The 113,365-nt window shown below is 67.4% G+C and carries 107 protein-coding genes, 1 tRNA gene, 3 rRNA genes and 2 pseudogenes (2 of these 113 only partly in view); 82 read left to right on the top strand and 31 right to left on the bottom strand.

Features of this window, described 5'->3' with window-relative positions; all coding sequences use genetic code 11:
* From J9315_RS12430 to J9315_RS12415, 4 genes are all read right to left on the bottom strand, one after another.
* Nucleotides 1-828, bottom strand: the 5' portion of a protein-coding gene (locus J9315_RS12430; protein WP_198498198.1) for an ATP-dependent 6-phosphofructokinase. 198 nt of this gene lie to the left of the window's left edge; only the first 828 of its 1,026 coding nucleotides appear in the window; the start codon lies at nucleotides 826-828; its stop codon lies beyond the left edge, outside the window.
* A complete protein-coding gene (locus J9315_RS12425; RefSeq protein WP_211977974.1) occupies nucleotides 825-1,508 on the bottom strand; it encodes a DUF1707 domain-containing protein in 684 nt (227 codons plus the stop codon). Before J9315_RS12425 ends, J9315_RS12430 begins: the two co-directional genes overlap by 4 nt.
* 167 nt (nucleotides 1,509-1,675) lie before the next feature.
* Nucleotides 1,676-3,886: a catalase/peroxidase HPI gene (katG, locus tag J9315_RS12420; RefSeq protein ID WP_211977973.1), complete on the bottom strand. Its 2,211-nt coding sequence runs from the start codon at nucleotides 3,884-3,886 to the stop codon at nucleotides 1,676-1,678.
* A 77-nt stretch (nucleotides 3,887-3,963) separates the two neighbouring features.
* The gene (locus tag J9315_RS12415) at nucleotides 3,964-4,443 is read right to left on the bottom strand and encodes a Fur family transcriptional regulator (RefSeq protein ID WP_211977972.1); all 480 of its coding nucleotides are present in this window, start codon (nucleotides 4,441-4,443) and stop codon (nucleotides 3,964-3,966) included.
* A 442-nt stretch (nucleotides 4,444-4,885) separates the two neighbouring features.
* Between J9315_RS12415 and rpsL the strand changes: the two genes are divergently transcribed.
* The 32 genes and pseudogenes from rpsL (at nucleotide 4,886) to map (ending at nucleotide 28,316) form a co-directional block, all read left to right on the top strand.
* The gene (gene rpsL / locus J9315_RS12410; protein WP_211977971.1) at nucleotides 4,886-5,260 is read left to right on the top strand and encodes a 30S ribosomal protein S12; all 375 of its coding nucleotides are present in this window, start codon (nucleotides 4,886-4,888) and stop codon (nucleotides 5,258-5,260) included.
* The gene (gene rpsG / locus J9315_RS12405; RefSeq protein ID WP_137826106.1) at nucleotides 5,260-5,730 is read left to right on the top strand and encodes a 30S ribosomal protein S7; all 471 of its coding nucleotides are present in this window, start codon (nucleotides 5,260-5,262) and stop codon (nucleotides 5,728-5,730) included. The genes rpsL and rpsG overlap by 1 nt, the downstream gene beginning before the upstream one ends.
* Nucleotides 5,731-5,820: 90 nt before the next feature.
* Nucleotides 5,821-7,926 (top strand): elongation factor G, encoded by a 2,106-nt coding sequence (gene fusA, locus J9315_RS12400; protein ID WP_211977970.1) that lies wholly within the window; start codon nucleotides 5,821-5,823, stop codon nucleotides 7,924-7,926.
* A gap of 114 nt (nucleotides 7,927-8,040) precedes the next feature.
* Nucleotides 8,041-9,234, top strand: coding sequence for an elongation factor Tu (gene tuf, locus J9315_RS12395; protein WP_198498203.1), 1,194 nt, complete (start codon nucleotides 8,041-8,043; stop codon nucleotides 9,232-9,234).
* 133 nt (nucleotides 9,235-9,367) lie between these two features.
* Complete coding sequence (locus J9315_RS12390; protein WP_211977969.1) at nucleotides 9,368-11,035, top strand: glycoside hydrolase family 13 protein; 1,668 nt, start codon at nucleotides 9,368-9,370, stop codon at nucleotides 11,033-11,035.
* 79 nt (nucleotides 11,036-11,114) lie between these two features.
* Nucleotides 11,115-12,425, top strand: coding sequence for an extracellular solute-binding protein (locus J9315_RS12385; RefSeq protein WP_211977968.1), 1,311 nt, complete (start codon nucleotides 11,115-11,117; stop codon nucleotides 12,423-12,425).
* A gap of 47 nt (nucleotides 12,426-12,472) precedes the next feature.
* A complete protein-coding gene (locus J9315_RS12380; RefSeq protein WP_211977967.1) occupies nucleotides 12,473-13,315 on the top strand; it encodes a sugar ABC transporter permease in 843 nt (280 codons plus the stop codon).
* A gap of 4 nt (nucleotides 13,316-13,319) precedes the next feature.
* Nucleotides 13,320-14,156 carry a carbohydrate ABC transporter permease gene (locus J9315_RS12375; protein WP_198500914.1) on the top strand — a complete coding sequence of 279 codons (837 nt, stop codon included), beginning with the start codon at nucleotides 13,320-13,322 and terminating at the stop codon, nucleotides 14,154-14,156.
* A gap of 40 nt (nucleotides 14,157-14,196) precedes the next feature.
* Nucleotides 14,197-15,456, top strand: a complete 1,260-nt coding sequence (locus J9315_RS12370) for an ATP-binding cassette domain-containing protein (RefSeq protein WP_211977966.1) — start codon at nucleotides 14,197-14,199, stop codon at nucleotides 15,454-15,456.
* Between the two features lie 344 nt (nucleotides 15,457-15,800).
* Nucleotides 15,801-16,109 carry a 30S ribosomal protein S10 gene (gene rpsJ, locus J9315_RS12365; RefSeq protein WP_009379191.1) on the top strand — a complete coding sequence of 103 codons (309 nt, stop codon included), beginning with the start codon at nucleotides 15,801-15,803 and terminating at the stop codon, nucleotides 16,107-16,109.
* Between the two features lie 11 nt (nucleotides 16,110-16,120).
* Nucleotides 16,121-16,795, top strand: a complete 675-nt coding sequence (rplC, locus tag J9315_RS12360; RefSeq protein ID WP_137826113.1) for a 50S ribosomal protein L3 — start codon at nucleotides 16,121-16,123, stop codon at nucleotides 16,793-16,795.
* Between the two features lie 5 nt (nucleotides 16,796-16,800).
* Nucleotides 16,801-17,454 carry a 50S ribosomal protein L4 gene (gene rplD / locus J9315_RS12355; protein ID WP_211977965.1) on the top strand — a complete coding sequence of 218 codons (654 nt, stop codon included), beginning with the start codon at nucleotides 16,801-16,803 and terminating at the stop codon, nucleotides 17,452-17,454.
* Nucleotides 17,451-17,750, top strand: a complete 300-nt coding sequence (gene rplW / locus J9315_RS12350) for a 50S ribosomal protein L23 (RefSeq protein WP_009379194.1) — start codon at nucleotides 17,451-17,453, stop codon at nucleotides 17,748-17,750. Before rplD ends, rplW begins: the two co-directional genes overlap by 4 nt.
* Before the next feature lie 30 nt (nucleotides 17,751-17,780).
* Complete coding sequence (gene rplB / locus J9315_RS12345; protein ID WP_137826115.1) at nucleotides 17,781-18,617, top strand: 50S ribosomal protein L2; 837 nt, start codon at nucleotides 17,781-17,783, stop codon at nucleotides 18,615-18,617.
* A 15-nt stretch (nucleotides 18,618-18,632) separates the two neighbouring features.
* A complete protein-coding gene (gene rpsS, locus J9315_RS12340; protein ID WP_113905439.1) occupies nucleotides 18,633-18,914 on the top strand; it encodes a 30S ribosomal protein S19 in 282 nt (93 codons plus the stop codon).
* Between the two features lie 40 nt (nucleotides 18,915-18,954).
* Nucleotides 18,955-19,341, top strand: a complete 387-nt coding sequence (gene rplV / locus J9315_RS12335) for a 50S ribosomal protein L22 (RefSeq protein ID WP_137826116.1) — start codon at nucleotides 18,955-18,957, stop codon at nucleotides 19,339-19,341.
* The gene (rpsC, locus tag J9315_RS12330) at nucleotides 19,341-20,156 is read left to right on the top strand and encodes a 30S ribosomal protein S3 (RefSeq protein ID WP_137826117.1); all 816 of its coding nucleotides are present in this window, start codon (nucleotides 19,341-19,343) and stop codon (nucleotides 20,154-20,156) included. The genes rplV and rpsC overlap by 1 nt, the downstream gene beginning before the upstream one ends.
* Nucleotides 20,157-20,159: 3 nt before the next feature.
* Nucleotides 20,160-20,576, top strand: coding sequence for a 50S ribosomal protein L16 (rplP, locus tag J9315_RS12325; RefSeq protein ID WP_009379199.1), 417 nt, complete (start codon nucleotides 20,160-20,162; stop codon nucleotides 20,574-20,576).
* Between the two features lie 2 nt (nucleotides 20,577-20,578).
* Nucleotides 20,579-20,794 (top strand): annotated as a pseudogene (gene rpmC, locus J9315_RS12320) (50S ribosomal protein L29); the annotation flags it as partial.
* Between the two features lie 35 nt (nucleotides 20,795-20,829).
* Complete coding sequence (rpsQ, locus tag J9315_RS12315) at nucleotides 20,830-21,117, top strand: 30S ribosomal protein S17 (protein ID WP_140955548.1); 288 nt, start codon at nucleotides 20,830-20,832, stop codon at nucleotides 21,115-21,117.
* 149 nt (nucleotides 21,118-21,266) lie between these two features.
* Nucleotides 21,267-21,635 carry a 50S ribosomal protein L14 gene (rplN, locus tag J9315_RS12310; protein WP_137826777.1) on the top strand — a complete coding sequence of 123 codons (369 nt, stop codon included), beginning with the start codon at nucleotides 21,267-21,269 and terminating at the stop codon, nucleotides 21,633-21,635.
* Nucleotides 21,636-21,637: 2 nt separating this feature from the next.
* Complete coding sequence (gene rplX / locus J9315_RS12305) at nucleotides 21,638-22,006, top strand: 50S ribosomal protein L24 (RefSeq protein WP_137826776.1); 369 nt, start codon at nucleotides 21,638-21,640, stop codon at nucleotides 22,004-22,006.
* Nucleotides 22,006-22,575: a 50S ribosomal protein L5 gene (rplE, locus tag J9315_RS12300; protein ID WP_137826775.1), complete on the top strand. Its 570-nt coding sequence runs from the start codon at nucleotides 22,006-22,008 to the stop codon at nucleotides 22,573-22,575. Before rplX ends, rplE begins: the two co-directional genes overlap by 1 nt.
* A 69-nt stretch (nucleotides 22,576-22,644) precedes the next feature.
* Nucleotides 22,645-23,043 carry a 30S ribosomal protein S8 gene (rpsH, locus tag J9315_RS12295; RefSeq protein WP_137826774.1) on the top strand — a complete coding sequence of 133 codons (399 nt, stop codon included), beginning with the start codon at nucleotides 22,645-22,647 and terminating at the stop codon, nucleotides 23,041-23,043.
* Between the two features lie 17 nt (nucleotides 23,044-23,060).
* Nucleotides 23,061-23,597 carry a 50S ribosomal protein L6 gene (gene rplF, locus J9315_RS12290; protein ID WP_137826773.1) on the top strand — a complete coding sequence of 179 codons (537 nt, stop codon included), beginning with the start codon at nucleotides 23,061-23,063 and terminating at the stop codon, nucleotides 23,595-23,597.
* A 2-nt stretch (nucleotides 23,598-23,599) separates the two neighbouring features.
* Nucleotides 23,600-23,980: a 50S ribosomal protein L18 gene (gene rplR, locus J9315_RS12285; RefSeq protein WP_137826772.1), complete on the top strand. Its 381-nt coding sequence runs from the start codon at nucleotides 23,600-23,602 to the stop codon at nucleotides 23,978-23,980.
* Nucleotides 23,977-24,642, top strand: a complete 666-nt coding sequence (gene rpsE / locus J9315_RS12280) for a 30S ribosomal protein S5 (protein ID WP_232623529.1) — start codon at nucleotides 23,977-23,979, stop codon at nucleotides 24,640-24,642. The genes rplR and rpsE overlap by 4 nt, the downstream gene beginning before the upstream one ends.
* Nucleotides 24,642-24,824 (top strand): 50S ribosomal protein L30, encoded by a 183-nt coding sequence (rpmD, locus tag J9315_RS12275; protein WP_198498209.1) that lies wholly within the window; start codon nucleotides 24,642-24,644, stop codon nucleotides 24,822-24,824. The genes rpsE and rpmD overlap by 1 nt, the downstream gene beginning before the upstream one ends.
* A gap of 1 nt (nucleotide 24,825) precedes the next feature.
* Nucleotides 24,826-25,278: a 50S ribosomal protein L15 gene (rplO, locus tag J9315_RS12270; RefSeq protein WP_137826771.1), complete on the top strand. Its 453-nt coding sequence runs from the start codon at nucleotides 24,826-24,828 to the stop codon at nucleotides 25,276-25,278.
* Between the two features lie 304 nt (nucleotides 25,279-25,582).
* Nucleotides 25,583-26,884, top strand: coding sequence for a preprotein translocase subunit SecY (gene secY / locus J9315_RS12265; protein WP_198498210.1), 1,302 nt, complete (start codon nucleotides 25,583-25,585; stop codon nucleotides 26,882-26,884).
* Between the two features lie 35 nt (nucleotides 26,885-26,919).
* Nucleotides 26,920-27,486 carry an adenylate kinase gene (locus J9315_RS12260; protein ID WP_198498211.1) on the top strand — a complete coding sequence of 189 codons (567 nt, stop codon included), beginning with the start codon at nucleotides 26,920-26,922 and terminating at the stop codon, nucleotides 27,484-27,486.
* Nucleotides 27,483-28,316, top strand: coding sequence for a type I methionyl aminopeptidase (gene map / locus J9315_RS12255; RefSeq protein ID WP_211977964.1), 834 nt, complete (start codon nucleotides 27,483-27,485; stop codon nucleotides 28,314-28,316). The genes J9315_RS12260 and map overlap by 4 nt, the downstream gene beginning before the upstream one ends.
* 49 nt (nucleotides 28,317-28,365) lie before the next feature.
* Here the strand turns inward: map and J9315_RS12250 are convergent, their stop codons facing one another.
* Nucleotides 28,366-28,605, bottom strand: coding sequence for a hypothetical protein (locus J9315_RS12250; protein WP_198498213.1), 240 nt, complete (start codon nucleotides 28,603-28,605; stop codon nucleotides 28,366-28,368).
* 97 nt (nucleotides 28,606-28,702) lie between these two features.
* Here J9315_RS12250 and J9315_RS12245 point away from each other — a divergent pair, with 97 nt between their 5' ends.
* Entirely contained in the window at nucleotides 28,703-29,548 is an 846-nt protein-coding gene (locus J9315_RS12245; protein WP_198498214.1) for a PaaX family transcriptional regulator, read from the top strand.
* Between the two features lie 33 nt (nucleotides 29,549-29,581).
* Here the strand turns inward: J9315_RS12245 and J9315_RS12240 are convergent, their stop codons facing one another.
* The gene (locus J9315_RS12240; protein WP_211977963.1) at nucleotides 29,582-30,745 is read right to left on the bottom strand and encodes an aminotransferase class I/II-fold pyridoxal phosphate-dependent enzyme; all 1,164 of its coding nucleotides are present in this window, start codon (nucleotides 30,743-30,745) and stop codon (nucleotides 29,582-29,584) included.
* 207 nt (nucleotides 30,746-30,952) lie between these two features.
* Here J9315_RS12240 and J9315_RS12235 point away from each other — a divergent pair, with 207 nt between their 5' ends.
* From J9315_RS12235 to rplQ, 8 genes are all read left to right on the top strand, one after another.
* On the top strand, nucleotides 30,953-33,946 hold the full coding sequence (locus J9315_RS12235) for an alpha/beta fold hydrolase (protein WP_211977962.1): 2,994 nt from the start codon (nucleotides 30,953-30,955) through the stop codon (nucleotides 33,944-33,946).
* Nucleotides 33,947-34,097: 151 nt separating this feature from the next.
* Complete coding sequence (locus J9315_RS12230) at nucleotides 34,098-35,429, top strand: MFS transporter (RefSeq protein ID WP_211977961.1); 1,332 nt, start codon at nucleotides 34,098-34,100, stop codon at nucleotides 35,427-35,429.
* 308 nt (nucleotides 35,430-35,737) lie between these two features.
* On the top strand, nucleotides 35,738-35,959 hold the full coding sequence (infA, locus tag J9315_RS12225) for a translation initiation factor IF-1 (protein ID WP_009379245.1): 222 nt from the start codon (nucleotides 35,738-35,740) through the stop codon (nucleotides 35,957-35,959).
* Nucleotides 35,960-36,023: 64 nt separating this feature from the next.
* Nucleotides 36,024-36,137: a 50S ribosomal protein L36 gene (gene rpmJ / locus J9315_RS12220; protein ID WP_009379247.1), complete on the top strand. Its 114-nt coding sequence runs from the start codon at nucleotides 36,024-36,026 to the stop codon at nucleotides 36,135-36,137.
* 195 nt (nucleotides 36,138-36,332) lie between these two features.
* Entirely contained in the window at nucleotides 36,333-36,701 is a 369-nt protein-coding gene (gene rpsM / locus J9315_RS12215) for a 30S ribosomal protein S13 (protein WP_137826764.1), read from the top strand.
* A gap of 51 nt (nucleotides 36,702-36,752) precedes the next feature.
* Nucleotides 36,753-37,157 (top strand): 30S ribosomal protein S11, encoded by a 405-nt coding sequence (gene rpsK / locus J9315_RS12210; RefSeq protein ID WP_009379251.1) that lies wholly within the window; start codon nucleotides 36,753-36,755, stop codon nucleotides 37,155-37,157.
* Between the two features lie 161 nt (nucleotides 37,158-37,318).
* Nucleotides 37,319-38,317, top strand: coding sequence for a DNA-directed RNA polymerase subunit alpha (locus tag J9315_RS12205; protein ID WP_009379253.1), 999 nt, complete (start codon nucleotides 37,319-37,321; stop codon nucleotides 38,315-38,317).
* 23 nt (nucleotides 38,318-38,340) lie between these two features.
* Nucleotides 38,341-38,919 carry a 50S ribosomal protein L17 gene (gene rplQ / locus J9315_RS12200; protein ID WP_211977960.1) on the top strand — a complete coding sequence of 193 codons (579 nt, stop codon included), beginning with the start codon at nucleotides 38,341-38,343 and terminating at the stop codon, nucleotides 38,917-38,919.
* Nucleotides 38,920-39,329: 410 nt separating this feature from the next.
* On the opposite strand, the gene putP is transcribed toward rplQ, so the two are convergent.
* The 5 genes from putP to purU all read right to left on the bottom strand — a co-directional run bounded on the left by putP (nucleotide 39,330) and on the right by purU (nucleotide 46,697).
* Nucleotides 39,330-40,850, bottom strand: a complete 1,521-nt coding sequence (gene putP / locus J9315_RS12195; protein WP_211977959.1) for a sodium/proline symporter PutP — start codon at nucleotides 40,848-40,850, stop codon at nucleotides 39,330-39,332.
* 139 nt (nucleotides 40,851-40,989) lie between these two features.
* Entirely contained in the window at nucleotides 40,990-43,560 is a 2,571-nt protein-coding gene (locus J9315_RS12190; protein WP_211977958.1) for a hypothetical protein, read from the bottom strand.
* A gap of 13 nt (nucleotides 43,561-43,573) precedes the next feature.
* A complete protein-coding gene (locus tag J9315_RS12185) occupies nucleotides 43,574-43,996 on the bottom strand; it encodes a hypothetical protein (RefSeq protein ID WP_211977957.1) in 423 nt (140 codons plus the stop codon).
* Nucleotides 43,983-45,593 (bottom strand): phenylacetate--CoA ligase family protein, encoded by a 1,611-nt coding sequence (locus tag J9315_RS12180; RefSeq protein ID WP_211977956.1) that lies wholly within the window; start codon nucleotides 45,591-45,593, stop codon nucleotides 43,983-43,985. Before J9315_RS12180 ends, J9315_RS12185 begins: the two co-directional genes overlap by 14 nt.
* A gap of 252 nt (nucleotides 45,594-45,845) precedes the next feature.
* Nucleotides 45,846-46,697 (bottom strand): formyltetrahydrofolate deformylase, encoded by an 852-nt coding sequence (gene purU, locus J9315_RS12175; protein ID WP_198498221.1) that lies wholly within the window; start codon nucleotides 46,695-46,697, stop codon nucleotides 45,846-45,848.
* A 288-nt stretch (nucleotides 46,698-46,985) separates the two neighbouring features.
* Between purU and glyA the strand changes: the two genes are divergently transcribed.
* Complete coding sequence (gene glyA / locus J9315_RS12170; RefSeq protein WP_211977955.1) at nucleotides 46,986-48,260, top strand: serine hydroxymethyltransferase; 1,275 nt, start codon at nucleotides 46,986-46,988, stop codon at nucleotides 48,258-48,260.
* Nucleotides 48,260-49,141, top strand: a complete 882-nt coding sequence (locus tag J9315_RS12165; RefSeq protein ID WP_198498222.1) for a bifunctional methylenetetrahydrofolate dehydrogenase/methenyltetrahydrofolate cyclohydrolase — start codon at nucleotides 48,260-48,262, stop codon at nucleotides 49,139-49,141. Before glyA ends, J9315_RS12165 begins: the two co-directional genes overlap by 1 nt.
* 147 nt (nucleotides 49,142-49,288) lie before the next feature.
* Here the strand turns inward: J9315_RS12165 and J9315_RS12160 are convergent, their stop codons facing one another.
* Nucleotides 49,289-50,251 (bottom strand): LysR family transcriptional regulator, encoded by a 963-nt coding sequence (locus J9315_RS12160; protein WP_198498223.1) that lies wholly within the window; start codon nucleotides 50,249-50,251, stop codon nucleotides 49,289-49,291.
* 72 nt (nucleotides 50,252-50,323) lie between these two features.
* Between J9315_RS12160 and J9315_RS12155 the strand changes: the two genes are divergently transcribed.
* Complete coding sequence (locus J9315_RS12155) at nucleotides 50,324-51,034, top strand: LysE family transporter (protein ID WP_198498224.1); 711 nt, start codon at nucleotides 50,324-50,326, stop codon at nucleotides 51,032-51,034.
* Between the two features lie 131 nt (nucleotides 51,035-51,165).
* Here J9315_RS12155 and J9315_RS12150 read toward each other — a convergent pair whose 3' ends face one another.
* Nucleotides 51,166-51,654: a GNAT family N-acetyltransferase gene (locus J9315_RS12150; protein WP_198498225.1), complete on the bottom strand. Its 489-nt coding sequence runs from the start codon at nucleotides 51,652-51,654 to the stop codon at nucleotides 51,166-51,168.
* Nucleotides 51,655-51,740: 86 nt separating this feature from the next.
* Between J9315_RS12150 and J9315_RS12145 the strand changes: the two genes are divergently transcribed.
* The gene (locus J9315_RS12145) at nucleotides 51,741-52,553 is read left to right on the top strand and encodes an exodeoxyribonuclease III (protein WP_198498226.1); all 813 of its coding nucleotides are present in this window, start codon (nucleotides 51,741-51,743) and stop codon (nucleotides 52,551-52,553) included.
* A 110-nt stretch (nucleotides 52,554-52,663) separates the two neighbouring features.
* On the opposite strand, the gene J9315_RS12140 is transcribed toward J9315_RS12145, so the two are convergent.
* The 4 genes from J9315_RS12140 to J9315_RS12125 all read right to left on the bottom strand — a co-directional run bounded on the left by J9315_RS12140 (nucleotide 52,664) and on the right by J9315_RS12125 (nucleotide 56,039).
* Nucleotides 52,664-52,993: a multidrug efflux SMR transporter gene (locus tag J9315_RS12140; protein ID WP_198498227.1), complete on the bottom strand. Its 330-nt coding sequence runs from the start codon at nucleotides 52,991-52,993 to the stop codon at nucleotides 52,664-52,666.
* Nucleotides 52,990-53,472 carry a multidrug efflux SMR transporter gene (locus J9315_RS12135; RefSeq protein WP_198498228.1) on the bottom strand — a complete coding sequence of 161 codons (483 nt, stop codon included), beginning with the start codon at nucleotides 53,470-53,472 and terminating at the stop codon, nucleotides 52,990-52,992. The genes J9315_RS12140 and J9315_RS12135 overlap by 4 nt, the downstream gene beginning before the upstream one ends.
* 114 nt (nucleotides 53,473-53,586) lie before the next feature.
* Entirely contained in the window at nucleotides 53,587-53,823 is a 237-nt protein-coding gene (locus J9315_RS12130; protein WP_332839519.1) for a YbdD/YjiX family protein, read from the bottom strand.
* A complete protein-coding gene (locus tag J9315_RS12125; protein ID WP_198500918.1) occupies nucleotides 53,820-56,039 on the bottom strand; it encodes a carbon starvation CstA family protein in 2,220 nt (739 codons plus the stop codon). The genes J9315_RS12130 and J9315_RS12125 overlap by 4 nt, the downstream gene beginning before the upstream one ends.
* A 264-nt stretch (nucleotides 56,040-56,303) precedes the next feature.
* Between J9315_RS12125 and trpS the strand changes: the two genes are divergently transcribed.
* Both trpS and J9315_RS12115 read left to right on the top strand, forming a co-directional pair.
* Complete coding sequence (gene trpS / locus J9315_RS12120; protein ID WP_198498229.1) at nucleotides 56,304-57,302, top strand: tryptophan--tRNA ligase; 999 nt, start codon at nucleotides 56,304-56,306, stop codon at nucleotides 57,300-57,302.
* A 64-nt stretch (nucleotides 57,303-57,366) separates the two neighbouring features.
* Nucleotides 57,367-58,416, top strand: a complete 1,050-nt coding sequence (locus tag J9315_RS12115; RefSeq protein WP_137826622.1) for a phosphatase domain-containing protein — start codon at nucleotides 57,367-57,369, stop codon at nucleotides 58,414-58,416.
* A 149-nt stretch (nucleotides 58,417-58,565) separates the two neighbouring features.
* Here J9315_RS12115 and J9315_RS12110 read toward each other — a convergent pair whose 3' ends face one another.
* The 5 genes from J9315_RS12110 to J9315_RS12090 form a co-directional block, all read right to left on the bottom strand.
* A complete protein-coding gene (locus J9315_RS12110) occupies nucleotides 58,566-59,570 on the bottom strand; it encodes a nitronate monooxygenase family protein (RefSeq protein ID WP_232623531.1) in 1,005 nt (334 codons plus the stop codon).
* A gap of 128 nt (nucleotides 59,571-59,698) precedes the next feature.
* On the bottom strand, nucleotides 59,699-60,475 hold the full coding sequence (locus J9315_RS12105; RefSeq protein WP_198498230.1) for an enoyl-CoA hydratase: 777 nt from the start codon (nucleotides 60,473-60,475) through the stop codon (nucleotides 59,699-59,701).
* The gene (locus J9315_RS12100; protein ID WP_198498231.1) at nucleotides 60,472-61,512 is read right to left on the bottom strand and encodes an enoyl-CoA hydratase/isomerase family protein; all 1,041 of its coding nucleotides are present in this window, start codon (nucleotides 61,510-61,512) and stop codon (nucleotides 60,472-60,474) included. Before J9315_RS12100 ends, J9315_RS12105 begins: the two co-directional genes overlap by 4 nt.
* Before the next feature lies 1 nt (nucleotide 61,513).
* On the bottom strand, nucleotides 61,514-62,680 hold the full coding sequence (locus tag J9315_RS12095; protein ID WP_198498232.1) for an acyl-CoA dehydrogenase family protein: 1,167 nt from the start codon (nucleotides 62,678-62,680) through the stop codon (nucleotides 61,514-61,516).
* 306 nt (nucleotides 62,681-62,986) lie between these two features.
* Nucleotides 62,987-63,502, bottom strand: coding sequence for a MarR family transcriptional regulator (locus tag J9315_RS12090; protein WP_198498233.1), 516 nt, complete (start codon nucleotides 63,500-63,502; stop codon nucleotides 62,987-62,989).
* Between the two features lie 34 nt (nucleotides 63,503-63,536).
* Here J9315_RS12090 and J9315_RS12085 point away from each other — a divergent pair, with 34 nt between their 5' ends.
* The 4 genes from J9315_RS12085 (at nucleotide 63,537) to rrf (ending at nucleotide 70,022) form a co-directional block, all read left to right on the top strand.
* Entirely contained in the window at nucleotides 63,537-64,229 is a 693-nt protein-coding gene (locus tag J9315_RS12085; RefSeq protein ID WP_198498234.1) for an SOS response-associated peptidase, read from the top strand.
* A 504-nt stretch (nucleotides 64,230-64,733) separates the two neighbouring features.
* A 16S ribosomal RNA gene (locus tag J9315_RS12080) occupies nucleotides 64,734-66,260 on the top strand.
* Between the two features lie 393 nt (nucleotides 66,261-66,653).
* A 23S ribosomal RNA gene (locus tag J9315_RS12075) occupies nucleotides 66,654-69,767 on the top strand.
* Between the two features lie 135 nt (nucleotides 69,768-69,902).
* Nucleotides 69,903-70,022, top strand: a 5S ribosomal RNA gene (rrf, locus tag J9315_RS12070).
* Together the 16S, 23S and 5S rRNA genes form the textbook arrangement of a ribosomal RNA operon.
* 185 nt (nucleotides 70,023-70,207) lie before the next feature.
* On the opposite strand, the gene J9315_RS12065 is transcribed toward rrf, so the two are convergent.
* Together J9315_RS12065 and J9315_RS12060 are read right to left on the bottom strand one after the other, a co-directional pair.
* On the bottom strand, nucleotides 70,208-70,864 hold the full coding sequence (locus J9315_RS12065) for a GNAT family protein (RefSeq protein ID WP_198498235.1): 657 nt from the start codon (nucleotides 70,862-70,864) through the stop codon (nucleotides 70,208-70,210).
* Nucleotides 70,865-70,974: 110 nt separating this feature from the next.
* Entirely contained in the window at nucleotides 70,975-71,490 is a 516-nt protein-coding gene (locus tag J9315_RS12060; protein WP_211977954.1) for a flavin reductase family protein, read from the bottom strand.
* A gap of 31 nt (nucleotides 71,491-71,521) precedes the next feature.
* Here J9315_RS12060 and J9315_RS12055 point away from each other — a divergent pair, with 31 nt between their 5' ends.
* Nucleotides 71,522-71,776, top strand: coding sequence for a DUF3039 domain-containing protein (locus tag J9315_RS12055; RefSeq protein ID WP_137826860.1), 255 nt, complete (start codon nucleotides 71,522-71,524; stop codon nucleotides 71,774-71,776).
* Entirely contained in the window at nucleotides 71,777-73,558 is a 1,782-nt protein-coding gene (locus J9315_RS12050) for a DEAD/DEAH box helicase (protein WP_211977953.1), read from the top strand.
* Nucleotides 73,559-73,565: 7 nt separating this feature from the next.
* On the opposite strand, the gene J9315_RS12045 is transcribed toward J9315_RS12050, so the two are convergent.
* Nucleotides 73,566-74,885, bottom strand: coding sequence for a nicotinate phosphoribosyltransferase (locus J9315_RS12045; RefSeq protein WP_211977952.1), 1,320 nt, complete (start codon nucleotides 74,883-74,885; stop codon nucleotides 73,566-73,568).
* Between the two features lie 52 nt (nucleotides 74,886-74,937).
* Here J9315_RS12045 and clpS point away from each other — a divergent pair, with 52 nt between their 5' ends.
* The 10 genes from clpS to J9315_RS11995 all read left to right on the top strand — a co-directional run bounded on the left by clpS (nucleotide 74,938) and on the right by J9315_RS11995 (nucleotide 84,831).
* The gene (gene clpS, locus J9315_RS12040; RefSeq protein WP_140955566.1) at nucleotides 74,938-75,243 is read left to right on the top strand and encodes an ATP-dependent Clp protease adapter ClpS; all 306 of its coding nucleotides are present in this window, start codon (nucleotides 74,938-74,940) and stop codon (nucleotides 75,241-75,243) included.
* A 3-nt stretch (nucleotides 75,244-75,246) separates the two neighbouring features.
* Nucleotides 75,247-75,831, top strand: a complete 585-nt coding sequence (locus J9315_RS12035) for a DUF2017 family protein (RefSeq protein ID WP_198498239.1) — start codon at nucleotides 75,247-75,249, stop codon at nucleotides 75,829-75,831.
* The gene (locus J9315_RS12030; protein WP_198498240.1) at nucleotides 75,828-76,649 is read left to right on the top strand and encodes an MBL fold metallo-hydrolase; all 822 of its coding nucleotides are present in this window, start codon (nucleotides 75,828-75,830) and stop codon (nucleotides 76,647-76,649) included. Before J9315_RS12035 ends, J9315_RS12030 begins: the two co-directional genes overlap by 4 nt.
* A 122-nt stretch (nucleotides 76,650-76,771) precedes the next feature.
* Entirely contained in the window at nucleotides 76,772-77,497 is a 726-nt protein-coding gene (gene rph / locus J9315_RS12025) for a ribonuclease PH (RefSeq protein WP_211977951.1), read from the top strand.
* Complete coding sequence (gene rdgB, locus J9315_RS12020; protein WP_211977950.1) at nucleotides 77,494-78,099, top strand: RdgB/HAM1 family non-canonical purine NTP pyrophosphatase; 606 nt, start codon at nucleotides 77,494-77,496, stop codon at nucleotides 78,097-78,099. Before rph ends, rdgB begins: the two co-directional genes overlap by 4 nt.
* Nucleotides 78,100-78,243: 144 nt before the next feature.
* On the top strand, nucleotides 78,244-79,743 hold the full coding sequence (locus J9315_RS12015; RefSeq protein WP_211977949.1) for an ABC transporter substrate-binding protein: 1,500 nt from the start codon (nucleotides 78,244-78,246) through the stop codon (nucleotides 79,741-79,743).
* A gap of 12 nt (nucleotides 79,744-79,755) precedes the next feature.
* Entirely contained in the window at nucleotides 79,756-80,703 is a 948-nt protein-coding gene (locus J9315_RS12010) for an ABC transporter permease (protein ID WP_211977948.1), read from the top strand.
* The gene (locus J9315_RS12005) at nucleotides 80,700-81,608 is read left to right on the top strand and encodes an ABC transporter permease (RefSeq protein WP_211977947.1); all 909 of its coding nucleotides are present in this window, start codon (nucleotides 80,700-80,702) and stop codon (nucleotides 81,606-81,608) included. Before J9315_RS12010 ends, J9315_RS12005 begins: the two co-directional genes overlap by 4 nt.
* Nucleotide 81,609: 1 nt before the next feature.
* Nucleotides 81,610-83,388: an ABC transporter ATP-binding protein gene (locus tag J9315_RS12000; protein ID WP_211977946.1), complete on the top strand. Its 1,779-nt coding sequence runs from the start codon at nucleotides 81,610-81,612 to the stop codon at nucleotides 83,386-83,388.
* Between the two features lie 24 nt (nucleotides 83,389-83,412).
* Complete coding sequence (locus J9315_RS11995) at nucleotides 83,413-84,831, top strand: amidase (protein WP_211977945.1); 1,419 nt, start codon at nucleotides 83,413-83,415, stop codon at nucleotides 84,829-84,831.
* 112 nt (nucleotides 84,832-84,943) lie between these two features.
* On the opposite strand, the gene J9315_RS11990 is transcribed toward J9315_RS11995, so the two are convergent.
* Nucleotides 84,944-87,199 carry a hypothetical protein gene (locus J9315_RS11990; protein ID WP_211977944.1) on the bottom strand — a complete coding sequence of 752 codons (2,256 nt, stop codon included), beginning with the start codon at nucleotides 87,197-87,199 and terminating at the stop codon, nucleotides 84,944-84,946.
* 117 nt (nucleotides 87,200-87,316) lie between these two features.
* Here J9315_RS11990 and J9315_RS11985 point away from each other — a divergent pair, with 117 nt between their 5' ends.
* Nucleotides 87,317-88,537: a DUF6350 family protein gene (locus J9315_RS11985; protein ID WP_198498248.1), complete on the top strand. Its 1,221-nt coding sequence runs from the start codon at nucleotides 87,317-87,319 to the stop codon at nucleotides 88,535-88,537.
* A 113-nt stretch (nucleotides 88,538-88,650) separates the two neighbouring features.
* On the opposite strand, the gene J9315_RS11980 is transcribed toward J9315_RS11985, so the two are convergent.
* Nucleotides 88,651-89,103 (bottom strand): hypothetical protein, encoded by a 453-nt coding sequence (locus tag J9315_RS11980; protein WP_137826783.1) that lies wholly within the window; start codon nucleotides 89,101-89,103, stop codon nucleotides 88,651-88,653.
* A 93-nt stretch (nucleotides 89,104-89,196) separates the two neighbouring features.
* Here J9315_RS11980 and purN point away from each other — a divergent pair, with 93 nt between their 5' ends.
* From purN to J9315_RS11960, 4 genes are all read left to right on the top strand, one after another.
* Nucleotides 89,197-89,859, top strand: a complete 663-nt coding sequence (gene purN, locus J9315_RS11975) for a phosphoribosylglycinamide formyltransferase (RefSeq protein WP_198498249.1) — start codon at nucleotides 89,197-89,199, stop codon at nucleotides 89,857-89,859.
* On the top strand, nucleotides 89,856-91,403 hold the full coding sequence (purH, locus tag J9315_RS11970) for a bifunctional phosphoribosylaminoimidazolecarboxamide formyltransferase/IMP cyclohydrolase (RefSeq protein ID WP_198498250.1): 1,548 nt from the start codon (nucleotides 89,856-89,858) through the stop codon (nucleotides 91,401-91,403). Before purN ends, purH begins: the two co-directional genes overlap by 4 nt.
* A gap of 91 nt (nucleotides 91,404-91,494) precedes the next feature.
* The gene (locus J9315_RS11965; protein WP_232623533.1) at nucleotides 91,495-91,746 is read left to right on the top strand and encodes a hypothetical protein; all 252 of its coding nucleotides are present in this window, start codon (nucleotides 91,495-91,497) and stop codon (nucleotides 91,744-91,746) included.
* A gap of 230 nt (nucleotides 91,747-91,976) precedes the next feature.
* On the top strand, nucleotides 91,977-92,159 hold the full coding sequence (locus J9315_RS11960) for an antitoxin (RefSeq protein ID WP_137826786.1): 183 nt from the start codon (nucleotides 91,977-91,979) through the stop codon (nucleotides 92,157-92,159).
* A gap of 115 nt (nucleotides 92,160-92,274) precedes the next feature.
* On the opposite strand, the gene J9315_RS11955 is transcribed toward J9315_RS11960, so the two are convergent.
* Both J9315_RS11955 and J9315_RS11950 read right to left on the bottom strand, forming a co-directional pair.
* The gene (locus J9315_RS11955) at nucleotides 92,275-94,803 is read right to left on the bottom strand and encodes a UvrD-helicase domain-containing protein (RefSeq protein ID WP_198498251.1); all 2,529 of its coding nucleotides are present in this window, start codon (nucleotides 94,801-94,803) and stop codon (nucleotides 92,275-92,277) included.
* Between the two features lie 139 nt (nucleotides 94,804-94,942).
* The gene (locus J9315_RS11950) at nucleotides 94,943-95,326 is read right to left on the bottom strand and encodes a hypothetical protein (protein WP_249120896.1); all 384 of its coding nucleotides are present in this window, start codon (nucleotides 95,324-95,326) and stop codon (nucleotides 94,943-94,945) included.
* A 111-nt stretch (nucleotides 95,327-95,437) separates the two neighbouring features.
* Here J9315_RS11950 and J9315_RS11945 point away from each other — a divergent pair.
* The 6 genes from J9315_RS11945 to pth all read left to right on the top strand — a co-directional run bounded on the left by J9315_RS11945 (nucleotide 95,438) and on the right by pth (nucleotide 100,831).
* A tRNA-Gln gene (locus J9315_RS11945) sits at nucleotides 95,438-95,509 on the top strand.
* 35 nt (nucleotides 95,510-95,544) lie between these two features.
* The gene (glmU, locus tag J9315_RS11940) at nucleotides 95,545-97,002 is read left to right on the top strand and encodes a bifunctional UDP-N-acetylglucosamine diphosphorylase/glucosamine-1-phosphate N-acetyltransferase GlmU (RefSeq protein WP_137826788.1); all 1,458 of its coding nucleotides are present in this window, start codon (nucleotides 95,545-95,547) and stop codon (nucleotides 97,000-97,002) included.
* Nucleotides 96,995-97,966 carry a ribose-phosphate diphosphokinase gene (locus J9315_RS11935; RefSeq protein WP_198498253.1) on the top strand — a complete coding sequence of 324 codons (972 nt, stop codon included), beginning with the start codon at nucleotides 96,995-96,997 and terminating at the stop codon, nucleotides 97,964-97,966. The genes glmU and J9315_RS11935 overlap by 8 nt, the downstream gene beginning before the upstream one ends.
* Before the next feature lie 204 nt (nucleotides 97,967-98,170).
* Entirely contained in the window at nucleotides 98,171-99,223 is a 1,053-nt protein-coding gene (locus J9315_RS11930) for an alpha/beta hydrolase (protein ID WP_198500921.1), read from the top strand.
* Nucleotides 99,224-99,359: 136 nt separating this feature from the next.
* On the top strand, nucleotides 99,360-100,007 hold the full coding sequence (locus tag J9315_RS11925; RefSeq protein ID WP_211977943.1) for a 50S ribosomal protein L25/general stress protein Ctc: 648 nt from the start codon (nucleotides 99,360-99,362) through the stop codon (nucleotides 100,005-100,007).
* Between the two features lie 221 nt (nucleotides 100,008-100,228).
* Nucleotides 100,229-100,831 (top strand): aminoacyl-tRNA hydrolase, encoded by a 603-nt coding sequence (gene pth / locus J9315_RS11920; protein WP_198498255.1) that lies wholly within the window; start codon nucleotides 100,229-100,231, stop codon nucleotides 100,829-100,831.
* A 101-nt stretch (nucleotides 100,832-100,932) separates the two neighbouring features.
* Here the strand turns inward: pth and J9315_RS11915 are convergent, their stop codons facing one another.
* Nucleotides 100,933-101,649, bottom strand: coding sequence for a rhomboid family intramembrane serine protease (locus tag J9315_RS11915; RefSeq protein WP_198498256.1), 717 nt, complete (start codon nucleotides 101,647-101,649; stop codon nucleotides 100,933-100,935).
* Between the two features lie 304 nt (nucleotides 101,650-101,953).
* Here J9315_RS11915 and mfd point away from each other — a divergent pair, with 304 nt between their 5' ends.
* From mfd to eno, 4 genes are all read left to right on the top strand, one after another.
* A complete protein-coding gene (mfd, locus tag J9315_RS11910) occupies nucleotides 101,954-105,484 on the top strand; it encodes a transcription-repair coupling factor (RefSeq protein ID WP_249121083.1) in 3,531 nt (1,176 codons plus the stop codon).
* A 7-nt stretch (nucleotides 105,485-105,491) separates the two neighbouring features.
* A complete protein-coding gene (locus J9315_RS11905; protein ID WP_232623534.1) occupies nucleotides 105,492-106,019 on the top strand; it encodes a MazG nucleotide pyrophosphohydrolase domain-containing protein in 528 nt (175 codons plus the stop codon).
* Complete coding sequence (locus tag J9315_RS11900; RefSeq protein WP_198498258.1) at nucleotides 106,016-106,858, top strand: tyrosine-protein phosphatase; 843 nt, start codon at nucleotides 106,016-106,018, stop codon at nucleotides 106,856-106,858. The genes J9315_RS11905 and J9315_RS11900 overlap by 4 nt, the downstream gene beginning before the upstream one ends.
* 105 nt (nucleotides 106,859-106,963) lie before the next feature.
* On the top strand, nucleotides 106,964-108,244 hold the full coding sequence (gene eno, locus J9315_RS11895) for a phosphopyruvate hydratase (protein ID WP_137824267.1): 1,281 nt from the start codon (nucleotides 106,964-106,966) through the stop codon (nucleotides 108,242-108,244).
* Between the two features lie 421 nt (nucleotides 108,245-108,665).
* On the opposite strand, the gene J9315_RS11890 is transcribed toward eno, so the two are convergent.
* The gene (locus tag J9315_RS11890) at nucleotides 108,666-109,769 is read right to left on the bottom strand and encodes a DUF559 domain-containing protein (RefSeq protein WP_198498259.1); all 1,104 of its coding nucleotides are present in this window, start codon (nucleotides 109,767-109,769) and stop codon (nucleotides 108,666-108,668) included.
* Between the two features lie 640 nt (nucleotides 109,770-110,409).
* On the opposite strand from J9315_RS11890, the gene J9315_RS11885 reads away from it, so the two are divergent.
* From J9315_RS11885 to J9315_RS11870, 4 genes and pseudogenes are all read left to right on the top strand, one after another.
* On the top strand, nucleotides 110,410-110,910 hold the full coding sequence (locus tag J9315_RS11885) for a septum formation initiator family protein (protein ID WP_198498260.1): 501 nt from the start codon (nucleotides 110,410-110,412) through the stop codon (nucleotides 110,908-110,910).
* Nucleotides 110,910-111,389, top strand: a pseudogene (locus J9315_RS11880) (DUF501 domain-containing protein); the annotation flags it as partial. The gene J9315_RS11885 and the pseudogene J9315_RS11880, both read left to right, overlap by 1 nt.
* Nucleotides 111,390-111,527: 138 nt before the next feature.
* Nucleotides 111,528-112,466, top strand: a complete 939-nt coding sequence (locus J9315_RS11875) for a Ppx/GppA phosphatase family protein (protein ID WP_198498261.1) — start codon at nucleotides 111,528-111,530, stop codon at nucleotides 112,464-112,466.
* On the top strand, nucleotides 112,463-113,365 hold the 5' portion of the coding sequence (locus J9315_RS11870) for a S8 family serine peptidase (protein WP_198498262.1). 408 nt of this gene lie beyond the right edge of the window; the window shows 903 of its 1,311 coding nt (coding positions 1-903); its start codon is at nucleotides 112,463-112,465; the stop codon falls past the right edge of the window. Before J9315_RS11875 ends, J9315_RS11870 begins: the two co-directional genes overlap by 4 nt.

Genomic DNA, 113,365 nt, shown 5'->3' with positions numbered 1-113,365 from the left:
GCCGCCCCGCTGCAGGTGACCGAGGATCGTCGCGCGGGTCTCGATGCCCGTCTGCTCCTCGATGAGCGGCGCGAGGTAGTTGGCGATGCCGCCGAGGCGGGCCCGGCCCCGGGAGTCGACTCCGCGGTCGGCGATCTGCTCGTCGAGGCCCTCGGGCACGAAGCCCTCGGCGACGACGACGATCGGGGCGCGACCGCGATCCCGCGCCGAGGTCACCCACTGCCCGATCTGCTCCATCGACACGGGGAACTCCGGCATGAGGATCGCGTGCGCCCCGCCGGCCATGCCCGAGTGGAGGGCGATCCAGCCGACGTTGCGGCCCATCACCTCGATGACCATGCACCGGTGGTGGGACTCCGCGGTGGTGCGCAGACGGTCGATCGCCTCGGTGGCAATCGACTGGGCGGTGTCGAAGCCGAACGTGTAGTCGGTGTTGTCGAGGTCGTTGTCGATCGTCTTCGGCACGCCGACGATGTTGATCCCCTCCTCCTCGACGAGGCGGGAGGCCCCCGAGAGCGTCCCCTCACCGCCGATCGCGACGATCGCGTCGATGTCGTGCGCGGCGAGCACCTCCCGCATCCGCGCGGGACCCCCGTCCTCGTAGGGGTGGGTGCGGGAAGTGCCGAGGATCGTGCCGCCGCGTCCGGAGAGGCCGCGGACGTCGAGCATCGACATCTCGAACATGTCGTCCTCGAGCAGACCCCGCCAGCCGTCGCGGATGCCGACGAACGACGAACCGTGCGAGCGGATGCCCTTGCGGACGATGCCGCGGATGACGGCGTTGAGGCCGGGGCTGTCGCCGCCGGAGGTGAGGATTCCGATTCTCATGTCAGCTGTCCCTGGTCCTTTCCTCGGTAGCCTTTGGCCAAGTGCACGTCGTGGCCGGCCATGAGCGAGAACCCCTTGAGCACGACGGTGCCGTTCGAGCCGTCGCCTCTGGCCGACTGCCGGATCTCGTTGCCGGCCATGATGTTGATCGTCTCGTCCTTGATCTGCACGCCCGGCGGCACGTAGATGTCGTTGCCGGCCCACATCGAATACGCCACGAGTTCGACGGTGACGCCGGGACCCATGACCTCGGTGAGGTCGATGTTGTCCCCGCCCATGAGCGCGTACGTCGTCACCTCGGCGGTGCCGGCGGGCACGTCGATCTCCCGCCCGGACATGATCGCCACCGAGTTCACGGGGCTCGCCGAGCCCGGCGGGGCAGTCGGCGAGAGCGGCGCGGGTGCATTGCGCGGCACGATCTGGGCACCCGGGGTCGTTCCGCCCGTCTGCTGCTCGAGGCGGTGGTGGAGTTCGCGTCCTTCGGGCAGGTCGACGATGAGCGGAGCGAGCTCGTCGAGGTACTTCGCCCGGATCGCCTCGTCCTGCCGCTCGGCGGTCTCATCGGGGTCGAGGCGACCGCTGCTCACCGCCTCGGTGATGACGGCGAGGACGGCGTCGCGGTCGGCGTCGGAGGCCCGGATCCTCGGGCGGGACGGTGGTTCGAGCTGTTCGTCGGGCATGACCCCCAGTGTAGCGGCGGACACACTCTCCGGTGTCGGACGATTCACCGACGAGGCGGGACACGACGAAGGCGGTGCCCCGATAACGGGACACCGCCTTCTCACCTCTCCTCACAGGGCAGGTCATCCTCGCCGAGGCGGCCCACCACGGCGAGGAGAGACTGACCTCAGCGCTTGAGGTCGTAGCGGTCGGCCTCGACGACCTTCGACCAGGCATTGACGAAGTCGTTGACGAACTTCTCCTGTGCATCGTCGGAGGCGTAGACCTCGGCGATCGCGCGCAGCTCGGAGTTCGACCCGAAGAGCAGGTCGACACGGCTGCCCGACCACAGCTTCTCACCGGCCGGGGAGTAGGACTCGTAGAGGTTGGTCGTCGCCGAATCGCCGACGGCCTTCCACGTGTTGCCGAGCTCGAGGAGGTTGACGAAGAAGTCGTTCGTCAGCTCGCCCTTGCGGTCGGTGAACACACCGAGCTCGGAGTCCTCGTAGTTCGCGCCGAGGACGCGGAGTCCGCCGATGAGCACCGTGAGCTCGGAGGTGGTGAGCCCGAGCAGGCTCGCCTGGTCGAGGAGGAGATACTCGGCGGCCAGCGGCAGGCCCGGGGTGAGGTAGTTCCGGAAGCCGTCGTGGGTCGGCTCGAGGTAGGAGAAGGACTCGACGTCCGTCTGCTCCTGCGAGGCGTCCCCGCGTCCGGTCGACACGGGCACGGTGACGTCGAAGCCCGCAGCCGCGGCGGCGGTCTCGACGCCGACGGCCCCGGCGATCGCGACGACATCGGCGAAGGAGGCGCCGGTCTCGGCGGCGATGCGCTCGAGCACGCCGATCACCTCGGCGAGCTTGGCCGGCTCATTGGCCGTCCAGTTCCGCTGTGGTTCCAGCCGCAGGCGACCGCCGTTGACGCCGCCGCGCATGTCGGAGACGCGGTGCGAGGACGCGGCGGCCCACGTCGTCGACACGAGCTGGGAGACGCTGAGGCCCGAGTTGCGCACGGCCGCCTTGACGAGTTCGACCTCGCCGTTGTTGAGCGGGGTGCCCGCTGGGATCGGATCCTGCCAGATGAGGTCCTCGTTCGGCACCTCGGGTCCGAGGTAGCGGGTCGCGGGTCCCATGTCGCGGTGCGTGAGCTTGAACCACGCACGGGCGAACGCGTCCTCGAAGGCCTTCTGATCGTCCTTGAAGCGACGCGAGATCTTCTCGTAGGCGGGGTCGAAGCGCAGCGAGAGGTCGGTCGTGAGCATGCGGGGCTCACGGCGTCCCTCACCCTGGGCCATCGGCACCATGTCGTCGCCGCCGCCGTCGACCGGACGCCACTGGATGTGGCCGCCCTCGTTCTCGAACTTCTCCCACTCGTACGCGAAGAGGATGTGGAAGAACTCGTTGTCCCAGCGGGTCGGGTGGTAGGTCCACGTGACCTCGATGCCGCTGCCGATCGCGTCGTTGCCCGAACCGGTGCCGAAGTCGGACTTCCAGCCGAGCCCCTGCTCCTCGAGGGCACCGGCTTCCGGATCCGCACCCTTGTGGCTCTCGGGGCCGGCGCCGTGGGTCTTGCCGAAGGTGTGGCCGCCGGCGATGAGGGCGACGGTCTCCTCGTCGTTCATCGCCATCCGGCCGAAGGTCTCGCGGATGTCAGCGGCGGCCTTGACCGGGTCGGGTTCGCCCTCGGGGCCCTCGGGGTTGACGTAGATGAGGCCCATCGTCGTCGCCGCGAGCGGCTTCTGCAGCTCACGGTTGCCCGCGTAGCGCTTGTCGGTGCCCAGCCATTCGGTCTCCGAACCCCAGTAGACGTCGTTGTCGGGCTCCCACACGTCGGCACGACCGCCGGCGAAGCCGAAGGTCTTGAATCCCATCTGCTCGAGGGCGACATTGCCCGCGAGGATGAAGAGGTCGGCCCACGAGATCTTCTTGCCGTACTTCTTCTTCACCGGCCACAGGAGGCGGCGGGCCTTGTCGAGTCCGACATTGTCCGGCCATGAGTTGAGCGGCGCGAAGCGCTGCTGGCCCTCACCGCCGCCGCCGCGGCCGTCCTGGACGCGGTAGGTGCCGGCGGAGTGCCAGGCCATGCGGATCATGAACGGACCGTAGTTGCCGAAGTCGGCCGGCCACCAGTCCTCGCTCGTCGTCATCAGCGCGGCGAGGTCCGCCTTGAGCCCGTCGTAGTCGAGGGTGGAGAACTCCGCCGCGTAGTCGAAGTCGGCGTCCATCGGGTCGCGGGCGGGCTGGTTCTTCGCGAGGATCTTGAGGTTGAGACGGTTGGGCCACCACTGGGCGTTGGCGTCGCCCTGCAGGGGAGTGGTCAGCGATCCGGGTTCGGACGTCGGGTTGGCACCCGAAGACGTGTGGACGACTGGGCAGCCGCCTGCAGTGGAGGTGTCGGTCATGGTGTTCCTTTCGGTGTCGAGCCCCGGGCGGGCTCAGCTGATGGCGACGGAAGGGCGCAGCGAGAGCGCCTCCCGGCTCAGACGACAGAGGGCAGTTCGAGTTCGGGCTCCGGAGCCGCACTGCGACGGGCGCAGTCCGGGCACAGACCCCAGAACGTCACCTCGGCCTCGTCGATGACGAAGCCGTGATCGTGTGATGGGGTCAGGCACGGGGCCTGACCGACCGTGCAGTCGATGTCGACGATCCGGCTGCACTCCCGGCACACGAGATGGTGGTGGTTGTCGCCGATGCGCCGCTCGTACCGGGAGACGGACCCGGACGGTTGGATGCAGCGGAGGAGACCCGCCTCGGTGAGGGTGTGGAGTGAGTCGTAGACGGCCTGATGGGAGACCTCGGGGAGGTCCTGTCTGACCGCGCGGATGACGGTCTCGGTGTCGGCGTGGGGATGGGAGTCCACCGCTGCCAGCACCGCGACTCTCTGCTTCGTCACGCGCAGGGAGCTGGTCCGCAGGATCGCGGAATAGTTCCCCGTCGGCGCCTGTTGTTCCTCTGTCACCCCTTCACCCTTGCATGGTTTTCTTGAATGAGTCAAGGAAGCGACCCTGCTATATCGTGACCCGTGTCTCTCCGCCCGAGGGCGGCCGGGCGGAGCAGGATACGCCGCTTCCGGCGATTTTGACCGGAGGCTCGCGCACGCGATATTCTGGGAGGCGACTGATTGTGTTATCTGCGTCGTCGGACGATCATGCCAGGTGTGTTGTGAGGCCTGGACCCCGTGTGAGTGCGACCGGCGCAGGCCGCCCGACCGAGCAGAACCCTGCGCGCGCGTGTCCTTGCGACACTCCCGAGCGCAGGGTGCGTGAGGCCGCGTGGTTACTGGCATCGGGAGTCAAGCTTCACCCGGTGTTCAGTCGGATATGTCCCACGGTTCACAAACGCGACCTGCGTCGCGGCCGATGTGGGAATTAGGTTCATCGAGAAGCAATGGAGAACGCTTAGTGCCGACAATCCAGCAGCTCGTCCGCAAAGGACGGCATAACAAGTCCGCAGGGTCCGACGCCCCTGCCCTGAAGGGCAGCCCCCAGCGTCGCGGCGTGTGCACCCGTGTGTACACCACGACCCCCAAGAAGCCGAACTCGGCTCTTCGCAAGGTCGCTCGTGTCAAGCTCTCGAGCCAGATCGAAGTGACCGCGTACATCCCCGGTGAGGGACACAACCTGCAGGAGCACTCGATCGTGCTCGTGCGCGGTGGCCGTGTCAGGGACCTTCCGGGTGTGCGCTACCGGATCGTGCGCGGTTCGCTCGACACCCAGGGTGTCAAGGGCCGTCAGCAGGCCCGCAGCAAGTACGGAGCGAAGAGGGAGAAGAAGTAATGCCGCGCAAAGGTCCTGCACCGAAGCGACCGATCGTCGTCGACCCGGTCTTCAACTCGCCGCTCGTCACGCAGCTGATCAACAAGATCCTGCTCGACGGCAAGCGCTCGACCGCCGAGCGCATCGTCTACGGTGCCCTCGAGGGCACCCGCGAGAAGAACGGCAACGACCCGGTTGCCAACCTCAAGAAGGCTCTCGACAACATTCGCCCGTCCCTCGAGGTCCGCTCCCGCCGCGTCGGCGGTGCGACCTACCAGGTGCCGGTCGACGTCCGTCCTGCTCGTTCGACGACCCTGGCACTGCGCTGGCTCGTGGGCTACGCCCGCCAGCGCCGTGAGAAGACGATGACCGAGCGCCTCATGAATGAGATCCTCGACGCGGGCAACGGCCTCGGTGCCGCTGTCAAGCGCCGTGAGGACACCCACAAGATGGCCGAGTCCAACAAGGCCTTCGCCCACTACCGCTGGTGATCGTCGCCCTTGCCGCCCGATCGGTCTGCTGCGCAGACCGGTCGGGAGGGAAGGGTCTGCGGTCAAGTCATCGATTGAGAGAGAGACACCGTGGCACTTGACGTGCTCACCGACCTGAACAAGGTCCGCAATATCGGCATCATGGCCCACATCGATGCCGGTAAGACCACTACGACCGAACGCATCCTGTTCTACACCGGTGTGAACTACAAGATCGGCGAGACCCACGACGGTGCCTCGACGATGGACTGGATGGAGCAGGAGCAGGAGCGCGGCATCACGATCACGTCGGCCGCGACGACCTGCTACTGGCACGATTACCAGATCAACATCATCGACACCCCGGGACACGTCGACTTCACCGTCGAGGTGGAGCGCTCGCTCCGCGTCCTCGACGGCGCCGTCGCCGTGTTCGACGGCAAGGAAGGCGTTGAGCCGCAGTCCGAGACCGTGTGGCGTCAGGCTGACAAGTACAACGTTCCGCGTGTGTGCTTCGTCAACAAGATGGACAAGCTCGGTGCGGACTTCTACTTCACCGTGCAGACCATCAAGGACCGCCTCGGTGCGAAGCCGCTCGTCATCCAGCTGCCGATCGGCGCCGAGTCCGACTTCGAGGGCATCGTCGACCTTCTTGAGATGAAGGCCTACATCTGGCCTGACGAGTCCAAGAAGGGTCAGGACATGACCGAGATCGAGATCCCCGCGGATCTTGCGGACAAGGCCGAAGAGTACCGTGCCCAGCTCGTCGAGGACGTCGCCGAGAGCTCGGAAGAGCTCATGGAGAAGTACCTCGAGGGTGAGGAGATCTCGGTCGCCGAGCTCAAGGCCGGCATCCGCGCTCTCGTCATCGAGTCCGAGGCCTTCCCGGTGATGTGCGGTTCCGCGTACAAGAACAAGGGCGTCCAGCCCATGCTCAACGCTGTCCTCGACTACCTCCCCTCGCCGCTCGACGTGCCTCCGATGATCGGACACAACCCGAGCAACGAGGAAGAGGAGATCGTCCGCAAGCCCTCCGTCGACGAGCCGTTCTCGGCACTCGCGTTCAAGGTGGCCACGCACCCGTTCTTCGGTGCGCTCACCTACGTCCGCGTGTACTCGGGACAGGTGAAGTCGGGCGAGCAGGTTCTCAACGCCACGAGCGGAAAGAAGGAGCGCGTCGGAAAGCTCTTCCAGATGCACTCCAACAAGGAGAACCCGGTCGAAGAGGCGATCGCCGGTCACATCTACGCGTTCATCGGTCTCAAGGACACGACGACGGGCGACACGCTGTGCGATCCCGCACACCCGATCGCTCTCGAGTCGATGACCTTCCCCGAGCCCGTCATCTCCGTGGCCATCGAGCCCAAGACGAAGGGCGACCAGGAGAAGCTCTCGGCTGCCATCCAGAAGTTCGTCAAAGAGGATCCGACCTACCAGGTCGAACTCGACCCGGAGACCGGCCAGACCGTCATCCGCGGCATGGGCGAGCTCCACCTCGACATCCTCGTCGACCGCATGCGTCGCGAGTTCAAGGTCGAGGCGAACGTCGGCAAGCCGCAGGTCGCGTACCGCGAGACGATCCGTCGCGCCGTCGAGAAGTACGACTACACCCACAAGAAGCAGACAGGTGGATCGGGACAGTTCGCCAAGGTCCAGGTGACCTTCGAGCCTCTCGAGGTCGACGGCGACACGATCTACGAGTTCGAGAACGCCATCACCGGCGGTCGCGTGCCTCGTGAGTACATTCCGAGCGTCGACGCCGGCATCCAGGATGCGATGCAGCTCGGCGTCCTCGCCGGCTACCCGCTGGTCGGCATCAAGGCCACTCTGGTCGACGGTGCCTACCACGACGTCGACTCCTCGGAGATGGCGTTCAAGATCGCCGGTTCGATGGTCCTCAAGGAGGCCGTGAAGAAGGCGAACCCGGTTCTGCTCGAGCCGGTCATGGAAGTCGAGGTGCGCACCCCTGAGGAGTACATGGGCGACGTCATCGGCGACCTGAACTCTCGGCGTGGCCAGATCCAGTCCATGGATGACGCTTCCGGCGTGAAGGTCGTCAAGGCTGTGGTCCCGCTGTCGGAGATGTTCGGCTACATCGGAGACCTGCGGTCGAAGACCCAGGGCCGCGCGGTGTACTCGATGCAGTTCTCCAGCTATGCGGAGGTCCCGAAGGCTGTGGCCGACGAGATCATCCAGAAGATGCGTGGCGGAGAGTAATCTCCACAGCTCATCGCCAAGGTGATGTAGAACAACATCACTGGAATGAAAGATAACCAACAAAGGTCTAAGATATGAACCGCATATCTTTTGCCAACCACGAGGAGGAACCCAGTGGCAAAGGCTAGTTTCGATAGGACTAAGCCGCACGTCAACATCGGCACCATCGGCCACGTTGACCACGGAAAGACCACCTTGACCGCTGCGATCACCAAGGTCCTGGCGGACAAGTACCCCGATCTCAACGAGGCTCGCGCCTTCGACCAGGTGGACAACGCACCTGAGGAGAAGGAGCGCGGCATCACCATCAACGTCTCGCACGTTGAGTACCAGACCGAGAAGCGTCACTACGCTCACGTCGATGCCCCTGGTCACGCCGACTACATCAAGAACATGATCACCGGTGCTGCTCAGATGGACGGCGCGATCCTCGTGGTCGCCGCCACCGACGGTCCGATGCCGCAGACCCGTGAGCACGTCCTGCTCGCGCGTCAGGTCGGTGTGCCCTACATCGTCGTGGCTCTCAACAAGTCCGACATGGTCGACGACGAAGAGCTCCTCGAGCTCGTCGAGTTCGAGGTCCGCGACCTGCTCTCGAGCCAGGAGTTCGACGGCGACAACGCTCCCGTCGTCCAGGTCTCCGCTCTCAAGGCCCTCGAGGGCGACGAGAAGTGGGTCAAGACCGTCGAAGACCTCATGGATCAGGTCGACGAGTACGTTCCGGAGCCGGAGCGCGACATCGACAAGCCCTTCCTCATGCCCGTCGAGGACGTCTTCACGATCACCGGTCGTGGAACCGTCGTCACCGGTCGTGTCGAGCGCGGCGTCCTCCTCCCCAACGAGGAGATCGAGATCGTCGGCATCAAGCCGAACTCGTCGAAGACGACCGTCACCGCCATCGAGATGTTCCGCAAGACCCTGCCGGATGCCCGTGCAGGTGAGAACGTCGGTCTGCTTCTCCGCGGCACCAAGCGCGAAGACGTCGAGCGCGGCCAGGTCATCGTCAAGCCGGGTTCGATCACCCCGCACACCAAGTTCGAAGGTCAGGTCTACATCCTGAGCAAGGACGAGGGCGGCCGTCACAACCCGTTCTACTCGAACTACCGTCCGCAGTTCTACTTCCGGACCACCGACGTCACCGGCGTCATCACGCTGCCCGAGGGCACCGAGATGGTCATGCCCGGCGACAACACCGACATGTCGGTCGAGCTCATCCAGCCGATCGCCATGGAGGAAGGCCTCCGCTTCGCCATCCGCGAAGGCGGCCGCACCGTCGGTGCAGGTCGAGTCACCAAGATCATCGAGTGATCTGATTCTTCTCCACTGAGCCTCACCGCTCAGCGCTGAAGCCCACAGGGGCCGCAATCATCATGATTGCGGCCCCTGCGGCGTCTATGCTGGACTTTCGCACAGCCCGCATCGCACAGTGAGGAGACAGAGCATGACAGAGGGGCGGAACTGGGCGGCCGACGCCGTCATCTACCAGGTCTATCCGCGCTCGTTCGCCGACGGCGACGGCGATGGGATCGGCGACCTGCCGGGGATCCTCGAGCGCTTCGACCACTTCGCCGACCTCGGCGTCGACGCGATCTGGCTCTCCCCGTTCTACCCCTCGCCCGGCAACGACGCCGGCTACGACATCAGCGACTACCGGGACGTCGATCCCGTCTTCGGCACGCTCGCCGACTTCGATGCGCTCATCGCCCGCGCCCATGCCGCGGGAGTGCGGGTCATCGTCGATCTCGTCCCCAATCACACGTCCGCCGCCCATCCGTGGTTCCAGAAGGCCATGAGCGCCGAGGCGGGGGACCCTGCCCGTGACATGTACATCTTCCGCACCGGTCGGGACGGCGGGGAGGCGCCGCCGAACAACTGGACGTCGGTCTTCGGGGGTCCTGCATGGACCCGGGTCGACGGCAGCGACGACTGGTACCTTCATCTCTTCGATCCCACGCAGCCCGACCTCAACTGGGACAACCCTGCCGTGCGGGAGGCGTTCGAGGGAGTCCTGCGTTTCTGGCTCGACCGCGGCGTCGACGGCTTCCGCGTCGATGTCGCCCACGGTCTCATCAAGGCCGAGGGCCTGCCCGATCACCAGCCCGCCGGCGACGGAGACGCGGGCCTGGCGGCGTCACCGACTGCGGCCTCGCCGTTCTTCGACCAGGACGGTGTCCATGACGTCTACCGGGCGTGGCGGCGGGTCCTCGACGGCTATCCGGGGGAGCGGATCCTCGTCGCCGAAGCCTGGGTCGAACCGCTCTCGCGCCTCTTCCGCTACGTCCGCGACGACGAGATGGATCAGGCCTTCAACTTCACCTTCCTCATGGCCGGCGTCGACCCGGGGAACCTCCACCGCGCCGTCGACGAGACCTTCGCGGCAGCCGCCGAGGTCGGGGCGAGCCCGACGTGGGTGATGTCGAACCACGACACCGTCCGCCATGCCAGCCGCTTCGGACTTCCCACCCCGCCGCCGCATCAGCGCGGCATCGGGCCCGCGGACCCGCAGCCGGACGAGGCGCGGGGCCGGCGGCTCGCGGCCGCGATGGCGCTCGTCGAACTCGGCCTGCCCGGCTCCGCCTACGTCTACCAGGGCGACGAACTCGGCCTGCCCGAGCACACGCAGCTGGCAGCCGATGAGCGACGGGATCCGGTGTTCGCCCGCAGCGGGGGGACCGAACTCGGACGGGACGGGGCGCGCACGCCCTACCCTTGGTCGGACACGGATGACCACCTCGGCTTCGGCACCCGCGCCGGCGCTCAGACATGGCTGCCCCAACCCGAGTCGCACCGCGGCCTCGCCCGCGACGCGCAGCGCGCCGCCGCGGACTCACAGCTTCGCCTCTACACCGAGCTCATCGCCCTCCGACGCGCCCGGGGGATCGGAACCGGAGCCTTCGCGTGGCACGCCCTCGACGATCCCGGCGCCGGTCTCCTCGCCTTCACGAGCGCGACCGCCACCGGCACCTTCCTCGTGATCGCGAACCTCACAGCCGCGCCGCGGGTGCTCACCGGGCTGCCGGCGGGGGACCTCATCGCCGCAAGTCACCCTGACGCAATGTCGGAGGGGGTGCTGAGTGCGGACAGTGCCGTGTGGATCGCGCTCGAGTGATTCCATTCCGCCTGACTTGGGGTAATGTGGCTCACAGACGACCATGACATGTGCAACGCTGCAGAGTGGCAGGTGAGCGATGACGGAGAAGGCAAGGAAGCACCGACCGTGGCGACTGGCGCTGGCCGGCGGCGCGCTGCTCGGTCTCGTCGCAGTCACCGGCTGCAGTGCGAACACCTCGACACCGACCCTGACGTGGTACATCAACCCCGACAACGGGGGACAGGCGACGATCGCCGAACAGTGCACGGCCGAGGCCGACGGGGCGTACCGGATCTCGACGAGCCTGCTGCCCAACGATGCACCCAGCCAGCGCGAGCAGCTCATCCGCCGCCTCGCCTCGGCGGACTCGTCGATCGACATCATGAGCCTCGACCCGGTCTACGTCGCCGAGATGGCCAACGCCGACTACCTCGCTCCCGTCCCCGAGGAGTACATCGGGGAGTTCACCGACGGGGTCATTCCCTCCTCGGTCGAATCCTCCACCCGGCAGGACGTCCTCGTCGCCGCCCCGTTCTGGGCCAACACCCAGCTGCTGTGGTACCGCAAATCCGTCGCCGAGGCGGCCGGGCTCGATATGTCCCAACCGGTGACCTGGGACGAGATCATCGATGCCGCCGAGGGTCAGGACAAGCGCGTCGGCGTGCAGGGCATCAGGGCCGAGTCGCTGACGGTGTGGATCAATGCGATGGTCGAATCCGCCGGCGGGCAGATCGTCGAGAACCCCGACGCCGATTCGCCCGACCAGGTCACCCTCGGCCTCGACTCCGAGGCCGGTCGGAGTGCTGCGGGCATCATGGAGCGGATCGCCGAGACCGGCGTCGGCGGCCCCGCGCTGTCGAACCTCGACGAGAACGGGGCGATGCTCGAATTCCAGAGCGACGACGGCGGCTTCATGGTCAACTGGCCCTTCATCTACTCGGCCTCGCAGGCCGCCGTCGAGGACGGCAGCCTCGACCAGGCGGTCCTCGACGACATCGGGTGGACCCTCTACCCCCGCGTCGACGAGGGGCAGGAATCGCGGCCGCCGCTGGGCGGGATCAACCTCGGCGTCGGTGCCTTCTCGGAGAACCCGGACCTCGCCTTCCAGGCCGTCGACTGCATCCGCTCACCGGAGAAGCAGTCCGCGTACTTCCTCACCGACGGCAACGCCCCGTCGAACCTCGCCGCCTTCGACGACCCGGAGGTGCAGGAGGCGTTCCCCGCGGCACCGGTCATCGCCGAATCGCTCCAGGTCTCCGCCGCCCGGCCGCTGACGCCCTACTACAACGAGGTGACCGGCGGAATCCAGAAGTCGTGGCACCCGCCGGAGGCGGTCCGTCCGGACTCCACGCCCGCGCGGTCCCAGGAATTCATCCTCGAGATCCTCAAGGGGGAGAGGCTGCTGTGAAAGCAAAGGTGTCGAACCGGCAGCGCGGTGAGACGAGACTCGGGTGGATGCTCTCGGCCCCCGCGGTCATCATCCTCCTCGCCGTCACCGGCTATCCCATCCTCCAGGCGGTGTACTTCTCGTTCTTCAACTACCGGATGACCGACCCGGACAACCGCTACGTCAACTGGGGGCAGAACTACCTCGTCATCCTCACCGATCCGCTGTGGTGGCAGACGGTCGGGGTGACCCTGCTGCTCACGGTCGTCACTGTCGCCGTCGAACTCGTCCTCGGGTTCGCGCTCGCGCTCGTCATGCTCAACGCGCTGAAAGCAGTGCGGCCGTGGGTGCGCACGGCCATCCTCATCCCCTACGGCATCATCACCGTCGTCGCGGCGTTCTCCTGGAAGTATGCCTTCGACCTCGGCACCGGCTTCGTCGGCACGTGGCTGTCGATGCCGGCCTTCGACTGGTTCGGCGACTTCTGGTCCTCGTTCATCGTCATCTGCGCCGCGGAGATCTGGAAGACGACGCCGTTCATCTCCCTGCTCCTCCTCTCCGGTCTCGCGCAGATCCCCAGCGACATGCTCGAGGCGGCGACCGTCGACGGCGCGACCTGGTGGCAGCGGATGTGGAAGGTGATCATCCCGAACATGAAGGCGGCCATCATGGTGGCGCTGCTCTTCCGCACCCTCGACGCGTTCCGCGTCTTCGACTCCGTGTTCGTCATGACCGCCGGCGCGCAGAACACCGCGACGGTCTCGTTCCTCACGTACAACCAGTCGATCGGCCAGCTGCAGCTGGGCATGGGCTCGGCGCTGTCGGTGCTGCTCTTCCTCAGCGTCGCCCTCATCTGCTTCATCTTCATCAAGTTCTTCAAGGTCGACCTGGCCCAGGCGAGAGGTGAGTGAGACGATGTCCGGCCGCAAGCACACCGTCTGGTGGATCGTCATCAGCCTCGTCGTCGCCGTCTACGCGCTCTTCCCCGTCGTGTGGATCGTCTCCCTGTCGCTGAAATCTCCCGGCGACATCGCGAACAAGCAGTTCTGGCCCACCGCGATCGACTGGTCGAACTACGAGCTGATCTTCACCGGGGCCGCGAAGGACCTCTTCCTCCCCGCGCTCGTCAACTCGATCGGGATCTGCCTCATCGCCACCGTCATCGCCGTCGTCCTCGCCACGCTCACGGCCTACGCGGTGGCCCGTCTCGACTTCCCGGGCAAGAAGCTCATCCTCACGATGGCCCTGGCCGTGTCGATCTTCCCCGTCATCTCGCTCGTCACCCCGCTGTTCCGGATCTGGTCGGCGATCGGGCTCTACGACACGTGGGCGGGCCTCATCATCCCGTACCTCTCGCTCACCCTGCCGATCTCGATCTGGACGCTTGCCGCATTCTTCCGCCAGATCCCGTGGGAGCTCGAGCAGGCCGCGCAGGTCGACGGGGCGACGAGCTTCCAGGCCTTCCGCAAGGTCATCGTGCCCCTGGCCGCCCCCGGCGTCTTCACCACGGCGATCATCGCGTTCTTCATCGCGTGGAACGACTTCGTCTACGGGATCTCGCTGACCTCGACCTCTGCGGCCCGACCGGTGCCCGCGGCCCTGTCCTTCTTCACCGGCGCCAGCCAGTTCGAAGAGCCCGCCGGCGCGATCTCCGCGGCGGCGATCATCGTCACGATCCCGATCATCATCATCGTCCTGCTCTTCCAGCGCCAGATCGTCTCCGGTCTGACCTCGGGAGCCGTCAAGGGATGAGCCCCACGCCCACCACCCCACACCAGCGGAGTTGAGAACCATGTCCGAGATCGAACTGCGGAACATCATCAAGCGCTACGGCGACGGGTACCCCGCGATCAGCGATGTCAGCCTGCGGATCGCCGAGGGCGAGTTCGTCATCCTCGTCGGCCCCTCGGGCTCGGGCAAGTCGACCCTGCTGCGGATGATCGTCGGCCTCGAGGACATCACCGAGGGCGACCTGCGCATCGACGACGAACGCGTCAACGACTCCGCACCCCGCGAACGCGACCTCGCCATGGTGTTCCAGAACTACGCCCTCTATCCGCACCTGACCGTCGCCGAGAACATCGCGTTCCCGCTCATGCTCGCCAAGGGGCAGTACTCGAAGGAGGAGATCGACGAGCGGGTCAACCGGGCGGCGACGCTGCTCGAACTCCGCGACCACCTCGACCGCAAACCCGCGAACCTCTCCGGCGGGCAGCGCCAGCGGGTGGCGATGGGCCGGGCGATCGTCCGCGACGCGAAGGCGTTCCTCTTCGACGAGCCGCTGTCGAACCTCGATGCGAAGCTGCGCATCCAGATGCGCACCGAGATCTCGCGGATGCAGCGCAACCTCGGCGTCACCACCGTCTACGTCACCCACGACCAGACCGAGGCGATGACCCTGGGCGACAAGGTCGCGGTGCTGAAGAAGGGCGTGCTCCAGCAGTACGCGAGCCCGCAGGAGCTCTACGACGAGCCCGTCAACCTCTTCGTCGCCGGCTTCATCGGGTCGCCGCCGATGAACTTCCTGCCGGTGGAGAACGTCGACGGGCGGCTCCGCTCCCCGTTCGGAGAGTTCAGCCTCCCGGCCGCCGAGGCGGAGAAGCTGCGCGGCGCCCCGCAGTACCTCGTCGCCGGCATCCGGCCCGAGGACTTCCATGATGCGGCGACCCTCGACGAGGCGAAGCGCGGCGGGGGAGCGCTCCTCAGCGCCGAGGTCGATGTCACCGAATGGCTCGGCAACGAGGTCTACGCCTACATCCCCTTCGAAGCGGAGCCGGCGGTGAGGAAGGCACTTGAGGAGCTCGACCGCGACCTCGACGGCGAGGGCGCGCGCACGCAGGTCGTCGCGGTCCTCGACCCGTCCACCTCGGTGCGCGAGGGCGATACCATGGAACTCTGGTTCGACCCGGCCAAGGTCATGGTCTTCGATCCCGAGACGGGAGAGAACCTCACCCGCGACCCGGAGAACGCGCAGCGCCTCGCCGCGGAGTCCGAAGCCGCCCGCCAGCGGGCCCTCGAGCGGGCGAAGTCACAGCAGGCGGCCAGCGTCTGAGACTTCACTCACAAGCACAACCCCCGGAATTGCGCGGATGCACGCGGCTGTGAAAAGATAGTCAGGTTGCGTTCTGGGTGTTGACCCCTGCACTGCGGCCTTCTGGCCGCGAACAGCCCGGAACACTATCGGATCGATGAATCTGCGAAATCGCGGGTTCGGACCGAGCAGCCAATGAGTAGAAGCGCCGTCGGCCCTGACAGATGAGAAGCGAGAGCTTCGTCCGCCAGGATCAGCCGACACGCCCGACCTCGGGGGTCGGTCATGGTCAGCCGGCACAGACCCCTGTCGCATCCGCGGCGGGAGGTTGATGGCCGGAAGGAACAAAAGAAAGAGACGACGCCATGGCGGGACAGAAGATCCGCATCCGGCTCAAGTCGTACGACCACGCTGTGATCGACAGTGCTGCGCGAAAGATCGTGGACACCGTCACTCGCGCTGGTGCGACTGTTGTGGGCCCGGTGCCGTTGCCGACGGAGAAGAACGTGTACTGCGTCATCCGTTCGCCGCACAAGTACAAGGACAGCCGTGAGCATTTCGAGATGCGCACGCACAAGCGTCTGATCGACATCGTCGATCCGACGCCGAAGGCCGTCGATTCGCTCATGCGTCTCGACCTCGCCGACGACGTCAACATCGAGATCAAGCTCTAAGGGAGGGAAAAATGGCGAACACTCGTTCCTCAGCTCTCCCGACCACCCGCAAGGTCAAGGGCCTTCTGGGTACCAAGCTGGGCATGACCCAGGTGTGGGATGAGCAGAACAAGCTCGTGCCGGTGACCGTTGTGGCCACCGGAAACAACGTTGTCACCCAGATCCGCGACGAAGAGACCGACGGCTACCCGGCCGTGCAGATCGCCTTCGGCGAGATCGACCCGCGCAAGGTCAACAAGCCGACCGCTGGTCACTTCGAGAAGGCCGGCGTGACCCCGCGCCGTCACCTCGTCGAACTGCGCACCGCTGACGCCGGCGAGTACTCGCTGGGTCAGGAGCTCGGTGTCGACACGTTCGAAGCCGGAGTCAAGGTCGACGTCACCGCGAAGACCAAGGGCAAGGGCACCGCTGGTGTCATGAAGCGCCACGGCTTCTCCGGTGTCGGCGCCTCGCACGGTGCTCACCGCAATCACCGCAAGCCGGGTTCGATCGGTGGAGCAGCTACGCCTGGTCGCGTGTTCAAGGGCATGCGCATGGCCGGCCGCATGGGTGCCGTCAAGCACACCACCCAGAACCTCACGATCCACGCCGTGGACACCGAGAACAACTTCCTGCTCATCAAGGGTGCCGTTCCCGGCCCCAAGGGCGCCGTCGTTCTCGTTCGCTCGGCTTCGAAGGAGGCCTGAACGACATGACTGATGTCAAGACAGTCGACGTCGTCGATGCCACCGGTGCGAAGACCGGTTCCGTTGACCTGCCTGCCGAGGTCTTCGGCGTGGCGACCAACGTGCCGCTCATCCACCAGGTCGTCGTCGCACAGCTCGCAGCTGCCCGCCAGGGCACGCACAAGACCAAGACCCGCTCCGAAGTTCGCGGCGGCGGTCGCAAGCCCTACCGTCAGAAGGGAACCGGCAACGCCCGTCAGGGTTCGATCCGCGCTCCCCAGTACAACGGCGGTGGAATCGTGCACGGTCCGGTGCCGCGCGACTACTCGCAGCGGACCCCGAAGAAGATGAAGGCCGCCGCTCTGCGCGGAGCCCTCTCCGACCGCGCACGCCTCGATCAGGTCTTCGTCGTGAAGAACCTCATCACCGGCGACGCCCCGTCGACCAAGCAGGCGAAGCTCGCTCTGGGCGGCCTCTCCGATCGCAAGAACACCCTCGTGGTGCTCGACCGTGACGACGAGCTCACCTACCTCAGCGTTCGCAACCTGCCGCACGTGCACGTGCTCACCTCCGACCAGCTCAACACGTACGACGTGCTGGTCGCCGATGACATCGTGTTCACCGAGGCAGCTCTTGCCGCGTTCCTGGGCGGAAACCGCAATTCGGAGGACGCATCATGAGTCTCAACTTCAAGGATCCGCGCGACATCATCATCGCGCCGGTCGTCTCGGAAAAGACCTACAGCCTGATGGACGAGGGGAAGTACACCTTCATCGTCGATCAGCGCTCGAACAAGACCGAGATCAAGAACGCCATTGAATCGATCTTCGATGTGCAGGTCGCCAAGGTGAACACCCTGAACCGTCAGGGCAAGCGCCGCCGCACCCGCACCGGTTGGGGAAAGCGCAAGGACACCAAGCGTGCCATTGTCGCCCTCAAGGACGGATCGATCGACATCTTCGGTGGATCGCTCTAAGCGATCCTTCGCATAAGAAGGACAAGACTCATGGGAATTCGCAAGCACAAGCCGACGACCCCGGGCCGCCGTGGCTCGTCGGTCGCCGACTTCGTCGAAGTGACCCGGTCGACGCCGGAGAAGTCGCTTCTGCGCCCGCTGCCCAAGCGCGGCGGCCGCAACAACCAGGGACGCGTGACCACTCGCCATCAGGGCGGCGGTCACAAGCGCCAGTACCGTGTCATCGACTTCCGCCGCCACGACAAAGATGGTGTCCCGGCGAAGGTCGCACACATCGAGTACGACCCGAACCGCACCGCGCGCATCGCCCTCCTGCACTACGCAGACGGTGAGAAGCGCTACATCATCGCCCCGCAGAACCTCAAGCAGGGCGCTCAGGTGGAAGCCGGACCGGGTGCAGACATCAAGCCGGGCAACAACCTCGCCCTGCGCAACATCCCAGTCGGCACCGTCGTGCACGCCGTTGAGCTGCGCCCCGGTGGCGGAGCCAAGATCGCCCGTTCTGCCGGCTCGTCCGTGCAGCTCGTCGCGAAGTACGGCCGTTTCGCTCAGCTGCGGATGCCTTCGGGCGAGATCCGCAACGTCGACGCCCGCTGCCGTGCCACGGTCGGCGAGGTCGGCAACGCCGAGCAGTCGAACATCAACTGGGGCAAGGCAGGTCGCATGCGCTGGAAGGGCAAGCGCCCGTCCGTGCGTGGTGTCGTCATGAACCCGATCGACCACCCGCACGGCGGTGGCGAGGGCCGGACCTCGGGTGGTCGTCACCCGGTCAGCCCGTGGGGTCAGCCAGAAGGCCGCACTCGCCGGCCGAAGAAAGAGAGCGACAAGTACATCGTGCGCCGTCGCCGGACCGGCAAGAAGCGCTGATTGGAGTACTGACTTATGCCTCGTAGCCTCAAAAAGGGTCCTTTCGTCGATGAGCACCTGTACCAGAAGGTCGCTCGTCAGAACGAGAAGAACACCAAGAACGTAATCAAGACCTGGTCGCGTCGCTCGATGATCATCCCGGACTTCCTGGGACACACCATCGCCGTTCACGACGGACGCAAGCACGTGCCGGTCTTCATCACTGAAGCGATGGTCGGGCACAAGCTCGGCGAGTTCGCACCCACACGGACGTTCCGTGGCCACGAAAAGGACGATCGCAAGGGTCGCCGCCGCTGAGGCGGGGGACCAGCGATCTCAGACAGGAGAGAAGGAAGCGATGGAAGCCAAGGCTAAGGCGCGTTACCTGCGCGTCACGCCTCGCAAGGCTCGGCGCGTCATTGACCTCATTCGTGGTCAGCAGGCAACCGAAGCACTTGCAGTGTTGAAGTTCGCCGAGCAGTCGGCGTCCGACCCGATTTACAAGCTCGTCGCCTCGGGCATCGCGAATGCGCGTGTCAAGGCCGACGAGGAAGGTCTCGCGTTCGACGAGAACGACCTGGTCATCTCGGAGGCGTTCGTCGACGAGGGACCGACCATGAAGCGGTTCCGCCCGCGTGCTCAGGGACGTGCGTTCCGCATTGAGAAGCGCACCAGCCACGTCACCGTGGTCCTGGCCAGCGGAGACGACCTGCCGCAGCAGAAGAGCCGGAAGGGGAACCGCTGATGGGCCAGAAGATCAATCCGAACGGATTCCGACTCGGAATCACCACGGACCACAAGTCGAAGTGGTTCGCTGACTCGACCAAGCCGGGGCAGCGCTACAGCGACTACGTGCTCGAAGATGTCAAGATCCGCCAGATGATGACCAAGGGCCTCGAGCGGGCCGGCATCTCGAAGGTCAACATCGAGCGCACCCGTGACCGTGTCCGCGTGGACATCCACACCGCCCGTCCGGGCATCGTCATCGGACGCCGCGGTGCCGAGGCCGACCGCATCCGCGGTCAGCTCGAGAAGCTCACCGGCAAGCAGATTCAGCTCAACATCCTTGAGGTGAAGAACCCGGAGATCGACGCTCAGCTCGTCGCTCAGGGCGTTGCCGAGCAGCTCGCCAGCCGCGTGGCCTTCCGCCGCGCGATGCGCAAGGCGATCCAGAGCGCCCAGCGCGCCGGTGCCAAGGGCATCCGCGTGCAGTGCTCGGGCCGCCTCGGCGGTGCTGAGATGAGCCGGTCGGAGTTCTACCGCGAAGGCCGTGTGCCCCTGCACACGCTGCGCGCGAACATCGACTACGGATTCCACGAGGCGCACACCACCTTCGGACGCATCGGCGTCAAGGTGTGGATCTACAAGGGCGACATGACCGACAAGGAGCTTGCCGCCGAGCAGGCGAAGGCTCCGGCAGCGCGCGGCCCCCGTGGTCGCGGTCGCGGCCGCGGCGGTCGTGGACGGGGTCAGGAAGGCGGAGCCCGCCGGAACGACTCGGCCCGCACGACTGAGAACAACGCTGAGGCCCCCGCGGCTGAGGCCGGAACGGAGGGCTGAGACATGTTGATCCCTCGTCGAGTGAAGTACCGCAAGCAGCACCACCCCAAGCGGGGCGGCGCCGCCAAGGGTGGCACGACGGTGGCCTTCGGTGACTACGGCATCCAGGCTCTCGAGCCGGCCTACGTCACCAACAGGCAGATCGAAGCCGCACGTATTGCCATGACGCGCTACATCAAGCGCGGTGGCAAGGTGTGGATCAACATCTACCCCGACCGACCGCTGACGAAGAAGCCCGCCGAGACCCGCATGGGTTCCGGTAAGGGCTCTCCCGAGTGGTGGGTTGCCAATGTCAAGCCGGGACGGGTCATGTTCGAACTCGCCGGTGTGTCCGAGGAAGTTGCTCGTGAGGCGCTGCGCCTGGCGATCCACAAGCTTCCGCTCAAGGCCCGCATCGTGGCCCGCGAAGGTGGTGAGTGAGCATGGCGATCGGTTCGAAGAACCTGTCCATGGACGCGCTTGACGGTTACGACAACGAGCGTCTGGCGGAAGAGCTCAAGAAGGCCAAGGCCGAGCTGTTCAACCTCCGCTTCCAGTCGGCCACCGGCCAGCTGGAGAACCACGGCCGCCTCAAGGCCGTGCGTCGCGACATCGCTCGTATCTACACCGTGCTCAATGAGCGGGAGCTGGACATCCGTCCGAACCCCGCTGACGCCAAGGAAGAGGACAAGTGATGGCAGACACGACCAACACCGAGGCGACGTCTGTCGACCGCAACTCCCGCAAGACTGCGCGTGGCTACGTCGTCTCCGACAAGATGGACAAGACCATCGTCGTCGAGATCGAAGAGCGCAAGAAGCACCGCCTCTACGGCAAGGTCATGCGCAAGTCGGTCAAGCTCAAGGCCCACGACGAGGAGAACACCGCCGGCATCGGCGACCTCGTCCGTGTGGCTGAGACGCGTCCGGTTTCGGCCGCGAAGCGCTGGCGGCTCGTCGAGATCATCGAACGCGCCAAGTAATCCAGCGTTCGCCCCTCCCTCCCGGTCCCGCCCATGGCCTGAGACTCTCAGGCCATGGGCGGCTACCGGGAACGGGGCGAGTATGTCAATGAATCCGTTCCGCAAGGCTCGCAGCGATGTGAGAACCAGCGCGACGACAGGAGAAAACAGTGATTCAGCAAGAGTCGCGACTCAAAGTCGCCGACAACACCGGAGCCAAGGAGATCCTGGCCATCAGGATCCTCGGCGGTTCCGGTCGGCGCTACGCCTCGATCGGTGACACCATCGTGGCCACCGTCAAGGACGCAATCCCCGGCGGCAACGTGAAGAAGGGTGACGTCGTCAAGGCCGTCATCGTTCGCACGGCCAAGGAGCGCCGCCGCCCGGACGGCTCCTACATCAAGTTCGACGAGAATGCAGCTGTCATTCTCAAGGCTGATGGGGAACCCCGCGGCACCCGCATCTTCGGACCCGTGGGACGCGAATTGCGTGACAAGAAGTTCATGAAGATCGTCTCCCTGGCACCGGAGGTGTTGTGAGCATGGCGAACAAGCTCAAGATCAAGAAGGGCGACCTCGTCCAGGTGATCGCAGGTGCCCGTCAGTCGCGCGGCGGCGATCGTGGGAAGCAGGGCAAGGTCCTTGCCGTCTACCCCGAGCGCAACCGCGTCCTCGTCGAGGGCGTCAACCGCGTGATCAAGCACAAGAAGGCAACGCAGACTCAGGCCGGCGGCACCGCCGGTGGCCGTGAGACTCACGAAGCCCCCATCCATGTGTCCAACGTGGCGCTCGTTGATCCCAAGGACAACAAGCCGACCCGCGTCGGATACCGCGAAGAGCAGGTGGAGCGCAACGGTCGCACCAAGACCGTGCGGGTCCGCTACTCGCGTCGCACCGGGGAGGAGATCTGATGACGGAGACAAGCACGAACCGTCCGGCGCCGCGCCTCAAGCAGGTCTACCGCGATGAGATCGTCGGTAAGCTGCAGGAGGAGTTCGACTACGCCAACCCGATGCAGGTTCCCGGCCTCACGAAGGTCGTCGTCAACATGGGTGTGGGTGACGCAGCGCGTGACTCGAAGCTCATCGAGGGCGCGATCAACGACCTCACCCTCATCACCGGCCAGAAGCCGATCGTGACGCGGGCGAAGAAGTCCATCGCTCAGTTCAAGCTGCGCGAAGGCCAGCCCATCGGCGCCCACGTCACCATGCGCGGAGCCCGGATGTGGGAATTCGTCGACCGGGTCATCTCGCTGGCACTCCCGCGCATCCGCGACTTCCGCGGACTCTCGGACCGCCAGTTCGACGGCAACGGCAACTACACCTTCGGTCTCACGGAGCAGTCGATGTTCCACGAGATCGATCAGGATCGCATCGATCGTGTCCGCGGTATGGACATCACCGTTGTGACGACGGCGAAGACCGACGATGAGGGACGGGCCCTGCTCCGCCACCTCGGCTTCCCGTTCAAGACAAAATAATCTCTACGTTGCAGGTCCAAGCGCGCATGCCGCGGGCGGAAACCGTAACGAGGAAGGGCACGAGCCCACATGACAATGACTGATCCAGTCGCAGACATGCTCACGCGTCTGCGCAACGCCAACTCGGCTTACCACGAGGACGTCAGCATGCCGTTCTCGAAGCTGAAGTCGAACATCGCCGAGATCCTCAAGGCCGAAGGCTACATCACCGGATGGAGCGTCGAAGACGCGACCGTCGGGAAGACCCTGCGCCTCGATCTCAAGTTCGGTCCCAACCGTGAGCGTTCGATCGCCGGCCTCCGCCGTGTGTCGAAGCCGGGACTGCGCGTCTACGCGAAGTCGACCAACCTGCCGAAGGTCCTCGGTGGACTCGGCATCGCCATCCTGTCGACCTCGTCGGGTCTCCTGACGGATCGCCAGGCCGCCAAGAAGGGTGTGGGTGGGGAAGTCCTCGCCTACGTCTGGTAAGGAAAGGGGAGAAGAGCATGTCACGCATCGGCAAGAACCCGATCTCCGTTCCGTCTGGCGTCGAGGTCAAGATCGACGGCCAGGATGTGGCCGTCAAGGGCCCCAAGGGCGAACTGTCCGTGACCATCGCCGAGCCGATCACCGTGTCGCTCGATGAGGGCACGGTCACCGTGGCCCGTCCGAACGACGAGCGCGAATCGCGGTCGTTGCACGGACTGTCGCGCACCCTGATCAACAACATGATCATCGGTGTCACCGAGGGCTACACGAAGGGTCTCGAGATCGTCGGCACCGGTTACCGTGTGCAGGCGAAGGGATCGAACCTCGAGTTCGCTCTCGGCTACAGCCACTCGATCACCGTCGAACCGCCCGAGGGCATCTCGTTCTCCGTCGAAGGACAGAACAAGGTGGCCGTCCACGGCATCGACAAGCAGCTGGTCGGCGAGACCGCTGCGAATATCCGGAAGCTGCGCAAGCCCGAACCCTACAAGGGCAAGGGTGTCCGCTACGCCGGAGAGAATGTCCGTCGCAAGGTCGGAAAGGCTGGTAAGTAGAGATGGCCTTTGGCAAGAAGGAAAGCTACGGCAAGGGCAGGGCAGCTGCTCGCAAGCGCCGTCACACTCGTTTGCGCAAGCATGTCAGTGGTACGGCCGAGCGTCCCCGTCTCTCAGTGACCCGTTCCACGCGCCACGTCTTCGTCCAGGTCATCGACGACACCGTCGGCAAGACCCTGGCCTCGGCCTCCACCATGGAAGCCGATCTGCGCGCACTCGAAGCAGATAAGACCGGCAAGGCACGCAAGGTCGGCGAGCTGGTTGCGCAGCGCGCCAAGGAAGCCGGCGTCGAGGCCGTCGTGTTCGACCGTGGAGGCAACGCCTACCACGGCCGTGTGCAGGCCATCGCCGAAGGTGCCCGTGAAGGAGGATTGGCGCTATGAGCGAAGAGAACAACGTCTCGCAGGAGACTGCTGAGAACCGCGGTTCCGACAACCGCGGCGGTGACAACCGCGGCGGACGCGGCCAGGGTCGCGGACGCGGCGAGGGTCGCGGTCGCGGCGGTCGCGGAGACCGCGAAGAGAAGAGCCAGTTCATCGAGCACGTCGTCACGATCAACCGCGTGTCGAAGGTCGTCAAGGGTGGACGTCGGTTCTCCTTCACCGCCCTCGTCGTCGTCGGTGACGGTGACGGCATGGTCGGCATGGGCTACGGCAAGGCGAAGGAAGTTCCCGCCGCCATCGCGAAGGGTGTCGAGGAGGCGAAGAAGAACTTCTTCCGCGTCCCCCGCATCCAGAAGACGATTCCCCACCCCGTCCAGGGTGAGGAAGCGGCAGGCGTCGTCCTGCTCCGTCCCGCCGCTCCGGGTACCGGCGTCATCGCCGGCGGTCCGGTCCGTGCAGTGCTCGACGCTGCCGGCGTCCAGGACATCCTGTCCAAGTCGCTGGGTTCGTCGAACGCGATCAACATCGTCCACGCTGCGATCAAGGCTCTCCAGAGCCTCGAGCGTCCCGAGGAAGTCGCGGCTCGCCGTGGACTGCCCGTCGACGAGGTCGCACCGCACGCGCTTCTGCGCGCGGCTGCTGAAAGCGGGGCGAAGGCCTGATGGCGAAGCTCAAGGTAACTCAGAAGAAGTCCGAGATCGGCGGCAAGCAGAACCAGCGCGACTCGCTGCGTTCGCTCGGCCTCAAGCGGATCAACGACGTCGTGGTGCACGACGATCGCCCGGAGATCCGGGGCATGATCAACGTCGTGCGTCACCTGGTGACAGTGGAAGAGGTGGACTGAAATGGCGAACAACGACGCACTGAAGATCCACGATCTCCGTCCGGCCCCCGGCGCCAAGACCGCGAAGACCCGTGTGGGTCGCGGTGAGGGCTCGAAGGGCAAGACCGCCGGTCGCGGAACCAAGGGCACGAAGGCCCGCTACCAGGTTCCGCACGGCTTCGAGGGTGGACAGACGCCGATGCACATGCGTCTGCCCAAGCTGCGTGGGTTCAAGAACCCCGCGAAGGTGACCTTCCAGGTCGTCAACCTCGACAAGCTGTCGGCTCTGTTCCCGGAAGGCGGCGACGTCACCGTCGCCGATCTGGTCGCCAAGGGCGCTGTGCGCCCGAAGCAGCCGGTCAAGGTTCTGGGCACGGGTGAGATCACCGTGGCGATCAACATCACTGCAGACAAGTTCTCGGGCTCGGCGCTCGAGAAGATCGCAGCTGCAGGCGGAAGCGCCACCGAGGCCTGAGTGCGGGCCCGCACACGCGGGCACGGCATCAGGACCCCGAGACGGAAGGGGCGGTCACACTGTGACCGCCCCTTTCGGCATCCCCGTACCCCGGCAGCGGGCATTGGGCACACCTGAGGAGAACCCGGGCGCCGCCTCGGCGAGACCCTCCTCACGATGGGACCCGAGACCGGCGCGAGACCGGGGGAGAGGGGCCCGCTCGGTTTCTGCCTGAGACCCGCACCCTGGTAGTCTTTTGCAGGTATTTGTCTCATTCGCCAGGTCGTGACAGCGACCCTGACTTCCATCCCCCTGAGGAGAACGCTTGATCGGCGCAATTCGGAGGGCCTTTTCCACGCCCGACTTGAGGAACAAACTCCTCTTCACCCTGGGCATCATCGTCCTCTTCCGCCTGGGCTCCTTCATCCCCTCGCCTGGCATCGACTACACGCAGGTCCAGCAGTGCGTGGCGTCCCCGCAGCTCAATGAGGGCGGGTTCGCGATGATCAACCTCTTCAGCGGCGGCGCCCTGCTCCAGCTGTCGATCTTCGCCCTCGGCATCATGCCCTACATCACGGCGAGCATCATCGTCCAGCTGCTCCGCGTCGTCATCCCGCGCTTCGAGGCCCTCCACAAGGAAGGCGCCTCCGGCCAGGCCAAGCTCACGCAGTACACCCGCTACCTCACGATCGGCCTGGCGATCCTCAACGCCACGACCCTCGTCGCGACCGTGCGCTCCGGTGCGCTGTTCGGTCAGATCGAAGGTTGCACGAACCTCATCACCAACGACACGTGGTGGGGCATCACCGTCCTCGTCATCACGCTCACCGCCGGCACCGGCCTCATCATGTGGCTCGGCGAGCAGATCACCGAGCACGGCGTCGGCAACGGCATGTCGATCCTCATCTTCACCTCGGTGGCGGCGGCCTTCCCGTCCTCGCTCGGCGCGATCCTCCGCGAACAGGGCATCGACGTGTTCCTCATCGTCATCGCCGTCGGCCTCGTCCTCGTCGCCCTCGTCGTCTTCGTCGAGCAGTCCCAGCGCCGCATCCCCGTCCAGTACGCCAAGCGCATGGTCGGGCGCCGGATGTTCGGCGGCACCTCGACGTACATTCCGATCAAGGTGAACATGGCCGGCGTCATCCCCGTCATCTTCGCCTCCTCGGTGCTCTACCTGCCGAGCCTCATCGCTCAGTTCTTCAACCCCGAGACGAACTGGGTCGAATGGATCAACACGTACTTCACCACCGGTGACCACCCGATCTACATCGCCGCCTACGCGGTGCTCGTCATCTTCTTCTCGTACTTCTACGTCGCGATCACCTTCAACCCGGAGGAAGTCGCGGACAACATGAAGAAGTACGGCGGCTTCATCCCCGGCATCCGGGCCGGACGTCCCACCGCGGAGTACCTGAGCTACGTGCTCAGCCGCATCAACTTCCCCGGATCGCTCTACCTCGCGTTCGTCGCGCTCATCCCGCTCATCGCCCTGGTTCTCATCAACGCGAACCAGAACTTCCCCTTCGGCGGCACCTCGCTGCTCATCGTCGTGGGTGTCGGCCTCGAGACGGTCAAGCAGATCGACGCGCAGATGCAGCAGCGCCACTATGAGGGCCTGCTCCGCTGATCCCACGGTCAGCGCATTTCTCCGGAAGGACAGATATGAGTTCACGCATCATCCTCATCGGCGCGCCCGGCGCCGGCAAGGGCACCCAGGCGGCACGACTCGCCGAGGCGCTCGACATCCCCGCGATCTCGACCGGGGACATCTTCCGCGCCAACGTCAAGGGCGAGACCGAGCTGGGCACGCTCGCGAAGCGCTACATGGACGCCGGTGAGTACGTGCCCGACGAGGTGACGAACAAGATGGTCGCCGATCGTCTCGCGCAGGACGACGCCGCGTCCGGCTTCCTCCTCGACGGCTACCCGCGCACCGCCGCGCAGGTCGCCGAACTCGATCGGATGCTCGAGGCCGGCGGCCACGAGCTCTCCGCCGTCGTCGAGCTCACCGCCGATGTCGACGAGGTCGTTGCCCGGCTGCTCGCCCGAGCGGAGAAGGAAGGCCGCAGCGACGACAGCGAGGACGTCATCCGCCACCGCCTCGACGTCTACGCCGAGCAGACGCAGCCGCTCACCGACATCTACCGCGAGCGCGGACTGCTCCGTGAGGTCGACGGCCTCGGTGAGGTCTCCGCGATCACCGATCGCATCCTCGACTCCCTGCGATGATCTTCGGTCCCCGGATCGAGCTGAAGTCGCCCGCGCAGCTGAAGAGCATGCGGGCGGCCGGCGCGGTCACGCGGGCCGCGCTCGACGCCGCCCGGGCCGCCGCGGTGCCGGGCGCGACGACCGCTGAGGTCGATGCCGCCGCGGAAGCGGTCATCGCCGAGGCGGGGGCGACGTCGAACTTCAAGGGCTACCAGGGCTTCCCGGCGGTCCTGTGCATCTCCGTCAATGAGGAGATCGTCCACGGTATCCCCGGGCAGCGCGTGCTCGAGCCGGGCGACCTCGTCTCGATCGACGGCGGTGCGATCGTCGACGGATTCCACGGGGATTCCGCCTTCACGATGATCGTCGGCGGGGACGCCGCGGGCACGGCGGCCGACCGGGCCCTGTCTGCCGCGACCGAGCGGGCCATGTGGGCCGGGATCGCGGCGTTCGCGACGGGCACGAAGGTCAGCGACATCGGGGATGCCATCGACGACTATGTCACCGAGGCGGCTCCCGACCTCGGTCTCGTCGAGGAGTTCACCGGTCACGGCATCGGCACGTCGATGCACATGCCGCCGGAGGTCCTCAACTACCGCGCGAAGTCGAACGGTCCGAAGATCAGGCCGGGCATGTGCCTGGCGATCGAGCCGATGCTCACGGCCGGCAGCCCGGAGACGGTGACCCTCGCCGACGACTGGACGGTCGTCACCGCCGACGGCTCTCGGGCGAGCCATTGGGAGCACAGTGTCGCCCGGCACGACGGCGGAGTGTGGGTGCTCACCGCACCCGACGGCGGGGCCGCCGAACTCGCCGAGTTCGGGATCACCCCGGTGCCGCCGGGGCAGTGAGCGCAGTGCCGTCGCGGTGCGACGGCATCCGGGTGAGGGGAGTGGGGCCTCAGCTGCCGACCGTGGTCCCGCGCGTCGAGGCCGCGACCCCGAGGTACGTGGCGACGAAGACCCCGGAGAACGTCATCAGCCCGAGGGCGAACATCCACACGGCCGTCTCGAGGATCTCGGCACCGAAGATCTGGAAGAGGCAGAAGGCGATGAATGCGGCCGCTGAGCCCGCGAGCAGACCCGTGATCTTCGCCGTCGAATAGACCCGCTGCCTGCGCTCGAACCTGTCGTTGTCCATGATCATTCGTCCCTTCTCATCAGCCCTGGTGGGATGGCTCTCACGGTAGGATTGAGGCATGAGCGACGTCCAACTTGCCACGAAACGTAGGCGAGATGTGGGCGATCGCTATCGGCTGACGCGGATCGCCTTCGACGTCGTCTCCGTCTTCGGATGTCTGCGGGCGAGCGGGGTGCCCGGCCCGATCATCGTGCGCATCCTCGCCGACCACGGCTATTCGGCCTCGAGCGTGCGCAACCAGCTCACCCGCATGGCCCAGCGCGACCTCATCTCCCTCGAGCGCTGCGGTCGCGTCACCCAGTACCGGCTCAGCCCGCGGATCCTCGCGCAGTTCCGCGACATCAGCGGCGACCGCGAACTGCCGGAGTTCACCGGCCGCTTCCACGCCGCCCTCTACACGATCCCCGAGACCTCTCGCCCCCTGCGCGACCGCTTCCAGTACGTCGCGCGCATGCTCGGGTACCGGCAGCTGCGCGCCGGGGTCCTCATCGGATTCGCCGATCGCAGCCACGCTCTGCGCGCCCAGCTGCCGGGCGACATCGACGGCGGCTGGTACGAGTGCACGCAGATCGTTCCCGCCGACCTCGCCGCGGCGAAGCGGATGACCGCGATCGCCTTCGAACTCGCCGGTGCCCGCCGGCAGATCGAGGAGTTCGAGGTCGAGATCAGCCGCCTCGGCGGGCCGCGCGACAAACCGGGGGCAGGTCTGCCGGAGCTGCCGATCGGCCGGTTCTTCGACCTCTACTACCGGGTCGGGCGCGCGGTCATGGAGAACCCGCTGCTGCCGGCGGAGATCGTCGGGTCCGAGCAGCCCTCGCAGCGCTTCCGGACGTTCATGGACCGCTGCAACCTCGAGTACTATCTCCGCTACGACCAGCAGGTGCGGGAGGCGGCGGCGGAGAACGCGGCCTTCGACCTCATCGAATGGCTGCCGGAGGGCTGAGGCTGCGACACCGCTGGCCTGACGGCTGGGTGCTCAGTCGTGCGGTCCGCGCCGGACCGCGGCGACGAGGCGGTACACGGCCTCCTCGAGGAGGGGACGGGGGAGGGCGAAGTTGATCCGGACATGGCCGGCGCCGACCCTCCCGCAGAGGCGCCCCTCGGTCACTGCGACCTTCGCCGCCTCGTTGAAGTGCGCCGAGAGCCCTGACTCGAACCCGTAGCCGCGCAGGTCGAGCCACGCGAGGTAGGTGCCGTCGGGCGGGATGTAGGCCGCGTTCGGCAGCTCGGAGGTGAGCAGATCGGTGAGGACGTCGCGGTTGCCCTTGAGGTACGCGGTGATCTCGGCGAGCCAGTCGCCGCCCTGGGAGTAGGCGGCGGTCGTGGCGAGGATGCCGGGGTTCGCGGCCGCACCGGAGACGAAGTGCCCCTTCCGGGCCCAGGTCTCACGGTCGTGGGGATTCGTGAGGATGAGCTGCGCGCATTTGAGGCCGGGGATGTTGAAGGCCTTCGACGCCGCGGTCGCCGTGGCGGTGTGTCCGGCGGTCACCTCGCTCAGGCTCGCATACGGCACATGGTGGGCGGGATCGTAGACGAGGGGAGCGTGGATCTCATCGGAGAACACCCGCGCGCCCGCGGCCTCGACCACCTCGGCGATCGCGAGCAGCTCCGCGGGCGAATAGACCTTCCCGATCGGGTTGTGCGGATTGCACAGGACGAGGGTGGCCCCCGGGGTGAGCGCTTCGGCCACGGCGTCGAGGTCGACCTGCCAGTCGGTCTCCGTCCGCAGCATCGGCACCTCGATGAGTTCTCGGCCGGTGACCGCAGCGACGTCGAAGAACGGCATGTACGCCGGGGTCGGCAGGACGATCGGTGTGCCGGCCGGGGTGAGGTGCTCGAGCACGCCGATGAAGGCTGCGAGGACGTCGCTGGCGAGGTGGACGTGCGCGGCGGGGAACTGCCAGCCGTAGCGTTCGGCACAGAACGCCGAGGTGGCGCTGCGGAGATCGGAGACGAGACTCGTCGGCGCGTAGCCGTAGAGGTCGCGGGCGTCGATCTCGGTGAGCGCCTGCCGGATGACGGGAGCGACCCCGAAGTCCATCTCGGCGATGAAAGCACCGAGGCTGCCCGGGAACGACGACCATTTGCGGCCCCCCTTCGCGACGAGCGATTCCTCGGTGATGGCGTCGAGATCGTCCATGGTGCTCTCCTCCCTGTGCGCGGCAATGACTGTGCTCACGCTAGCAGTCGCCGCGGCCGGTCCTACGGGGACGACGACATGGGAGGTCACGGGGCGGATCGCCGGATGCAGAGGCAGGGCGGCGACGCGGGGGCGATCATTGTCACGAAACGATAACGAAGAGTATGAAAAAATGCTGACCGTTATCTGTGCGTTACGATGGCGACCATGACCCACATCACATTGAGAGGGTCTTCGCGTGTCCTGGGAGCGTCGATCATCGGCGCTTCACTGCTGTTCGCGGGCAGTCTGCCCGCCGTCGCCACAGGCACCGCGGAGTCACCCGCGTCCACCCAGCAGACCCTGCCGACGGCAGACTCGGCGACCGACACCGACCTCGAGATCACACTCGGCATCGACGCCGAGGTGACCGCGTCGCCGGACCTCACGATTCCCGTCACCGTCGCCGCTGATCCATCCGGCCCGACCACGCTCACCGTCGTCCGCGCCGCCGGCAACGACCCCGTCGACGGGGCCGAGGCCACGGTCGAGGCCGGCACCGGCACCGTCGAGACCGAGATCGACGGTGCGCCGCTGACTCCCGGCACCTACATCGTCAAATCCGCGGACAGTCTGAAGACGAGCGACGACTTCACCGTCATCGCCGACCCCACGGCCGAGCCCACCGAGACTGCCACTCAGAGCCCCGCCGCGCCGGAACCGAGCGAGCCGGCGCCGACCGAGCCGGGAGCGACGGAGGGACCGACGCAGGAGCCGAGCCCGAACGCCGAGGAGCTCGACAAGTACTACCCGCAGCTGGCGAAGGAGCTCTTCGGGCAGGACGACGGCACATACCGCATCCCCGATCCGCAGGGCGGGGGCACAGGTGCCGGCAACGTTCCCGCCGGATTGGAGAAGTACTATAACCAGAAGGTCGACCTGAGCGCGGAGAACTGCGGCAAGCTCGGCTACCCCGACTACTCCGAGCGGATCGGGCGGGCACCGCTGTGCGGTTACCTCATCGCCCCGATCGACGCGGAGGACCCAGCCGCGGGCAATGTCGCGATCGCGATGATGAAGGTGCCCTCGGGCAAGATGGTCGGCGGGAAGTTCGAGAAGACGACGTCCCAGGGCACCGTCGCGTGGAACCCCGGCGGACCCGGCGGCTCGGGCATGACGCTCGGCGTGGCCGGTGCCCTCTACGAACCCGACCTCGCCGCGAACTTCGACCTCGTCGGCTTCGACCCGCGCGGCACCGGCGGCTCCATGCCGTTCTCCCAGTGCTCGACCGATGAGCAGATCGACGCCGACCGCGCCGAGGACGCCTGGTCGGGTGACCGCGACAATGCCGAGGACATCCTCAACGATCAGGCCGAGCGCTTCGCCAACGACTGCATCGAGAACACCGGCAAGCTCTTCGACCTCGGCGAGGGCGGCCAGGAGAATCTCATGAAGCACCTGGGCACGTGGGACGCCGTGGGCGATCTCGACCTCATCCGCTCGACGAGCGGAGACGACAAGCTCGACTTCATCGGCTTCTCCTACGGCACCCGCCTCGGCTACGTCTACGCCCAGAAGTTCGGTGACAGCGTCGGCCGCCTCGTCCTCGACGGTGCCGTCGACCCCGGCAACGTCTCCGCCTACAAGGCGCTCAAGGACATCAACGCCGACCCGCAGGCGTACCTCGATGCCAGCGGCAAGCTCGTGGCAAAGGAGGACGCCGAGGAGGACGCCGACGACTCCGTCAACCAGATCGCCGGCTTCCAGGGCACCTTCGAGCAGTTCGCCCTCGACTGCTCGGCCAAGGGCACGGACGGCAGGACCTGGGGTGAGACCTACCCCGACCTCGAGTTCCCCGCCCGCCTGGCCGAGCTCAAGGACCAGCCGTTCACGTGCGCTCTCGGCGACGGCATCACCGACCGGGAGGAACTGACGACGGCCGTGCAGGGAGTGCTCCGCTCACTCGAGGGCAACCCGCTGCCGACGGGCATCGACGGCGACGACCGCGAGGTGACGTTCGGCGATGCGCGCACCGGCGTCATCCAGGCCCTCTACTCGGAGACGCTGTGGTCGAGGCTCGCCCTCGGTCTCACCGAACTCAAGGCAGGGGAGTCCGCCGGTGAGCTCATGCGACTCGCCGACGACTACAACTCCCGCGACGAGACCGGCCACTACGATCCGATGCTCCAGGCGTTCACGAACATCCGCTGCACGGATGAGAACAGCTACGGTGACAAGCCGGACCTCGCGGCGCTGCGCGACCTCGCGGAGCGCTACGACGAAGCCGGACCGTTCCAGGCCGCCTCGGTGTCCCCGGGCGTCTACGACTACTGCGACTTCTGGAAGTTCAAGGGCACCCTGCCCAAGCCGGAGAAGCTCACCGCCGTGCCGAACATCCTCGTCGTCTCCACGTCCCACGACTCGGCGACCCCGTACGCCTCGGGAGTCAAGCTCGCCCGCACGATCGACGGCAGCCTGCTCTCGGTCTCCGGGGCCTCGCACACCTCGTACATGTCACGCGATGAGAACAAGGCATGCACGGACGAGACGGTCAACGCGTTCCTCTCGCAGGGCACGGTGCCCGAGGTCGGCGACTTCGGTCCCAAGCTGCCGACACCCGACACGGCCGTCGACGACCGCGGTGAGACGATCACTCTGCCCAACCGGTGCCGGATGGACACGTTCCGAGCCGAGGACTTCTCCCTGTCCAAGGACACCGCGTCGGCCGGGGAGAGCCTCGAGGCGACCGTGAAGCATCAGGCCTCGGAGGAGACGTACACCGTCGCCTTCGAGACCGGCGGCAGCCTCGGGACGCTGACGACCGACAACGGCGGCAACGCCGTGGGCCGGATCACCGTGCCGCAGGACGCGAAGCCGGGCACCTACGTCGTCCAGCTGCTCGATGAGGGCGGCAAGACGACGGCGAACACGACGCTGACCGTGACCGGTGACGACGGCAAGGGCGACGACGGCGGCAAGGACAGCGACGGTGCCGGCTCCGACGGCGGCGGCTCCGAAGGCGGCGGCAGCGCCGACGGGGACGACCCGAAGGGCGGCGGTGACGCCCCCGGCGGCGGCTCAGCCGGCGGCGGTGACGATGGCGGCGGCAGCCTGCCGCGCACCGGTGCCGACATCTGGGCGCTGCTCGCCGAAGCGCTCGCCCTGCTCACCGCCGGTGGGCTCGTCTACCGGGCCGCGAAGGTCCGGAAGCCACGGCACTGACTGAGAACGCGGCCGGGAGTGCGCTCCCGGCCGCGTCGCCGTCGGTTAGCATCGAGGCAGAGCACAGGCGCACCCGGTCCGGCGATGCGGCGGGGCCGGGGACGCGCTGCGACGACGCGGCGCGATCGGCGGCGCACAGGCAGGTCAGAGGGTGAGAACGACGGGACGGACATTCCGACACAACCAGTGGGCGCTCAGCCTTGCGCAGCTGTTCGCCGGCATCGGCGTGGCCACGGGCTTCGCCGTCGGCGGGATCCTCGCCGAGAGGCTGACCGGGCGCACCGAGCTCGCCGGCTTCGCGCAGACGGCGTCGATCCTCGGCGCCGGACTCCTCGCCCTGCCGCTGGCCCGGCTCGCCGCCGCACGGAATCGGCGGTGGGCGCTCGGCGTCGGCTACGGACTCGCCCTCATCGGGGCGCTGCTCATCGTCGCTGCGATCCTCGCCGGCATCTCCCTCCTCTTCTTCGTCGGCATGGGCTGCTTCGGCTCCGCGACCGCCGCGGGGCTGCAGAGCCGGTACGCGGCGACCGATGCGGCACCGGCGAACCTCAAGGGGCGGGCGATGTCGCTCGTCGTGTGGGCGACGACTGTGGGGTCCGTCGTCGGACCCAACCTCGCCGAACCCGGGGCCAGGCTGGGGGAGGCCCTCGGCATCGACCCCTTCGCCGGGCCCTTTCTCATCGCCGTCGCGGGCTACCTCCTCTCCTTCGTCTGCGTGATGTTCCTCCGCACCCCTGCCGTGTACTCGCCCGCGGAGGTCCCCGCGTCAGTGGCATCCCCGCAGCCGGGTGCGACGGTGGGCGGATCCGCCGAGGGGGAGACCCCGGTGGAGCAGGTGTCCGTCGGCGATGTCCGCACGGCCGCCTCGGTGACGGAATCATCCCGCCGAGGCGGGGCCTGGCGAGCTGTGCGCCGGTCCCCGGGTGCCCTCTTCGGCCTGCTCTCCGTCGTCACCGGACACATGATCATGGTCTCGACGATGGTGATGACGCCGGTGCACATGGACCATCAGGGGTTCGGCCTCGGCGTCATCGGGGTGACGATCGCCGGGCACATCTTCGGGATGTACGGTCTCTCCCCGGTCTTCGGCTACCTCACCGACCGCTTCTCGCCGGGACGGGTCATCGCGCTCGGTCAGGCGCTCTTCGCGCTCGCCCTCGTCCTCGGGTTCATCGACGCCGCGGGAGAATCGTCGTTCACTCGGATCTCGATCGCCCTCTTCGTCCTCGGCCTCGGCTGGTCGGCGTGTCTCATCGCCGGGTCGACGCTGCTCACACAGGACACCGACGAGGCCCACCGGATCGAGGTCCAGGGGCTCTCGGACGCCGGGATGAACCTCGGCGCCGCAGCCGTCGCGGCCTGCGCCGGACCGCTGCTCGCGCTCGGGGGATTCGCGTGGATCACCGTGCTCGGCGCCCTCGTCCTCATGGTCGCCGTCGTCGTCGGCCTGCGCACCGGATACGGCACCCGCGCGCACACCTGAGCCGGGCGGGCGCCTCGGTCGTGCTGGGAACGAGCGGCCGCCTCGGTGCCGGGGTCGGGATTGTAGGGGAACTCACGCACAGAATCCAGGACCGCCTGGAAGATCTTCGCATCGTCGTGTAGAGTAGATGATTGGTCTGTTCTCACTCAACTCACCCATTCCCGGTTGTGGGCGGCGTCACGCCATCCACAACTTTTCATGTGGGAAAGTCGGGTCCGAATCGGCCGATGGGATCGCCGGTGTTCATCGGCGATCGACGATTACGTCGAACGCGAAGGATTCGCGGGAATACGAGGTTAGCGAACGATATGGCCAAAAAAGAAGGGGTCATTGAGATCGAGGGCACCGTCGTCGAGGCTCTCCCGAACGCATCGTTCCGGGTCGAGCTGAGCAACGGGCACAAGGTGCTCGCGCACATCTCAGGGAAGATGCGTCAGCACTACATCCGCATCCTGCCCGAGGACCGAGTCATCGTGGAGCTCTCTCCTTACGATCTCTCGCGCGGACGAATCGTCTACCGCTACAAGTAAGGATCTTCGATCATTCGCGCCGGACTCCCTCACCCGGGGAGACCGGCCGAGAGAAGGAAAAACGATGAAGGTTAAGCCCAGCGTCAAGAAGATCTGCGAGAAGTGCCAGGTGACCCGCCGTCACGGTCGAGTCATGGTGATCTGCTCCAACCCGCGCCACAAGCAGCGTCAGGGCTGAGCAGCTCTTCGAGCAGACGAAGTCCCGCATAGGGACTTCACGCAGCACCACACCCACGCAGACCTCGCCCCCTGCGCGGCGCCTGAGCGCCGAGCAGGACGATACCTTCGGTCGGGGGCCGAGGACCTTGAGGTGAGAACCCGAGGACAGGTCTGCATCAGCACCTCCGAAACATCATTACAGGAGTAAGAACCTATGGCACGTCTTGCCGGAGTCGACATTCCGCGTGAAAAGCGCGTGGAAGTCGCCCTGACATACATCTATGGTGTGGGCCGCACCCGTGCGCGCCAGACCCTCACGGAAACCGGCATCAGCCCGGACACCCGTGTGAAGGACCTGACCGACGCGGAGCTCGTGCAGCTGCGTGACTACATCGAGGGCACGTTCCAGGTTGAGGGCGACCTCCGTCGTGAGGTTGCCGCCGACATCCGCCGCAAGGTCGAGATCGGCAGCTACGAAGGCCTGCGCCACCGCCGCGGTCTCCCGGTTCGCGGACAGCGGACCAAGACGAATGCGCGCACCCGCAAGGGACCGAAGCGCACCGTGGCCGGTAAGAAGAAGTAACATGCTCACCCGGTTGACCGGCGTCAACCACCTCGATCAGGAGTAAAACATATGCCTCCCAAGTCACGCGCCGCTTCAGCGCGCAAGCCTCGCCGCAAGATCAAGAAGAATATCGTTGCCGGCCAGGCTCACATCAAGTCCACCTTCAACAACACCATCGTGTCGATCACCGATCCGACCGGTGCTGTCATCTCCTGGGCCTCCTCCGGTGAGGTCGGCTTCAAGGGCTCGCGCAAGTCGACTCCCTACGCCGCTCAGATGGCTGCGGAGTCCGCTGCCCGCCGCGCACAGGAACACGGCCTGAAGAAGGTCGACGTGTTCGTCAAGGGACCGGGCTCGGGCCGCGAAACCGCGATCCGCTCCCTCCAGGCCGCCGGTCTGGAACTGGGCACCATCCAGGATGTCACCCCGGTTCCGTTCAACGGCTGCCGTCCGCCCAAGCGCCGCCGCGGCTGACCCTTTCCGTGACACTCACCGCAGGTGACGGGCCGACCGGCCCGCCACCCGCGGCGATGCGGATTCTTTGCATAAAACCGAACCGTTCTTCATGACCCGTACGCGGTCATGACGTGCAGTGCGAACGTCATATAGCGGATGTTCGCTGAAAGGAAGCCCACGTGCTCATTGCACAGCGCCCAACACTCACGGAAGAAGTCGTCTCCGATAACCGCTCGCGGTTCGCCATCGAGCCCCTCGAGCCGGGCTTCGGATACACTCTCGGCAACTCGCTTCGTCGCACTCTGCTGTCGTCGATTCCGGGAGCCGCCGTCACCTCCATTCGGATCGACGGAGTGCTCCACGAGTTCAGCACCGTTCCAGGCGTGAAGGAGGATGTCACCGAATTCATCCTCAACCTCAAGTCCCTGGTCGTGTCGTCTGAGTTCGACGAGCCTGTCGTTGCGTACCTGCGCAAGCAGGGCCCCGGCACCGTGACCGCCGCCGATGTCTCCGCTCCCGCCGGAGTCGAGATCCACAACCCCGACCTCCACATCGCCACGCTCAATGGCGAAGGCCGTCTGGACATGGAGCTCACCATCGAACGCGGACGCGGCTACGTGTCGAGCGCGCAGAACAAGAACGCGGATGCCGAGATCGGCCGGATCCCGGTCGACTCGATCTACTCGCCTGTTCTCAAGGTCACCTACAAGGTGGAAGCCACTCGTGTCGAGCAGCGCACCGACTTCGATCGCCTCGTGCTCGATGTCGAGACCAAGCCGTCGATGACCCCGCGCGACGCCATCGCGTCTGCGGGCAAGACCCTGGTCGAGCTGTTCGGACTCGCCCGTGAGCTCAACGTCGAAGCCGAAGGCATCGAGATCGGCCCGTCGCCGGTCGACGCCGCGCTCGCCGCTGACCTCGCCCTGGCGATCGAGGACCTCGACCTGACCGTGCGCTCCTACAACTGCCTCAAGCGTGAGGGCATCCACACCGTCGGTGAGCTCGTTGCTCGCAGCGAAGCCGACCTCATGGATATCCGCAACTTTGGTTCGAAGTCGATCGACGAGGTCAAGGCCAAGCTCAACGAGCTGGGTCTGAGCCTCAAGGACAGTCCTGCCGGGTTCGAATCCGGTCTCGCGGAAGAGGACCAGTCCTACGTCGAAGACGAACAGTACTGATCTAGACCTAGGAGTTTCTCACTATGCCTACCCCCACGAAGGGCCCCCGCCTCGGCGGATCGCCCACGCACGAGCGCCTCATGCTCAACAACCTGGCAGCTCAGCTCTTCGAGCACAAGCGCATCACGACGACCGTGACGAAGGCCAAGCGCCTCCGCCCGGTTGCCGAGCGCCTCATCACCGCAGCGAAGAAGGGCGATCTCGCCGCTCGTCGCCGCGTGCTCGCGCAGATCGGCGACAAGTCGATCGTCCACGAGCTCTTCACCTCGATCGCCGAGACGATGGCCGAGCGTCCGGGTGGATACACCCGCATCACGAAGATCGGCCCCCGCAACGGCGACAACGCCCCGATGGCCGTCATCGAGCTCGTCCTCGAGCCCTACTCGCCGAAGCAGGCGACGGTGAAGGAGGCCGAGCAGGCCACCGCCGCCGCAGCCGCTCCCGCTGACGAAGAGGTCGTCTCCGACGACGTCACCGTCACCGAGGATGCCGACGGCGATGTCGTCGTCGACGAGGTCAAGGTCACCGAGGATGCCGAGGGCAACGTCGAGACCGACGAGACCGTCGAGGTCATCGACCCGGCGGCCGGCAAGGACAAGTGACCCCAGCCTCCACGTGAGGCCGGGCGCACGTTCTGCGCGCCGTTCACTTCAGGCGGGCACCCCAGCGCGGGTGCCCGCCTGAAGTGCATTCACGGGGACTTTGCGGTGGCAGCGGCGCATCGTGTGCGTGCCGCTGGTCCCTCGTTCAACAGGTGCCGTGAATATCGCGTCTTGGGGGACGACTTTTTCGCGGGAAGTGTTGAGTGAGCGCAGTGGGTATGTGCTGTGCGCCTCCTTCAACAGCTGGCGTGAATATCGCGTCTTGGGAGACGACTTTTTCGCGGGAAGTGTTGAACGGGCGCGACGGCGAACCTGCATGACACCGAACCTGTACGACACCGAACGCGAACGGCCCGCTGGTCCTGGTAGACCGGCGGGCCGTTGTGCTCACGCAGTGCAGGCGAAGGCGTTCACTGCACCTTCGAGAGCTCCACTCCTTCATCGAACTCGCGCTCGATCTCCGGGTTCGGCTTGTAGGTGGCGAGGCTGACGACGACGGCGACGATGAGATTGATCGCGAAGCCCGGGATGATCTCGTAGATCGCATCCGTCAGCGGGGTGTTGAGCTGCCCCCACACGAAGGCGACGACGGCACCTGCGATGAGTCCGCAGAGCGCGCCCCAGTTCGTCAGCTTCTTCCAGAACAGGGTGAGGAGGACGATCGGACCGAACGAGGCGCCGAATCCGGCCCACGCGAAGGCGACGAGGTCGAGGATGCTGTTCGACGGCGAGATCGCGAGCAGCACGGCGATGACGGCGACGACGAGGATGCCGAGGCGACCGAGGAGGACATACGTCTTGTCCTGCAGGGTGCGCTCTGATCCGACGCGCGCGGCGACGATCTTGAAGAGGTCCTCGACGAGCGCCGAGGAGGTGACGACGAGCTGCGAGGAGATCGTCGACATGATCGCCGCGAGGACGGCGGCGAGCACGAGACCGGCGATGAACGGGTGGAAGAGGATCTGCGCGAGATCGAGGAACACGGTCTCGGGGTCCGTCGGCGCCTGGTCCGCATGCTGCGAGAAGTAGGAGATGCCGACGATCGCGGTGGCGATGGCACCTGCGGCGGAGATCGCCATCCAGCCCACGCCGATCCGGCGGGCGACGGTGGCGTCGGCGGGAGTGCGCAGAGCCATGAAGCGGACGATGATATGCGGCTGCCCGAAATACCCGAGGCCCCAGGCCAGGGAGGAGATCACGGCCAGGTAGGTGCCGCCGGCCCAGAACGGTCCGGAGCCGAAGAGGCTGAGCAGGCTCGGATCGATCGCACGGACGTTGGCGATCACCTCGGCGGGGCCGCCGGCGTTGATGACGGCGACGATCGGCACGGCGATGAGGGCCGCGAACATCAGCAGCCCCTGGGCGACGTCGGTGAGCGTCGCACCGAGGAAGCCGCCGAAGAGCGTGTAGACCATCGTGATCGCGGCGACGATGAGCATGCCGGCGAGATAGTTGAGGCCGAAGCTCGATTCGAAGAACTTGCCCGCCGCGACCATGCCGGAGGAGACGTAGAACGTGAAGAACACGAGGATGATGAGGCCGCAGACGATCCGCAGGAGGTGAGTCCGGTCCTGCAGCCGCTCTTCGAAGAAGCTCGGAATGGTGATCGAGTCACCGGCGGTCTCCGTGAAGGCGCGCAGGCGCGGGGCGACGAATTTCCAGTTCACCCAGGCGCCGACGGTCAGGCCGATCGCGATCCACGCCTCGACGAGGCCGGCGAGGTAGATGGCGCCGGGCAGACCCATGAGCAGCCACCCGGACATATCGGAGGCACCGGCGCTGAGGGCCGCGACCGACGGGCGCAGACCGCGGCCGGCGAGCATGTAGTCATCGAGGCTGTCCTTGGTCTTGCGGTACGCGAACCACCCGATCGCGAGCATGCCCGCGAAGTACAGGATGATGGCGATGGTCCGGAATGTCGGCTCCGACATGATGATGTGCCTCCTTGTCTCAGCATCGGAGACTCTACATCACCTCGGACGTGTGGTGTGAATAACGTGTGAGTAACATCAGAGCCCTGGATTTTCGCGGCTCCTGCCTCTACACGTGCGCTCACGTCGTCGTTCCCGGTCAGCGGCGAGCCGACCGGGGCACCGGGGTCGTCGAGCGGCCGATCGAGAACGCGGCGAGCGGTCGCGTCGTCGGTCCGTCGCCGAGGCGGTCGCGCAGTCTCGCGTGCGTCGCCGGGCAGTCCTTGATCTCCGAGTGGACGTCGACGCGCAGGCCCGCCCGATCGAGGAGCAGCCACGTCCGCAGCAGATCTCGGCCGAGTGCGATCTCGCGGGCCGCATCATCCTTATCCTCGGTGACCGCGAGGACGACGTGGTGCGGGGCTCCCGTCCGCGCCGAGGAGGTCGCCGGGTCGTCGGCGGTCGTCGAATCGTCGATCGGCGCCGGGTCTCCTGGCTCGTGACCGACGAGAGGAAGACCTGATCCACGGCGCGGGCCGCGGAGACGGTCCCGGAGACCGTCGACCCATCCGGCCGGGGCGAGGGCGGTGGCGAGGCCCCTAGCGACGAGCGGCCGGAGGCGGGGACGGTTGAGGACCCCGGCGAGTCGGGCGGCCGCGGTGGGGATCCGCAGGCAGGCGGCGCTCAGTCCGTCCTGTCGGTAGGCGGGGTCGGCAGGATCGAAGCGCAGCCAGGTGAGGGTTTCGGCGAAGACAGCCGGGTCGGCGAAGGAGTGTCGGGTGGCGCGCGTGAGCAGGGCGGTCCACTCGTCGTCGGGGATCTCGACGAGGCGCGCCCCCGATCCCGCCAGTGCCGCGTCGGCGTGGCCGACCGCCTCGGCGAACGCGGTGTCATCGCGGGACAGCGGACCGCGGTCGACCTGACGGTGACGGAGATCGGCAGTGGTGAAGGACGGCCAGTCTCGGTGGCCGCCGGCCGGCACCTCACGGTCGTCACCGCTCGCCGTGTCCCGCAACCCGCGTCGGTCGCCGGGATCGGCGCTGACGGTGACCCTCAGCCGGACGTCGAGACTCGGTCCCCACCCGTCGACGGAGGTGACCGCGGTATCGAGTCCCGCCTCGGCGGCGGCGATCGACAGCGCCTCGACCCAGCACCCGATCGAGAGGTGGAGATCCTCGGACCGCGGGTCGCCGACCGGGAGGGTGCGGGCGGGATCGACGGTGAGTGCGACCTCCGCCGATGTTCCGTCGTCGGCGATCCGCACGATTCTCGGCACCCACGGCTGCGTGTTGTGCGCCGAGGGGGAGCGTCCCGCCGTCGCGAAGAGGTCGGTGAGGAGCGCGGCGTCGATGCGCGCCGCCGGGGTTGCAGGTGCGACAGTCGCAGACTGGGTGCTCGGTTCCGCGGAAGTCGGCTCCGCGGGGATCGGCTCTGCGGAAGTCACTGCCACGGTCGCCGTTGCTGCAGTCGCAGCTGCGGTCACCGGGACTGCAGTCGCGGACGCAGGTACGGCCGGCCCGACGGCGGGATCCGCGGCGGTGCTCGCTGCGCGGTGCCGGTCGAGGAAGCACAGGGAGTGCAGCGGCGTGCCTCCGGCCTTGGCGAAGACCGCCGCGGAGGCGGGATTGTCCTCGGCGATGAACGTCACCCGCAGGCGCCGGTAGCCGCCGGCGGCGAGTCCGGCGTAGACGTCGCCGAGGACGAGGGAGAGCAGGCCGGTGCCCTGGAAGCGCGGATCGGTGCCCTGGATGATGAGCACGGCGTCGCGGAGACGGGAGCGGTGCCGCAGCAGGTCGGCGATCGCCGCCGGACCGAGGCGACCGCCATGCCGGCGCAGCACCGGCGCGGGGTCGGGGATGACGAGGGCGAAGCAGCGGGAGGGGGCGTCGTCGGCCTCCATCTCGCCGACGACGTCAACGATGAGGGACGGATCCATGAGAGCGGCCATGCCCGCCATCTGCGACCGCAGCTGGGCAGGGGAGATCGGCGTGTAGTACGGCAGAGCCGCGAACGCCGCGTTGAGCGCCGGCAGCATCCGCCCGGCGAAGCTGCGCAAGCCCCACCGGGACACCGGACGGCGGCGCAACCCGTGCGCGGCCCACGCGGTCGCGGTCGCCCGTGCGTGCGGGACCTCCCCGACGGCGACCTCCCACGTCTGGGCGGGCCCCCACTCCCGGAAGCCCGCGGCCCGGAACGCGGGAGCGAAGAACGCCGGGTTCCACGCGGTGTCGAAGAACCCGGGATGGTCGTGGCCGGCGGTGACGAGCCCGCCGGTGACGTTGGGCAGCGGAGAGACCGGACCGAAGACGCGGGCGGCGCCGAGGTGGTGCGCCCGCTCGTCGATGAGCGCGATGATCGCGGTCAGGGCGGTCTCGTCGGCGGCCTCGAGGGCTCCGAAGAAGAGCGTCTCCGGTGCCTCCGCGATAGGGCCGTCGCTGATCCGCTCGGCGAGCAGTCGCGAACGGTGGCACATCACGCGCCCGACCGGGGTGCCCGCGCTGTCACGGACGAGCCAGAGTTCGACCGCCTCGGCGAACCATCCCGTGCCCGACTGCCACTCCGCGATGTCGGCGGCGAACAGCGGCACCGCTCGTTCGGTCTCGCCGCGGAGCGCGGCGATCCGCGGGCCGAGGTCGATGAAGGTCCGAAGGTCCGCCCGCGAGGCCACGCGATGGGCGGTCATCCCCGTCCCAGTGGGCACGCTCGTCCCGTGCCCGGCAGATCCGGTCATCCCGGTCCCACCCTCATTCCTCGCTCGTCGGGGTGAAGGTCTCGATCATCCCCAGGCGGCCGTCCTCGGCGCGGAATTCGCCGTTCGTGTACCCCCACTCCTCGGCGTCGAAGATGCGGATGAAACCGCCGCGGGCCGGGGAGCTGTCCCCGGCGCCGACGAGCCAGTGCATGATCTCGACGTGTTCGGGGGTGCGGGCGAAGCGCATGAGATCGTCCCGGGTCGCGAAGGCGACGAGGAGGCCGATCCGGTCGGGGAACTCGTAGTAGCTGCGGTGCCACAGATAGCCGGGGGCGCGGCGCAGGGCCTTCGCGAGCTTCGGCCAGCGGCGCACCTGGCCGAGCATGCTCAGCGGATTGCGGTACCGGTTGGCCCCGAGGAAGAACGACTCGGCGCGCGCCTGCGGAGGGGCGAGGGAGAAGTCATTCGATCGCATTGCTCTCCTTGGGTTGGAGGTAGACGTTCTTGATCTTCGTCGAGGCGGTGGCGAAGGGACCGGTGCCGAAGTCGTGGATCTCGATCTCGAGCTCTGCTGTCGTCGGATCCTCCTTCATGCTCTGCGCGAAGTCCCTGGACACCGAGGCGAGATGGCCGAGCACGCCGGCCCGGATGGTCTCGGCGAGCTCCTCGCGCTCGCCGGCGCTCAGCTCCTCGTTCCCTTCGGCGCCGGTCTCGCGGAGTTGGATGTGGAGGGCGGGGCGGTGCTCGTGGTCGGCGAGTTCGCGCAGTTCGATGCGGAAGGACTCGATGAGGTGGGCGCGTGGGTTGTCCCGGTAGAGGCCGTTCTCGATGTCGAGCGGGTAGATGTTGGCACCCATATAAGAGATCGTCGAATCCGACCGGCCGAAGAGGAGGACGAACGGCAGCTTCATTCCGTTGTCGGCGAAGGCCTGTGAGCACTGCCGGGCGAGCTCGTGGTGGGCGCGGGTGAGCTCGACCATCGTCGGGAAGTCGATGAGCTTTGCCTCGTCGCCGATGTTGTAGCGCAGCCGGGGACTCATCACCGATGCCGAGTTGATCGTCGCGACGAGTTCCCCGTCGGCCGTCGTCTCGAGGTAGGTCTCGAGGGGGTTGTACTGGAAGACCATGGGCACGCGGGACTCCTCGGGGCCGAGCACCTCGGCGCGGAAGGCGAGGTCATGGGCCAGGGCCCGGCGGATGACGACGGAGAGGTCGGACTCCCCGGCCATGCCGATCGTGAGATCCGAGGCCCCGTACCCGGAGTAGACCCGGTGGAACCGCTGCTCGAGATAGTCGCGCAGGCCCTCGGTCATCGCCTCCCCGCCGACGAAGCCGTTGATCCGGTACTCGTCCCAGACTCCCGGCTCGGCGTCCATGCGGTCGACGAGGTGCTTGAGGAACGGGGGATAGGCACTGATGAGGTACGTGTGGCCGGGGCCGAAGTGGCGCATCGTGTCGAGGATCTTCTCGAGGTCGGGTCCGGTGTTCTTCACCATCGCGACCTTCGCCATCGCCAGGCCCGTGTTCGTCCCCGTCGCCCACGCGCCCATCGAGAACGCGTTGATGCAGAAGAGGTCCGCATCCCCGAAGAGCATCGTCACATACCCGGCGACGTTCTTGTGGACGGTGTCGAGCTCGCGCTTCGACCGCATCCAGTTGAACGGCGTGCCCGAGGAGCCCGAGGACTCGTCGACGACCGTGCCGATCCGCTCGATCCGCCCGCCCCAGCAGCGGTGCTCCTCGCTGTAGACGCGGACGAAGTCGTCCTTCGACGTCGGAGTGTAGGCCTCGAGGTCCCACCACGTGAACGTGAACCCGGTGCGCGCGAGGTAGTCCTGGTAGGCGGGCACGTCGAGGGAGGCCTGCTGGCAGATCATCCACGCGTTGAGCCGGGCGAAGGGCTCGAGCTTCGGCGAGTAGTGCCGGGCGGTGAAGCGCCAGATCGCCGGGTGGAGCCGGTACGTGCCGTAGGCGGCCGTCAGGCCGAGGTTCGCGGTGCGCAGCAGGGCTTGGCGGGCGAGGTTGATCGGTCCGCGGGGGATCGGCAGGCGCCGCAGGTGAGTCTCACTCATAGTCGAACGGTAGCCCAGGTTGACCGCCCGGGACCCGTGTGCGGCGCAATTGTGTCAGAACCGCACCACCGGGGCCGGTTGCGTCGACGGCGGAGGGCGGAGAGCGGGCTGGGTCCGCACCGCCCCGTGAGCGAGCGGTGATGCCCGCCTCGGTGGGCCATGGGGACGATCCTCGCCTCGGTGGGCCGTGGGGACGTTCCCCGCCGAGGCGGTGGCCCGTGACGATGCCCGCCGAGGCGGTGCGGCGTGGGGTCAGTCGAAGACGACAGTGCGATGACCGTCCATGAGGACGCGGCCCTCCGCGTGCCAGCGGACCGCACGGGCGAGCACGGCCGCCTCGACGTCCTGGCCGCGGGCGACGAAGTCGGCGATGTTGCGGTTGTGGTCGACGCGGGCGACGTCCTGTTCGATGATCGGGCCCTCGTCGAGGTCGGGGGTGACGTAGTGGGCGGTCGCTCCGATGATCTTCACCCCGCGGGCGTGCGCCTGATGATAGGGCTTGGCGCCCTTGAAGCTCGGCAGGAACGAATGGTGGATGTTGATGACCCGGCCCTCGAGCGCCGCGCAGAGGTCGGGGGAGAGGATCTGCATGTAGCGGGCGAGGACGATGAGTTCGACGTCGAGGTCGGTGACGAGGCGACGCAGCTGCGCCTCGGCGGTCTCCTTCGTCTCCGGGGTGATGGGGATGTGGTGGAAGTCGTGGCCGTGGAACTCGGCGAGGGGGCGCAGCGCATCGTGGTTGCCGGCGACGGCGACGATGTCGATGGGCAGCTGGCCCGCGCTCTGCTGGAAGAGGAGGGTGTTGAGGCAGTGGGCGGCCTTCGAGACGAGGACGAGGGTGCGGGTGCGCTTCTGTGCGGGCTGGAGACCGAGCGTCATCGAGAACCGGGCGGCCGCCTCGGCGAGGGCCGTCTCCAGGTCCGCCTCACTCACGGGAGCCGGGGTCGTGAAGTGGACGCGGAGGAAGAACTGGTGGGAGTCGGGGGAGGAGAACTGCTGCGATTCGGTGATGTTCGCACCGAGCCCGGCCAGCGCCCCGGTCACGGCGTGGACGACTCCGGTCGCATCGGGGCAGGTGACTCGCAGGATCCATTCTTCGCTCATAGCCGCGAGTCTAATCGGGTGCGACATCGTCCCCGGTCAGCCGTCCGACATCCGGCAGCGCAGGCAGCAGTGACAACGCGGCTGTCGGCCTGCTGTCCAGACGACCGCGCAGACGGCCTCAGCGGCGACCCCAGCGGCGACCCGGGCGGGCCGCTTGGACCCGCACCATCCCGGGCTTCCGGCAGACGGGCGGCCGGGCGGGGGCCGGGGCTTCGCTGTTAGCATTGCCTCGGAACGCGCGCGGGGGAAGACCGCGCCGCCGAATCTCGACGCCACAGGAGTGCAACCATGTCCGAATCCTCGCTGCAGGCTTCGCTTGCAGACATCGACCCGCAGATCGCCGAAGTCCTCGACCTCGAGCTGGGGCGACAGCGGTCGACGCTTGAGATGATCGCCTCGGAGAACTTCGTGCCGCGCGCCGTTCTCGAGGCGCAGGGGTCGGTGCTGACGAACAAGTATGCGGAAGGGTACCCGGGCAAGCGCTACTACGGCGGCTGCGAGTTCGTCGACATCGCCGAGGACCTCGCGATCGACCGCGCCAAGAGCCTCTTCGGCGCCGAGTACGCCAACGTCCAGCCGCACTCCGGAGCCTCGGCCAATGCCGCTGTCATGCACGCGCTCGCCCGTCAGGGCGACAAGATGCTCGGCCTCTCGCTCGCCCACGGCGGCCACCTCACCCACGGCATGAAGATCAACTTCTCCGGTCGCCTCTACGATGTGGCGTCGTACGAGGTCGACCCCGACACGTACCGCATCGACATGGACCAGGTGCGGCAGAAGGCCCTCGACCACCGCCCCGAGGTCATCGTCGCCGGATGGTCGGCGTACCCCCGCCAGCTCGACTTCCAGGCCTTCCGCGACATCGCCGACGAGGTCGGAGCGAAGCTGTGGGTGGACATGGCCCACTTCGCCGGTCTCGTCGCTGCCGGACTCCACCCCAACCCGGTGCCCTTCGCCGATGTCGTCTCCTCGACGGTGCACAAGACGATCGGCGGACCCCGGTCGGGCTTCATCCTCGGCAAGGAGGAGTACGCGAAGAAGCTCAACTCGGCCGTCTTCCCCGGCCAGCAGGGCGGACCCCTCATGCATGTCATCGCCGCGAAGGCCGTGGCCTTCAAGCTCGCCGCCTCCGAGGAGTTCCGCGACCGGCAGGAGCGCACCGTCCGCGGCGCGCAGATCCTCGCCGATCGCCTCCTCGCCGCTGATGTCGCCGAGGCGGGTGCCACCGTGCTCACCGGCGGCACCGACGTCCACCTCGTCCTCGTCGACCTCCGCAACTCCGCCCTCGACGGCCAGCAGGCCGAGGACCTCCTCCACGAGGTCGGCATCACCGTCAACCGCAACGCCGTGCCCTTCGATCCGCGTCCGCCGATGGTCACCTCGGGGCTGCGGATCGGCACCCCGGCGCTCGCGACCCGCGGTTTCGGCGACAAGGAGTTCACCGAGGTCGCCGACGTCATCGCCGAGGCGCTCAAGCCCGGCGCCGACGTCGAGGCGCTCGCCGCCCGCGTGAAGAAGCTCAGCGACGACTTCCCCCTCTACGAAGGACTGGAGCAGTACTGATGGCAGCGCAGATCCTCGACGGCAAGGCCGTCGCAGCGCAGATGAAGGACGAGATGCGCGCCGAGGTGGCCCGTCTCGCCGCACAGGGCATCGTCCCCGGACTCGGCACCGTCCTCGTCGGCGACGATCCCGGGTCGAAGTGGTACGTCGCCGGCAAGCACCGCGACTGCGCCGAGATCGGCATCGAGTCGATCCGCCGCGACCTGCCCGAGACGATCACCCAGGACGAGCTCTTCGCGGTCATCGACGAGCTCAACGCCAACGACGCCTGCACCGGCTACATCGTCCAGCTGCCGCTGCCGGACCACATCGACACCGATGCCGTCCTCGAGCGCATCGACCCGGCCAAGGACGCCGACGGACTCCACCCGACGAACCTCGGCCGTCTCATGCTCAACGTCAGCCGGAAGATCACGACGCCGCTGCCGTGCACACCGCGCGGTGTCATCGAACTCATGGTGCGCAACGGGATCGACCTGCCCGGCAAGCACGTCGTCGTCATCGGCCGCGGCGTCACCGTCGGCCGGTCGATCGGCTCCCTGCTCACCCGCCGGGAGTACAACGCGACGGTCACCCTGACCCACACGGGAACGACGAATCTGCCGGAGCTGCTCGCCCAGGCCGATATCATCGTCGCCGCCGCCGGGTCCCCGCGCCTCGTCAAGCCCGAGGACGTCAAGCCCGGCGCGATCGTCCTCGACGTCGGCGTCTCCCGGGAGGAGGACCCCGAGACCGGGAAGTCGAAGATCGTCGGCGACGTCGATCCCGGTGTCGCCGAGGTGGCCGGGTGGATCTCGCCCAACCCCGGTGGCGTCGGTCCGATGACCCGGGCCCTGCTGCTGCAGAACGTCGTCGACATGGCGGCACGCTCCGCCGAGTGACTGAACCTCGATCGTCGAGCGCCGAGTGTCGAGCGACTGCCCAGCGTAGACCGTCGAGTGGAAACGGCCCGGATGATCCGGGCCGTTTCCGCATTCACCCCAGACCGGTTGGCGACCGGTCAGGCAGGGCTGTTCACACTGTGCCGGTCACCGTGCGCCGGTGTCCGTCAGTCGCCGCCCCTCCGCGGTGAGCGCCTCGAGTCCGGCGGCGATCGTCGGATGGGTGGCGCTGCCGGCGCGGATGTAGGCGCGCAGGCGTCGGTGCGGCACGGTGGGGGAGTCCGGCCAGCCCAGCTCGAGACGACGGACCCCGGCATCCGGGGCGATCCTGATCGTGCGGGGGAGCAGGGCGATGCCGTGCCCGTATTCGACGAGGGCGATGATCGCACCCCAGTCGAGGGCGTCGTGCCGCAGGTGAGGGGTGAATCCCGCCTGGGCGCAGAGGCGGAGGAAGAGGGCCTGCTGGTCGATGAGGTCACCGGCGCCGATCCATGTCTCCGCGGCGAGAGCGGAGAGTCCGACCCGCTCGCTGCCCGCGAGCCGATGCCCGGGTCCGACGATGACGTCGAGGGGCTCGGTGAGCAGCTCGCGCACCTCCCAGGCCCCGCCGTCGTCGGCCGGCGCCGCCGTGCGGGCCGTATCGGCCGACGTCGCGAGAGCGGTGTCCGGGGGTGTGGCGTCCAGCGTCACGACGATGTCCGTCTCGGACTCGGCGAGCATGCGGAACCGGTCGCGCACCGCGTCCTCACCGATCTCCACCGCGACCTCCGGCAGCCGGGCCACCGCGGGACAGACGAGGGCGACGATCGCCGAGGCGACGGCGGAGATCCGCAGCCGGGCGCGGCCGGCTGCCCGCAGCGCTGCGAGGTCGGCGAGAGTGCGCTCCCACTCGGCGTTGAGTGCCGTCGCATGCGCGAGGACCACCTCGGCGGCGGGAGTGAGCCTGACATTGCGACCGACGGGTTCGACGAGATCGGCACCGACGACGCGGGCGAGTCCGCGCAGGTGCTGGGAGATCGTCGACGGCGTGACGTGGAGGAGAGCGGCGGCCGCGGTGACCGTGCCGGTGTCGCGGACGGCGGCGAGCGATTTGAGGCGCGGGTCGATCATAGTGATTCACTGTACAGTTCGTCGTGAATTATTCGATGGACGCACACGATGCGCACCGGGCACGGTGGAGGCATGTGGGCAACCTTCGGATTCGGACTCTGGGCAGGCTTCGGACTGGCGATCCCGGTGGGCGCGGTGGCCGTGCTCCTCATCCAGCGCACGGCGACGTCCTCGCTGCGTCACGGTCTCGCCGCCGCGACGGGAGCGGTCACCGCCGATGCGCTCTACGCTCTTGCGGCGGTGATCGGCGGGACCGCGGCCGCCCGGCTGATCACACCGTGGCAGGTGCCGGTGACGGTCGCCGGGGCGGGTCTCCTCCTCTTCCTCGCCGGGCGGACCGCCATCGACGGCTTCCGGCGCGAGGACGACGATGCGGACGCGAGCGACGGCTCAGCCGTGGGGAGGAACCCTGCCGCGGGGGGTGTTCCCCGCACAGCAGACGAACCGGGTGCGAGGCGCGGCCTGGCCGCGAGGGGCGAACCGCGCTCAGCGCTGCGTGAGGCGCTGCTCTTCTTCACCCTCACCGGGCTCAACCCCTGGCCGCTGCTCTACTTCGTCTCCGTAGTGCTCTCGGGCGGACTGCCCGCCTCCGCCGGTGCTGCAGACTCCGCAGCCCTGCTGGCCGGCATCGTCATCGCCTCGGCGTCCTGGCACTGTGTCCTCGTCCTCATCGGTCGCGGTGCCGGACGTCTCCTCCTCTCACCGACCGGTCGCCGGGTCGGGGGAGTCGTCTCCGCGAGCGTCATCGCGGCACTGGCGATCCGACTGCTCAGCGGGCTGTGACCCGCGTCGCCGGACTCTCCCGGTGCCGTGACTCTCCCGGTGCCGCCACCGTCTCGCGGTCCGGGAGGCGGCAAGACGACGGCCCGGTCACCGCGCTGCGGGTGACCGGGCCGTCGAGGCTGTGAGGAGACTCAGTCCTGGTCGAGCTTGAGTTCGAAGAACACGCGGGGATTGCCGGGGCCGGCGTAGTCCTCGACGAGTTCACCGCTGAAGCCCATCGACGAGTGGAAGGAGATCGCTCCCGACGAGTCGGGCATCGTCGTCGCCTGCACCGAGTCGACGCGCAGTTTGCGGGAATGGTCGATGAATCGCTTGTAGAGCTCACGACCGATGCCGTGATGCCGGAAGTCCTTGTGCGCGGCGACGAGGTGGATGTAGCCGGGACCCTCCTGCGGGATGACTCCGAGGAGGTAGCCGACGATCTGACTGCGGTAGCGCGCGACGAGCCCGGAGGCGACGAACTGACGGAACCAGTACGCGTCGTGATCGGCGCGCAGGTCGCGGTCTCCCCAGAAGTTCTCTTGGGCGCTGAGCAGGAATTCCCGCATCTCTCTGGCGTCGACTTCGTCGAGCGGGCTGATGCTCAGCTCCTCGGCGTCGAAAGTCTCCTCTTCGGCCATTGCGCCTCCTCAGGTCGGCAGTTTCTCAAATCCCACCCTATAACGCGGCGCGCGCAAGAGTAGTTCGCTCTGTCATCATAGAGCACATGATTCGCATTGCCTCAGTCAACGTCAACGGAGTCCGAGCAGCCTGGCGGAAGGGGATGCCCGCCTGGGTCGATGTCTCCGCTCCGGACTTCATCACCCTCCAGGAGGTCCGCGCGGCCAACGACATCGCCCTCGGTGTCCTCGAGGAGAGCGGGTACACGACGATCAGCCACGACGCCGAGGCGAAGGGCCGGGCGGGGGTCGCCGTCATGGCGAAGACCGCCCCCGTGGAGACGCGTGAGGGGATCGGATCCGACGGCTACTTCGATCGGGCCGGACGATGGCTGGAGACGGACTACCGCCTCGGCGACGGCACTCTGCTCACCCTCGTCTCCGCCTACGTCCACTCCGGTGAGGCAGGCACCCCGAAGCAGGACGACAAGTACCGGTTCCTCGACCGGATGACCGAGCGGATGCCGCAGCTCGCCGCGACCGCCGACCACGTGCTCGTCACCGGTGACCTCAACGTCTGCCACACCGAACGGGACCTCAAGAACTGGAAGGCGAACCGGAAGAAGGCCGGCTTCCTGCCCGAGGAGCGCGCGTACTTCGACGGGTTCTTCGGCGATGTCGGCTTCGTCGACGTCCACCGGCAGCTCGCCGGTGACATCGACGGCCCCTACACCTGGTGGTCGATGCGCGGGCAGGCCTTCGACAACGACGCCGGGTGGCGCATCGACTATCACATGGCCACTCCGGGACTGGCCGGAACGGCGACGGTCGCCACCGTCGACCGGGCGAACAGCTGGGGTGAGCGCTGGTCGGATCACGCCCCGCTCGTCATCGACTACGACCTGCCCGCCCCGCAGTGAGGTGAGCCGCCGCGGCGCCGAGGTGGTGCCGCGGCGGCGGCGAGCGTCGGCTTCGCGGATCGACGGTCAGAGGCTGCGGATCGAAACCGCCGTGGCCGAAGCCGCTGAAATCAGAGTGCGGAGCCGACCTCGATGAGGAGGACACCGACGATGATGAGGCCGATGCCGGCGACCATGAGTCTCGTCAGGCGCTCCTGGAAGAGCACGCGTCCGGCGATCGCGGTCAGCGCGACACCCGTGGCCGCCCAGATCCCGTAGGCAACTCCGAGGGGGAAACCGGTGCGCAGGGTGAGGCTGAGCAGGCTGAAGGAGACGATGTAGCCGCCGGCCACACCCGCGTACCACCATTTCGAGCCGCCCACCGAGGCCACGCGCAGGCAGATGGTCGCCGCGACCTCGAGGAGGATCGCGCCGATGAGGAGCGCCCAGCCGAGGATCATGACTCCTCCTGACGAGCCTGCGATTCCGCTGGCCGCCGAGCCGGCAATTCGGCGTCCCGCCGCGGCGATTCCGCCTCCCGCGAAGCCCGCGACTCCGCCCCCGGTCGGGGCGGCGCGGCCGGGTAATCCGCCTCGGTGGCGGCGACCGTCGGCACGTCCTGCCCGCGGTGGCCGATTTCGACGAGCATGACCCCGGCCATGATGGCGACGATGCCGAGCGCCATGACGACGGTGATCGGCTCGGCGAAGAGCAGCGCCGAGGCTGCGGCCGTGAGTGCGACACCGGAGGCACCCCAGATCCCGTAGGCGATGCCGAGCGGCAGCCCCGACCGCAGTGTGAGGCTGAGGAAGACGAACGCGGCGGCATAGCCGAGGGCCATGAGGATGTAGAGGGCCGGATGCTCGATCGCCGCCTTCATCGACAGCGTCCCCGTCACCTCGGCGAGGATCGCTCCCGCCAGAAACACCCACGTTCGCACCCGTCCATCCTCCCCGATGACCACGTCCTCGGGGAAGACCGTCTATCGACGTGAGACCGACGATGCCCAGAGTGTGAACCGTCCAGACGGTTCACACTCTGGGCATCGACACTCTCAGCAGCAGCGCGCCTTCGGGTTGCGGTCCTGTTCATCGGTGTGATCGCGCCAGAACTCCCGCTCTCCCATCGCGCCGTCCCGAGTGCCGTGGCGGCGCTCATAGGACTCGAGGTAGTGGAGGTAGGCGTTCTCACCCATGATCTCTTTCAGGTACCAGAGCAGCCAGGCCCCGCCTCGGCGCAGGGACCCCCACGGATCCCTCGCCATTCGGGTGAGCAAGGGTGTCTCGGTCATGGTCGACTCCTGCCCGACCGCTCGTCCCACTGGGCCTGGACCTCGCGTTCGGACCGGCGGGCGATGAGGCCGGCCGGGGCGAAGAGCTTCGTCTCGGTGAACGGCTCCTCCGTCGTCGGCAGGGAGCCCTTGCGGATGGCTTCGATCGACTTCCACAGCGCCATGACGACGACCATGGCGACGAGGAGGGCGAAGATGATCGACAGCGTGCCCTGGACGAAGGTGTTGCGCACGACCGCGCTCATCGCCTCCACTCCCTGGGTCGCCCCGAGCGAGGTCTCGCCCGCGGCCAGCGCATCCCGGTACGCGAAGTGCTGAGCCCAGTAGCCGAGCTTGGGATCGGAGGAGAAGATCTTCTGCCACGACGCCGTCATCGTCACGATGAGATCCCACGCCAGCGGGATGCCGGGGATCCACGCGTAGCGCGCGAGCCCCATCTTGCACACGATCGCGAAGATCACTGCGAGGGCGATCGCGGCGAGCAGCTGATTGGAGATGCCGAAGAGCGGGAAGAGCGTGTTGATGCCGCCGAGCGGATCGGTCACTCCCATGAGCAGGATCGATCCCCAGGCACCGACCATGATCGCCGTCGTCAGCCACGCGCCCGGCGTCCACGAGGGATCGCGGAAGCGCTTGGAGAAGTTGCCGAGGGCGTCGCTGAGCATGAAGCGGGCGACACGGGTGCCGGCGTCGATCGTCGTGAGGATGAAGAGCGCCTCGAACATCACGGCGAAGTGGTACCAGAACGACATCCAGGCGGGTCCGCCGAAGACGCTGTGGAGGATCTGCGCCATGCCCATGGCCAGGGTCGGTGCACCGCCGGTGCGGGAGACGATGCTCTCCTCACCGACATCGCGCGCCGCCTGCTCGAGGAACTGCGGTGTCGTCTCGACCCCCGACATGCCGAGGGAGTTGTTGATGAAGTCCGCGGCGCCCTGGGCGGTGCCGCCGGTCAGCGGTTCGGCGGCGTTCATCGCGAAGTAGAGGCCCTTGTCGAGGCAGATCGCGGCGACGAGCGCCATGATCGCGACGAAGGACTCCATGAGCATGCCGCCGTAGCCGATGAGCCGGGCCTGCGACTCCTTCTCGATGAGCTTCGGGGTCGTGCCCGAGGCGATGAGCGCGTGAAAGCCCGAGAGGGCACCGCACGCGATCGTGATGAAGAGGAACGGGAAGAGCGCACCGGCGAAGGCGGGGCCGGCGGAGTTGAACGCGAACTCGGTGAACGCGGGCATCTGCACGGTCGGGTTGACGATGAGGATGCCGACGGCGAGCAGCACGATCGTGCCGATCTTCATGAACGTCGAGAGGTAGTCGCGCGGGGCGAGGAGCACCCACACGGGCAGGACAGCGGCGAGGAAGCCGTAGATCATCAGGCACCATGCGAGCGTCACCTTGTCGAGGGTGAAGACCTCCGACCAGACGGGGGAGCTGTTGACCCAGCCGCCGGCGATGATCGCCGCGAGCAGGAGGACGACGCCGATGACCGAGGTCTCGATGACCTTGCCCGGGCGCAGGTAGCGCATGTAGACGCCCATGAACACGGCGATGGGAATGGTCATCGCGATCGAGAAGACGCCCCAGGGGCTCTCGGCGAGGGCGTTGATGATGACGACGCCGAGGACCGCGATGAGGATGACCATGATGAGGATGATGCCGAGCGAGGCGATGACACCGCCGGTCTTGCCGAGTTCGTCACGGGTCATCTGCCCGAGCGAGCGGCCGTTGCGGCGCACCGAGAAGTACAGGACCATGTAGTCCTGGACGCCGCCGGCGAGGATGACGCCGACGATGATCCACAGAGTGCCCGGCAGGTAGCCCATCTGCGCGGCGAGGATCGGACCGACGAGCGGTCCGGCTCCGGAGATCGCGGCGAAGTGGTGGCCGAAGAGGACGCGACGGTCCGTCGGTGCGAAGTCACGGCCGTTGTCATTGATCTCCGCCGGAGTCGCCCGCCGCGGGTCCGGACGGCAGACCTTCCATTCGATGAATTTCGCGTAGAAGCGGAATCCGATGAGGTAGCTGCCGACGGCGGCGGCGACGAACCAGCTCGCCGAGAGGTTCTCCCCGCGGACGAAGGCGACCATCGTCCAACCCGCACCGGCGATGAGGGCGATGGCCACCCAGAGCACGATCCTGCCCGGCGTCCACCGGGGCTTCTCCACCACACCGACCGGGGGCAGCCCCTCTTCGGTCTTGACGTATTCAACCGACACGCGGTCCTCCTCATTGAGCTGGGTCGTCCACGATCCGCCCGGCGGTCCCTGCGCGTGCTGCGGCCGGTCGAGGTCCTTGTCGTGCGGCACCCCGTCCCACCAGCCTCAACATGTGAAGAGCCTTGGCGAATCATGTGTTCTGGATGACATCATACTCGCCGCGGTGTGCCGCGGGTCACGCGGCGTCGGCAACCGGAGGACCGGCATCGGCGGGTGTTCGACAGCGGCGTGAGAGGCGGGGCGCCGAGATGGCAAAATGGAGCCATGACGACGACTTCACTGCCCCGCACCGTGTCCGGAATCCAAGCGACCTCCGATTCCCTCCATCTCGGCAACTACATCGGGGCCCTGCAGCAGTTCGTCACCCATCAGCAGTCCCACGACGCGTTCTACTTCATCGCCAACATGCACGCGATCACCGTCGAACAGGACCCGGCCGAGCTTCGGGAGCGGACCCTGCGCACGGCCGCGCAGTTCATCGCCGCCGGCATCGACCCGGAGGCCTCGACGATCTTCGTCCAGTCGCAGGTCCCCGCCCACCCCCGTCTGAGCTGGGTGCTCGAGTGCACGACCTCGATGGGCGAGGCGACGCGGATGACCCAGTTCAAGGACAAATCGGCGAAGCAGGGTCACGTGTCCCTCGGCCTGCTCACCTATCCGGCCCTCATGGCCGCCGACATCCTCCTCTACAACCCTCAGATGGTGCCCGTCGGGGAGGACCAGCGCCAGCACCTCGAACTCACCCGCAACCTCGCCGAGCGGTTCAACCACCGGTTCGGTGATACCTTCGTCGTGCCCGAGGCGCAGATCCTCAAGGCCACCGCGAAGATCTACGACCTCCAGAATCCGGACGCGAAGATGTCGAAGTCCCTGCCGAGTCCGCTCGGCCGCATCGACCTCCTCGACGAGCCGAAGGCCCTGACGAAGAAGATCAAGTCCGCCGTCACCGACGATGAGACGGAGATCCGCTTCGATCCGACGGCCAAGCCCGGAGTCTCGAACCTGCTGACGATCTACTCGTCGCTGACGAACCGGCCCGTCGACGACATCGTCGCCGACTACGAGGGGAAGATGTACGGTCATCTCAAGGTCGATCTCGCCGAGGTGGCCGTCGAGGCGCTGACGCCGGTGCGGGAGCGCACGCTCGAGCTCCTCGAGGACCGCGCCCAGCTGCAGCGGATCCTCGATGCCGGCGCGGAGAAGGCGAACGCCATCGCCGAGGTGACACTGCGCGAGGTTTATGACAAGGTCGGTTTCATCTGAACCCGCCGTCGGGACACCCCGACGACCACCCCAACGTACCCGCCGAGCGCGTGGAGGAGCCGCCGTGGCCAAGAAGAAGACCGCAGAAGGACCGCTCAACCTGACCCCGGACATGCTGCACACCGCAGCCCGGCTCGAGGACCGCTTCAACGGGTGGATCCAATCGCGAGCGACCAACCACAGCTACCAGCGGACCGTGCTCGCCTACGACACGTACGGCGGCACCGACTGGGTGCGGGTCCTCGGCCGCCTCGTGCTCACCCCCGACGGCCACCCCTCGGCCGATGCGCAGGCCAGCGTCCGCGGATGGCGCTCGTTCGTCAGCGTCCCTCTGCCCAACGACACGGCGTGGGTGCGGATCAACGACGAGGAGCACATGGTCACCTCGGACCGGGGCGGGATCATCGACACCGTCATCCCCGGCGACTTCACCCCGGGGGAGACGGAGATCGAGCTGTGGACCGACGGGTCGCTCGTCGACTCGGCCGCGGTGCGCATCATCGGTGAGGATTCGACGTTCGGCATCATCTCCGACATCGACGACACAGTCATGGTGACCTCGCTGCCGCGACCCTTCCTCGCCGCGTGGAACACGTTCGTCCTCAGCGAGCACGCGCGCTCGCCGGTGGCGGGCATGTCCGTGCTCTACGACCGGATCACCTACATGCGGCCGAACACCCCGATCATCTACCTCTCGACGGGGGCATGGAACTCGGCGATCACGCTCAAGCGGTTCCTCTCCCGCAACCTCTATCCGATCGGGCCGCTGCTGCTCACCGACTGGGGGCCGACGACGACCCGCGTCTTCCGCTCGGGCAAGGAGCACAAGCGCAACACCCTCGAGCGGCTGGCCCGCGACTTCCCGTGGATGAAGTGGCTGCTCATCGGCGATGACGGGCAGAACGACGAGGAGCTCTACGGCGAGTTCGTCGAGAACCACCCGAACAACGTCGCCGCCGTCGCGATCCGCCAGCTCACCGTCGGTGAGGCCGTGTGGGCCGGTGGTCGCTCGAAGCGCCACGGCCGCGGGCAGGGTGTGCCGTGGATCTATGCACCCGACGGCGCCGGTCTCGCCTCGCGCCTGACCGAGCGGGGGATCATCTCGACGATCTGACCTCGGAGTCCCGGGACCCAAGCATCGAAACGGCCACTTCGCGTCGAGACCGCCGCTTACAGGTGGCGGTCTCGACGCGAAGTGGCCGTCTCGGTGCCGGAGCGGGCTCAGACTGCGCCGGCGCGGACTGAGACGGCGCCGGCGCGGGCTCAGACGGTGCCGGAGGCCGCGGCGGGAGCAGTGCGCGCCAGTCGTGTGCGCAGCTCGTCCTCGGCGTCGCGGAACTCGGCGGCGAGGCGATCGACGAGCTCGGCGGTGGTGCGCTGCAGCCCGAGGGCGCCGATGCCCTGACCCGAGCCCCAGATGTCCTTCCACGCCTTCGCGTCGGAGTTCGGGTCGGTGCCGAAGTCCATCTTCGAGGGGTCGGCCTCGGGCAGATCGTCGGGGTCGAAGCCGGCGGCGACGATCGAGCCGCGCAGGTAGTTGCCCTTGACCCCGGTGAAGTAGTTCGAGTAGACGACGTCGTCGGCGGCGGAGTCGACGATCATCTGCCGGTACGCATCGACGACGTTGGCCTCGGGGGTGGAGAGGAACGCGGAGCCGATGTAGGCGTAGTCGGCCCCGGCGGCCAATGCCGCGAGGATCGACCGGCCGTGGGCGATCGCACCGGAGAGCAGCAGCGGCCCGTCGAACCAGCTGCGGATCTCCTGGACGAGCGCGAACGGGGAGAGCGCGCCCGCGTGTCCGCCGGCCCCGGCGGCCACGGCGATGACGCCGTCGGCGCCCTTCTCGACGGCCTTGTGGGCGAAGCGGTTGTTGATGATGTCGTGGAGGACGACGCCGCCGTAGGAGTGGACGGCCTCGTTGACCTCTTCCCTGGCGCCGAGTGAGGTGATGACGATGGGCACCTTGTGCCTGACCACCTCGGCGAGGTCGGCCTCGAGGCGATTGTTCGACCGGTGGACGATGAGGTTGGCCGCGAACGGGGCGGCGGGGGACTCGGGGTGGGCTGCGGTGTAGTTCGCGTTCGACTCGGTGATCTCGTCGAACCAGTCGGCGAGCAGCGACGCCGGCCGCGCGTTGAGGGTGGGGAACGCCCCGACGATGCCGGCCTGGCACTGGGCGGTGACGAGTTCGGGGCCCGATGCGATGAACATCGGGGAGCCGAAGACCGGAAGGCGCAGCCTCAGGTCGAGAGAGTCAATGGGGTTCACGATGCCTCCTTGGATTTGCGAACAGCACCACTCTAACTGAACGAATGTTAAAAATCGGTGCGAGGGGAGCAGAAAGCGGGGGCGCGGCCGATGATTCGGCTGCGCCCCCGCTTCGCGGTCGCCCTCGGTCAGGAGTCGGTGAAGTTCGGATCCCGCTTCTCGACGAAGGCGGCCATGCCCTCGGTCTGGTCGTTCGTCGCGAGCACCGAGTGGAAGAGGCGGCGCTCGTAGCGCAGGCCCTGCTCGAGCGTCGTGTCGAAGGCGACGTTGATCGCCTCCTTGACCATCGCCGAGGCGATGAGGGACTTCCCGGCGATCGTGCGGGCGATCTCGTTCGCCGTCGACAGGAGTTCCTCGGGGGCGACGACGCGGGCGACGAGGCCTGAGCGCTCGGCCTCCTCGGCGTCCATCATCCGCCCGGTCAGGCACATGTCCATCGCCTTCGCCTTGCCGACCGCCCGGGTCAGGCGCTGGGACCCGCCCATGCCCGGGAGCACGCCGAGGTTGATCTCGGGCTGGCCGAACTTCGCCGTCGTCGCGGCGATGAGGATGTCGCCCATCATCGCGACCTCGCAGCCTCCGCCGAGGGCGTAGCCGCTGACGGCGGTGATGATCGGCTTGCGGACGTTCGTCAGGCGCTCCCAGCCGGCGAACCAGTCGGCGCGGTAGGCGGTGGCGAAGTCGAGTTCGGACATCTCCTTGATGTCCGCGCCGGCCGCGAACGCCTTCTCGCTGCCGGTGATGATGATCGCGCGCACCGCGTCATCGGCGTCGAACCCGGTCGCCGCATCGGTGATGTCGGTGAGGACCTGGAGGTTGAGCGCGTTGAGCGCCTTGGGCCGGTTGATCGTGATCGTCGCGACTCCGTCGTCGACGGAGGTGAGGATGGTTGCGTAGTCGCTCATGAGAACACCTTGTCTGTCTGCTCGGTGGTGAGGATGGCGGTCACGGTGGCGTCGTCGACCTCGCTGAGGGAGGCCGGCGACCACTGGGGGCTGCGGTCCTTGTCGATGACCTGCGCGCGGATGCCCTCGCGCAGATCGGGGCGGCGCGTCATCTCGACGGCGATGCGGTAGTCCTGTTCGAGCACCTCGGCGAGCGTCATGTCCGCGGCCCGCCGCAGGGCGGCCAGGGTCACCTTCACCGAGGTGGGGGCCTTCGTCCGGATGAGGGCGGCAGCCGCGTTCGCCTCGGGGTTCGCATGGGCCTCGAGGCGGGCGAGGATGTCCTCGATGTCATCTCCGGTGTAGCACTCGTCGATCCAGGCGGCCGCCTCGGCGAGGTCATCGGCCGGGGCGTCCGCGGCATAGCGGGAGACGACGGTGTCGACGTCCTCCCCGGCTTCGAGGTCGGCGATGAGGGCGGGGAGGTCGGCTTCGGGGACGTAGTGGTCGGCGAGGTCGAGGGCCAGCGCCGCGCCCGGGCCCACCGCGGTGCCGGTCAGCGCCAGGTGCGTGCCGAGCTCGCCGGGAGCGCGCGCGAGCAGGTAGGTGCCGCCGACGTCGGGGAAGAGTCCGATGCCGGTCTCGGGCATCCCGACCTTCGTCGAGTCCGTGACGATGCGCTCGGAGCCGTGCCCGGAGATCCCGACGCCGCCGCCCATCGTGATGCCGTTCATGATGACGACGTAGGGCTTCGGGTACTCGGCGATCGCGGCGTTCATCCGGTACTCGCGGTTCCAGAACTTCGCGTTCTCGCCCGTGCCCTCGACGATGTCGGTGTAGACGGCTTTGATGTCCCCGCCGGCGCACAGACCGCGCTCGCCGCGGCCGGTGACGAGCACGGTGGTCACGGTGTCGTCGTCGTACCAGCTGCGCAGGGCGTCATCGATGCCGGCGACCATGTCGAGGCTGAGCGCGTTGATCAGCTTCGGCCGGTTGAGTTCGATCCGTCCGAGGCCGCCGGACGCTGTGGCGATGATGCTCGGATTCTCTGTCGTCATATCAGCCCACTCCTGTGCTCTTGCGCGAGATGATCACGCGCATGATTTCGTTGGTGCCTTCCAGAATCTGGTGGACGCGCAGGTCGCGAACCAGCTTCTCAATCCCATACTCTGTCAGATACCCGTAGCCGCCGTGGAGCTGGAGGGCCCGATTGGCGACGTCGAAGCCGGTGTCGGTGGCGGTGAGCTTCGCCATCGCCGAGAGCAGGGACGTGTTCGGGTCGCCCGCGTCGTAGGCGTTCGCGGCCCGCCACAGGAGGGAGCGTGCGGCTTCGAGCTTCGTCTGCATCTCCGCGACCTCGAAGCGCAGCGCCTGGAAGCCGGTGAGCTCGGTGCCGAAGGCCTGGCGCTCGCCCATGTAGTCGATGGCCTTCTCGAGCGCGGACTGCCCGCCGCCGAGCGAGCACGCCCCGATGTTGAGGCGGCCGCCGTCGAGGCCGGACATCGCGATCTTGAAGCCCTGACCGAGGTCGCCGAGCATGTTCTCCTTCGGCACTCGGACGTTCTCCATGATGACCTGGCGGGTCGGCTGGGCGCGCCAGCCCATCTTCTGCTCGTTGACACCGAAGCTCAGTCCCTCCATCCCCTTCTCGAGGATGAACGCGGAGATCCCGCGGGCGCCGTCCTGCCCGGTGCGGGCCATGACGAGGTAGGTGTCGGTCGACCCGGCGCCGGAGATGAACTGCTTGACGCCGTTGAGGACGAAGTGGTCGCCGTCCTCGCGCGCCGAGGTGCGCAGGGCACCGGCATCGGAGCCGGCGTTGGGTTCGGTGAGGCAGTAGCTGCCGAGGTGCTCCATCGAGACGAGCGGGAGGAGGTACCTCTCCTTCTGCTCCTCATTGCCGTACTTGTCGATCATCCACGCGACCATGTTGTGGATCGAGATGTAGGCGGCCACCGACGGGCAGCCGGTCGACATCGCCTCGAAGATCAGGGCCGCATCCATCCGGCCCATCCCGGTGCCGCCGGACTCCTCACGGACGTAGATGCCGCCCATGCCGAGTTCCGCCGACTTCCTGATGACGTCGACGGGGAAGTGGTGGTTGGCATCCCAGTCGAGTGCGTAGGGGGCGATCTCCGTGTCGGCGAAGTCGCGGACCATGGCAGAGATCGTCTGCTGCTCCTCGGTGAGGCCGAACGGCAGGGCAGTCACAGTGCTGCGGGACATGGTTCCTCCAGGATGACGGGTGAGCGGTGGTGCGCTCGTGCGGGGTGGGCGGGGTGACCGCGATCACGGGCACGGCATTGTCATCAGGATACGGAGAATTTACTAGGACGTCCAACTAATTGCCCCGAGGCCGCTCTCACCTGGTGGTGAGCGGAGAGCAGAGAGCGGAGAGCAGAGCGCGGTCCGGGAGGGCGGTGGGGGAGTCCCGGCAGAGTTCTGGTGTCAGGCAGAGTTCCGGAGCCGGGCAGAGTTCCGGAGTCGGGCAGAGTTCCGGAGCTCGGTGGACTCAGGAGTGCAGCAGGCGAATCAGGCGGGGTCTTCGAGGCGCACCCGCAGCGCCTCGAGGTGGGGGAGGAGCTCGCCTCCATCGGTGCCGGAGACGGCAGGGGACGTGAAGACCTCGTCATTGAGCGCCGAGGTGGCGCGGGCGGCGAGCTCGCGACCGGCCTCGGTGAGGTCGACGAGCGTGGTCCGGCGGTCGTCGGGATGGCTGCGGCGACGGACGAGGCCGGCCTTCTCGAGGCGATCGACGGAGTTCGTCGTCGACGTCGCGTGGACCTGGAGGCGCGCGGAGATCTTCGACATCGGCAGGGTGCCGGACTTCGTGAACGAGAGCAGAGTGAGCACCTCGTAGCGCGAGAACGTCAGGGAGAAGGGCTTGAGCGCGGCGTCGACCATCGCGAGGAAGAGCTGGTGGACGCGCATCACGGAGATGACGGTGTTCATGCCGTCCGCGGCCTCATCCCAGCCGTGCGCGAGCCACTGCTTCCGTGACTCCTCGATGGGATCGAACCGTACCGCTGTGCTCTTCTCCGGCGCCATTGTCGACAGTGTAGTGAAGTGAGAGGATTGGCGCATGTGCGGTCGACTCAACCTGTCATCTGACCCGGCGGACCTCGCCGACGAGCTCCGCCTCGACGTCGTCTCCTACGACTACACCCCGCGGTACAACGTTCCTCCGGGTGCCGACATCCCCATCGTCGTCGAGCGCCTCGACGACGACGGACAGCTCACCCGCCGCCTCGAAGCGGCGTCGTGGGGACTCGTGCCCAGCTGGGCGAAGGACCGGGCGATCGGGTTCAAGGCCTTCAACGCGCGCTCGGAGACGGTGCTCGAGAAGCCGATGTTCCGGCAGGCGATCAAGCGCCGGCGGTGTGCCCTTCCCATCCCGGGCTACTACGAGTGGGAGGTCACCGAGGACGGCAAGCAGCCGTGGATGATGTCGGCGGCAGGCCAGGACCCGCTCTTCATGGCGGGGCTCTTCGAGTTCTGGAAGCAGCCCGACGACTCCTGGCTCGTGTCGACGTCGATCCTCACGATGGAATCGGCCGGTCATCTCCGCGACGTCCACGACCGGATGCCGGTGTTCCTCGGTCGTGACCACATCGACGACTGGATGAATCCGGCGCTGCCGAGCGGCGAGGTCCCCGACCTGCTGGCGGCCACGCTCGCCCAGGTCGATCCCGCGAGCGTGACGAAGCACCGGGTCGGCAAGGCCGTCGGCAACGTCCGCAACGACTCCCCGGCCCTCATCGAGCCGGTCGCCTGAGGACGCTGGACCGCCGGAATCCCGCGAGGTGCGGGGGCTCGTTGGAGCGGTGAGCGAGATCACCCTCCGAACGGCATTCTGCCCCTTGTGGGCGCCGATCCCGGTGGTGTAGAGTAGATCGAGCTGCCGGCCCAATGGGCCACAGCGAACGCTTCAGATGGATTTCGATCCAAGTGACGCGGAGGTGAACTCCGGGTTGCGGACATCGATGAGACACTGTAGAGTAGAGATCCGCTGGTACGGCGGGCCGCAAGGCGAAGAGTACCAAATCCTGTGGATGCCCCCGGTTGATCACGCGGAAAATGTTTCGTGTGATGGTTGGGTGTGTGTTTGTGGTTTGAGAATCCAATAGCGTGTTTGTTTGAACAATGTGATGCCAGAAAATTTTTTCTGGTAAGACAACCACACCATGACCCATTGCCTGGGTTGTGGTGGTATGGGTCACCGTGTCCACCCCCGTGGGCGTGGTGACTGTCTTGCCGGGATCACTGAAGTAAAGAATTTTTTATGGAGAGTTTGATCCTGGCTCAGGACGAACGCTGGCTGCGTGCTTAACACATGCAAGTCGAACGCTGAAGCCCCAGCTTGCTGGGGTGGATGAGTGGCGAACGGGTGAGTAACACGTGAGTAACCTGCCCCTGACTTCGGGATAAGCCCGGGAAACTGGGTCTAATACCGGATACGACCGTCCCACGCATGTGGGATGGTGGAAAGTTTTTTCGGTTGGGGATGGGCTCGCGGCCTATCAGTTTGTTGGTGAGGTAATGGCTCACCAAGACGACGACGGGTAGCCGGCCTGAGAGGGCGACCGGCCACACTGGGACTGAGACACGGCCCAGACTCCTACGGGAGGCAGCAGTGGGGAATATTGCACAATGGGGGAAACCCTGATGCAGCGACGCAGCGTGCGGGATGACGGCCTTCGGGTTGTAAACCGCTTTCAGCAGGGAAGAAGCGAAAGTGACGGTACCTGCAGAAGAAGTACCGGCTAACTACGTGCCAGCAGCCGCGGTAATACGTAGGGTACGAGCGTTGTCCGGAATTATTGGGCGTAAAGAGCTCGTAGGTGGTTGGTCACGTCTGCTGTGGAAACGCAACGCTTAACGTTGCGCGTGCAGTGGGTACGGGCTGACTAGAGTGCAGTAGGGGAGTCTGGAATTCCTGGTGTAGCGGTGAAATGCGCAGATATCAGGAGGAACACCGGTGGCGAAGGCGGGACTCTGGGCTGTAACTGACACTGAGGAGCGAAAGCATGGGGAGCGAACAGGATTAGATACCCTGGTAGTCCATGCCGTAAACGTTGGGCACTAGGTGTGGGGGACATTCCACGTTCTCCGCGCCGTAGCTAACGCATTAAGTGCCCCGCCTGGGGAGTACGGTCGCAAGGCTAAAACTCAAAGGAATTGACGGGGGCCCGCACAAGCGGCGGAGCATGCGGATTAATTCGATGCAACGCGAAGAACCTTACCAAGGCTTGACATACACCAGACCGGCTGGAAACAGGTCTTCCCCTTTGGGGTTGGTGTACAGGTGGTGCATGGTTGTCGTCAGCTCGTGTCGTGAGATGTTGGGTTAAGTCCCGCAACGAGCGCAACCCTCGTTCTATGTTGCCAGCACGTGATGGTGGGAACTCATAGGAGACTGCCGGGGTCAACTCGGAGGAAGGTGGGGATGACGTCAAATCATCATGCCCTTTATGTCTTGGGCTTCACGCATGCTACAATGGCTGGTACAAAGAGAAGCGAACCCGTGAGGGTCAGCGAATCCCTTAAAGCCAGTCTCAGTTCGGATCGTAGTCTGCAATTCGACTACGTGAAGTCGGAGTCGCTAGTAATCGCAGATCAGCAACGCTGCGGTGAATACGTTCCCGGGCCTTGTACACACCGCCCGTCAAGTCACGAAAGTCGGTAACACCCGAAGCCGGTGGCCTAACCAGTTTTCTGGAGGGGGCCGTCTAAGGTGGGACTGGTGATTGGGACTAAGTCGTAACAAGGTAGCCGTACCGGAAGGTGCGGCTGGATCACCTCCTTTCTAAGGAGCACACCAGTATGGTGCCCACCGATCAGAACCCGATCGTGGTTCGGGTGGGCTGCTCAAGGGTGGAACATCACATTTGTCGCTCGTCCAACCAGCGTTGTCGGGGTGATGTGCCTCGGGTGACGGTGGTGTGGGTGGCGGATAGAACGAGCACGCTGTTGGGTCCTGGAACCGCAAGTGTGGTTCCACAGGCCCCAACCCAACCCGCTGCTGGCAGTACTGCTGCCTGGTGTGGGGTGGTGTTTGGTAGTGGTTTGAGAATCGTATAGTGGACGCGAGCATCAAGCACCAGCCTTTTGGCTGGTGTGTAGTGTGATTTTCTTTGAGTCAAAAATTCTTAGTGTGATATTTTCGCGCACACACACATAACCACCCGGATCGGGTGGTGTGTGAGTGTGTAAGAGCGCATGGTGGATGCCTTGGCATCAGGAGCCGATGAAGGACGTGGAAATCTGCGATAAGCCTCGGGGAGCCGATAAACGGGCTGTGATCCGAGGATGTCCGAATGGGGAAACCCCGCCACATGTGAGTGTGGTGACCCGCATCTGAATATATAGGGTGTGTGGAGGGAACGCGGGGAAGTGAAACATCTCAGTACCCGTAGGAAGAGAAAATAAGAATGATTCCGGGAGTAGTGGCGAGCGAAACTGGATGAGCCTAAACCCTGACAGTGTGAGAGCGTGCTGGTGTTGCTGTTTGGGTGTTGTGGGGTGTGTGTGTTCGGTTCAGCATGACCGAGACGCTGATGTGTGTGATCTGTAGTCGAACCTGGTGGGAAACAGGACCGCAGTGGGTGAGAGTCCCGTAGACGAAACAGGTCACCCCGGTGTGATGCATGTCCCCGAGTAGCACGGAACTCGTGGAATTCCGTGTGAATCTGCCAGGACCACCTGGTAAGGCTAAATACTTCCTGATGACCGATAGCGGATCAGTACCGTGAGGGAATGGTGAAAAGTACCCCGGGAGGGGAGTGAAAGAGTACCTGAAACCATGTGCTTACAATCCGTCAGAGCCACCATTGGTTGTGGTGATGGCGTGCCTTTTGAAGAATGAGCCTGCGAGTTAGCGGTGCGTGGCGAGGTTAACCCGTGTGGGGTAGCCGTAGCGAAAGCGAGTCCGAACAGGGCGATATCAGTCGCGTGTCCTAGACCCGAAGCGGAGTGATCTAGCCATGGGCAGGGTGAAGCAGCAGTAAGATGTTGTGGAGGCCCGCACCCACTTCAGTTGAAAATGGAGGGGATGACCTGTGGTTAGGGGTGAAAGGCCAATCAAACTCTGTGATAGCTGGTTCTCCCCGAAATGCATTTAGGTGCAGCGTTGCGTGGTTCTTGCCGGAGGTAGAGCTACTGGATGGCTGATGGGCCCCACCGGGTTACTGACGTCAACTAAACTCCGAATGCCGGTAAGGTTCAGCGTGGCAGTGAGACAGTGGGGGATAAGCTTCATTGTCGAGAGGGAAACAGCCCAGACCATCAACTAAGGCCCCTAAGCGTGTGCTGAGTGGGAAAGGATGTTCAGTTGCGAAGACAACCAGGAGGTTGGCTTAGAAGCAGCCACCCTTGAAAGAGTGCGTAATAGCTCACTGGTCAAGTGATTGAGCGCCGATAATGTAGCGGGGCTAAGTACACCGCCGAAGTTGTGGCAGCACCACAGATAGCCGTAATGGTGTGGTGTTGGGTAGGGGAGCGTCGTGTCGCCAGTGAAGTCGCCGTGTGAACGAGTGGTGGAGGCGTCACGAGTGAGAATGCAGGCATGAGTAGCGAAAGACGGGTGAGAAACCCGTCCACCGGATGACCAAGGGTTCCAGGGCTAGGCTAATCCGCCCTGGGTAAGTCGGGACCTAAGGCGAGGCCGACAGGCGTAGTCGATGGACAACCAGTTGATATTCTGGTACCGACACACAACCGACAATACCAAAACACATGACACTAACTCCCCCGCGTGCCCGTGGTGCCTTCGGGTGCCTGGTTGGCATTGTGGGCGAGGACCTGAGTGTGGAGTCGGTCAGCGTGAGGTGTGACGCAGAAAGGTAGCCAGGCCACGCGATGGTTGTCGTGGTCTAAGGTCGTAGCACGTGGGGGTAGGCAAATCCGTCCCCACACGAGTGTGAGAGCTGATGGGCGCCCCACAATGGTGGGGTGATCTGGTGATCCTCTGCTGCCGAGAAAAGCATCGACGTGAGGGTGTGTGTTGCCCGTACCCTATAACCGACACAGGTGGTCAGGTAGAGAATACTAAGGTGATCGAGAGAATCGTGGTTAAGGAACTCGGCAAAATGCCCCCGTAACTTCGGGAGAAGGGGGGCCATCCTGGTGAAACACCCACGCGGTGTGGAGCTGGTGGTGGTCGCAGAGGCCAGAGAGAAGCGACTGTTTATTAAAAACACAGGTCCGTGCGAAGATGTAAGTCGATGTATACGGACTGACGCCTGCCCGGTGCTGGAAGGTTAAGAGGACCCGTTAACCCGTAAGGGTGAAGCGGAGAATTTAAGCCCCAGTAAACGGCGGTGGTAACTATAACCATCCTAAGGTAGCGAAATTCCTTGTCGGGTAAGTTCCGACCTGCACGAATGGCGTAACGACTTCTCTGCTGTCTCAACCACGAACTCGGCGAAATTGCATTACGAGTAAAGATGCTCGTTACGCGCAGCAGGACGGAAAGACCCCGAGACCTTCACTATAGTTTGGTATTGGGCTTCGGTGTGGTTTGTGTAGGATAGGTGGGAGATGTTGAAGCCTGGTCGCCAGATCGGGTGGAGTCGGCAAGTGAAATACCACTCTGACCATTCTGGATTCCTTAACTTCGGACCCTGATCGGGTTCAGGGACAGTGCCTGATGGGTAGTTTAACTGGGGCGGTTGCCTCCTAAAGAGTAACGGAGGCGCCCAAAGGTTCCCTCAGCCTGGTTGGCAATCAGGTGTCGAGTGTAAGTGCACAAGGGAGCTTGACTGTGAGACGGACGTGTCGAGCAGGAGCGAAAGCTGGGACTAGTGACCCGGCCATGGCTTGTGGAAGCGTGGTCGCTCAACGGATAAAAGGTACCTCGGGGATAACAGGCTGATCTTGCCCAAGAGTCCATATCGACGGCATGGTTTGGCACCTCGATGTCGGCTCGTCGCATCCTGGGGCTGGAGTCGGTCCCAAGGGTTGGGCTGTTCGCCCATTAAAGCGGTACGCGAGCTGGGTTTAGAACGTCGTGAGACAGTTCGGTCCCTATCCGCTGCGTGCGTAGGAAATTTGTGGAGGGCTGTCCTTAGTACGAGAGGACCGGGACGGACGAACCTCTGGTGTGCCAGTTGTACCGCCAGGTGCATGGCTGGTTGGCTACGTTCGGGAAGGATAACCGCTGAAAGCATCTAAGCGGGAAGCCTGCTCCGAGATGAGATTTCCATCCCATTTTGTGGGGGGAGGTGCCCAGGAGAACACTGGGTTGATAGGCCGGGTATGGAAGCACAGCAATGTGTGGAGTTGACTGGTACTAATACGCCGATCACTCACACAACCCTTTCGGGGTTGGTGTGTGCGGGAAAGTTACAACGGGTTTTTGATGAGACCACTGTGTGGTGTTCGCGTTCGCTGTGCGGTTCTTGGACCATTACCACACACAGGTAAGTGTGTGTGGGTGGTTGGTTGGTTTTGCGGTGGTGATAGTGGTGGGGAAACGCCCGGTTAACCGTTCCGATCCCGGTAGCTAAGCCCATGTCATGCTGATGGTACTGCAACTTGGTGGTTGTGGGAGAGTAAGTGACTGCCGCAATATTCTTTGGGGGAGGGGATCCTGGTTCAACAATTGGTTGGACCAGGGTTCCCTCCCTTTTTTGCATTCACGCACCGGACCGAGTGTCGGGCCGGTTGGTGTGGTGGTGGGGGACTGGTGAGGTCCCCACTTTTTGCATTCACCCATCGGATCGGGCTTCGGGCCGGCGGTGGTGCCTGCTGCGTTCAGGTCGGGGTGTCGAGTCCGAGGAAACGGCGGACTGCCTCGGTGCCGGTGACCTCGACCGGCTCGGGCCCGCGGATGATGTCGGCAGCCGGCAGCACCAACTGATGCTCCGTGTGCGCGTTGCCGTCCTGGACGACGATGCGCTTCTGCCCGTTCGGAGAATAGCCGAGCTTCTCCGAGACCCGGCGACTCGCATCGTTGCCGTCGATATGCGCGGTATGGAAGACCTCGACGTCGAAGTTCTCGGCGAAGGCGGTGACGACGGCACGACGCATCTGCGTCCCATACCCCTGACCCTGCTCGACCCGTGCCAACCACGATCCTGTCGTCACCGACTTCGTGGCGAGGAAGTCCTTGCCGGTGATGCCCTGCAGGCCGATGACCCGTCCGTCGACTCGGACGGTGAACTCGATCGTCCACTCCTGCTGTGAGAAGTTCGCCCGAGTGGCCCACTGGAAGTGAGCGATGTTCTTCGCGATCTCCTCATCGGTTCCCGAATCCCAGTCGACGAGGAACGCCGGCGCATCGTCACGTCGGACTCCACCACGGGCGATCTCCGCGAGTTCGGGATAGTCGGACTCTCGCGTCGGCGTGAGCTCCATCGTTCCCATCGTGATGCGCAGCCCGAAGGGCGGCCAGATCGCTGCCAAGTCCATGCCCCGAGTCTAAGGCTCAGGGACCCCGAGGGGGGTCAGCGTGCCGGAAGGGGACTCCGCGTGCCGGCAGCGACGTGTCGCGCACCCATCGCGGTACGGAGAGGGGAGGATCAGCGGGGGCCGATCGTGCCGTAGGCCTTGCGCCACCGCAGCAGCGGCTGCGACTTGCCGCTGTCGGCACCGGCGCCGAGGGCGATGACCTCCCCGACGACGAGACTGTGGGTGGCGACTGCGAGGATGTCGGTGAGCCGGAGCTCGAACCAGGCGATCGCGCCGTCGAGCACTGGCTGTCCCGACCGCGGAGCGGGGAAGTTCCCGATCCCTCCGAGCGCGCCGTAGAGCGGCTGACCCGAGGCGCCGAGGCGCTCGGAGAGATCCCGCTGATCGGAGGCGAGGACGGAGATCGCGAAATGGTCGCTCATCTCCAAGGTCTCCATCATCCGCGACCCCGAGTAGATGCTCACCGCCATCGTCGGCGGATCATAGGAGACATCGAGGAACGAGTCGACGGTGATCGCGTGCGCCGCCTGCCCGCGCCTGGCCGAGACCACGGCGACGGCGGCGGCGATGTCGTCACTGAGCTCGCGGTAGCGCTCTGTGAGCGAATACTCGTGGGACCGATCCATGGTTCTCATTCTAGGGAACTACAATGGAGCCATGACCTATCCAGCTACAGGCGGTTCGGCGACGATCGAGCGCGAGCAGAGCGAGCAGCTTGTCGAACCCGGTGACCACGAACGGTACAGCCACTACGCGCCCAAGGACAAGATCATGGAGTCCATGGTCACGGGCACCCCGCTCATCGCCCTGTGCGGAAAGGTGTGGGTACCGAGCCGGGACCCCGAGCGCTTCCCCGTCTGCCCCAAGTGCAAAGAGATCTTCGAATCGATGCCTGAAGGACCCAAGGAGTAGATGGCCGCGGAACGTCTCCCAGGGACCTCCGCCGCCGAACAGCTCCCACCGGCCTTCCCCGAGCGCGCAGCGTGGGGAACGGCCGGCAAACTGCGCGCATGGCAGGCCGAGGCCCTCGACCTCTACTTCCGGGATCAGCCCAAGGACTTCCTCGCTGTGGCGACCCCGGGCGCCGGCAAGACGACGTTCGCGCTGCGCCTGGCCGCCGAGCTCCTCGCCCAGCGCGTCGTCAACCGCGTCACCGTCGTCGCACCCACTGAACACCTCAAGGTCCAGTGGGCCGATTCGGCCGCGCGCGTCGGCATCAAACTCGACCCGCACTTCAAGAACTCGCAGGGCAAGCACGCCCCCGGATACCACGGCGTCGCCCTCACCTACGCTCAGGTCGCCGCGAAGCCGGCGCTCCACCACAACCGGACCGCTGCCGGGCGCACCCTCGTCATCCTCGACGAGGTCCACCACGCCGGTGACGCCCTGTCCTGGGGCGACGCCGTGCGAGAGGCCTTCGGCCCGGCGGTGCGGCGCCTGTCGCTGACCGGCACCCCGTTCCGGTCGGACACCTCGCCGATCCCGTTCGTCACCTATGCCCCCGACGCCGAGGGCATCCGCACCTCCGTCGCCGACTACTCGTACGGCTACGGCCGCGCACTCAAGGACTCCGTCGTCCGTCCCGTCCTCTTCCTCGCCTACGCCGGTGCGATGTCCTGGCGGACGAAGGCCGGAGACGAGATGTCGCACGTCCTCGGCGAGGAGACGACGAAGGACATCAACTCCCAGGCCTGGCGGACCGCGCTCGATCCCGCCGGCGACTGGATCCCCGCCGTGCTCAAGGCCGCCGACATCCGGCTCACCGAGGTCCGCCGCACCGTCCCCGACGCCGGCGGCCTCGTCATCGCCACCGACCAGGATGCCGCGCGCGCCTATGCGAAGGTGCTGCGCGAACTCACTGGGGAGAGGCCCACCGTCGTCCTCTCCGACGAAGCCGGCGCCTCGGCGCGCATCGAGGAGTTCCAGAACTCGACGGACCGGTGGATGGTCGCCGTGCGCATGGTCTCCGAAGGCGTCGACGTCCCGCGCCTGTGCGTCGGCGTCTACGCGACCTCGTCGTCGACCCCGCTCTTCTTCGCGCAGGCCATCGGCCGCTTCGTGCGCGCCCGCAAACGCGGGGAGACCGCCTCGGTGTTCCTGCCTTCGGTCCCGATCCTCCTCGCCCTGGCCAACACGATGGAGGTCGAACGCGACCACGCCCTCGACCGGCCGCGCAACGAGGACGAGAACGACGTCGTCGTCTTCGACGATCAGGCCCTCGAACAGGCCAACCGCAACGAGGGCGCATCCGATCAGCTCGGGTCGTTCGAAGCCCTCGGCGCCGAGGCGCTCTTCGACCGGGTGCTCTTCGACGGCGGTGAGTTCGGCACCGGCGGCGCGATCGGCTCCGAGGACGAACTCGACTTCATCGGCATCCCCGGCCTCCTCGAACCCGAACAGGTCCACGAGCTGCTGCGCACCCAGCAGGCCAGGCAGGCGCAGCGGAAGACCGCGGCGGCCCCGCCCGCGGCGGAGGTCCACACCAGCGAACTCGAGCACCGGGCGATGAAGGAGGAGCGCGATCAGCTCCAGAGCCTCGTCGGCGCGTGGTCGCGGCGGACCGGCACCCCGCACAAGAACGTCCACGTCGAACTCCGCAAGGCGTGCGGCGGCCCGGCGGTCGCCCAGGCCACCCGTGAGCAGATCCAGGCGCGGATCAAGAAGCTTCAGGGCTGGTTCATCGGCAAGAAGTGACGCGGCCTCAGTTCGCGTAGAAGACCGTGGGAATCGCCGGCTCGCCGTCCTGGAGGCGGCGGGCCGACCGCGGCAGCTCGGCCAGCGACTCGTCGTGGCGGGCGCACGCCTTCTTCACCCCGCCGGGACCGGTGAACGACTCGTCGACCTCACCGGCGACGACGAGGTCGACCGACAGGTGCCTGCCGTCGTCGAGATCGGCGGGCAGGTCGGGAATGCCGACGGCCTCCTCGACGGCGATCGCCCCATCGATGAGGCGCCTGGCCTCCTTGTGACCGCCGCGGGAGGGCTTGCCGCTGGAGTTCTTCGCCACCGCCGTCCACGTCCCCGCTTCGTCGGCGCGGGCCACGAGCTTGTAGACGAGTCCCGCCGCCGGTGCCCCTGACCCGGTGACGACCCGCGTGCCGACACCGTACGCGTCGACGGGGGAGGCCGCGAGAGCGGCGATCGCATACTCGTCGAGGTCGCTCGTCACCGTGATCGTCGTATCCGTCGCGCCGAGGCGGTCGAGGCCTGCCCGCACCTCGCTGGCCTGCTCGATGAGGTCGCCCGAGTCGATGCGGACCCCGCCGAGGCGGTCGCCGGCGAGGTCGATCGCCGTCCGCAGCGCCTCCTCGACGTCGTAGGTGTCGAGGAGCAGCGTCGTCTCGGTGCCCAGTGACGACAGCTGTGCGGCGAACGCCTCGCGTTCGGAGTCGTGGAGGAGCGTGAACGAATGGGCCGACGTGCCGATCGTCGGCAGGCCGTATTCGAGGCCCGCGGCGAGGTTCGACGTCGAGGAGAACCCGCCGATGACGGCCGCGCGGGCGGCAGCGACCGCGGCATGCTCGTTCGTCCGCCTCCCGCCCATCTCCGCGCACGGACGATCACCGGCGGCCTGCGCCATGCGGGAGGCCGCCGAGGCGACCGCGCAGTCGTAGTTGAGCGCGGAGAGGATGAGGGTCTCCAAGATGACGCCCTCGGCGAAGCTCGCCTCGATCGTCAGCAGCGGTGAGCCCGGGAAGTAGATCTCGCCTTCGGCATATCCGCGGATCGTGCCGGTGAACCGGTAGTTCGCGAGCCAGTCGATGGTCTCCCTGTCGACGATCTGCTCACGGCTGAGGAAGCTCAGCTGCTCATCGTCGAAGCGGAAGTCCCCGAGCATCTCGAGGATGCGACCGGTGCCGGCGACGACGCCGTAGCGGCGTCCGGCGGGAAGGCTGCGGCCGAAGACCTCGAAGAGGCTGCGGCGGTGAGCAGCTCCGGATCTCAAGGCGGCCTGCACCATCGTCAATTCGTACTGATCGGTGAAGAACGCAGTGGAACCGGTGCGTGTGAGATCACTCATAGGCGCGATCTTACGTCACGACAGCCTCGGCGATCTGCCGTATTGTGGAAACGTGAGCAATCCAACGACCCCTGTCCTCGAGCCCGATGTCCGGGAGCGGACCGACCAGGACAGGGCCCGACCATGGAAGACCGTCGTCTTCAACGACCCGGTCAATCTCATGAGCTACGTCAGCTACGTCTTCCAGAGCTACTTCGGCTATTCCGCGGAGAAGGCGCACACGCTCATGCTCGAAGTCCACGAGAACGGACGCTCCGTCGTCGCCACCGGCGGACGCGAGGAGATGGAGCGCGACACCCAAGCGATGCACGAATTCGGCCTGTGGGCCGCGTGCCAACCAGATACAGGATCCGACTGACGCATGGCCGCGATAGATGCTCGAGGGGACGACGTCGTCCTCAGACTCGAGGACAACGAACGTTCCCTCATGCTCACCGTCTTCACCGACCTCGCCGCACTCCTGACCGAGGAGACCGAGGACGGCGATGAGGACAGCCGCCCCGATTCGGAGAACTGGGAGGCCCGCCTCGGCCTCATCGAACGGCCCCGACCCGACGACCCGGCCCTGCTCCGCCTCTTCCCCGACGTCGACCCCCTCGACGAGGAGCGGTCCGCGGAGTTCCGCCGCCTCACCGAGTTCGACCTCGCCCAGGCGAAGGCGCACAACGTGCGGATCATCCTCATGGGCCTGCGCCGCGGAGCCGCGATCACCCTGACCCGCGACGAGGTCCTCGCATGGATGAAGGGACTCAACGACCTGCGGCTCGTCCTCGCCGTGCGCCTGGGCATCGACACCGAGGAGGCCCAGGAGGAGACGTACGCCCGCCGCGGCGACCTCGACGAATCCGAAGAGCTCACCCTCACCCTCTACGACTTCCTGACCTGGATCCAGGACCGTCTGACGACGACCCTGCTCGCGGAGATGCAGGGGGACGACGACGCATGAGACTCACCGCCCTCGGCACCGCCGGGTCCTTCCCCGGACCCGGATCCGCCGCCAGCTGCTACCTCGTCGAGACCGACGAGGAGTCCCCGACGAGGATCGTGCTCGACCTCGGATCCGGGGCGCTGACCCCGCTCCAGCAGGCCGTCGACCTCGACTCCGTGTCCGCGGTCGTGCTCAGCCACCTCCACCCCGACCACTGCATGGACATGATGGGGCTCTACGTCCGGCACTGCTACGACCCGCGCTTCTTCAGCGGCGACATCACCGACACCGGCACCATCAGGACCCGCACGACCGTCCTCGCCCCGGCCGGGGCGAAAGAGCGGCTGACCCGGGCCTACCAGACGCCGCCGGGCAAATCCCCGGTCGCAGAGGGCTGCGAGGACACCGACTTCGGCCGGCCCTTCGAGTTCGTCGACCTCGACGACCGGGCCGTGATGACCATCGGGTCGCTCACCGTCGAGGCCTTCCTCGTCGCCCATCCCGTCGAGACCTACGCGCTGCGGATCACCGATGCCGCCGGCCGGGTGCTCGTCTACTCCGCCGACACCGACGAATGCGACAACCTCGTCGCCGCTGCCGCAGGCGCTGACCTCTTCCTCTGCGAAGCCGCCTTCCAGGAGGGCCGGGACACCGTGCGCGGCGTCCACCTCACCGGTCGCCGCGCCGGTCGGGTCGCAGCGACCGCCGACGTCAAGTCGCTCGTGCTCACCCACATCCCGGTGTGGACGAACTGCACGATCGTCCGCGGCGAAGCCGCAGGCGAGTACCGTGGACCCATCGAACTCGCGAAGCCCGGAGCCTGGTGGACCGTGTGAGGCGTTCTCGCCACCCATTGCCGACTCCGCCGACGCCCGATCAGCCACCACCCGCAGAGCCACAACCCACAGAGCCATCGAACACCCAGCCACCATCCACCGAGACTGAGGACGGACGAACCATGACGCGTGCCGACGGACGACAGGCAGACGAACTCCGCGATGTGAAGATCACCCGTAACTGGATCACCACGGCCGAGGGCTCGGCGCTCATCGAGTTCGGCAACACCCGCGTCCTGTGCGCGGCCTCGCTCACCGAGGGCGTGCCCCGCTGGCTCAAGGGCCAGGGCCGCGGCTGGGTGACCGCGGAGTACGCGATGCTCCCGCGCGCCACGGACTCCCGCAGCACCCGCGAATCCGTCAAGGGCAAGCTCGGGGGCCGCACCCATGAGATCTCCCGCCTCATCGGCCGCAGCCTGCGCGCCGTCATCGACATGACGAAGCTCGGGGAGAACACCCTCGTCCTCGACTGCGACGTCCTCCAAGCCGACGGCGGCACCCGCACCGCGTCGATCACCGGCGCCTACGTCGCGATGGCCGATGCCATCGAGCGCGGACGCTCGAGCGGCATCATCCCGGCCGCGAACCGCCCGCTCATCGACTCCGTCGCCGCGATCAGCGTCGGCATCGTCGAGGGCAAGCCCGTCCTCGACCTGCCCTACGTCGAGGACTCGACGGCCGAGACCGACATGAACGTCGTCATGACCGGGTCGGGCAAGTTCGTCGAGGTCCAGGGCACCGCCGAAGGCGCCCCGTTCGACCGGGACGAACTCGGTGCCCTCCTCGACCTCGCTGCGAAGGGCTGTGCGGACCTCACCGAACTCCAGGCCGAAGTGCTCGGCCGATGACGACGTTCGTCCTCGCCACCCACAACGAGAAGAAGAAGCGCGAGCTCCTCTCCATCCTCCTGCCCGTCCTCGGTGAGGACACCACGGTGCTCACCGCCGCCGAGGCGGGCCTGCCCGATGTCGCCGAGACCGGGGTGACGTTCGAGGAGAACGCGCTCATCAAGGCCCGGGCCGCGGCGCGGGCCACCGGGAGGACGGCGATCGCCGATGACTCCGGCATCGCCGTCGATGTCCTCGGCGGGGCCCCGGGCATCTTCTCCGCCCGCTGGGCCGGCCGGCACGGAGACGACGCCGCGAACCTCGAGCTCCTCCTCGCCCAGCTGTCCGACATCGCCGCCGAGCACCGCGGCGCCCAGTTCCGCTGCGCGGCCGCCGCCGTCACCCCCGACGGACGCGAATTCGTCACCGAGGGCGTCATGCCCGGGCACCTGGCGACCGCTCCGGCCGGCGACGGCGGTTTCGGCTACGACCCGATCTTCGTCCCCAGCGGGTCGGAGATCAGTGCCGCCGAGATGACGCCGGAGGAGAAGAACGCGCGTTCGCACCGGCGCATCGCCTTCGACGCGCTCGCCGCGATCCTCGGCGCCGAATCGGGACTCTGAGACCGCCTCGGTGACGGGGTCCTGCCGCAGGCGGCAGTCCCGTTCCAGATCAGCCGCTCACGATGTGACCCCCGCCACGTTCACGGGGTCCGGGCTCGGATACACTGACAGAGCCGATGGGCATCCCGAACGACGAGGTGAACGATGAAGACTCCGCGCGCCACACTCCTGGTCGCGGCCGCAGCCGCTGCGACCCTGTTCCTGTCAGCGTGCTCCGCGGGAGCCTCGGACCCGGGGGAGGGGCAGAACGACTCGATGGCGATCGCGTTCACCGCCGAACCGGTCAACCTCGACTTCACCTCGACCTCCGGGGTGGCGATCCCTGAGGCGCTCATGGAGAACGTCTACGAATCCCTCGTCCGCGTCGACGAGCAGGGCAAGATCCAGCCCGCCCTCGCGCAGGAGTGGGAAGTCTCCGATGACCGGCGGACCTACACGTTCACCCTGCGCGACGGTGTGACGTTCTCCAACGGCGCGGAGCTGACGAGCGAGGACGTGAAGTACTCGTACGAACGCGTGCAGAACGAGTGGCAGAACCCGCTGAAGTCGAAGATGGACATCGTCGAGGAGATCGCGACCCCCGATGACTCCACCGTGGAGATCACCCTGGCGAAGCCGTCGAACATGTGGCTGTTCAACCTCACCACCCTCGTCGGTGCTGTCTTCGACACTGCCGGCACCGACGACCTGGCGAACCAGGCGATCGGGACGGGCCCGTATGCCGTCGACGCGTTCACCCGCGGTCAGTCCATCGACTTCGTCGCCCGCGACGACTACTGGGGCGAGCAGCCCGCGGTGGCCAACGTCGAGTTCAAGTACTTCAAGGACGCCGTGTCGGCGGCCAACGCCCTGAAGTCCGGGGAGATCGACGTCGTCTCGAACCTGCAGGCCCCGGAGCTCGCGAGCGAATTCCAGAGCGACGAGTACCAGATCGTGTCCGGGACGACGAACGGTGAAGTCGTCCTCTCGATGAACAACGCCGAGGGCATCTTCGCCGACAAGGCTGCCCGCGAGGCCGTGATGTACGCCGTCGACCGCCAGGCCGTGCTCGACACCGCGTGGGCCGGCTACGGGGAGCTCATCGGGTCGATGGTGCCGCCCACGGACCCGTACTACGAGGACCTCACCCAGGTGTGGCCCTACGACCCGGAGAAGGCGAAGACGCTCGTCGACGAGGCGGGGATCAGCGGCGAGGAGTTCGCCTTCACCGTGCCGAACCTGCCGTATGCGAAGGCGATCTCCGAGATCGTGTCCTCCCAGCTCGAGGCCGTCGGGCTGAGAGCGAGGATCGAGACGCAGGAGTTCCCGGCCGTGTGGCTCGACAAGACCTTCACGAAGCACGAGTACGACATGTCGGTGATCAACCACGCCGAACCCCGCGACCTGCTCACGGTCTTCTCCTCCGACTACTACACCGGCTACGACGACACGACGATCAAGGAGCTCGCGGAGAAGGCCGACACCGGCACCGAGGAGGAGTACATCTCCGGCATGAAGGACATCGCCCGCACGATCACCGAGGATGCCGCCGCCGATTTCCTCTTCCTCTTCCCCAATCTCGTCGTCGCGAAGGCCGACGTCAGCGGGATCCCGGCCAACCGCGTCTCCGACGCCTTCCGCATCGCCGATCTCAGCTGGGCGTGAGACCCGTCGCCCATGCTCGCCTACATCCTCGGTCGGTTCGTCCAGTTCCTCCTCTCCCTCCTCGTCGCCTCGGTGATCGTCTTCGCGCTGATGAGCGTCCTGCCGGGCAATGCGGCTCAGGTGGCGCTGGGGACGAACGCGACGCCGGAGGCCGTCGCCGCCCTCGAAGCCCGGTACGGTCTCGATGAGCCCCCGATCGTCCGCTACCTCGACTGGGTCGGCGGCATGGTCCAGGGCGACTTCGGCACCTCGTACGTCACGGGCACGCAGATCACCCCGGTCATCGTCGACAGCGTCCAGGTCACCGCGATCATCGTCGTCACCGCGATCGTCCTCGCCGTCGCCATCGCCGTGCCGCTGGGCACCTTCGCCGCCCTCGAGCAGCGCAACTGGGTGGGCGCGACGATCTCCGCACTCAGCCAGGTGGGGATCGCGATCCCCAACTTCCTCGCCGCCATCCTCCTCGTCATGGTCTTCTCCCTCACCCTGGGATGGTTCCCCTCCCAGGGGTGGACGGCGCCGATCGAGGGCTTCGGCGACTTCCTCGCAGGCCTCGTCCTCCCCGTCGTGGCGCTCGCCCTCGTCCAGGCCGCGATCCTCACCCGCTACGTCCGCTCGGCGGTCCTCGACGTCATGCGGGAGGACTTCATCCGCACCGCCCGGGCGAAGGGCCTGACCCGCACCCGGGCGCTCTTCGCCCACGGTCTGCGCAATGCCGCGATCCCCGTCATCACCGTCGCCGGCGTCCAGCTCGCGACCCTCCTCGTCGGCGCCGTCGTCATCGAGCAGATCTTCGTCCTCCCCGGCATCGGCTCGGAGCTCGTGCGGGCCGTGGCCAACCGGGACCTGCTCACCGTCCAGGGCATCGTCATGGTCCTCATCGTCCTCGTCCTCATCATCAACTTCATCGTCGACCTCCTCTATCCCGTCGTCGACCCGCGTCTGAGGAATGCCGCATGAGCGAGCCCAACCCGCGCGACACCGTCGCCACCGACCCCGCCGCGGCAGCGCCCGCCGCTCCCGGCCGGCGGAGGCGGCGCCGCCTCGGTGCGCCGCTGCTCATCGGGGGCGTCCTCGTCGTCCTCATCGTCGCCCTCGCGCTCGTCTCCTTCGTCTGGACCCCGTACGACCCGGGCGCCGTCGACCCCGCCGCGCGCCTCGAATCCGCGAGCCCGGCACACCCCTTCGGCACCGACCGGTTCGGCCGCGACACCCTGACGTGGATCATGTACGGGGCGCGGATCACGCTCATGGTCGGCGTCGTCGCCGTCGGCATCGCCCTGCTCATCGGCACCCCGATCGGCATCCTCGCCGCCGTCTTCGCCCAGTACCCGTGGGGCGGGTGGATCGGCGCCGCGATCATGCGCGCCAACGACATCCTCCTCGCCTTCCCCGCCCTGCTCCTGGCGATCATCTTCGCCGCCGTCTACCAGCCCGGCACCGGACCGGCGATGGCCGCCGTCGGCATCGCCTCGATCCCCGGGTTCGCCCGCGTCTCCCGCTCCGGCACGCTGCAGGTGCTCGGCTCCGACTACGTCCGCGCGGCCCGCGCCGCCAACCGCAGCCCCGGCGCGATCGCCGTCGTCCACGTCCTGCCCAACATCGCTGGCATGGTCATCGTCCAGGCCTCCGTGACGTTCGCCATCGCCGTCCTCGCCGAGGCGGGGCTGTCCTTCCTCGGTCTCGGCACCCAGGCGCCGGTGCCGTCATGGGGACGGATGCTCCAGGAGTCCCAGCAGTTCCTCACCACCCACCCCGAACTCGCGCTGTGGCCGGGCCTGTTCATCGCGCTCGCCGTCCTCGGGTTCAACCTCCTCGGCGACGGGCTGCGGGACCGCTTCGACCCGAAGATGGAGGTGCGCTGAGATGGCCGAGACCCTCCTCGACGTCGCCGGGCTGACGATCACCCCGGCCGATGCCGACACCCCCGTCGTCGACGGCGTGTCCCTGACGATGGCCCCGGGGGAGCGGGTCGGACTCATCGGGGAGTCCGGATCGGGGAAGTCCCTGACCGCGCTGTCGATCATGGGGCTCCTGCCCGAGGAGCTCTCCGCCACCGGCTCCGTGACCCTGGCGGGCTTCGACGGCAACGTCCTCGAGGCGAGCGAACGGCGACTGGCCCGGATGCGCTCGGACCTCGTCTCGATGGTGTTCCAGGAGCCGATGAGCGCGCTCAACCCGCTCATGCGCGTCGGTGACCAGATCGCCGAGGTGCTCCGCCTCCACGGCGGAGTGCCGCGGACTGAGATCCCCGCGCGGGTCCGGGACCTCCTCGTCAGCGTGCGCATGCCCGACCCCGACGGGGCGCGGTTCGCCTACCCGCACCAGCTCTCCGGCGGCCAGCGGCAGCGGGTCATGCTCGCGATCGCGCTCGCGAACTCGCCGCGCCTGCTCATCTGCGACGAGCCGACGACGGCGCTCGACGTCACGGTGCAGAAGCACATGCTCGACCTCATCTCCGAACGCGTCGGAGCCGTGGGGGCCGGACTCCTCTTCATCACTCACGACCTCGCCGTCGTCGCCGGCATCTGCGAGCGGGTCATCGTCATGCACCGGGGCCGGATCGTCGAGACCGGCAGCGTCGCGGAGGTCTTCACCGATCCCCAGCACGCGTACACCCGCGGCCTCCTCGCCTCCTCGGATCTCGAGGCCACCGATGAGAACGGTCGGCTCTTCACGCTGCGCACCGCGGGGGAGTACGCGGGGCCCGGCGGAACCGAGCGGGCGGACAGGTTCTCGAGATTCGCCCCGCCGCCCGCCGGTGAGGTGACGGAGGGGCCGGCGACCGCCTCGGCGCACACCGTCGTCGACCGGGCACGGCCGGCACCCAAGGCGGGAGACCGGGACCCGCTCATCGACGTCACCGGCGTCTCGAAGCTCTACCGCTCCGGCGGTCTCCTCTTCCGCCGCCGCCGGCCCGTCCAGGCCCTGGAGAACATCGACCTGAGCGTTGCCCGCGGACAGCGGCTCGGCATCGTCGGCGAATCGGGGTCGGGGAAGTCGACGCTGCTGAGCATCCTCGCGGGTCTCGACACCCCGACGACCGGGCACGTGCGCGTCGGCGACATCTCCGTCGAATCGGCGTCCGCGGCAGAGCTGAAGACCCTGCGGGAGCACCTGCAGATCGTCTTCCAGGACCCGTTCGCCTCCCTCGACCCGCGCATGCGCATCGCCGACATCGTCGCCGAACCGCTCATCGCCAAGGGCATCGGCCGGGAGGAGCGGGAGGCCAGGGTCGAGGAGATGCTGCGCGCCGTCGACCTCGACCCGGCCACGATGCGCCGGTACCCGCACCAGTTCTCCGGCGGTCAGCGGCAGCGGATCTCGATCGCCCGCGCCCTCGTCTCCCGCCCGCAGATCCTCGTCGCCGACGAACCGGTCTCCGCCCTCGACGTCTCCGTGCGCGCGCAGGTGCTCAACCTGCTCAGCGACCTCGTCGACGACTACGCCCTCACCCTCGTCTTCGTCTCCCACGACCTCGGCGTCATCCGGCACCTGTGCTCGGACGTCATCGTCATGAGGGACGGCCGCATCGTCGAGGCCGGCACGACCGAGGGCGTCTACGCGCACCCGCGTGAGGAGTACACGAGAAGCCTCATCGCGGCGACGCCCAACCTCGCCGAGGCGCTCGCCGGCGCCCGCTGACCACGAGAAGAGAGAAGGACGACGATGACCTTGGCCGACCGCTCAGCCGCGGAGATGACGGCGGGCTTCGCCGCCGGGGACTTCGATCCGCGCGACGTGTTCGCCGACGTGGCGGAGCGGATGGACGTGTGGGAACCGGTCATCAACGCCCTCGTCCACCGCGATGATGCGCGGTCGACCGCGGCCGCCGAGGCGAGTGCGAGACGGTGGCGGGAGAACCGCCCGCTCAGTCGCCTCGACGGAGTGCCGGTGACGATCAAGGAGAACATCGCGCGTCGGGGAGTGCCGATGCCCTCGGGACATGCCTGGGTCGAGGTTCCCGTCGCCGACCACGATGCGCCGATCACCGCGCGACTCGAGGAGGCGGGCGCCGTCATCGTCGGATCGACGACGATGCCGGACTGGGGGATGCTCTCCTCGGGGGTCTCCTCCCTCCACGGGATCACCCGCTCCCCGCTCGATCCGGGCCTGACGACGGGAGGGTCGAGCGCGGGCGCCGGAGCCGCGGCCGCGGCCGGGTACGGCCCGATCCACATCGGTTCGGACATCGGCGGGTCGATCCGCCTGCCATGCACGTGGCTGGGGCTGGCCGGTCTCAAACCGAGCTTCGGTCGGGTTCCACTCGACGTCCCCTACCTCGGACGCTGCGCGGGACCGCTCGCCCGGTCGATGGCCGATGTCGCAGCGGTGATGCCCGTCATCTCCGCCCCCGATGACCGCGACTACTCCCGGCTGCCGAGGTTCGCCGCCGATGCCGAGGAGGACCTCGGGCCCGCCGGGCTCGGACCCGACGCGGCCTTCTCGCCGCAGGGACTGCGGATCGGTCTCCAGCTCGACGCCGGCTGCGGTGAGCCGGTGGTCCCGGAGGTCGCCGCGGTGATCGCCGAGGCGGGGCGGACGTTCGCCGCCGCCGGTGCCGAGGTCGTCGACGTCGACCCATTCATCGACGACGACCTGCTGGGGGACATGGACCTGTTCTGGCGGGTGCGGTCATGGAACGACCTGCGCGCTCTGCCGCTCGCCGAGCAGGATCTCATCCTGCCCTACATCCGCCAATGGGCGCAGGGCGGGGCCCACGTCACGGGCACGACGCTCATGGACTGCTATCACAGCGTGCAGGAGATCCGGCGCCGCACCGTCGCTGCCACCGACGGGTTCGACCTCGTGCTCTCGCCGGTCGCCCCCGGGGCGTCCTTTCCCGCCGAGTGGCCGATGCCGTATCCGGACGCGAGCGAGAAGATGGGGCACATCGGCTTCACGATGCCCTTCAACATGTCCGAGCAGCCGGCGGCCGTCGTCCTCGGCGGGTACACCGGTGACGGCCGGACCGTCGGCGTGCAGATCGCAGGTTGTCGGTTCGCCGACCGGCTCGTCATGGCCGCCGGCATGTGGTTCGAGGCTGCGGCGGGCATTCCCGCCCCGCAGCCGGCCGACCTCGGGTGAGGCCCCGCAGCTGATCGTCCTCCGGTAGCCGGCACCCGGATGCGCAGACGCTGAGGGCCGGGACTCCGCAGCGGAGTCCCGGCCCTCAGCGTCTGCGGCCGTCAGCGGCGGCTCAGAAGTCGAAGAACTCGACTGTGAGTGTGTCGCCCTCGATGTTCACGCTGCCGGAGACCGACAGCGGGTTGTCGTTGGAGAAGTACGAGGAACCGGCGGCCTTGCCGTCGACGCTGAAGTCGAACGTGCCGTTGGTCTCGGTGAAGAACGACCCGGTGTTCGTGTCACCCATGCCGAAGGAGGCCTTGACCTGCGGCATCTTCTTCATGGTCCACTTCGCGGTGTTGTCCTTCGCGAGGTCTTCGAGCTTGTCATCGGTGCCGCCGACGGGGATCTGCGTCGGATCGAACTTGATGAACTTGCACTTGGGCTTGATGTCCTTGTTGTCGAAGCACTTGTTGAGCTCCGCCTCGACCTGTTTCTGGACTTCCTTCTCGAAATCAGGCGTCGGGGACAGGGCGAGATTGAGGGTGAGCGGCGACACCTGGTCGGTGCTCGGCTGATCGCCCGGGGCGTACGCCTGCGGGAAGTTCGCCGCAGCCGTGTCGGAGGCCTCGGAGACCCACTTGCTCGCCGGGATCGAGAAGTCGTAGTTGCCCGGGTAGACGGCGAAGGCGGTCGTGCCTGCCTGCGCCGTGTAGTCGGTGCCGTTGATCTTCAGGCCGTCGGCCGCGGGCACGTCGAGCGAGATGACGTGGAGCGCCGGACCCGTGAGCGTCCACTTGTCGAAGAAGAGGTTCTGCTTGCCGTCCTTCTTCGCGGGCAGGTCGACGTTGTACGTGCTGCCGTCGAGCTCGTAGGTGACGGTGACCTTGCCGCTGTCGCCGTCGACCTGTGAGGTCTCGACCTTGGCGTTCTCGATCTTCGCCGAGGAGGCGTCGGTGAAGTTCTTCGACAGCAGGTCCATGTTCGTGCCCTCGGGGCGCGGGGACGGGGCGATCTTCTCCGCCGCGGCGAAGTCGCCCTTGTTGAGGGCCGCCACGTAGTCCTCGGCGACGGTGTCGGGACCGTAGTTGTTCTTGTTCACCGAGTTGATGACGAGGAACCCGACGAGCACGAGGACGAGGACGAGGAGAACCGAGCCGAGGGCGATGAAGAGGGGCAGCTTGCCCTTCTTCTTCGTCGGACGCGCCGCGGCCCGCGAGGTGGCTGTCGTGCCGCCTGAGAACCCGGGGGCCGGAGCCGGCTGGGGCAGCGCCTGCGACGATCCGGGTCCCGACCCGGTCCGGGGGCCCGACCCGGTCCGGGGGCCCGACCCGGTCTGGGGTCCGGAGGCGGTCTGAGGTCCGGAGGCGGTCTGAGGTCCGGAGCCCGTCGGGGACTGGTACGGATTCGTCTGACCGTAGGGACCGTTGCCGTACGAGCTGCTGCCGTACGCGTTGCCGCCCGCCTGGCCGGGTCCGTTCTGGCCTGGTCCGGGCTGATAGGGGCCGGGGCCGTTCTGCGCAGGACCGCTCTGGCCTGGACCGTTCTGGCCCGGCCCATTCTGTGCAGGGCCATTCTGCGCAGGACCGTTCGGATACGCGGAGCTCGCGCCGACCACGCCGCCGGCTGCCGCGGCACCGAACGGAGCCGCGCCGCTGCCCTGACGGTCATCCGGTCGGGGACCACCGTTCGGTCGGCCGTCGCCCTGCGGTGCATTGCTCTGTGGGCCGTTGCCCTGCGGACCGTTCCCGGGGGAACCGTGACCCGCGGCGCTGCTGTTCTGGGCGCCGAACTGCGGGGCGGACGGCTGCGCATCGGCACGACCGCCGGTGCCGGGGCGCTCGCCCGGTCCGGAGGCACTCTGATCCCGGGGGCCGGACTGGCCGCCGGGCGTCTGCAGCGGCGGGGCGCTGTCGCCGAAGGACGATTCGCCGCCAGTGGCTGACTCCGGCCGGTTCGCGGACTCGGAACGATCCGCGGAGAAGGGGGCGGGCATCGCCACGGTGTCATCACTCGGGGCCTGTGCGTCAGCGGACTTCGCTGCGCCGTCCGATTTGTCTGTGCCGTCCGACTTCTCTGCACCGCCGGGCTTCACCGCAGCGTCCGACTTGTCCGCTCCGGCGGACGCGCCAGCGTCGGTCTTGCCGGCGTCACGACCGACCGGCCGGGCGCTGTCCCCAGTGGATTCGGTGCCCTTCGCTGGCCCGGCAGGCGTGCCCTTCGCGGACTCTGCGGGGCCGCCCGCCGAGGTCGCATCGGAACCCGAGCCTGCGTTCACCGCATCGCTGTCGGCAGGCGTCGATGGGTCCTTGCCGTCTCCGGCGCCGTTGCGACCCGGGGGCTGATTGGGTGGTGGCGGAACGTTCTGTTCGTCATTCCCATTGCTCATCGCTCGCTGCTTCCTTAACTTCCGACACGCGCGTTCTGGCGCAATTGTACGTCCCTGAGATGAGTTTCGCGCGGTCAATACCGGGAAGTCGACTGTCGGTCAGCGAAAATGGAAACGATGCACACTTCTCCACATCAGAGCACCACGCGCCATCCCGTCCTCCTCGGACTGGTCGAGGCCTTCCGCCTCGACCTCATCGTCATCCCCTCGGCGTTCGTCGTCGCGACGGTCTTCTGGATCGTCGGGCTGGGCGCTCAGCTCGACTACTCGATCATTCCCGAGTGGGCGTTCGCCCTGTGGGCGGTCGTCCACGGTCTGAGCGTCTCGACGATCGGGTTCGACTTCTCGCTTGCCCCCGGGCTCGTCACCCTCGGCGTGTGGCTGCTCCTCGCCGCCGGAGCGTCCCGGCTCGTCTCGACCCTCTCGGACGCCGATCCGATCCGCTCCGACGACGGAGAGGAGACCCCCTGGTGGGCGATGTGCGCGATGGCGCTCGCCGGGTTCGCGCTCGCCTACGCCGGTCCGCTCGTGGCCCTGTCCCTCATCGTCGGCGAGGCGACGATGACCCCCCTCGGCTTCCTCCGACTGCTCGTGCTCCTCGTCACCGCGTTCGCCGCAGGCTACGTCCGGGCCCGCGGCGTCGTCGACATCCCATGGTTCGCCGACCTCGATCCCGCACTGTGGCAGACGGCCGTCGCTCTGGCCCGGCGCGTCCTGTGGGGTGCGGCCTCCCTCGCCGTCGTCGTCATCGGCGCCGCCCTCGTCCTGCGCTGGTCCGACCTCGCCGAGGCGATGGGATCCTACAGCTCGCCCCTGTCGGCGGGCATCGGACTCACCGTCCTCCAGCTGCTCTTCGCCCCCGGCGCCCTCTTCGGCGCCCTGTCGTGGATCGCGGGGACCGGGGTGAGCATCGGCGCCGGCGGGGTGAGCTCGGTGTTCAGCACGGTCTCCGGCCCGGTTCCGCCGGTGCCCGTCCTCGAGCTGCTCGTCGGCGACTACCCGGTGTGGACGAGGGCCGCACCGGCCCTGCTCGTCCTCCTCGGCGTCGGCAGCGTCGTCATCGGCCGCACCCACGCCCGGGCCGTTCACGCGGCATCGTGGACGGGACTGGCGATCGCGGGCGGGATCCTCTTCGTCACCGCCGAGACGATCGCCCTGTTCTCCCGGGGAGCGATCGGACCGCTCGGCCTGGCGGCCTTCGGACCCTCCCCGCTGACCTCGGCGCTCGCCGTCTGCGGGTGGATCGGGGTGGGGCTCAGCCTCGGACTCGTGCTCACGAAGCTCTCGCACATGCAGTTCGACGACGCCGTCGAGGCCGCCGACCACGAGGAGCTCTGAAACTCACAAGGTCGGATGCCGCCGCGGCCGGGTCAGCTCAACGCCGACCAGCGGCTCGGCGGGACGCGCGCGCCGCTGGTCGGGTCACCACTGCCCGGCGGCTCAGCGCCGGCTCAGTTCGAGCCGGGAAGATCGAGTTCCTGTCCGGTGATCTGCTGGAACCAGTCGCCGAGTCCGGTCTCGTAGTCGCTCGCGCACGTCAGCTCGGCCTGCTGGGTGATCGCATCCCGGACGCACTCCTCGTACGCCGTCTGGACGGGCCAGAGGACGACGGAGGACATCGTGGAGAAGATGAGGTAGATGCTCAGCAGTCCGCCGAGCACGCCGAGTGAGATGCTGCGACGCTGCTTCGCCCTGACCACGGCGATGATGTAGCGGATCGACCACACGATGGCGGCGATCGCGAAACCGGCCGCGGCGAGCTTGAACGGCAGCGGGTACGTGAACGTCAGCACGGCGGCGAGGACGAGGAGGACGAGGATGAGTCCGTGTCGCGCGGGCGCTGCCTGCCTCTCCTCTTCAGGAGTGGGGGCGTTCTTCTCTTCGGTGCTGTTCGGTGACGTCACCCCCACATTTTGTCACAGTCGACTGGCAAACGCCTCGGCGCGGAGCAGCGCACCCGGGACGGGCACGGGCCGACGCGTGGATAGAATGGATCCGTGCGCATCGTTCTCCTGGCCTCCGGTTCAGGCACCCTCACCCAGGCCGTCATCGACGCCTTCGCCGGGCCCGCCCGCGCCGAGGCGGGTGTCGAGATCGTCGGCATCGGCTCCGATGCGGCAACCGCCGGTGTCCTCGCCCGGGCCGAAGCGGCGGGCATCCCGACCTTCGTCGTCCGCCCCCGGGACAGCGCGACCCGGGAGGAGTGGAACCGGACGCTGCGCGACACCGTCGCGGACTTCGCCCCGGACTGGGTCGTGTCCGCGGGATTCATGCGCATCCTCGGCGAGGAATTCATCTCCGCCTTCCCCGATCGCATCATCAACACCCACCCCGCACTGCTGCCCGCGTTCCCCGGGGCCCACGGCGTCCGGGACGCGCTCGCGCACGGGGTCAAGGTCACCGGGGGGACCATCCACCTCGTCGACGCCGGAGTCGACACCGGGCCGATCATCACGCAGTTCGCCGTCCCCGTGCACGACGGCGACACCGAGGAGACCGTGCACGAGCGCATCAAGACCCGCGAACGCGAGGAGGTCGTCCGACTGCTGGCGTTCCTCACGGACAACGACCTCGACATCGACGGTCGCCGCGTGCAGGGCTACCGAGCCCGACCGTCCGACCCGACTCCATCCACACCGCACCCCAAGGAGGATCAGTGACAGGAACCCGCGCGATCAGGAGAGCGCTCATCAGCGTCTACGACAAGACCGGTCTGGAGGAGCTCGCCCGTGGGCTCGCCGCGGCCGGGGTCGAGATCGTCTCCACAGGATCGACGGCGGCGCGGATCGCCGATGCCGGGGTCGACGTCACGAAGGTCGAGGAGCTCACCGGCTTCCCCGAGACCCTCGAAGGTCGGGTCAAGACCCTCCACCCGCGCGTGCACGCCGGGATCCTCGCCGATTCGCGCAAGCCCGATCACCTCGAGCAGCTCGACGAACTCGAGATCGCGCCGTTCGACCTCGTCGTCGTCAACCTCTACCCGTTCGCCGACACCGTGGCCAGCGGCGCCGGCTTCGACGACTGCATCGAGCAGATCGACATCGGCGGTCCCTCGATGGTCAGGGCGGCCGCGAAGAACCACCCCACCGTCACCGTCGTCACCGACCCGGCCGACTACGCTGCGGTCGTCGATGCGGCAGCCGCCGAGGGCTTCGACGAGGGGGCCCGACGGGCCTTCGCCGCTCGCGCCTTCGCCCACACCGCGGCCTACGACTCCCAGGTCGCCGCCTGGTTCGCCGGGGAACTCGCCGCCGAGGGAACGCAGCCGGACTTCGCGGGACTGACCGGCGTCAAGCTCGACGACCTCCGCTACGGTGAGAACCCCCACCAGGGAGCCGCCGTCTACACCGACGGCACCCGGGGAATCGCCGGCGCGAGACTGCTCGGCGGCAAGGCGATGTCCTACAACAACTACACGGACACGGATGCCGCGATCCGCGCCGCCTTCGACTTCGACCGTCCCGCCGTGGCGATCATCAAGCACGCGAACCCGTGCGGCATCGCCGTCGCCGACACCCCCGCCGAGGCGCACCGGGCCGCGCACGCCTCCGACCCGCTCTCGGCCTACGGCGGAGTCATCGCCGTCAACCGCGAGGTCGACGCCGCGCTCGCCGAATCGATCAAGCCGATCTTCACCGAATGCCTCGCCGCACCGTCGTTCTCGCCCGAGGCTCTCGAGATCCTCGCCGCGAAGAAGAACCTCCGCCTCATCGAACTCGGCGACGTCGACTTCCCGGCCCGCGAGCTCACGCAGATCACCGGCGGCTTCCTCGTCCAGGACCGCGACGTCTTCCAGGCCGCCGGCGACTCCGCGGAGGCGTGGACGCTGGCGGCCGGACCGGCGGCGACGCCCGAGGTCCTCGCCGACCTCGAATTCGCGTGGAAGGCCTGCCGGGCGGTGAAGTCCAACGCGATCCTGCTCGCGAAGGACGGGGCCTCGGTCGGCGTCGGCATGGGACAGGTCAACCGCGTCGACTCCGCGAAGCTCGCCGTCGACCGTGCCGGGGCCGAACGCGCCGCCGGGGCCGTCGCCGCCTCCGACGCGTTCTTCCCGTTCGCCGACGGCCTCGAGATCCTCCTCGCCGCCGGGGTCACTGCCGTCGTCCAGCCGGGCGGATCGATCCGCGACGACGAGGTCATCGCCGCCGCCGAGGCCGCGGGCGTCTCCCTCTATCTCACGGGGAGCCGCCATTTCTTCCACTGAGCGCACCCGCACCTCTCCCCGCCATGCCCGGCGGGGGAGAGGGGCGGTCGCCAAGCGCTGGATCTACTGGAAGCGCCGGTACGCCCACCCGGTGTCGAAGGACTGGGTGCTGCTGGCCTGTCTCGTCGCCATCGTCATCGCCGCGGCCTCGGCGTTCATCGACTTCCGCCTGGCGGCCATCGTGCTCGCCGCCGTCCCGGCAGGACTCGCGATGCTGCGCGCGATGCCGGCACCCTGGGGCGAGTTCTGGGGCAACAGGTCGAAGACCGTCGACATTCTCACGTGCCTGATCTTCGCCGTCCTCCTCGTCGGACTCGCCTTCGTCGTCCCCCAGACCCGCTGAGCCGCGGCCCGGACACACCGTTGCAGTCTCCGCCGTGTGAGTGCCCCGACCTCGCACCGGAGTCCACCAGGAGCGACGCCTGACGGAGGCAGGCTACTGTAGTTGCGACCTTCGTCACTTTGTGAGGTGGCTGTGAAATCCGGCTCCCCACCTTGTCTCGGGCGCGGGAAGTGGCATCGTGGACTGCGTCAGGAGGTCCGAGAGGGCCTCTTCCGATGAAAGGAGACAGCATGGGATTTGATGACCTCACCAACAAAGCCAAGGACGCCTTGAATAGCGATAAGGGTGAAGAACTCAGCGACCAGGGCCTGGACAAGGGCGCTGACGCAGCCAACAACCTTTCCGGAGGCAAGTTCGAGGACCAGATCAACCAGGGCCGCGACGGCGCCGACGGTGCGATTGGCAACGAATGATCTTCAATCCATAGCCGCGTCCGGCATGGATGAGCGCCGAGGTGGAAGCGATTTCACCTCGGCGCTTCTTCGTGTCCGGGCACCGGTTTCGCGCCCGGACACCTGAGGAGTCGACTCAGCCGAGCTTTTCGACCGGCGCGTACCGGAGCAGGAGGCGCTTCGTGCCGAGCGAGCCGAAGTCGACGACGGCGACGGCCTTGTCGCCGACGCCGTTGACCTCGGTGACGGTGCCGAGGCCGAATGACTCGTGGGAGACCTTCTCACCCACGGACACGGAGATGACTTCGCGGTTGGGGCGGATGCGGTTGGGGAAGCCGCCCGCCGTCGACGAGGACGACCGGCTGCTGCGCGATGATCCGGAACCGCGGGTCGACCCGCCGCCGTAGCCGCTGCCCGAACCGTAGCCGCCGGAGCCGAAGCCGCGCGATCCTGAGCCGAAGCCCCCGCCGCTGCCGAGCGCCGAGGAGAAGCTGCCGGTGCTCTCCCACTCGATGAGGTTCTCCGGGATCTCCGTGAGGAACCGGCTCGGCGGGTTGTACTGCGGCTGGCCCCACATGCTGCGGGTCTCGGCACGCGTGACGATGAGCCGCTGGCGGGCCCGGGTGAGGCCGACGTAGGCGAGGCGACGCTCTTCGGAGAGCTCGCTCGGATTCTCGAAGGACCGCGCGTGCGGGAAGCCGCCGTCCTCGAGTCCGGTGAGGAAGACGACGGGGAACTCGAGGCCCTTCGCCGTGTGCAGGGTCATCAGCGTGACCTGACCGAGTTCGGCGTCGGGGATCTGATCGGTGTCCGAGGCGAGGGCGACCTGCTCGAGGAACGCATCGATCGACGAGCTGCCGGCCGCCTCGGCGGGGGACTCGACGTCGGAGGACTCAGCGTCGGCACCGGATTCGGCGGTCGCCTCGGCGAGGGCATCCTCCGGCTCTGGTGCAGCGCTCGTGTCGTCGCCCTTCGCCTCCACGGCGTCGGAGGGAACGGCGTCGGATTCCGCGGTCTCCTCATCATCGGCGGCGGCGATCGTGCGGGTGGCGGCGAAGTCCTCGGCCACGGCGACGAGCTCGGCGAGGTTGTCGACCCGCGACTCGTCCTGCGGGTCCGTGCTCTTCTGAAGGGACTCGAGGTACCCGCTCTGCTCGAGGATCGCCTCGATGACACGGGACACGGGAGCCGCCTCGGCGGTCGCGGAGAGATCCCTCAGCAGGTCGTAGAACTTCTGCACCGCGGTCTGCGCCCGCGAGGGCAGGTGGGGGATCTCCTCGAGGCGACCGAGGGCCGCGTAGAAGCTGATGCCCTCCCGGTCGGCGAAGTCGGCGATGATGCCCTCGGTGCGGTCGCCGATCGAGCGCTTGGGCACGTTGAGGATGCGCCGGAGGTTGACGTCGTCGTCGGGGTTGGCGATGACGCGGAGGTAGGCGAGGGCGTCCTTGATCTCCCGGCGCTCGTAGAAGCGCGTGCCGCCGACGACCTTGTACGGGATGCCCGAGCGGACCAGGGCGTCCTCGATCGCGCGGGACTGGGCGTTCGTGCGGTAGAAGACGGCGAAGTCGCCGTACGTGTACTTCTCGTCGTCGATGAGCTCATCGATGTGGTCGACGACGAACCGTGCTTCGGCCTGTTCGTTCTCCGCGACCCAGCCGACGATCGGCTTGCCTCCGCCCTCGGAGGTCCACAGACGCTTCTCCTTGCGGTCCTGGTTGTTGGCGATGACGGCGTTCGCGGCGTCGAGGATGTTCTGCGTCGACCGGTAGTTCTGCTCGAGGAGGACCACCTCGGCGGCGGGGAAGTCCTTCTCGAACTCGACGATGTTGCGCACCGTCGCCCCGCGGAACGCGTAGATCGACTGGTCGGCGTCGCCGACGACGGTGAGCTCGGCACCGCCGGAGCCCCCGGCGCCGTCACCGGCCAGGGCGCGGATGAGCGCGTACTGGGCGGGGTTCGTGTCCTGGTACTCGTCGACGAGGATGTGCCGGAACCGGCGCCGGTAGTAGTCGGCGACCTCGGGGAAGGCGCCGAAGAGGTGGACGGTCTCGGCGATGAGGTCGTCGAAGTCGAAGGCGTTGGCGAGCTTGAGGCGCGCGGTGTAGCGGCGGAAGACGTCGGCGAGCACCTCGTCGGCCGGATTGTTGGGACGGGGGACGAAGTCCTCGGCCGTCTGGAGCTCGTTCTTGAGGTTCGAGATCCGGTGGAGGATCGCCCGCGGGGCGTACTTCTTCGAATCGAGACCGAGCTCCTTGAGGATCTGCGCGACGAGGCGCTGCGCGTCCTGGGCGTCGTAGATCGTGAAGTTCGACTTCATGCCCAGCGTCTTCGCCTCGCGCCGGAGGATCCGCACGCACGAGGAGTGGAACGTCGAGACCCACATCGAGCGCGAGGCGGGTCCGACGATCGCCGAGACGCGCTCGGCCATCTCCTTCGCTGCCTTGTTCGTGAACGTGATCGCGAGGATCTCGCCCGGGTGCGCACGTCCGGTGGCCAGCGCGTAGGCGATGCGCCTCGTGAGCACCGTCGTCTTGCCGGACCCGGCGCCGGCGACGATGAGCAGGGGAGAGCCCGTGTGGACGACGGCTTCGCGCTGGCGGGGGTTGAGTCCCGACAGCAGCTCGTCGGCGGGGGAGGCAGCCGTGATGGAGGAGTTCTCAGTCATGTCGGAGTCCACGATACCGGTCGCCGCTGACGCGAGGGGACGCCCTCACCGTCGGCAGACATCCGGGCGCCCGTCAGCACAGCGATGAACAGCTCGGCGCCGGGTTTCCCCACGCCCGCGGGCGTGCTGAGGACGCGGGTCAGCCGACGAAGACCGCGACGAGGACGTTGATGATCGCGAACGCGAACGTGAGATGCGCCATCGTCGCCGAGGGGTTCTTCGTCGCCACGGCAGCACCACCGGCACCCGTGCCGGCCGTGCCGCCTGCAGCGAGTCCGCCGTCGTCGAGTCCCGCGGCGTACCGCTTCTGCTGCCGGTTGCCGATGAAGGCGAAGACCGTGACGAGGATCGCGACGACGAGCTTGATGCCGATCTTCATGTGGTCGACCTGGCCGTCACCCATCTCCGCGAGCCCGACGAGGAGGAGTCCGGTGACGAGCTGGAGGTACGAGGCATGGAGCATTCCGGGCAGCACGCGAGGGGCGCGGATGACCGTGAAATAGCCTCCCACGATGATCGCCATGCCGATAAGATGAAGGGTGAGCAGTACCTCGCGCAGAATTTCCATACCGTTCATCGTAATGGCATGATGGTGTCTCGTGAGCGCGGGCCCTGATTGACTGGCGCACGCTGTTCCGCCCTGGTGTAATGGCAGCACGCCGGCCTTTGGAGCCGTGCAGTATAGGTTCGAATCCTATGGGCGGAGCTGGCCCCATCCGACTTGCGAAGGATTCTTTTCACATGCCGCAGACCCGACCCGTAGCCGTCATCGTCCTGGCCGCCGGCCAGGGCACCCGGATGAAGTCGGCACTGCCGAAGGTCATGCACCCCATCGGCGGTCGCTCCCTCCTCCACCACGCGATCGCCGCGGCGGCGGGGACCTCTCCCGACCACCTCGTCGTCGTCGTCCGGCACGAGCGCGACCAGCTCGTCGCCCACCTCGAGGATCTCTCGATCACTTCGACGCGCACCGTCCTCGTCGCCGACCAGGACGAGGTGCCCGGCACCGGACGCGCCACCGAATGCGCGCTCACCCAGCTGCCCGCCGACCTCGACGGCACCGTCGTCGTCACCTACGGCGACGTGCCGCTGCTGACGACGGAGACGATCACCGGCCTCGTCGAGGTCCACGAAGGCGAGCGCAATGCCGTCACCGTCCTCTCCGCCGAGGTGGGCGACCCCACCGGCTACGGACGCATCGTCCGCGACGGCGCCGGCAACCTCCTGCGCATCGTCGAGCAGAAGGACGCCACCGAGGCCGAGCGCGCGATCCACGAGATCAACTCCGGCATCTACGCCTTCGACGCCGCCGCCCTGCGGACGGGCCTGTCGTCCCTGACGACCGACAACGCCCAGGGCGAGAAGTACCTCACCGACGTCGTCGCCGTCTCCCATGACGCCGGCCTGCCCGTCGCGGCGACCGCCACCGACGACCTCTGGCAGGTCGAGGGCGCGAACGACCGCGTCCAGCTCGCGCAGCTGGGCAAGGAACTCAACCGCCGCACCTGCGAGAAGTGGATGCGCGCGGGCGTGTCGATCATCGACCCGGACACGACGTGGATCGACGTCGACGTCTCCCTCGGCCAGGACGTCACGCTCCTGCCCGGAGTCCAGCTCCTCGGCGCCACCGACATCGGGGACGGCGCCGTCGTCGGCCCCGATTCGACGCTCAAGGACACCGAGGTGGGGGCCGGAGCCCAGGTCGTGCGCACGCATTCGGAGCTCGCGATCGTCGGCCCCGGAGCCAGCGTCGGACCGTTCGCCTACCTGCGTCCGGGGACCAACCTCGGCGCTGACGGGAAGATCGGCACGTTCGTCGAGACGAAGAACGCGGAGATCGGACCCGGGGCGAAGGTGCCCCACCTCTCCTACGTCGGCGATGCGGAGATCGGGGAGGGCACGAACATCGGCGCCGCCTCGGTGTTCGTCAACTACGACGGCGTCGCCAAGCACCGCACGACGGTCGGCAAGCATGCACGGATGGGCTCGGACAACATGTACGTCGCTCCTGTGACGGTGGGCGACGGCGCCTACTCGGGTGCCGGCACCGTCGTGCGCAAGGATGTCCCTGCAGGGGCGCTCGCCATCAATGTGGCACCGCAGCGCAACCTGGAGGGCTGGGTTGAAGCCAATCGCCCCGGCACGCCCGCAGCGCGGGCCGCCGAGGCCGCATCCGAGGGGGAGCGGATCAGTGAATGAGATAACGACGGCGGGCGACAAGAAGCTCGTTCTGGTCAGCGGGCGGGCGAACCCCGAACTCGCTGAGCAGGTCGCGGAGAACCTGGGGACGGAACTGCTCCCCACCGACATCTACAACTTCGCCAACGGCGAGATCTACGTCCGGTTCTCCGAGTCGGTGCGCGGCTGCGACGTCTTCGTCCTCCAGTCGCACAGCGCTCCCATCAACGAATGGCTGATGGAGCAGCTCATCATGGTCGACGCCCTCAAGCGCGCCTCGGCGAAGCGGATCACGGTCATCGCACCGTTCTTCCCCTACGCGCGCCAGGACAAGAAGCACCGCGGCCGTGAGCCGATCTCCGCGCGCCTCGTCGCCGACCTCTACAAGACGGCCGGCGCCGACCGCATCATCACCGTCGACCTCCACACCGCGCAGATCCAGGGCTACTTCGACGGTCCCGTCGACCACCTCATCGCGATGCCGATCCTCGCCGGGTACGTCAAGGACAAGTACCCCGGCGACCTCGCCGTCGTCTCGCCCGATGCCGGCCGCATCAAGGTCGCGGAGAACTGGTCGAACGCGCTCGGCGGCGTGCCGCTGGCCTTCATCCACAAGACCCGCGACATCACCCGGCCGAACGAGACGAAGGCCAACCGCGTCGTCGGTGAGGTCGAGGGCCGCACGTGCGTGCTCGTCGACGACATGATCGACACCGGCGGCACGATCGTCCAGGCCGCCGACGCCTGCATGGCGGCCGGCGCGAAGAACGTCATCGTCGTCTCGACCCACGCCGTCTTCTCCGGACCCGCCGTCGAGCGCCTCGAGAACTCCGTTGCCGAGGAGGTCATCGTCACGAACACGCTGCCGCTGACCGAGGACAAGCTCTTCGACAAGCTCACGGTGCTCTCGATCGCCCCGCTCATCGCCCGCGCCGTCCACGAGGTCTTCGAGGACGGGTCGGTGACGAGCCTCTTCGAGGTCTGAGCTCCCGCACCTGCGAACGCACCCTTGCCGCCGGCGGGGGTGCGTTCGGTATTCACCGACCGGTTTCTGCGGTCGTCGTGCTGCCGTCGGCATGCTGCGGTCGGCATGCTGGGTTCGGCAGGCTGCAGTCGGGGCGGCTGAGCGGCCAGCGGGGCGCTCGGGCGTTCTACACTGAGGAGTGAGCCGAGGAAGGGAGCCGTGACGATGTCGACCCACGACTACAACCGCTACCGGGTGGACGTCGCCGGAGGACAGCTCTCCGTCGGCGTCTGGGAGCCGGTCTCCGCCGAACCCGGGCCCGTGCCCACCGTCTGCGTCATCCACGGGATCACCTCGAACCACCTCTTCTTCGCCGGTCTCGTCCCGCTCCTGCCCGGTGTCCGCATCATCGGTCCCGACCTGCGCGGACGGGCCGACTCCCGGCTCCTCGGGGCTCCCTTCGGGATGCTCGCGCATGCCGAGGACGTGCTCGCAGCGATCAACACGTTCTCCGATTCGAGTGTCGTCACCCTCGTCGGCCATTCGATGGGCGGCTTCGTCGCGATGACCCTGGCCGGTCTGCCGGCCGCCCTCGACAGCGATGGCCGGGAGGCCGCCGAGGCGACCGTCCGCTTCCGCGGCCCTGTCCTCATCGACGGGGGACTTCCCCTCCCGCTCGCCCTGCCGGGTGCGGGGGAGGACCCGGCGTCCGCCGAGGGCTCCGACCGTGACGGCGACGATGGGCTCAACGCCGCGCTCGACACCGACGATCTCATCGCCGCGGTCCTCGGCCCGGCCGCCGAGCGGCTGTCGATGAGCTTCGACACCGTCGAGGAGTACCTCGCGTTCTTCGCCGCCCACCCCGCCTTCGTCGACGGTCTCGACACGGTCGCGACCGAGAGCTTCGTCTACGACCTCGCGGCGAAGGACGACGACACGTTCCAGCCCTCGACGTCGGTCGAGGCGATGCAGGCCGACTCCGCGGACATGTACACAGGGACGGCCTACCCCGCAGCACTCGCGGCAGTGATGGGCGATGACGAACGCCAGGCCGACGTGACGTTCCTCTGCGCCGAACGCGACCTCGTCGCCGCCGAACCGGGACTCTACCCGCCCGCGGTCGTCGCGGGATTCGCCGAGGAGTGGCCGCGGATGCGGATCGTCGAGGTGCCGGGCACGAACCACTACGACATCCTGCTCACTCCCGAGGGCATCGAGGCGTGCGTGAGTGCGGTGACCTCGCGACTTGGAGCAGCCTCGGAGGGTGCCGTAGAATAGTCGGGTTGCCTCGGCGAGGGAAGCGGCTCTGCTTCCGTGATCGACGCGGTCCTGACCCACTCCTGCGGTGCCCGGCACCCGAGTGCGGCTGGCTGTTTCGCCGTGGTGCATGAGCAATCACCACGAAGGAGAGAAAATGGCTGACTTCAAACTCATCGCCGAACCCCGTGACGAATTCGGCAAGGGCGCAGCACGGCGCATCCGCCGCGCCGGTCGCATCCCCGCGGTCGTCTACGGCCACGGCGGCGACCCCGTCCACGTCTCGCTCGACGGCCACGCCACGATGATGGCCCTCAAGCAGGCCAACGCGCTGCTCGAGATCGAGAGCACCGACGGATCGAAGAACGTCCTCGCGATCGCCCGCGACGTCCAGATCGAGCCCGTCCGCCGCGACATCGAGCACGTCGACCTCATCATCGTCAAGCGCGGTGAGAAGATCGAGGTCGACGTCCCCGTCCACGTCATCGGCGACGCCGCGCCCGGCACCATGGTCTCGCAGGTCGAGTCGACGCTCGCCGTCCTCGCCGACGCGACCAAGCTGCCCGAGCTCTTCGAGGTCAACGTCGAAGGCCGCCCGGCCGGCGAGCACATCCTCGCCGACCAGGTCGAGCTGCCCTCCGGCGTCGAACTCGTCGCCGACCCCGAGCTGCTCATCGTCAACATCTCCGAAGAGGTCGAGATGGACACCGAGTCCGACGCCGACGAGACCACCGACGAGGAGACCACGGACGAGGAGTCGACCGACGAGGCCGCTTCCGAGGACGAGTCCTCCGACGAGGAGTGACCGCGTTGGTCTGACCGCGCTGGTCTGAGACCGGCCACCGTCTAGTGAGTCGCTGATTCGGCGGGCCGCCACCATGGCGGCCCGCCGAACTGCATAGTGTGGGACGTGTTGGAGTGAGCGGACGCGGCCGGACTAGCGCGTCGCGTCGGTTCGGACGTGTGCGCAGCTGGCCGCTGCACGGTTCGCCGAGGCGGCGGGGGACGAATGAGGAGAGGACTGCGATGAGCAGCGAACCATGGCTGGTCTTCGGACTCGGCAATCCGGGCCCGGAGTACGCGGCGACCCGGCACAACATCGGTCAGATGGTCGTCGGCGACCTCGCCCAGCGGTGCGGGATCACCCTCAAGCGGACGAAGATGGCGGCGAACGCGGGAACCGGGCGGCTGCCGCACGGCCGCGTGCCCGGCGTCCCCGGCCCACGGGTCGTGCTGGCCACCTCGACGGGGTACATGAACAACTCCGGCGGCCCGGTCCGCCGACTCGCCGACTTCTACGGCATCGACCCCGACCGCATCATCGCCGTCCATGACGACGTCGACCTGCCCTTCGACACGATCAAGGCGAAGATCGGCGGGGGAGAGGGCGGCCACAACGGCCTGCGGTCGATGACCTCGTCGCTGGGCACGAAGGACTACGTGCGCATTCGCGCGGGCGTCGGCCGCCCGCCCGGACGCCAGGACACCGCCGACTACGTGCTCCGGCCCTTCTCGAAGGATGAGCGCACCACGCTGCCGATCTTCGTCTCCGACGTCGCCGACGCCGTCGAGATGCTCATCATCGACGGCCTGCTGCCCGTTCAGGAGAAGTTCCACGCCCGCAGCTGAACCGGGGCCGCGCAACGGGCGGACCGCCTCGGCGAGGTCGGTTCAGATCTGCGCGGACACCGCGCTCACGCCGACAGGACCGTTCACGGCAGCCGGACCACTCACGCCGTCGTGCGCGAGCCCTGCCTGCGGTGGATGAGCCACGCGGCGAGGACGCCGCCGATGAAGCCGAAGAGATGACCCTGCCACGAGACGCCGTTGGCCTGCGGGAGCATCCCGAAGACGAGGGAGGCCCCGTAGGTGATGAAGATGAAGAACCCGATCGTGAAGTAGATGATCTTGCGGAGGACGTCGTCGGTGAACCACGTCCGCACCGCGAGGTAGCCGAAGTAGCCGAAGACGATCCCCGAGGCGCCGACGATGTACGTCCCCGGCATCGTCGTCAGCCACGCCCCGACCCCGGCGACGACCGCGGTGACCGCCGTGACGAGCCAGAAGCGGCGTGCGCCCTCGGCGGCGATGAAGAGGCCGAGGACGAGGAATGGGAACGTGTTGGCGAGCAGATGCCCGAACCCGGCGTGGAGGAGCGGGGAGGTGATGACGCCGTAGAGCGAGATCGGATTCCAGGCCTGGAGACCGAGGAGGTCGAGGTCGGCGGGCAGGATCGCATCGACGATCTCGATGATCCACATGAGGGCGAGGAGGACGAAGACCGGCGCGAACCGTGAGAGTCCGCCGCCGCGGCCGACCGCCGATCTGACGCGGTCTCGCAGCGACGGCTGGGCTCCCACCTGGGGCTGGGCGGGAGACGGTGAGTCGGTGCCGAAGAGGAGGCGGGACTCCTCGGCGGTGAAGCGGGGGGATTCGTCGGAGCTCATGTCCCGATTATCCAAGACGAAGTTTGGAGAACACCCAGAGACACCCGTGTGCGGAGGCAATCGTGACCGTTCCGTCACTGACCGTCCAGGGTCCGGGAGTGCGGTCATTGCCTGACCCCGCCGAGGCGGTTCGCTGTGAGCAGTGACCCTGAACTGGGCGTGGGGTGTGAGCCCGGGATCCGACCCAGTGCGCCGGCGGCGAACAGCAGGGTCCCGTGTCCGTGGGGTGGCCTAGAATTGTGGGGTGCTCACCGGACTCGATCTCACGCTGCAGAACCCCGCCGTCACGGAACTCGTCGAAGCCATGGGCGACCCGGCGACGACGCACGGCACCATCGACGCGATCCGCGGACTGTGGCCCTCGATCCTGCGCCGGACGGTGACCGCGGGCGAGGTCACCTCCCCGCAGCTCATCGTCACCGCCACGACCCGCGAAGCCGAGGACCTCGCGCGGTCGCTGGCCGACTGGGTCCCCGCGGAGTCGATCGCCGTCTTCCCGAGCTGGGAGACGCTGCCGCATGAGAAGCTCTCACCCCGGTCGGACACCGTGGGCCAGCGCCTCGAGATCCTCCGCCGCCTCGCCCACCCCAAGCCCGGCCGCGGTCTCACCTTCGTCATCGCCCCCGTGCGCGCGTTCCTCCAGCCCTTGGCCAAGGGCCTCGGCGAGATCCCGCCGATCGAGGTCGCCGTCGGCGACGAGACCGACATCGAGGAGCTCTCCGCCCGCCTCACCGAACTCGCGTACACGCGCGTCGACATGGTCTCCCGTCGCGGCGAGTACGCGGTGCGCGGCGGCATCGTCGACATCTTCCCGCCGACGGCCGATCACGCCCTGCGCATCGAGTTCTTCGGCGACGAGGTCGATGAGATCCGCGAGTTCGCCGTCACCGATCAGCGGTCGATCGCCGCCGAGGCCGACGCCGAGCCCCTGCGCCTCTCGGCACCCCCGGTCCGCGAACTCCTCCTCACCGACTCCGTGCGGGCACGCGCCGCCGAGCTCGCCCCGACCCTGCCGGCGGCTGCCGACATGCTCGAGAAGATCGCCGCCGGCATCGCCGTCGAGGGCATGGAGTCGCTCACTGCGGTCCTCGCCGACGGCATGGAGCCGCTCATCGCGCTCCTGCCGGCGGGCACGAAGATCATCATCGCCGAACCCGAGCGCGTGCGGGCGCGCGCGGCCGACCTCGTCGTGACGACGAACGAGTTCCTCGAAGCCGCGTGGTCGGGGGCCGCCGGCGGCGGTGAGACGCCCATCGACCTCTCCGCGGCGACGTTCCGCACAGTCGACGAGATGCGCGAGGGCGCCGAACTCATCGGGCTCGCGTGGTGGGAGATCGGGGGCTTCGCCGCCGACGCCGAGATCGCCGCTCCCGGTGACAACATCTTCTCCCTCCCGGCCCGACCCCCGAAGGGCTACGCCGGGGACGTCGAGGCGATCCTCGCCGATGTCAGGGGCCTCATCCACGACCAGTGGCGGATCCTCGTCCTCACCGAGGGCCAGGGACCGGGCAAGCGCATGGTCGAGGTGTTCTCCGAGGCCGGCATCCCCGCGACCTTCGTCGACGACCCCACCGATGTGCCCCCGGCGCTGGTGACGGTGACGACGGCCGCGCCGTTCGGCGGCTTCGTCTTCGACGACCTCAAACTCGCCGTGCTCACCGAAGCCGACGTCCTCGGTCGCGCCGCCGCCACCTCGACGCGGGACATGCGCCGACTGCCGACCCGTCGCAAGCGCAACCAGGTCGACCCGCTCAACCTCGCCCCCGGCGACTTCGTCGTCCACGAACAGCACGGGGTCGGCCGGTTCGTCGAGATGACCCAGCGGACGACGGGCAAGGGCGCGGCGAAGCACACCCGCGAATACCTCATCATCGAATACGCGCCCGCCAAACGCGGGCAGCCCGGTGACCGCCTCTTCGTCCCCAGCGACGCCCTCGACCAGGTCAGCCGCTACGTCGGCGGGGAGAACCCGAGCCTCAACAAGATGGGCGGCGCCGACTGGCAGACGACGAAGGCGAAGGCCCGCAAGGCCGTCAAGGAGATCGCCGGGGAGCTCGTGCGCCTCTACTCCGCACGCCAGGCCACCGTCGGCCACGCGTACGGACCCGACACCCCGTGGCAGCGCGAACTCGAGGACGCCTTCCACTACGTCGAGACCGGCGATCAGCTCACGACGATCGACGAGGTCAAGGCCGACATGGAGAAGTCCATGCCGATGGACCGTCTGATCTGCGGCGACGTCGGCTACGGCAAGACGGAGATCGCCGTGCGTGCGGCCTTCAAAGCGATTCAGGACGGCAAGCAGGTCGCCGTCCTCGTCCCGACGACCCTGCTCGTCCAACAGCATTTCGAGACCTTCGCCGAACGCTATGCGGGATTCCCCGTCACCGTCGGGGCGCTCTCGCGGTTCCAGACGAAGGCGGAATCGGAGAAGGTCGTCGCCGACCTCGCCGACGGCAAGCTCGACCTCGTCATCGGCACCCACCGCCTGCTCAGCGGCGAGGTGCGGTTCAAGAACCTCGGACTCGTCATCATCGACGAGGAGCAGCGCTTCGGCGTCGAGCACAAGGAGACGCTCAAGGCGATGCGGACCAACGTCGACGTCCTCGCGATGTCGGCGACCCCGATCCCGCGCACCCTGGAGATGGCGGTCACCGGCATCCGGGAGATGTCGACGCTCGCGACCCCGCCGGAGGAGCGCCACCCCGTCCTCACCTACGTCGGGAAGTACGAGGACCAGCAGGTCAAGGCCGCGATCCGGCGAGAGCTCATGCGCGAGGGCCAGGTCTTCTTCATCCACAACCGGGTCAAGGACATCGAGGCCGTCGCCGCGCATCTCGCCGAACTCGTCCCCGAGGCGCGCATCGCGATCGCCCACGGCAAGATGAACGAGAACCGGCTCGAACAGGTCATCGTCGACTTCTGGGAGAAGAAGTACGACGTCCTCGTGTGCACGACGATCGTCGAGACCGGCATCGACATCGCGAACGCGAACACGCTCATCATCGACCACGCCGACCGGTTCGGCCTCTCCCAGCTCCACCAGCTGCGCGGACGGGTCGGCCGCGGTCGCGAACGCGCGTACGCGTACTTCCTCTACCCGCCCGACACCCAGCTCACCGAGACCGCACTCGACCGTCTCACGACACTGGCCGCGCACACCGAGCTCGGTGCGGGCATGCAGGTGGCGATGAAGGACCTGGAGATCCGCGGAGCCGGCAACCTCCTCGGCGGTCAGCAGTCGGGCCATATCGAAGGGGTCGGCTTCGACCTCTACGTCCGCCTCGTCGGGGAGGCCGTCGCGAACTTCCGCGGCGAGGACACCGAACCGGAAGCGGACATGCGCATCGAACTGCCCGTCGACGCGCACCTGCCCGCCGACTACGTCGACCACGAACGGCTGCGCCTCGAGGCGTACCGGAAGCTCGCGGCGGCGAACGAGGACGAACTCCAGGAGGTCCTCGACGAACTCGTCGACCGCTACGGTCCCTATCCTGAGGCCGTCGGGGTTCTCGCCGATGTCGCCCGACTGCGCATCCGCGCCCGGGCCTCCGGTGTCAGCGACATCGTCGTCCAGGGCAATTTCGTCCGCTTCGGACCCGTCGAACTCGAGGACTCCCAGCTCGTGCGGCTCAAGCGCCTCTACCCGAAGTCCCTGCTCAAACCCGCCATCCGCTCGGTCCTCGTGCCCAAGCCGATGGCCGGTGACGGGTTCGGGGCCAAGGAGATGACGGACTCGGACATCCTCCGCTGGGCCCACCAGTTCCTCGACGCGATCGTGCCCGCCGCACCCGCCGAGGTCGTCCCCTCCGACGTCGTCGACGCGGGGGTGTGAGGCGGCCGTGGACGAGAACGCGGGGGTCATGGCCGAGCGCTTGGACGGTGCCGTCGAGGCGATGGCGGTGCTGCGCGCACGGTGCCCGTGGTCGTCCGAGCAGGACCATCGGAGCCTCATGCGGTACGCCCGGGAGGAGACCGAGGAGCTCATCGAGGCCCTCGAGGATCTCACCGCCGACCCGTCGCCGGGCAACCGCGACCACGTCGTCGACGAACTCGGTGACGTCCTCTACCAGATCCTCTTCCATGCCGCGCTCCTCGACGAGAGCGGCGGAAGCGACTACGGGACGACGCTCACAGACGTCATCGAGCGGCTCGAGGCCAAACTCATCCGCCGGCACCCGCTGACCTTCGACGGTCAGGGGCGCAGCGGACCCGTGCCGGCACTGGCCGACGTCGAGAGGGAGTACCGTCGGATCAAAGCCGCAGAGCGCGCACAGAAAGCCGCAGAGCGCGCACAGAAAGCCGCAGAGCGCGCACAGACGGCGGCAGCCGCAGACGCGGCACCACCAGCAGAGAGGGACGCAGAGTGAGCTTGGACAGGATCGACATCGAGGGCACCTTCAACTTCCGCGACCTCGGCGGGGCACCGGTGACCGGGGGAGCAGCGACAGCCGGGGCCATCGCCGGGGCGGCCGGCGCATCGTCGGTGGCGACCGGTCGGGTGTTCCGCGCCGACGGCCTCGCCCAGCTCACCGACCGGTCCCGGGAGGAGCTCGCCCGCCTCGGGATCACGACGGTGCTCGACCTGCGCGACATCGGCGAGCGGGCCAAGCACCCCGATGCGCTCGAGGGCCTCGACGTCGACTACATCGCCCTGCCGGTCTTCGAGGACAAGTTCTTCCCGGCCGCCCCGCTGTCGCAGGAGGAGATGATCGAATTCGCCGAGACCACGGGGATCGACCTCAGCGACCGGTCCCTGCGCCGCATCTACGACTACCTCATCGCCCACTTCGGTCCCCGGCTCGCCCTCGCCGTCGACACCGTCGCCGATCGCTGCGAGACCGGCGTCGTCTTCCACTGCTCGGCCGGCAAGGACCGCACCGGTCTCGTCGCGGCCTTCGTCCTCGCCCTCCTCGGGGTCGACCGGGACGACATCCTCGACGACTACACGGCCACGGAGGACCACCTCGGCGGATCCTTCCTCGAGAGCATCAGGCGCAACTATTCCGATGCCGGCATCTCCGGCAACCTCGCCGAGGCGGCGACCTCGGCCCCGCGCGACCTGCTGGCGGGGATACTGACCTCCCTCGATCGGACGTACGGCAACGATGCGGTGGAGAAGTACCTGCTCGAGAACGGCATGGATCCGCAGACTCCGGCGCGGCTGCGTGAACGGCTCCTGCAGGTCAGCGACGGGCAGGCGGCGTAGGCCCGGTTTCACGCATCGATCGGGGCCGGGCGGTGCCCGGTTGTGCACTAAGCTTGCGGGCAGGCACATGTTTCCCATGTGACACCGACTGCTAAGGAGTAATCAGTGGCTGAGATCGTTGCCGCAAACGCCCGTGAAATCTTGGATTCCCGGGGCAACCCCACCGTCGAGGTGGAAGTGCTCTTGGCCGACGAGTCCGTCGGTCGCGCGGGAGTGCCCTCCGGCGCCTCCACCGGTGAGTTCGAGGCCGTCGAGCTGCGTGACGGCGATCCCGAGCGTTACCTCGGCAAGGGCGTGACGAACGCCGTCGAAGCCGTCATCGATGAGATCCACGAGGCCATCGTCGGCCTCGAAAGCGATGATCAGCGCCTCGTCGACCAGGCGCTCATCGACCTCGACGGGACGGAGAACAAGTCCCGCCTCGGCGCGAATGCGATCCTCGGAACCTCGCTGGCCGTGGCCCGTGCGGCAGCGGTGTCGGCCGATCTCCCGCTCTACCGGTACCTCGGCGGCCCGAACGCCCACGTCATGCCGGTGCCGATGATGAACATCCTCAACGGCGGATCGCATGCCGACTCGAACGTCGACATCCAGGAATTCATGATCGCCCCGATCGGTGCGGCGAGCTTCCACGAAGCGCTGCAGTGGAGCGTCGAGGTCTACCACGCGCTCAAGGGCGTGCTCAAGGAGCGCGGCCTCTCCACCGGGCTCGGCGACGAGGGCGGCTTCGCACCGAACCTCGAGTCGAACGCCGCGGCCCTCGACCTCATCCTCGAGGCCATCGAGATCGCCGGTCACCGTCCGGGCCGTGACATCGCGCTCGCCCTCGACGTCGCGTCCTCGGAGTTCTTCAAGGACGGCGCCTACGAGTTCGAAGGCGAGAAGAAGTCGGCCGAGGACATGGCCGCCTACTACGAGGACCTGCTGAGCAAGTACCCGCTCGTCTCGATCGAGGACCCGCTCGACGAGAACGACTGGGAGGGCTGGGCGAAGCTCACCGCCGCGATCGGGTCGAAGGTCCAGCTCGTCGGCGACGACCTCTTCGTCACCAACCCGGAGCGCCTCGAGCGCGGCATCGACAACGACACCGCGAACTCGCTGCTCGTCAAGGTCAACCAGATCGGCACGCTCACCGAGACCCTCGACGCCGTCGAGCTCGCGCAGACGCACGGCTACACGACGATGATCTCGCACCGGTCCGGGGAGACCGAGGACACGACGATCGCCGACCTCGCCGTGGCGACCAACGCCGGTCAGATCAAGGCGGGCGCGCCCGCTCGGTCCGAGCGCGTCGCGAAGTACAACCAGCTGCTGCGCATCGAAGAGCAGCTCGGCGATGCCGCCCGCTACGCCGGCAAGCGCGCCTTCCCGCGCTTCGAAGCCTGAGGGGCTGGGCCGGCAGATTCCTGTCGGCGGGTCGCACCCACACCGAGGCGGGGGCCGAGTGATCGTTCGCGGTCACCCGGCCCCCGCCTCGGCGCTTGAAGGATTCTCCTCCCGCCAGGGACATCACGCATAACCCTGCGCTCGGCCCACTGCCCTGGGCTCGGTCCACCTCCCGGAACTCTGTGCACCACCCGGAGTTCTACGCACAACCCTGGGCGGTTCGTCCACCGTGCCCGTCCATGCACACCCCGTGGCTCGCCATCCCACCCGCGGAGCGCGACACCCTCCCCGTCCTGGGGTTGTTCATGCCGCTGAGCATGAGGGCAGGGGGAGTGCCCTCACGCTCAGCGGCTGCCCGATACGCCGCCGAGGTGACACCTCACCCCGCGCCGGCGGCACCCACGCCCTCCCCGGCGGCACCTCACCCCGCCGAGGCGGCGGACGCGGACGCCATGACGACGTGCTTGATCTCGTTGAACTTCGCCTCTTCGAAGAGTTCCTTCCAGCTGATGCGAATGACCCGCCACCCGCGCTCGCGCAGCCACTGCTCACGGCGGCGCTCCTTCTCGAGCTCCTCGCGGGGTACGCCGGATCCGAGGTAGAGCTTGCCGATTCCGTCGACCTCGACGATGAGCCGCGCGCCCTTGTGGCAGAAGTCGACGCGGATGTCGGGCCTCTGCCGCTCGGTCGGGAACGTCACTTGGGGCACCATCCCGACGATGCCGTGCTGGTAGAAGCGGACGGCGGCGATCGATTCTCCGGGCGATTCGCGACGTCCGTCGGCGAGGTCGAGGGCGCGCTCGACCCGCTTCGTGTTCCGCTTCTCGACCGCCTGCGCGACGACGGCGCGGATCCTCTCCAGCGTCGTCAGTGAGCGCCGGAGGGCGTCGTCGATCATCGCCACCGAGATCTCGAGACTGTACGTGCGGGCGACGTCGACGAGGGTGCGCTCGAGCGTCGTCACCCGCATCCCGCCCACGCGCTGCCAGTGCGCAGCGGGAATCGTCGTGCCGCGGACGTGGAGGCTCGGGTACCGGCGGTTGACGCCGGGACGCACGACTTCGACCTGGTGCGTGACCGGGTAGGCGACCGGCAGACCGTGGACGAGGGCGGCCGAGATGTGGGAGACGACCTCGACGTCGACCCCTGACTGCGCCTCGCGGTTCGGGTGGTCGGTCGTCTCGTCCGCACCGGAATCCCCGGATCCCACCGCGCCCGAATCCCCGGTATCAGTCGCCGAGGCGGTCCTCGCGTTCCGTCGCTGGAACTGGAGTTCGCGCCTGGCCATGACCTTGGCGCTGAGTTCGTTGATCGCGTCGCGATTGTCGCCATGCTCGACGAGCTCGTCATGCGTTCTCTCCGCGATGCCCGCCCAGAGCGGGCGATGACGCTCGACCGTGCAGACGCGCCTGGCCACATAGACCCCGCGCGAGAGTCGGAGCAGACAGCATGTGCGAGCGAATCGGATGTCCTCGTGGGTGAAGCCGAGCCGGTTGAGTTCCTGGGTCGTCAGTATTCGGTACATGGATACAAAGTGCATCAAACGTCAGTAAAGCGCAATAGAAACTTCCCGTCCTGTGGATAACTCTGGGGATGGCGTGTGGGCGGCTGTGGATAACGAGGGCGGGCGGGCGCGCAGTGGCAGGGGCGGGGTGAGGATGCGCGGGCGGGACGGGGGAGCGCTGCTGCTGGTCCGGAGCGGGGCGCGGTCGGCGGGCGGTTTCTCGCATCCCGCCCGTGGAGCGGCACAGACAACCCGTGCACGCGGTGGATCTGCGGCTCAGGGTTGTGCGCAGAGAGTTCCGCGGTGTTCGTGCAGCTGCGGGTTGTGCGTGGGCCTGCGGGTTGTCGCGCAGGCAGCTTGCGGGTCGTACGTGGGCTCACGGGTTGTGCGTGCGCTTGCGGGTCGTCGGTGAATCTGCGCGGTGTGTGAATCGCGGCTTGAGCCCGGTTGCTAATCGTCGCCACCGTCCCGCTCGCACCCACCTCGGAGGCCTGCCCGCGCTCGAGGATTCCCGCAGAGGCTCCCACGCCATCGCGACGCCTGCGGAATCCCCGACACCGAACACGCCACGGCGTGGAAATCCCGGCTCGCCCCGATGCGACCAGGCAGACTTATCTGTGTTGCGGCTGCCTTCCCAATCCCCGGCCGCAGAGGAAGAGTCATGGTTCCGAGCAAACCGAGAAGAACTGCCCCGAAGACGGCTCCCGGCAAGGCCGCTCCTCGGCGACGCCCGAAACCCGTCGTCGAGGCGACCGCGAGCCGTGATGCGCGCGGCCGCCGGATGTCCTGGCAGGCCGGAGTCTTCCTTGCCGTCATCGCCATCGTGCTCGTGACGTTCCTCCCCTCGATCAACTCCGCGCTCAAGCAGGCGCAGCAGATCGCTGCGCTGAACAACGAGATCGACTCCACCCGCTCCGAGGTCGAGGCGCTGCGGGAGAAGAACGAGAATCTCAAGGATCCGACCTACATCGCCCGCAAGGCCAGGGAGGACCAGTACTACGTCGAAGAGGGCAAGAACGCTGTCATCGTCACCAACCAGGACTCGGAAGACGATGACGATTCGGACACAACGCGCCCACAGCGCAGCCAAGCCTGGTACCTTGAGTTGCTGGAGTCGATCGAGGAGGTCGGCAATTCGAGCAACACGACGGGAACGGACTGATGATCACAGAGTGCACCGAGGCGGACTTCGCAACGCTGAAGGAGCAGCTCGGACGCATTCCCCGCGGGGTCGTCGGCATCGCCGCCCGCAGCACCACCGGTGAGCCCCTCGTCGTCGCGACCGCCCCGCGCCTCGAGGACGGCACCCCCTTCCCGACGACCTTCTACCTCACCCACCCGGCCTACGTCGCCGAGTCCTCCCGCCTCGAAGCGGCGGGGATCATGGCCGAATGGACCGCGGAGCTCGGCGCCGACGACGAGCTCGCCGCCGCCTATGCCCGGGCCCATGACTCCTATCTCGCCGTCCGGTCCGAGATCGGCCGCGCCGCCGGCATCGCCGAGGTCGAGGAGATCGCGGACTTCTCCGCCGGCGGCATGCCGACCCGGGTCAAGTGCCTTCACGCCCTCGTCGGCCACGCCCTGGCCGCCGGGCCCGGAGCCAACCCGATCGGCGACCGCGCGATCGGACTGATGACCGATGTTCCCACCCCTGCCGTCACCCCCGCCGAGGCGACCGCGGAGTCGATCCCGGGTGCGGGCTCGGAGACGGGGCAGGGATCCCCGGCCGCGGCGTCATCGGCCGACGCCGCCTCGCAGACGACGGACTAGGAGAGAACCATGCGCGTAGCCGCCTTCGACTGCGGAACCAATTCGCTGCGCCTGCTCGTCGCCGACATCGATGAGGCCGGCACGATGACCGAGCTCCTCCGCGAGACCCGCATCGTCCGCCTCGGCCAGGGAGTCGACGCCACGGGGGAGTTCGCCCCCGAAGCGCTCGAGCGCACCTTCGCCGTGACACAGGAGTACGCCGATGCCGCCGCAGAGTTCGCACCGGAGAAGATCCGCTTCGTCGCCACCTCGGCGAGCCGGGACGTGAAGAACCGGGACGAGTTCTTCGCCGGGATCTTCGCGATCCTCGGCGTCGTCCCCGACGTCATCACCGGCGATGAGGAGGCCCACCTCTCCTTCCTCGGCGCGACGGCGGGCCGCAGCGCCTCCGAGGGCCCCTTCCTCGTCATGGACCTCGGCGGGGGATCGACGGAGCTCGTCCTCGGCACCGAGGCCGTCGAGTCCGCGGTGAGCATGGACATCGGATCGGTGCGCCTGACCGAGCGCCACATGAGCACCGATCAGCCCGACGACGGCCAGGTCCGCGCCGCCGTGACCGACATCGATGAGCACCTCGATCGCGCCGCCGAGGTGGTCGACCTGGCCGCGGCCCGCACCTTCATCGGCGTCGCCGGGACCGTGACGACCCTGACCGCCGGCATCCTCGACCTCGACAGCTACCAGCGCGAGCGCATCCACGGGGCGAAGCTCACCGTCGCCGACGTCGAACGCCAGGTCGACGCGCTCCTCCGGATGGACCGTGAGGCCCGTGCCGCGCTGCCGTACATGCACCCCGGACGCGTCGACGTCATCGCCGCCGGCGGGCTGATCTTCGCCCGCGTCGTCGCCCGGGTCGCCGACGCCGTGCGCGCCGCGGGCGGCAAGCTCACCATCACCGTCTCCGAGACGGACATCCTCGACGGCATCGCCCTCGACCTCGCGTCATGACCGGGAGCAGCGCACCGCCGACGACGCGCACCGGGCGCCGACCCCGTGCGCTGACGAAGCTTGCGCTCATCGGCCTCGTCCTCGGACTCGTCGTCGGCACCGCGCAGCCGGCGCTGGCCGCCCCGAAGCCGGGGCCCGGGCAGTGGTTCATCGGCGACTACGGCATCGAAGAGCTGTGGAAGACGACGACGGGCAAGGGTGTCAAGGTCGCCGTCATCGACTCGGGTGTCAACAAGGACCACGAGGACCTCAAGGACGTCGTGACGGCCGCGAAGGACTTCAGCGGCCTCGGCAAGGACGGCACGACGCCGATCGGCGGCAAGGACACGATCCACCACGGCACCGCCGTGGCCGGCGTCATCGCCGGTCAGGGCGAGGGCGCCGGGCCGATCGGGGTGGCCCCGGACGCGGAGATCCTCTCCGCCTCGATGTGGCTCGGCCCCGACCGTCCCAAGGACTCTGGGTCGACGCGCGAGCAGGCGGCGGAGGCGATCCGCTGGTCCGTCGACAACGGCGCGAAGATCATCAACATGTCCCTGGGCTGGGACGACCCCGCGTGGCCGTCGAGCTGGGACGAGGCATTCAAGTACGCCTACGAGAAGGACGTCCTCGTCGTCGCCTGCGTCGGCAACGCCTCCCAGGGCGCAACCCAGGCGTGGTCGCCGTCGACGGTGCCCGGCGTCATCGGCGTCGGCGGACTCGGGAAGAACGGCCGGGTGCTCGACGCCTCGACGGCACCGGGCACCGCCGTCGACCTCATGGGCCCCGCCGCCGACATCCCCATCCCGTTCTACTCCGGCGGGTACGCCGAAGGCCAGGGCTGCTCGTTCGCCGCGCCCGTCGTCTCCGGGGTCGCCGCCCTGATCCGCGCGGACAACCCCGACCTCAGCGCCGACGAG

The sequence above is a fragment of the Brevibacterium sp. W7.2 genome, from assembly GCF_018137945.1.
Taxonomy (GTDB): Bacteria; Actinomycetota; Actinomycetes; order Actinomycetales; family Brevibacteriaceae; genus Brevibacterium; species Brevibacterium sanguinis.
Note: the sequence above shows the minus strand (reverse complement) of the source record. Positions and strands in the feature narration are given on the sequence as shown.

Bases quoted from the DNA above. Each gene is read 5' to 3' on its own strand.
- J9315_RS11915 (WP_198498256.1), bottom strand. From the start codon at position 101,649: ATGAGCTCCGACGAATCCCCCCGCTTCACCGCCGAGGAGTCCCGCCTC.
- rpsJ (WP_009379191.1), top strand. From the start codon at position 15,801: ATGGCGGGACAGAAGATCCGCATCCGGCTCAAGTCGTACGACCACGCT.
- rpsS (WP_113905439.1), top strand. From the start codon at position 18,633: ATGCCTCGTAGCCTCAAAAAGGGTCCTTTCGTCGATGAGCACCTGTAC.
- rplV (WP_137826116.1), top strand. From the start codon at position 18,955: ATGGAAGCCAAGGCTAAGGCGCGTTACCTGCGCGTCACGCCTCGCAAG.
- J9315_RS12150 (WP_198498225.1), bottom strand. From the start codon at position 51,654: ATGGCCGAAGAGGAGACTTTCGACGCCGAGGAGCTGAGCATCAGCCCG.
- rpsK (WP_009379251.1), top strand. From the start codon at position 36,753: ATGCCTCCCAAGTCACGCGCCGCTTCAGCGCGCAAGCCTCGCCGCAAG.
- J9315_RS12030 (WP_198498240.1), top strand. From the start codon at position 75,828: ATGAGACTCACCGCCCTCGGCACCGCCGGGTCCTTCCCCGGACCCGGA.
- rpsM (WP_137826764.1), top strand. From the start codon at position 36,333: ATGGCACGTCTTGCCGGAGTCGACATTCCGCGTGAAAAGCGCGTGGAA.
- trpS (WP_198498229.1), top strand. From the start codon at position 56,304: ATGACGACGACTTCACTGCCCCGCACCGTGTCCGGAATCCAAGCGACC.
- rpsC (WP_137826117.1), top strand. From the start codon at position 19,341: ATGGGCCAGAAGATCAATCCGAACGGATTCCGACTCGGAATCACCACG.
- J9315_RS11990 (WP_211977944.1), bottom strand. From the start codon at position 87,199: ATGAGCAATGGGAATGACGAACAGAACGTTCCGCCACCACCCAATCAG.
- J9315_RS12035 (WP_198498239.1), top strand. From the start codon at position 75,247: ATGGCCGCGATAGATGCTCGAGGGGACGACGTCGTCCTCAGACTCGAG.
- J9315_RS12370 (WP_211977966.1), top strand. From the start codon at position 14,197: ATGTCCGAGATCGAACTGCGGAACATCATCAAGCGCTACGGCGACGGG.
- rpsE (WP_232623529.1), top strand. From the start codon at position 23,977: ATGAGCGAAGAGAACAACGTCTCGCAGGAGACTGCTGAGAACCGCGGT.
- rplE (WP_137826775.1), top strand. From the start codon at position 22,006: ATGACGGAGACAAGCACGAACCGTCCGGCGCCGCGCCTCAAGCAGGTC.
- J9315_RS12090 (WP_198498233.1), bottom strand. From the start codon at position 63,502: ATGGCGCCGGAGAAGAGCACAGCGGTACGGTTCGATCCCATCGAGGAG.
- J9315_RS11930 (WP_198500921.1), top strand. From the start codon at position 98,171: ATGTCGACCCACGACTACAACCGCTACCGGGTGGACGTCGCCGGAGGA.
- katG (WP_211977973.1), bottom strand. From the start codon at position 3,886: ATGACCGACACCTCCACTGCAGGCGGCTGCCCAGTCGTCCACACGTCT.
- rplR (WP_137826772.1), top strand. From the start codon at position 23,600: ATGGCCTTTGGCAAGAAGGAAAGCTACGGCAAGGGCAGGGCAGCTGCT.
- J9315_RS12375 (WP_198500914.1), top strand. From the start codon at position 13,320: ATGTCCGGCCGCAAGCACACCGTCTGGTGGATCGTCATCAGCCTCGTC.
- pth (WP_198498255.1), top strand. From the start codon at position 100,229: ATGAGCAGCGAACCATGGCTGGTCTTCGGACTCGGCAATCCGGGCCCG.
- J9315_RS12425 (WP_211977974.1), bottom strand. From the start codon at position 1,508: ATGCCCGACGAACAGCTCGAACCACCGTCCCGCCCGAGGATCCGGGCC.
- J9315_RS12060 (WP_211977954.1), bottom strand. From the start codon at position 71,490: ATGGATCGGTCCCACGAGTATTCGCTCACAGAGCGCTACCGCGAGCTC.
- purU (WP_198498221.1), bottom strand. From the start codon at position 46,697: ATGAGCGAAGAATGGATCCTGCGAGTCACCTGCCCCGATGCGACCGGA.
- J9315_RS12180 (WP_211977956.1), bottom strand. From the start codon at position 45,593: ATGAGTGAGACTCACCTGCGGCGCCTGCCGATCCCCCGCGGACCGATC.
- J9315_RS12050 (WP_211977953.1), top strand. From the start codon at position 71,777: ATGGCCGCGGAACGTCTCCCAGGGACCTCCGCCGCCGAACAGCTCCCA.
- J9315_RS11955 (WP_198498251.1), bottom strand. From the start codon at position 94,803: ATGACTGAGAACTCCTCCATCACGGCTGCCTCCCCCGCCGACGAGCTG.
- J9315_RS12055 (WP_137826860.1), top strand. From the start codon at position 71,522: ATGACCTATCCAGCTACAGGCGGTTCGGCGACGATCGAGCGCGAGCAG.
- J9315_RS11885 (WP_198498260.1), top strand. From the start codon at position 110,410: ATGGTTCCGAGCAAACCGAGAAGAACTGCCCCGAAGACGGCTCCCGGC.
- J9315_RS11960 (WP_137826786.1), top strand. From the start codon at position 91,977: ATGGGATTTGATGACCTCACCAACAAAGCCAAGGACGCCTTGAATAGC.
- J9315_RS12005 (WP_211977947.1), top strand. From the start codon at position 80,700: ATGAGCGAGCCCAACCCGCGCGACACCGTCGCCACCGACCCCGCCGCG.
- J9315_RS12240 (WP_211977963.1), bottom strand. From the start codon at position 30,745: ATGGACGATCTCGACGCCATCACCGAGGAATCGCTCGTCGCGAAGGGG.
- J9315_RS12045 (WP_211977952.1), bottom strand. From the start codon at position 74,885: ATGAGTGATCTCACACGCACCGGTTCCACTGCGTTCTTCACCGATCAG.
- map (WP_211977964.1), top strand. From the start codon at position 27,483: ATGATCTTCGGTCCCCGGATCGAGCTGAAGTCGCCCGCGCAGCTGAAG.
- glmU (WP_137826788.1), top strand. From the start codon at position 95,545: ATGCCGCAGACCCGACCCGTAGCCGTCATCGTCCTGGCCGCCGGCCAG.
- J9315_RS12105 (WP_198498230.1), bottom strand. From the start codon at position 60,475: ATGAGCGACTACGCAACCATCCTCACCTCCGTCGACGACGGAGTCGCG.
- J9315_RS12145 (WP_198498226.1), top strand. From the start codon at position 51,741: ATGATTCGCATTGCCTCAGTCAACGTCAACGGAGTCCGAGCAGCCTGG.
- rpsG (WP_137826106.1), top strand. From the start codon at position 5,260: ATGCCGCGCAAAGGTCCTGCACCGAAGCGACCGATCGTCGTCGACCCG.
- J9315_RS12165 (WP_198498222.1), top strand. From the start codon at position 48,260: ATGGCAGCGCAGATCCTCGACGGCAAGGCCGTCGCAGCGCAGATGAAG.
- rpsH (WP_137826774.1), top strand. From the start codon at position 22,645: ATGACAATGACTGATCCAGTCGCAGACATGCTCACGCGTCTGCGCAAC.
- J9315_RS12380 (WP_211977967.1), top strand. From the start codon at position 12,473: ATGCTCTCGGCCCCCGCGGTCATCATCCTCCTCGCCGTCACCGGCTAT.
- J9315_RS12160 (WP_198498223.1), bottom strand. From the start codon at position 50,251: ATGATCGACCCGCGCCTCAAATCGCTCGCCGCCGTCCGCGACACCGGC.
- glyA (WP_211977955.1), top strand. From the start codon at position 46,986: ATGTCCGAATCCTCGCTGCAGGCTTCGCTTGCAGACATCGACCCGCAG.
- J9315_RS12140 (WP_198498227.1), bottom strand. From the start codon at position 52,993: ATGATCCTCGGCTGGGCGCTCCTCATCGGCGCGATCCTCCTCGAGGTC.
- J9315_RS11875 (WP_198498261.1), top strand. From the start codon at position 111,528: ATGCGCGTAGCCGCCTTCGACTGCGGAACCAATTCGCTGCGCCTGCTC.
- J9315_RS12000 (WP_211977946.1), top strand. From the start codon at position 81,610: ATGGCCGAGACCCTCCTCGACGTCGCCGGGCTGACGATCACCCCGGCC.
- J9315_RS12385 (WP_211977968.1), top strand. From the start codon at position 11,115: ATGACGGAGAAGGCAAGGAAGCACCGACCGTGGCGACTGGCGCTGGCC.
- J9315_RS12085 (WP_198498234.1), top strand. From the start codon at position 63,537: ATGTGCGGTCGACTCAACCTGTCATCTGACCCGGCGGACCTCGCCGAC.
- J9315_RS11890 (WP_198498259.1), bottom strand. From the start codon at position 109,769: ATGTACCGAATACTGACGACCCAGGAACTCAACCGGCTCGGCTTCACC.
- J9315_RS11985 (WP_198498248.1), top strand. From the start codon at position 87,317: ATGCACACTTCTCCACATCAGAGCACCACGCGCCATCCCGTCCTCCTC.
- rplC (WP_137826113.1), top strand. From the start codon at position 16,121: ATGGCGAACACTCGTTCCTCAGCTCTCCCGACCACCCGCAAGGTCAAG.
- J9315_RS11925 (WP_211977943.1), top strand. From the start codon at position 99,360: ATGGCTGACTTCAAACTCATCGCCGAACCCCGTGACGAATTCGGCAAG.
- J9315_RS12190 (WP_211977958.1), bottom strand. From the start codon at position 43,560: ATGACCGGATCTGCCGGGCACGGGACGAGCGTGCCCACTGGGACGGGG.
- J9315_RS12010 (WP_211977948.1), top strand. From the start codon at position 79,756: ATGCTCGCCTACATCCTCGGTCGGTTCGTCCAGTTCCTCCTCTCCCTC.
- J9315_RS12185 (WP_211977957.1), bottom strand. From the start codon at position 43,996: ATGCGATCGAATGACTTCTCCCTCGCCCCTCCGCAGGCGCGCGCCGAG.
- mfd (WP_249121083.1), top strand. From the start codon at position 101,954: ATGGGCGACCCGGCGACGACGCACGGCACCATCGACGCGATCCGCGGA.
- rplO (WP_137826771.1), top strand. From the start codon at position 24,826: ATGGCGAACAACGACGCACTGAAGATCCACGATCTCCGTCCGGCCCCC.
- rplP (WP_009379199.1), top strand. From the start codon at position 20,160: ATGTTGATCCCTCGTCGAGTGAAGTACCGCAAGCAGCACCACCCCAAG.
- rpsQ (WP_140955548.1), top strand. From the start codon at position 20,830: ATGGCAGACACGACCAACACCGAGGCGACGTCTGTCGACCGCAACTCC.
- rplF (WP_137826773.1), top strand. From the start codon at position 23,061: ATGTCACGCATCGGCAAGAACCCGATCTCCGTTCCGTCTGGCGTCGAG.
- rdgB (WP_211977950.1), top strand. From the start codon at position 77,494: ATGACGACGTTCGTCCTCGCCACCCACAACGAGAAGAAGAAGCGCGAG.
- rpmJ (WP_009379247.1), top strand. From the start codon at position 36,024: ATGAAGGTTAAGCCCAGCGTCAAGAAGATCTGCGAGAAGTGCCAGGTG.
- J9315_RS12065 (WP_198498235.1), bottom strand. From the start codon at position 70,864: ATGGACTTGGCAGCGATCTGGCCGCCCTTCGGGCTGCGCATCACGATG.
- rplX (WP_137826776.1), top strand. From the start codon at position 21,638: ATGGCGAACAAGCTCAAGATCAAGAAGGGCGACCTCGTCCAGGTGATC.
- J9315_RS12260 (WP_198498211.1), top strand. From the start codon at position 26,920: ATGAGTTCACGCATCATCCTCATCGGCGCGCCCGGCGCCGGCAAGGGC.
- J9315_RS11950 (WP_249120896.1), bottom strand. From the start codon at position 95,326: ATGGCGATCATCGTGGGAGGCTATTTCACGGTCATCCGCGCCCCTCGC.
- J9315_RS12235 (WP_211977962.1), top strand. From the start codon at position 30,953: ATGACCCACATCACATTGAGAGGGTCTTCGCGTGTCCTGGGAGCGTCG.
- J9315_RS12390 (WP_211977969.1), top strand. From the start codon at position 9,368: ATGACAGAGGGGCGGAACTGGGCGGCCGACGCCGTCATCTACCAGGTC.
- rplW (WP_009379194.1), top strand. From the start codon at position 17,451: ATGAGTCTCAACTTCAAGGATCCGCGCGACATCATCATCGCGCCGGTC.
- rplB (WP_137826115.1), top strand. From the start codon at position 17,781: ATGGGAATTCGCAAGCACAAGCCGACGACCCCGGGCCGCCGTGGCTCG.
- J9315_RS12130 (WP_332839519.1), bottom strand. From the start codon at position 53,823: ATGACCGAGACACCCTTGCTCACCCGAATGGCGAGGGATCCGTGGGGG.
- J9315_RS12155 (WP_198498224.1), top strand. From the start codon at position 50,324: ATGTGGGCAACCTTCGGATTCGGACTCTGGGCAGGCTTCGGACTGGCG.
- J9315_RS11995 (WP_211977945.1), top strand. From the start codon at position 83,413: ATGACCTTGGCCGACCGCTCAGCCGCGGAGATGACGGCGGGCTTCGCC.
- J9315_RS12015 (WP_211977949.1), top strand. From the start codon at position 78,244: ATGAAGACTCCGCGCGCCACACTCCTGGTCGCGGCCGCAGCCGCTGCG.
- putP (WP_211977959.1), bottom strand. From the start codon at position 40,850: ATGTCGGAGCCGACATTCCGGACCATCGCCATCATCCTGTACTTCGCG.
- rpmD (WP_198498209.1), top strand. From the start codon at position 24,642: ATGGCGAAGCTCAAGGTAACTCAGAAGAAGTCCGAGATCGGCGGCAAG.
- J9315_RS12095 (WP_198498232.1), bottom strand. From the start codon at position 62,680: ATGTCCCGCAGCACTGTGACTGCCCTGCCGTTCGGCCTCACCGAGGAG.
- rplQ (WP_211977960.1), top strand. From the start codon at position 38,341: ATGCCTACCCCCACGAAGGGCCCCCGCCTCGGCGGATCGCCCACGCAC.
- J9315_RS12250 (WP_198498213.1), bottom strand. From the start codon at position 28,605: ATGGACAACGACAGGTTCGAGCGCAGGCAGCGGGTCTATTCGACGGCG.
- J9315_RS12100 (WP_198498231.1), bottom strand. From the start codon at position 61,512: ATGACGACAGAGAATCCGAGCATCATCGCCACAGCGTCCGGCGGCCTC.
- infA (WP_009379245.1), top strand. From the start codon at position 35,738: ATGGCCAAAAAAGAAGGGGTCATTGAGATCGAGGGCACCGTCGTCGAG.
- rph (WP_211977951.1), top strand. From the start codon at position 76,772: ATGACGCGTGCCGACGGACGACAGGCAGACGAACTCCGCGATGTGAAG.
- rplD (WP_211977965.1), top strand. From the start codon at position 16,801: ATGACTGATGTCAAGACAGTCGACGTCGTCGATGCCACCGGTGCGAAG.